The organism is Bradyrhizobium sp. SZCCHNR3119 (assembly GCF_032487775.1).
GTDB lineage: Bacteria > Pseudomonadota > Alphaproteobacteria > Rhizobiales > Xanthobacteraceae > Bradyrhizobium.
The window spans coordinates 2,545,107-2,658,384 of sequence record NZ_JAUEUV010000001.1; the positions used below are offsets into that span (position 1 = coordinate 2,545,107).

Annotated in this window: 105 protein-coding genes, 3 tRNA genes and 2 pseudogenes (2 of these 110 only partly in view); 60 read left to right on the forward strand and 50 right to left on the reverse strand. The window is 64.8% G+C overall.

What is annotated here, in order from left to right; all coding sequences use genetic code 11:
• The 4 genes from QX034_RS11895 to QX034_RS11910 all read left to right on the forward strand — a co-directional run.
• Positions 1-291, forward strand: partial view of a pirin family protein gene (locus tag QX034_RS11895; protein WP_315761628.1) — the end only. Its footprint begins 627 nt before the window's first position; the window shows 291 of its 918 coding nt (coding positions 628-918); its start codon lies beyond the left edge, outside the window; its stop codon occupies positions 289-291.
• Positions 292-334: 43 nt separating this feature from the next.
• Positions 335-1,249, forward strand: coding sequence for a phosphoribosylaminoimidazolesuccinocarboxamide synthase (locus tag QX034_RS11900; RefSeq protein ID WP_315702392.1), 915 nt, complete (start codon positions 335-337; stop codon positions 1,247-1,249).
• 131 nt (positions 1,250-1,380) lie between these two features.
• Positions 1,381-3,579, forward strand: a complete 2,199-nt coding sequence (locus tag QX034_RS11905) for an SLC26A/SulP transporter family protein (protein WP_315761624.1) — start codon at positions 1,381-1,383, stop codon at positions 3,577-3,579.
• Between the two features lie 133 nt (positions 3,580-3,712).
• Complete coding sequence (locus tag QX034_RS11910) at positions 3,713-4,315, forward strand: hypothetical protein (protein WP_316195410.1); 603 nt, start codon at positions 3,713-3,715, stop codon at positions 4,313-4,315.
• A 7-nt stretch (positions 4,316-4,322) separates the two neighbouring features.
• Here the strand turns inward: QX034_RS11910 and QX034_RS11915 are convergent, their stop codons facing one another.
• Together QX034_RS11915 and QX034_RS11920 are read right to left on the reverse strand one after the other, a co-directional pair.
• A complete protein-coding gene (locus QX034_RS11915; protein ID WP_315702389.1) occupies positions 4,323-5,819 on the reverse strand; it encodes an NAD-dependent succinate-semialdehyde dehydrogenase in 1,497 nt (498 codons plus the stop codon).
• 104 nt (positions 5,820-5,923) lie between these two features.
• Positions 5,924-6,244 (reverse strand): hypothetical protein, encoded by a 321-nt coding sequence (locus QX034_RS11920; protein ID WP_315729980.1) that lies wholly within the window; start codon positions 6,242-6,244, stop codon positions 5,924-5,926.
• Between the two features lie 324 nt (positions 6,245-6,568).
• Here QX034_RS11920 and QX034_RS11925 point away from each other — a divergent pair, with 324 nt between their 5' ends.
• Positions 6,569-7,762, forward strand: a complete 1,194-nt coding sequence (locus QX034_RS11925; RefSeq protein ID WP_315761622.1) for a serine hydrolase domain-containing protein — start codon at positions 6,569-6,571, stop codon at positions 7,760-7,762.
• Between the two features lie 163 nt (positions 7,763-7,925).
• Here QX034_RS11925 and QX034_RS11930 read toward each other — a convergent pair whose 3' ends face one another.
• Positions 7,926-8,927 (reverse strand): adenosine kinase, encoded by a 1,002-nt coding sequence (locus QX034_RS11930; protein ID WP_315743530.1) that lies wholly within the window; start codon positions 8,925-8,927, stop codon positions 7,926-7,928.
• A gap of 70 nt (positions 8,928-8,997) precedes the next feature.
• Here QX034_RS11930 and murJ point away from each other — a divergent pair, with 70 nt between their 5' ends.
• The 16 genes from murJ to trmB all read left to right on the forward strand — a co-directional run bounded on the left by murJ (position 8,998) and on the right by trmB (position 24,252).
• Positions 8,998-10,554: a murein biosynthesis integral membrane protein MurJ gene (gene murJ / locus QX034_RS11935; RefSeq protein WP_315747545.1), complete on the forward strand. Its 1,557-nt coding sequence runs from the start codon at positions 8,998-9,000 to the stop codon at positions 10,552-10,554.
• 46 nt (positions 10,555-10,600) lie between these two features.
• Positions 10,601-11,653 (forward strand): tryptophan--tRNA ligase, encoded by a 1,053-nt coding sequence (gene trpS / locus QX034_RS11940; protein ID WP_315702384.1) that lies wholly within the window; start codon positions 10,601-10,603, stop codon positions 11,651-11,653.
• A gap of 115 nt (positions 11,654-11,768) precedes the next feature.
• Positions 11,769-12,263 (forward strand): universal stress protein, encoded by a 495-nt coding sequence (locus tag QX034_RS11945; RefSeq protein ID WP_315702383.1) that lies wholly within the window; start codon positions 11,769-11,771, stop codon positions 12,261-12,263.
• Between the two features lie 92 nt (positions 12,264-12,355).
• A complete protein-coding gene (locus QX034_RS11950) occupies positions 12,356-12,925 on the forward strand; it encodes a NifU family protein (protein ID WP_315702382.1) in 570 nt (189 codons plus the stop codon).
• A gap of 256 nt (positions 12,926-13,181) precedes the next feature.
• A complete protein-coding gene (gene tsaB, locus QX034_RS11955; protein WP_315702381.1) occupies positions 13,182-13,880 on the forward strand; it encodes a tRNA (adenosine(37)-N6)-threonylcarbamoyltransferase complex dimerization subunit type 1 TsaB in 699 nt (232 codons plus the stop codon).
• Entirely contained in the window at positions 13,880-14,362 is a 483-nt protein-coding gene (rimI, locus tag QX034_RS11960; protein WP_315702380.1) for a ribosomal protein S18-alanine N-acetyltransferase, read from the forward strand. Before tsaB ends, rimI begins: the two co-directional genes overlap by 1 nt.
• Positions 14,363-14,406: 44 nt before the next feature.
• Positions 14,407-14,862: a Fur family transcriptional regulator gene (locus QX034_RS11965; RefSeq protein WP_315702379.1), complete on the forward strand. Its 456-nt coding sequence runs from the start codon at positions 14,407-14,409 to the stop codon at positions 14,860-14,862.
• Positions 14,862-15,578 carry an HAD family hydrolase gene (locus tag QX034_RS11970; protein ID WP_315703150.1) on the forward strand — a complete coding sequence of 239 codons (717 nt, stop codon included), beginning with the start codon at positions 14,862-14,864 and terminating at the stop codon, positions 15,576-15,578. Before QX034_RS11965 ends, QX034_RS11970 begins: the two co-directional genes overlap by 1 nt.
• An 81-nt stretch (positions 15,579-15,659) precedes the next feature.
• Positions 15,660-17,063 carry a tRNA (N6-isopentenyl adenosine(37)-C2)-methylthiotransferase MiaB gene (gene miaB / locus QX034_RS11975; protein ID WP_315702378.1) on the forward strand — a complete coding sequence of 468 codons (1,404 nt, stop codon included), beginning with the start codon at positions 15,660-15,662 and terminating at the stop codon, positions 17,061-17,063.
• 4 nt (positions 17,064-17,067) lie between these two features.
• Entirely contained in the window at positions 17,068-18,105 is a 1,038-nt protein-coding gene (locus tag QX034_RS11980) for a PhoH family protein (RefSeq protein ID WP_315702377.1), read from the forward strand.
• Positions 18,106-18,173: 68 nt separating this feature from the next.
• Complete coding sequence (gene ybeY / locus QX034_RS11985) at positions 18,174-18,683, forward strand: rRNA maturation RNase YbeY (protein ID WP_315702376.1); 510 nt, start codon at positions 18,174-18,176, stop codon at positions 18,681-18,683.
• 2 nt (positions 18,684-18,685) lie between these two features.
• Positions 18,686-19,843, forward strand: a complete 1,158-nt coding sequence (locus QX034_RS11990) for a hemolysin family protein (protein WP_315702375.1) — start codon at positions 18,686-18,688, stop codon at positions 19,841-19,843.
• A gap of 2 nt (positions 19,844-19,845) precedes the next feature.
• Positions 19,846-21,456, forward strand: coding sequence for an apolipoprotein N-acyltransferase (gene lnt / locus QX034_RS11995; RefSeq protein WP_316196068.1), 1,611 nt, complete (start codon positions 19,846-19,848; stop codon positions 21,454-21,456).
• Positions 21,457-21,689: 233 nt separating this feature from the next.
• Entirely contained in the window at positions 21,690-22,106 is a 417-nt protein-coding gene (locus QX034_RS12000; RefSeq protein ID WP_315702374.1) for a helix-turn-helix transcriptional regulator, read from the forward strand.
• Positions 22,107-22,393: 287 nt separating this feature from the next.
• Positions 22,394-23,524: a M20 family metallopeptidase gene (locus tag QX034_RS12005; RefSeq protein ID WP_315702373.1), complete on the forward strand. Its 1,131-nt coding sequence runs from the start codon at positions 22,394-22,396 to the stop codon at positions 23,522-23,524.
• 14 nt (positions 23,525-23,538) lie between these two features.
• On the forward strand, positions 23,539-24,252 hold the full coding sequence (trmB, locus tag QX034_RS12010) for a tRNA (guanosine(46)-N7)-methyltransferase TrmB (RefSeq protein ID WP_315702372.1): 714 nt from the start codon (positions 23,539-23,541) through the stop codon (positions 24,250-24,252).
• A 74-nt stretch (positions 24,253-24,326) separates the two neighbouring features.
• On the opposite strand, the pseudogene QX034_RS12015 reads toward trmB, so the two are convergent.
• Positions 24,327-25,417, reverse strand: a pseudogene (locus QX034_RS12015) (DUF2336 domain-containing protein).
• 414 nt (positions 25,418-25,831) lie between these two features.
• Between QX034_RS12015 and rimP the strand changes: the two are divergent.
• The 11 genes and pseudogenes from rimP (at position 25,832) to QX034_RS12070 (ending at position 38,699) form a co-directional block, all read left to right on the forward strand.
• Positions 25,832-26,593 (forward strand): ribosome maturation factor RimP, encoded by a 762-nt coding sequence (rimP, locus tag QX034_RS12020; protein ID WP_315702371.1) that lies wholly within the window; start codon positions 25,832-25,834, stop codon positions 26,591-26,593.
• A gap of 13 nt (positions 26,594-26,606) precedes the next feature.
• The gene (nusA, locus tag QX034_RS12025; RefSeq protein WP_315702370.1) at positions 26,607-28,220 is read left to right on the forward strand and encodes a transcription termination factor NusA; all 1,614 of its coding nucleotides are present in this window, start codon (positions 26,607-26,609) and stop codon (positions 28,218-28,220) included.
• A 67-nt stretch (positions 28,221-28,287) separates the two neighbouring features.
• On the forward strand, positions 28,288-28,989 hold the full coding sequence (locus tag QX034_RS12030; protein WP_315702369.1) for an RNA-binding protein: 702 nt from the start codon (positions 28,288-28,290) through the stop codon (positions 28,987-28,989).
• Between the two features lie 65 nt (positions 28,990-29,054).
• On the forward strand, positions 29,055-31,817 hold the full coding sequence (gene infB, locus QX034_RS12035; protein ID WP_315702368.1) for a translation initiation factor IF-2: 2,763 nt from the start codon (positions 29,055-29,057) through the stop codon (positions 31,815-31,817).
• Positions 31,818-32,026: 209 nt separating this feature from the next.
• A complete protein-coding gene (gene rbfA / locus QX034_RS12040; RefSeq protein WP_315702367.1) occupies positions 32,027-32,443 on the forward strand; it encodes a 30S ribosome-binding factor RbfA in 417 nt (138 codons plus the stop codon).
• Positions 32,443-33,540 carry a tRNA pseudouridine(55) synthase TruB gene (gene truB, locus QX034_RS12045; protein ID WP_315702366.1) on the forward strand — a complete coding sequence of 366 codons (1,098 nt, stop codon included), beginning with the start codon at positions 32,443-32,445 and terminating at the stop codon, positions 33,538-33,540. Before rbfA ends, truB begins: the two co-directional genes overlap by 1 nt.
• A 2-nt stretch (positions 33,541-33,542) precedes the next feature.
• The gene (gene rpsO / locus QX034_RS12050) at positions 33,543-33,812 is read left to right on the forward strand and encodes a 30S ribosomal protein S15 (protein ID WP_315702365.1); all 270 of its coding nucleotides are present in this window, start codon (positions 33,543-33,545) and stop codon (positions 33,810-33,812) included.
• 354 nt (positions 33,813-34,166) lie between these two features.
• Positions 34,167-36,329, forward strand: a complete 2,163-nt coding sequence (gene pnp / locus QX034_RS12055; protein ID WP_315702364.1) for a polyribonucleotide nucleotidyltransferase — start codon at positions 34,167-34,169, stop codon at positions 36,327-36,329.
• A gap of 255 nt (positions 36,330-36,584) precedes the next feature.
• On the forward strand, positions 36,585-37,046 hold the full coding sequence (locus QX034_RS12060) for a GNAT family N-acetyltransferase (RefSeq protein ID WP_315702363.1): 462 nt from the start codon (positions 36,585-36,587) through the stop codon (positions 37,044-37,046).
• A 121-nt stretch (positions 37,047-37,167) separates the two neighbouring features.
• Positions 37,168-38,019, forward strand: coding sequence for a hypothetical protein (locus QX034_RS12065; RefSeq protein WP_315702362.1), 852 nt, complete (start codon positions 37,168-37,170; stop codon positions 38,017-38,019).
• Positions 38,020-38,104: 85 nt separating this feature from the next.
• A pseudogene (locus QX034_RS12070) lies at positions 38,105-38,699 on the forward strand (glutathione S-transferase family protein).
• Between the two features lie 2 nt (positions 38,700-38,701).
• Here the strand turns inward: QX034_RS12070 and fabI are convergent.
• The 3 genes from fabI to fabA all read right to left on the reverse strand — a co-directional run bounded on the left by fabI (position 38,702) and on the right by fabA (position 41,494).
• Positions 38,702-39,499, reverse strand: coding sequence for an enoyl-ACP reductase FabI (gene fabI, locus QX034_RS12075; protein WP_315702360.1), 798 nt, complete (start codon positions 39,497-39,499; stop codon positions 38,702-38,704).
• A gap of 176 nt (positions 39,500-39,675) precedes the next feature.
• Entirely contained in the window at positions 39,676-40,899 is a 1,224-nt protein-coding gene (gene fabB / locus QX034_RS12080; protein WP_315702359.1) for a beta-ketoacyl-ACP synthase I, read from the reverse strand.
• A gap of 73 nt (positions 40,900-40,972) precedes the next feature.
• Positions 40,973-41,494, reverse strand: a complete 522-nt coding sequence (fabA, locus tag QX034_RS12085) for a 3-hydroxyacyl-[acyl-carrier-protein] dehydratase FabA (RefSeq protein ID WP_315703148.1) — start codon at positions 41,492-41,494, stop codon at positions 40,973-40,975.
• Between the two features lie 432 nt (positions 41,495-41,926).
• On the opposite strand from fabA, the gene irrA reads away from it, so the two are divergent.
• Positions 41,927-42,400 carry an iron response transcriptional regulator IrrA gene (gene irrA / locus QX034_RS12090; RefSeq protein ID WP_409977480.1) on the forward strand — a complete coding sequence of 158 codons (474 nt, stop codon included), beginning with the start codon at positions 41,927-41,929 and terminating at the stop codon, positions 42,398-42,400.
• A 126-nt stretch (positions 42,401-42,526) separates the two neighbouring features.
• Here irrA and QX034_RS12095 read toward each other — a convergent pair whose 3' ends face one another.
• Complete coding sequence (locus QX034_RS12095) at positions 42,527-43,054, reverse strand: SH3 domain-containing protein (protein ID WP_315702358.1); 528 nt, start codon at positions 43,052-43,054, stop codon at positions 42,527-42,529.
• 336 nt (positions 43,055-43,390) lie between these two features.
• Between QX034_RS12095 and QX034_RS12100 the strand changes: the two genes are divergently transcribed.
• A complete protein-coding gene (locus tag QX034_RS12100; protein ID WP_315702357.1) occupies positions 43,391-44,392 on the forward strand; it encodes a D-glycerate dehydrogenase in 1,002 nt (333 codons plus the stop codon).
• Between the two features lie 183 nt (positions 44,393-44,575).
• On the forward strand, positions 44,576-45,577 hold the full coding sequence (locus QX034_RS12105) for an aldo/keto reductase (protein ID WP_315743539.1): 1,002 nt from the start codon (positions 44,576-44,578) through the stop codon (positions 45,575-45,577).
• 37 nt (positions 45,578-45,614) lie between these two features.
• Here QX034_RS12105 and QX034_RS12110 read toward each other — a convergent pair whose 3' ends face one another.
• Entirely contained in the window at positions 45,615-46,415 is an 801-nt protein-coding gene (locus QX034_RS12110; RefSeq protein WP_315702355.1) for a molybdopterin-synthase adenylyltransferase MoeB, read from the reverse strand.
• 127 nt (positions 46,416-46,542) lie between these two features.
• Here QX034_RS12110 and QX034_RS12115 point away from each other — a divergent pair, with 127 nt between their 5' ends.
• Both QX034_RS12115 and QX034_RS12120 read left to right on the forward strand, forming a co-directional pair.
• Entirely contained in the window at positions 46,543-47,922 is a 1,380-nt protein-coding gene (locus QX034_RS12115; protein ID WP_315743540.1) for a serine protease, read from the forward strand.
• Positions 47,923-48,427: 505 nt separating this feature from the next.
• On the forward strand, positions 48,428-49,213 hold the full coding sequence (locus QX034_RS12120) for a ParA family protein (RefSeq protein ID WP_315702353.1): 786 nt from the start codon (positions 48,428-48,430) through the stop codon (positions 49,211-49,213).
• Between the two features lie 77 nt (positions 49,214-49,290).
• Here the strand turns inward: QX034_RS12120 and mutM are convergent, their stop codons facing one another.
• The gene (mutM, locus tag QX034_RS12125; RefSeq protein ID WP_315702352.1) at positions 49,291-50,196 is read right to left on the reverse strand and encodes a bifunctional DNA-formamidopyrimidine glycosylase/DNA-(apurinic or apyrimidinic site) lyase; all 906 of its coding nucleotides are present in this window, start codon (positions 50,194-50,196) and stop codon (positions 49,291-49,293) included.
• 91 nt (positions 50,197-50,287) lie between these two features.
• Here mutM and ubiE point away from each other — a divergent pair, with 91 nt between their 5' ends.
• From ubiE to tsaE, 6 genes are all read left to right on the forward strand, one after another.
• Entirely contained in the window at positions 50,288-51,049 is a 762-nt protein-coding gene (ubiE, locus tag QX034_RS12130) for a bifunctional demethylmenaquinone methyltransferase/2-methoxy-6-polyprenyl-1,4-benzoquinol methylase UbiE (RefSeq protein ID WP_315702351.1), read from the forward strand.
• Positions 51,046-52,623: a 2-polyprenylphenol 6-hydroxylase gene (ubiB, locus tag QX034_RS12135; RefSeq protein WP_315702350.1), complete on the forward strand. Its 1,578-nt coding sequence runs from the start codon at positions 51,046-51,048 to the stop codon at positions 52,621-52,623. The genes ubiE and ubiB overlap by 4 nt, the downstream gene beginning before the upstream one ends.
• Before the next feature lie 86 nt (positions 52,624-52,709).
• The gene (coaBC, locus tag QX034_RS12140; protein ID WP_316195413.1) at positions 52,710-54,128 is read left to right on the forward strand and encodes a bifunctional phosphopantothenoylcysteine decarboxylase/phosphopantothenate--cysteine ligase CoaBC; all 1,419 of its coding nucleotides are present in this window, start codon (positions 52,710-52,712) and stop codon (positions 54,126-54,128) included.
• The gene (gene dut / locus QX034_RS12145; protein ID WP_315702348.1) at positions 54,125-54,583 is read left to right on the forward strand and encodes a dUTP diphosphatase; all 459 of its coding nucleotides are present in this window, start codon (positions 54,125-54,127) and stop codon (positions 54,581-54,583) included. Before coaBC ends, dut begins: the two co-directional genes overlap by 4 nt.
• A gap of 192 nt (positions 54,584-54,775) precedes the next feature.
• The gene (locus tag QX034_RS12150) at positions 54,776-57,283 is read left to right on the forward strand and encodes a sensor histidine kinase (RefSeq protein WP_315702347.1); all 2,508 of its coding nucleotides are present in this window, start codon (positions 54,776-54,778) and stop codon (positions 57,281-57,283) included.
• Positions 57,280-58,806 (forward strand): tRNA (adenosine(37)-N6)-threonylcarbamoyltransferase complex ATPase subunit type 1 TsaE, encoded by a 1,527-nt coding sequence (gene tsaE / locus QX034_RS12155; protein ID WP_315702346.1) that lies wholly within the window; start codon positions 57,280-57,282, stop codon positions 58,804-58,806. Before QX034_RS12150 ends, tsaE begins: the two co-directional genes overlap by 4 nt.
• On the opposite strand, the gene folD is transcribed toward tsaE, so the two are convergent.
• Genes folD through QX034_RS12170 form a run of 3 tightly spaced genes read right to left on the reverse strand, consistent with a single transcriptional unit; the run spans position 58,803 to position 60,351 of the window.
• Complete coding sequence (folD, locus tag QX034_RS12160; protein WP_315702345.1) at positions 58,803-59,687, reverse strand: bifunctional methylenetetrahydrofolate dehydrogenase/methenyltetrahydrofolate cyclohydrolase FolD; 885 nt, start codon at positions 59,685-59,687, stop codon at positions 58,803-58,805. The genes tsaE and folD overlap by 4 nt on opposite strands.
• Positions 59,688-59,703: 16 nt before the next feature.
• Positions 59,704-60,036, reverse strand: a complete 333-nt coding sequence (locus tag QX034_RS12165; RefSeq protein WP_315702344.1) for a DUF167 domain-containing protein — start codon at positions 60,034-60,036, stop codon at positions 59,704-59,706.
• A gap of 24 nt (positions 60,037-60,060) precedes the next feature.
• Positions 60,061-60,351, reverse strand: a complete 291-nt coding sequence (locus QX034_RS12170; RefSeq protein WP_315702343.1) for a YggT family protein — start codon at positions 60,349-60,351, stop codon at positions 60,061-60,063.
• Between the two features lie 236 nt (positions 60,352-60,587).
• On the opposite strand from QX034_RS12170, the gene QX034_RS12175 reads away from it, so the two are divergent.
• Positions 60,588-60,663: transfer RNA gene (locus QX034_RS12175), tRNA-Ala, on the forward strand.
• A 142-nt stretch (positions 60,664-60,805) separates the two neighbouring features.
• Here QX034_RS12175 and QX034_RS12180 read toward each other — a convergent pair.
• The 8 genes from QX034_RS12180 to QX034_RS12215 form a co-directional block, all read right to left on the reverse strand.
• Positions 60,806-61,615 (reverse strand): glutamine amidotransferase, encoded by an 810-nt coding sequence (locus QX034_RS12180; RefSeq protein ID WP_315702342.1) that lies wholly within the window; start codon positions 61,613-61,615, stop codon positions 60,806-60,808.
• Between the two features lie 81 nt (positions 61,616-61,696).
• Positions 61,697-62,476, reverse strand: coding sequence for an SDR family oxidoreductase (locus QX034_RS12185; RefSeq protein WP_315702341.1), 780 nt, complete (start codon positions 62,474-62,476; stop codon positions 61,697-61,699).
• A 210-nt stretch (positions 62,477-62,686) separates the two neighbouring features.
• A complete protein-coding gene (locus QX034_RS12190; RefSeq protein ID WP_315702340.1) occupies positions 62,687-63,160 on the reverse strand; it encodes a TerB family tellurite resistance protein in 474 nt (157 codons plus the stop codon).
• A gap of 172 nt (positions 63,161-63,332) precedes the next feature.
• Positions 63,333-64,742: an adenylate/guanylate cyclase domain-containing protein gene (locus tag QX034_RS12195; protein WP_315702339.1), complete on the reverse strand. Its 1,410-nt coding sequence runs from the start codon at positions 64,740-64,742 to the stop codon at positions 63,333-63,335.
• Between the two features lie 138 nt (positions 64,743-64,880).
• Entirely contained in the window at positions 64,881-66,263 is a 1,383-nt protein-coding gene (locus tag QX034_RS12200; protein ID WP_315767728.1) for a cytochrome P450, read from the reverse strand.
• Between the two features lie 115 nt (positions 66,264-66,378).
• Positions 66,379-67,746 carry a hydrolase gene (locus QX034_RS12205; protein ID WP_315761604.1) on the reverse strand — a complete coding sequence of 456 codons (1,368 nt, stop codon included), beginning with the start codon at positions 67,744-67,746 and terminating at the stop codon, positions 66,379-66,381.
• Between the two features lie 250 nt (positions 67,747-67,996).
• Positions 67,997-68,209 (reverse strand): hypothetical protein, encoded by a 213-nt coding sequence (locus tag QX034_RS12210; RefSeq protein WP_315702336.1) that lies wholly within the window; start codon positions 68,207-68,209, stop codon positions 67,997-67,999.
• Between the two features lie 112 nt (positions 68,210-68,321).
• Positions 68,322-68,609, reverse strand: coding sequence for a hypothetical protein (locus QX034_RS12215; RefSeq protein ID WP_316195415.1), 288 nt, complete (start codon positions 68,607-68,609; stop codon positions 68,322-68,324).
• 260 nt (positions 68,610-68,869) lie between these two features.
• On the opposite strand from QX034_RS12215, the gene QX034_RS12220 reads away from it, so the two are divergent.
• Together QX034_RS12220 and QX034_RS12225 are read left to right on the forward strand one after the other, a co-directional pair.
• Positions 68,870-69,901, forward strand: a complete 1,032-nt coding sequence (locus QX034_RS12220) for a polysaccharide deacetylase family protein (protein ID WP_316195416.1) — start codon at positions 68,870-68,872, stop codon at positions 69,899-69,901.
• A 198-nt stretch (positions 69,902-70,099) separates the two neighbouring features.
• The gene (locus tag QX034_RS12225; protein WP_315761598.1) at positions 70,100-70,684 is read left to right on the forward strand and encodes a hypothetical protein; all 585 of its coding nucleotides are present in this window, start codon (positions 70,100-70,102) and stop codon (positions 70,682-70,684) included.
• 16 nt (positions 70,685-70,700) lie between these two features.
• Here QX034_RS12225 and QX034_RS12230 read toward each other — a convergent pair whose 3' ends face one another.
• The 5 genes from QX034_RS12230 to QX034_RS12250 form a co-directional block, all read right to left on the reverse strand.
• Complete coding sequence (locus QX034_RS12230) at positions 70,701-72,098, reverse strand: GSCFA domain-containing protein (RefSeq protein ID WP_315702332.1); 1,398 nt, start codon at positions 72,096-72,098, stop codon at positions 70,701-70,703.
• Positions 72,099-72,323: 225 nt separating this feature from the next.
• Positions 72,324-72,399: transfer RNA gene (locus tag QX034_RS12235), tRNA-Thr, on the reverse strand.
• Positions 72,400-72,553: 154 nt separating this feature from the next.
• A complete protein-coding gene (locus QX034_RS12240; protein ID WP_316195417.1) occupies positions 72,554-74,458 on the reverse strand; it encodes a heme biosynthesis protein HemY in 1,905 nt (634 codons plus the stop codon).
• A gap of 5 nt (positions 74,459-74,463) precedes the next feature.
• Complete coding sequence (locus QX034_RS12245) at positions 74,464-75,708, reverse strand: hypothetical protein (protein WP_316195418.1); 1,245 nt, start codon at positions 75,706-75,708, stop codon at positions 74,464-74,466.
• Positions 75,709-75,755: 47 nt separating this feature from the next.
• Positions 75,756-76,493: a uroporphyrinogen-III synthase gene (locus tag QX034_RS12250; RefSeq protein ID WP_316195420.1), complete on the reverse strand. Its 738-nt coding sequence runs from the start codon at positions 76,491-76,493 to the stop codon at positions 75,756-75,758.
• Between the two features lie 166 nt (positions 76,494-76,659).
• On the opposite strand from QX034_RS12250, the gene tsaD reads away from it, so the two are divergent.
• From tsaD to QX034_RS12270, 4 genes are all read left to right on the forward strand, one after another.
• Complete coding sequence (tsaD, locus tag QX034_RS12255) at positions 76,660-77,727, forward strand: tRNA (adenosine(37)-N6)-threonylcarbamoyltransferase complex transferase subunit TsaD (protein ID WP_315761774.1); 1,068 nt, start codon at positions 76,660-76,662, stop codon at positions 77,725-77,727.
• A 441-nt stretch (positions 77,728-78,168) separates the two neighbouring features.
• On the forward strand, positions 78,169-79,149 hold the full coding sequence (locus QX034_RS12260; protein ID WP_315702328.1) for an NAD(P)H-dependent glycerol-3-phosphate dehydrogenase: 981 nt from the start codon (positions 78,169-78,171) through the stop codon (positions 79,147-79,149).
• Between the two features lie 2 nt (positions 79,150-79,151).
• The gene (locus tag QX034_RS12265; RefSeq protein WP_315743564.1) at positions 79,152-79,565 is read left to right on the forward strand and encodes an EVE domain-containing protein; all 414 of its coding nucleotides are present in this window, start codon (positions 79,152-79,154) and stop codon (positions 79,563-79,565) included.
• A 168-nt stretch (positions 79,566-79,733) separates the two neighbouring features.
• Positions 79,734-79,949, forward strand: a complete 216-nt coding sequence (locus tag QX034_RS12270) for a dodecin family protein (RefSeq protein ID WP_315702326.1) — start codon at positions 79,734-79,736, stop codon at positions 79,947-79,949.
• Positions 79,950-80,138: 189 nt separating this feature from the next.
• Here the strand turns inward: QX034_RS12270 and QX034_RS12275 are convergent, their stop codons facing one another.
• The 6 genes from QX034_RS12275 to QX034_RS12300 form a co-directional block, all read right to left on the reverse strand.
• Positions 80,139-80,513: a DUF2059 domain-containing protein gene (locus QX034_RS12275; protein ID WP_315703145.1), complete on the reverse strand. Its 375-nt coding sequence runs from the start codon at positions 80,511-80,513 to the stop codon at positions 80,139-80,141.
• A gap of 897 nt (positions 80,514-81,410) precedes the next feature.
• Positions 81,411-82,511, reverse strand: a complete 1,101-nt coding sequence (locus QX034_RS12280; protein ID WP_315701243.1) for an IS4 family transposase — start codon at positions 82,509-82,511, stop codon at positions 81,411-81,413.
• A gap of 421 nt (positions 82,512-82,932) precedes the next feature.
• Positions 82,933-84,435 (reverse strand): ammonium transporter, encoded by a 1,503-nt coding sequence (locus QX034_RS12285; RefSeq protein WP_315702325.1) that lies wholly within the window; start codon positions 84,433-84,435, stop codon positions 82,933-82,935.
• Positions 84,436-84,474: 39 nt separating this feature from the next.
• Positions 84,475-84,813, reverse strand: a complete 339-nt coding sequence (locus tag QX034_RS12290; RefSeq protein WP_315702324.1) for a P-II family nitrogen regulator — start codon at positions 84,811-84,813, stop codon at positions 84,475-84,477.
• A 323-nt stretch (positions 84,814-85,136) separates the two neighbouring features.
• On the reverse strand, positions 85,137-86,441 hold the full coding sequence (locus QX034_RS12295; RefSeq protein ID WP_315702323.1) for an ammonium transporter: 1,305 nt from the start codon (positions 86,439-86,441) through the stop codon (positions 85,137-85,139).
• A 72-nt stretch (positions 86,442-86,513) separates the two neighbouring features.
• Positions 86,514-86,852, reverse strand: a complete 339-nt coding sequence (locus tag QX034_RS12300; protein ID WP_315702322.1) for a P-II family nitrogen regulator — start codon at positions 86,850-86,852, stop codon at positions 86,514-86,516.
• 217 nt (positions 86,853-87,069) lie between these two features.
• On the opposite strand from QX034_RS12300, the gene QX034_RS12305 reads away from it, so the two are divergent.
• A complete protein-coding gene (locus QX034_RS12305; RefSeq protein ID WP_315702321.1) occupies positions 87,070-87,948 on the forward strand; it encodes a DUF4339 domain-containing protein in 879 nt (292 codons plus the stop codon).
• On the opposite strand, the gene tesB is transcribed toward QX034_RS12305, so the two are convergent.
• Entirely contained in the window at positions 87,945-88,814 is an 870-nt protein-coding gene (gene tesB, locus QX034_RS12310) for an acyl-CoA thioesterase II (protein ID WP_315702320.1), read from the reverse strand. The genes QX034_RS12305 and tesB overlap by 4 nt on opposite strands.
• 119 nt (positions 88,815-88,933) lie before the next feature.
• Here tesB and QX034_RS12315 point away from each other — a divergent pair, with 119 nt between their 5' ends.
• On the forward strand, positions 88,934-90,151 hold the full coding sequence (locus tag QX034_RS12315) for a ubiquinone biosynthesis hydroxylase (RefSeq protein ID WP_315806125.1): 1,218 nt from the start codon (positions 88,934-88,936) through the stop codon (positions 90,149-90,151).
• Positions 90,152-90,154: 3 nt separating this feature from the next.
• Here the strand turns inward: QX034_RS12315 and QX034_RS12320 are convergent, their stop codons facing one another.
• The 3 genes from QX034_RS12320 to QX034_RS12330 form a co-directional block, all read right to left on the reverse strand.
• A complete protein-coding gene (locus QX034_RS12320; protein ID WP_315743568.1) occupies positions 90,155-91,087 on the reverse strand; it encodes an alpha/beta hydrolase in 933 nt (310 codons plus the stop codon).
• Between the two features lie 2 nt (positions 91,088-91,089).
• Positions 91,090-91,284, reverse strand: a complete 195-nt coding sequence (locus QX034_RS12325; RefSeq protein ID WP_315702317.1) for a Trm112 family protein — start codon at positions 91,282-91,284, stop codon at positions 91,090-91,092.
• Between the two features lie 65 nt (positions 91,285-91,349).
• Positions 91,350-91,892, reverse strand: a complete 543-nt coding sequence (locus QX034_RS12330) for a TetR/AcrR family transcriptional regulator (protein ID WP_315743572.1) — start codon at positions 91,890-91,892, stop codon at positions 91,350-91,352.
• A gap of 93 nt (positions 91,893-91,985) precedes the next feature.
• On the opposite strand from QX034_RS12330, the gene QX034_RS12335 reads away from it, so the two are divergent.
• From QX034_RS12335 to QX034_RS12345, 3 genes are all read left to right on the forward strand, one after another.
• Entirely contained in the window at positions 91,986-92,336 is a 351-nt protein-coding gene (locus tag QX034_RS12335) for a hypothetical protein (RefSeq protein WP_316195423.1), read from the forward strand.
• Positions 92,337-92,520: 184 nt separating this feature from the next.
• On the forward strand, positions 92,521-92,865 hold the full coding sequence (locus tag QX034_RS12340) for a cupredoxin domain-containing protein (RefSeq protein ID WP_316195424.1): 345 nt from the start codon (positions 92,521-92,523) through the stop codon (positions 92,863-92,865).
• A gap of 9 nt (positions 92,866-92,874) precedes the next feature.
• Positions 92,875-93,705 carry an FTR1 family protein gene (locus QX034_RS12345; RefSeq protein ID WP_316195426.1) on the forward strand — a complete coding sequence of 277 codons (831 nt, stop codon included), beginning with the start codon at positions 92,875-92,877 and terminating at the stop codon, positions 93,703-93,705.
• On the opposite strand, the gene QX034_RS12350 is transcribed toward QX034_RS12345, so the two are convergent.
• Positions 93,706-94,380, reverse strand: a complete 675-nt coding sequence (locus tag QX034_RS12350) for an LON peptidase substrate-binding domain-containing protein (RefSeq protein ID WP_315761581.1) — start codon at positions 94,378-94,380, stop codon at positions 93,706-93,708.
• 31 nt (positions 94,381-94,411) lie between these two features.
• On the reverse strand, positions 94,412-95,329 hold the full coding sequence (locus tag QX034_RS12355) for a co-chaperone YbbN (RefSeq protein WP_315702313.1): 918 nt from the start codon (positions 95,327-95,329) through the stop codon (positions 94,412-94,414).
• Positions 95,330-95,609: 280 nt separating this feature from the next.
• On the opposite strand from QX034_RS12355, the gene QX034_RS12360 reads away from it, so the two are divergent.
• A tRNA-Gly gene (locus QX034_RS12360) sits at positions 95,610-95,684 on the forward strand.
• A 328-nt stretch (positions 95,685-96,012) separates the two neighbouring features.
• Here the strand turns inward: QX034_RS12360 and pncB are convergent.
• From pncB to QX034_RS12385, 5 genes are all read right to left on the reverse strand, one after another.
• Entirely contained in the window at positions 96,013-97,317 is a 1,305-nt protein-coding gene (gene pncB, locus QX034_RS12365; protein ID WP_315702312.1) for a nicotinate phosphoribosyltransferase, read from the reverse strand.
• A 62-nt stretch (positions 97,318-97,379) separates the two neighbouring features.
• Positions 97,380-98,723 (reverse strand): amidase, encoded by a 1,344-nt coding sequence (locus tag QX034_RS12370; protein ID WP_315702311.1) that lies wholly within the window; start codon positions 98,721-98,723, stop codon positions 97,380-97,382.
• A 71-nt stretch (positions 98,724-98,794) separates the two neighbouring features.
• Complete coding sequence (locus QX034_RS12375) at positions 98,795-99,763, reverse strand: ABC transporter substrate-binding protein (RefSeq protein ID WP_315743582.1); 969 nt, start codon at positions 99,761-99,763, stop codon at positions 98,795-98,797.
• A 29-nt stretch (positions 99,764-99,792) separates the two neighbouring features.
• Positions 99,793-100,644, reverse strand: coding sequence for an ABC transporter permease (locus tag QX034_RS12380; RefSeq protein ID WP_316190298.1), 852 nt, complete (start codon positions 100,642-100,644; stop codon positions 99,793-99,795).
• Positions 100,641-101,423, reverse strand: a complete 783-nt coding sequence (locus QX034_RS12385) for an ABC transporter ATP-binding protein (RefSeq protein ID WP_315702308.1) — start codon at positions 101,421-101,423, stop codon at positions 100,641-100,643. The genes QX034_RS12380 and QX034_RS12385 overlap by 4 nt, the downstream gene beginning before the upstream one ends.
• A gap of 417 nt (positions 101,424-101,840) precedes the next feature.
• Between QX034_RS12385 and QX034_RS12390 the strand changes: the two genes are divergently transcribed.
• Together QX034_RS12390 and QX034_RS12395 are read left to right on the forward strand one after the other, a co-directional pair.
• On the forward strand, positions 101,841-103,115 hold the full coding sequence (locus QX034_RS12390) for a PQQ-dependent sugar dehydrogenase (RefSeq protein WP_315702307.1): 1,275 nt from the start codon (positions 101,841-101,843) through the stop codon (positions 103,113-103,115).
• Between the two features lie 181 nt (positions 103,116-103,296).
• Positions 103,297-103,884, forward strand: coding sequence for a c-type cytochrome (locus tag QX034_RS12395; RefSeq protein ID WP_315702306.1), 588 nt, complete (start codon positions 103,297-103,299; stop codon positions 103,882-103,884).
• A 58-nt stretch (positions 103,885-103,942) separates the two neighbouring features.
• On the opposite strand, the gene panE is transcribed toward QX034_RS12395, so the two are convergent.
• The 5 genes from panE to QX034_RS12420 all read right to left on the reverse strand — a co-directional run bounded on the left by panE (position 103,943) and on the right by QX034_RS12420 (position 108,549).
• A complete protein-coding gene (panE, locus tag QX034_RS12400; RefSeq protein WP_315702305.1) occupies positions 103,943-104,863 on the reverse strand; it encodes a 2-dehydropantoate 2-reductase in 921 nt (306 codons plus the stop codon).
• 111 nt (positions 104,864-104,974) lie between these two features.
• Positions 104,975-105,712, reverse strand: a complete 738-nt coding sequence (locus QX034_RS12405) for an SDR family oxidoreductase (RefSeq protein WP_315702304.1) — start codon at positions 105,710-105,712, stop codon at positions 104,975-104,977.
• A gap of 130 nt (positions 105,713-105,842) precedes the next feature.
• Complete coding sequence (locus QX034_RS12410; protein ID WP_315702303.1) at positions 105,843-106,451, reverse strand: 2-hydroxychromene-2-carboxylate isomerase; 609 nt, start codon at positions 106,449-106,451, stop codon at positions 105,843-105,845.
• 105 nt (positions 106,452-106,556) lie between these two features.
• On the reverse strand, positions 106,557-107,921 hold the full coding sequence (locus QX034_RS12415) for an MATE family efflux transporter (protein ID WP_315702302.1): 1,365 nt from the start codon (positions 107,919-107,921) through the stop codon (positions 106,557-106,559).
• A gap of 52 nt (positions 107,922-107,973) precedes the next feature.
• Positions 107,974-108,549: a DUF2239 family protein gene (locus QX034_RS12420; protein ID WP_315703144.1), complete on the reverse strand. Its 576-nt coding sequence runs from the start codon at positions 108,547-108,549 to the stop codon at positions 107,974-107,976.
• Positions 108,550-108,721: 172 nt separating this feature from the next.
• Between QX034_RS12420 and QX034_RS12425 the strand changes: the two genes are divergently transcribed.
• Positions 108,722-109,387 carry a glutathione S-transferase gene (locus tag QX034_RS12425; RefSeq protein WP_315702301.1) on the forward strand — a complete coding sequence of 222 codons (666 nt, stop codon included), beginning with the start codon at positions 108,722-108,724 and terminating at the stop codon, positions 109,385-109,387.
• 36 nt (positions 109,388-109,423) lie between these two features.
• Here the strand turns inward: QX034_RS12425 and ggt are convergent, their stop codons facing one another.
• Positions 109,424-111,181, reverse strand: a complete 1,758-nt coding sequence (gene ggt, locus QX034_RS12430) for a gamma-glutamyltransferase (RefSeq protein ID WP_315702300.1) — start codon at positions 111,179-111,181, stop codon at positions 109,424-109,426.
• 101 nt (positions 111,182-111,282) lie between these two features.
• Between ggt and QX034_RS12435 the strand changes: the two genes are divergently transcribed.
• Positions 111,283-112,692, forward strand: coding sequence for an MFS transporter (locus tag QX034_RS12435; RefSeq protein WP_315702299.1), 1,410 nt, complete (start codon positions 111,283-111,285; stop codon positions 112,690-112,692).
• 119 nt (positions 112,693-112,811) lie between these two features.
• Here QX034_RS12435 and purH read toward each other — a convergent pair whose 3' ends face one another.
• A protein-coding gene (gene purH, locus QX034_RS12440; RefSeq protein WP_315702298.1) for a bifunctional phosphoribosylaminoimidazolecarboxamide formyltransferase/IMP cyclohydrolase crosses the window boundary here: on the reverse strand, positions 112,812-113,278 show its final stretch. 1,126 nt of this gene lie beyond the right edge of the window; the window shows 467 of its 1,593 coding nt (coding positions 1,127-1,593); its start codon lies beyond the right edge, outside the window — the gene reads right to left on this strand; the stop codon is at positions 112,812-112,814.

Sequence of the window (113,278 nt, forward strand, 5' to 3'; positions counted from 1 at the left end):
CACGAGGAGCGCGCCATCTATCTTGTCGACGGCGAGGTCGAGATCGCGCGCGAGCGGTATGAAGGGCCGCGGCTGCTGATCTTCCGCCCGGGCGACGCCATCACCGTGCGCGCCATCACGCCGGCCCGGATGATGTTCTTAGGGGGAGATGCTCTGGAGGGCCCGCGGCACATCTGGTGGAACTTCGTCTCCTCGAGCCGGGAACGGATCGAGGAGGCCAAGCAGGACTGGAAAACCGGCCGTTTCGCGCCCGTGCCGCAAGAGCACGAGTTCATTCCGCTGCCGGAATAGGATAAGTCCTCCAGACGATCCTCACGTCCTCGAAAGTACCGTCATGACCACGCTTCTCGCCAGCAATCTGCCGCTTCCCAAGATCGGGCGTGGCAAGGTCCGCGACATCTACGCCGTCGGCGAGGATCGCGTGCTGTTGCTCACCACCGACCGCATCTCCGCTTTCGATGTGGTCATGGCCGAGACCATCCCGATGAAGGGCGCGGTGCTGACGCAGATCTCCGCCTTCTGGTTCAACGAGCTTGAAGGCGTGGTGCCGCATCACATGATCACGGCGGACGCCGATGCCATCATCGCGGAAGTGCCTGGTTTGAAAGATCATCGTGGCGAGATCCTCGGGCGCGCGATGCTGTGCAAACGCACGAGCGTGTTTCCGATCGAATGCGTGATCCGCGGCTATCTCTCGGGCTCGGCCTGGAAGGAATATGCCGCAAGCGGAACGCTGGCCGGCGAGAAGCTGCCGGAAGGCCTGGTCGAGAGCGCCAAGCTCGATCCCGCGATCTTCAGCCCGGCCACCAAGGCCGAGACCGGACACGACGAGAACATCACGATCGCCCGCATGCGGGAGGTCGTCGGCGACGAGGTGACCTACACACTCGAAAGCATGACGCGCGCGATCTACACGCTGGGCGAGGAACTCGCCCGCGAGCAGGGCATCATCATCGCCGACACCAAGTTCGAATTCGGCCGCGACCAGGAAGGGCGCATCATCCTGATCGACGAGGTGATGACGCCGGACTCCTCGCGGTTCTGGGCGGCCGACGCCTATCAGCCTGGCCGGCCGCAGCCGAGCTTCGACAAGCAGCCTTTGCGCGACTACCTCGATGCCGAACGGCGCGCGGGCCGCTGGAACGGCGAAGCGCCGCCGCCGCCCTTGCCGGCCAGCGTGGTGGAGGCGACCAGCAAACGCTATCTCGATGCCTATCGGCGCATCACCGGCCGGGAGCTTGCGATCTGAGCTGCCCTCCAGCGTCGCGCCGTCGCTTCCTGCCCATTTCGCGGGTGGAATGGCACTTGTCGTAAGTTTGTAGTTTGCGTGCCAGTGTCCCTCGCTGCCATTGGCACGGAGTTGTTGAGAGCATTTTTTAGATGACGATTCTATCGGTCGGCGCCAGTCCGGCGGGACGGCGCGCATTTGACGACGTTTTTGGCGGGCTCGCTGCCAGTGCCCTCACCATCACCTACGGCCTATCTTACGCGCTCCTGATCTTCGCCGGGCCGCTGGCCCCCTATCTGGGTCAGGGGCTGGGCATCACCTTCATCGTCTCCGCGGTGCTGGCGCTGGTCCTCGCCTTCGGCAGCTCGCTGCGTTTCGCGATCGGCGCGCCGGACAGCTCGACGGCCGCAGTAACAGCGATCCTCACCTCGTCGCTGATCGACCGGATCGTCGCGGTCGACCCCAATGCATCGATCTTCGCACCGGCCGTCATCACGTTCGGCCTCACCAGCATCGCGACCGGTCTCGTCCTCTGCGGCTGCGGCATGAGCCGGCTCGGGCGCGCCATTCGCTACGTGCCCTATCCCGTCGTTGGCGGCTTCCTCGGCGCCACCGGCGCGCTGATCGTGTTCGGCGCGATCCGCGTCATCACCGGCCAACGGCTACAACTGGGCTCGCTCGCCTCGTTCGCCAATCCGCAGACCGCCTACCAGCTCACCGCGGCGCTCGCGATGGCGCTTCTGCTCTATTTGACCTGGCATCGCTCGCGCAGTCCGTTCGGGCTTCCGGCGATCCTGGTCGCGGTCACCCTGGCCACGCATGTCGGGTTCCGGCTTGCCGGCATTTCCCCGGCGGATGCGCAAGCGATGGGTTGGACCTTCCAGCCACCCGGGCAAGCCTCGTTCGTCTGGGGCTGGGACCTGCATGCGCTCGCCCAGTATCCATGGCACATGTTACCCGACATGTCCGGCGATCTGATCGCAGTCGCCTTCGTCACCGCGGCGAGCACGCTGTTCAATACTGCTGGCATCGAGGTCGCAACCCATCGCGAGGCCGATATCGAGCGCGAGCTCACCGCCACCGGTATCGCCAACATCCTGTCCGGCCTGCTCGGCGGCTATACCGGCTGCATCTCGATCAGCCGGACCATTCTCAATTTCAAGGCCGGCGGAAGCGGTCGCCTCTCCGGCGTGACGGTCGCAGCCGTCTCGGTTCTGATGCTGGTACTCGCTCCGTCGTTGCTCGGCTACATGCCCAAATTCGTGCTCGGCGGGCTCCTACTCTATCTCGGTGCCGATACGCTGCACAAATGGGCCGTGCAATCGCGGCGGCGATTGTCCCGTACCGACTATGTATCGCTGCTTGCGATCATCCTGATCATCCTGCAATGGGGCTTCATCGCCGGGATCCTGATCGGGGTCCTGATCGGATGCATCGCTTTTGCGCTCAGTGCTTCGCGCATCAATTCGATCAAATACAGCTTCGATGGCACCGAATATCGCTCTTCGCTCGATCGTTCGCGCCACGACCAGGCGCTGCTTGCTACGCACGGCAGCGAGATCCAGGGTCTCAATCTGCAGAGCTACCTGTTCTTCGGCTCGGCGAACCGACTCTACCAGTACGTCAAGGCGTTGCTCATGCGCCGGCCCGAATGCCGCTTCCTGGTGTTCGACTTCAAGCTCGTAACAGGGATCGATTCTTCGGCTGCCTATAGCTTCGCCCAAATCAAGCGGGTGGCGCAGGAGCGCGGTATCAAGCTGGTGCTCGTGCATGTGCCGCCCGCCGTCGAACGCGCGCTGCGCGCCAGCGAGTTCATTACACCGGACGTCGCGATCGCGCCGGAGCTCGATCATGCGTTGGAATGGTGCGAAGACGCGATCATTTCGCGCCACCAGGGACATCAGCGGGAAGAAGCATCCCTGCGCGACTGGTTCGCCCAGATCTTGGGTAGCCAGGAGGAGGCCTCTGAGCTGATGCATCGTTGCGAGCGGCTCGAGGTAGCTGCCGGCAGCACGATCGTTCGCGCCGGCGACGCCGCCGACTCCATGCACTTCATCCTGGACGGCCGCGTCGGCGTGATGATCCCGGCCGAGCATGCCGGCGCCACCCGGGTGCGCAGCCTCGGCCGCTACACCACGATCGGCGAGATGGGCTTGGTCGCGCACACGCCGCGCAGTGCCACGATTCAGGCCGAGACCGAGAGCGTTCTCTACGTCCTGACGACGCGACAGTTCGAGGCCATCACGCGCGACCGGCCGGCGCTGGGGCAAAAGCTGCTGGTCTATTTCGTCACCGTGATGGCCGAGCGCTTGAGCTTCGCCAACCGCGCCATCGCGGTGCTGCGGCGATAGGCCGCGCGGCTGCGAAGGGCCGGGCGACGGAGCTTAATTGCTCGTTAACCTAGCCGGCATAATCGGGTCATTGTCACGGTTTGTAACGACCAGAGACATTGAGAAAAGAGCATCCGAGCTCTTTGCATCGCACATGGCCGTCGTCCAAAGCACCAGCCGGATATCTCCCGCCATGGAGCGGATGTATCACCAGAGCAATCTGCTCGGTGAATGGAAAGGCACTTGGACCGCCAACAATCAGACCGTCAGCTTCAAGGTGGTGAACATCCGCGGCTCCCAGGCCGTGGTTGAATACACCCACAATGGACGGACCGAGCGCGGCATCGGCACGGTCAACGGCTCAACCATCGACTTCGGCTCAGTCACGCTCGGGACCAAGAACGGCAAAAAGGCGGTATTGCTGTTCTCGGCCGGCGGCGGCAAGGCGACCGCGCTGCTCGACAAGCAGTCGCCGGCTGCCGACCAGAGCAACCTGACCGGCAGCTGGGCAGGCTATTCGGCCAACAACGGCAAGAGCGCCAGCTTTCGCGTGCTCTCGGTCAGCGGCAACGAGGCCCAGGTCAGCGTCACCACGGACGGCATCACGCGCCAGGGCATCGGGATCGTGTACAAGAATGTCATCATGTTCGGGCAGTCGCAGATCTCGACCGACGACGGCAAGAACGGCAAGGTCATCTACCAGATCGGGAACAAGTCCTACATGGTTCCGGTGAGCAAGCTTCCGAAGTCGGCCTGAGCTGAGCTCAAACCCCCGCCATCATCACATATTTGATCTCGAGATATTCCTCGATGCCGTGATGCGAGCCTTCGCGGCCGAGGCCACTCTCCTTGACGCCGCCGAACGGCGCGACCTCGGTGGTGATCAGGCCGGTGTTGACGCCGACCATGCCGGACTCCAGCGCTTCCGCCACTCGCCAGACCCGGCCGAGATCGCGGGCGTAGAAGTAGGACGCAAGACCGAACGGCGAGGCGTTGCACATCGCGATCACGTCCGCTTCGTCCTTGAAGCGGATCACGGGTGCGAGCGGGCCAAAGGTTTCCTCGCGCGCCACCAGCGCATCGGCCTTCACATTCGACAGCACAGTCGGCTCGAAGAAGGTTCGCCCCAATGAAGAGCGCTTGCCACCGGTGACGACCTTGGCGCCACCGCCCACCGCATCGGCAATGTGGCGTTCGACCTTCTCCACCGCTTCCGCATTGATCAGCGGCCCCTGCACCACGCCGGGCTCGGTGCCATCGCCGATCTTCATCGCCGCCACTTTCGCCGCGAGCTTCTCGACGAAAGCGTCGTAGATCTTGTCCTGCGCATAGAGGCGGTTGGCGCAGACGCAGGTCTGGCCCATGTTGCGGTATTTCGAGACGATGGCGCCCTCGACCGCTGCATCCAGGTCGGCATCGTCGAACACGATGAAAGGCGCGTTGCCGCCGAGCTCGAGCCCGAGCTTCTTCACCGTGCCGGCCGACTGGCGATACAGGATCTTGCCGACCTCGGTCGATCCGGTGAAGCCGACGAAGCGCACCGCCGGATGCTCGCACAACACCTTGCCGATCGGCGGCGCATCGCCGGTGATGATGTTGAACACGCCCTTCGGCACGCCGGCGCGCTCGGCCAGAACGGCCAGAGCCAGCGCGCTCAGCGGCGTTTCGTTGGCCGGCTTGAGCACCACGGTGCAGCCCGCGGCCAGCGCCGGCGACACCTTGCGGGTGATCATCGAGTTCGGGAAATTCCAGGGCGTGATGGCGCCGCACACGCCGATCGGCTGCTTGATCGCGAGCAGGCGCGCGTCGGGCTTCTGCGTCGGAATGGTCTCGCCATAGACCCGCCGTGCTTCCTCGGCGAAAAACTCGATATAGGCCGCACCGATGTCGACCTCGCCGAGCGCCTCGGCCAGCGGCTTGCCCTGTTCGGAGGTCAGGATCAGCGCGAGATCCTCGCGGTTGGCTGCGATCAGCTCGAACCATTTGCGCAGGATGTTCGAGCGCTGCTTCGCGGTCAGCTTCGCCCAGGCGGGAAAGGCTAGCGCGGCAGCCTCGACCGCCTTCGTCGCATCGTCAGGCCCGAGCTGGGCGACCTTCGCGAGCTCGGCCCCTGTCGCTGGATTGTTCACGGCGAACACCGGCGAGCCGACCCACGCGCCATCGATGTAGCACTGTTCGCGCAACAGCGAGGGGTCCTTCAGACGGTCCCGCAAGTTCTGCTGTGACGACTGAGATGCGCGTGCGGCGGCGGTCGGGGTCATGAGCGGTCTCCTCACAGGGTGCGGATTTTGCGCGAATATAACGGCGACGACGCCATTACGCACCGCGCAAATGCGCAGAGCACCTCAGCCGACCAGATGCGGCCTCAGGCCGCGCCGCTCAGATAGGTCTCACGCTGCCCGATCATCCGCTCGGCCGCGGCCTTGGCGTCGGCCTTGGTCGAGGTCGCACAGGTGCGGTATTCGAGATCGGGCAGCGACGCAGGATCGCGCCGTCCAAACCAGGACTTCGGGCCGACGGGCAGCAGTGCCAAAGCCTGCGCCACATTGTCGACCGCTCCGAACGAATGCAGCGCTCCGGTGGCGGCGACGCGGACTTCGTAGATGCCGGGCGTGATCGGCGCTTCGATATTGTCGCCGCGGCCCGGTCTCGGGTACCGCTTCCATTCGCTCCAGGTCGAGATCATCTTGCCCCCTCATGACGGTCGTCGTCGCCAGCCTGTCTCATTGCCGCCGCAACTGCCGGCCTTGCCGAACTCATTGACACACAGATAGTTTCAAGGCGCCCCACGCCAAGCGCGGCCGGCGCATGACGCCCATGCACCGTGGCGATTACGACCGTAGCCACAATTCCCTCGAACTCTAAAAGTCCGTGGCTCGTCTTCCCGTCGGCGCTTTCGCTGTCGCATCATCACGAGATCGCGACCGGTCGCCCTTCCGGGAGTTCTTGCCGAGCAGCACGGGCGAGACAACAATCGCCTTACCAAAAATCAAAACAGCGGGAGGACCTCATGCAGAACCAGACAGACATCGATCGGCTGCTGCGCCAGAAGGCCGATGCCGGCGCTATTCCCGGCGTGGTCGCCGTCGCGGCCAGCGGGAGCGAAGTGATCTACCAGGGCGCGTTCGGCAAACGGGACCTGAGCAAGGACGATCCAATGAGCACGGATAGCGTGTTCTGGATCGCCTCGATGACCAAGGCGATCACCTGCGCCGGCGCGATGCAACTGGTGGAGCAGGGACGGCTGTCCTTGGATGCACCGATCGGCCGAGTCTTGCCGGACCTTGCCGCGCCGCAGGTGCTGGAAGGTTTCGATGCCAAGGGCGATCCCATCCTGCGCCCCGCAAAGGCTGAGATCACACTGCGCCAGCTCATGACCCACACGGCAGGCTTCTGCTATGACATGTGGAACGGCGACATGGTCGCCTATGCAGAGAAGGCTGGACTGCCCGGAATCATCAGCTGCAAGAACGATGCGCTGAAGACGCCGCTTGCCTCCGATCCCGGCACGCGCTGGGAATATGGCATCAACATCGATTTCGTCGGCAAGGCGATCGAGGCCGTGACCGGTCAGAAGCTCGATGCCTACCTGCATAAAAATCTGTTCGCCCCGCTCGGCATGACCGACACCGGGTTCAAGCTCGGCCCGTCGCAACGCGAGCGGCTGGTCGCCATGCACGCGCGTGGTGCGGACGGCGCGCTGGCGTCGATCCCGTTCGAGATGGAACAGGAGCCGGAATTCCACATGGGCGGAGGCGGGCTCTACGGCACCGCGGGCGACTACATCAAGTTCACACAGATGATCCTGAACAAGGGCCGCGGCAACGGCAACCAAGTGCTCAAGCCGGAGACCGTCGGCACGATGTGCGAGAATCACATCGGCGAGCTGGAAATGACCAAGATGGTCGCGGCGGTCCCCGGCGTGACCAACGATGTCGATCTCTATCCGGATATCGTCAAGAAGTGGGGCTTGAGCTTCATGATCACCACGGCCCGCACTCCGGAAGGGCGGAGCGCCGGGAGCCTCGCCTGGGCCGGACTTGCCAACACCTATTACTGGATCGATCCCGCGCGCGACGTGACGGGCGTGATCCTGATGCAGGTGCTGCCGTTTGCGGACAAGGAGTGCCTCGAAGCCTTCGCCGGCTTCGAGCGCGGCATCTATGCCGGGCTCGATGCGGCGGGCGGCAAGCAGGCGGCGTGACCTTCCGGGGTCATCATGGCCGGGCTCGATCCGCCTGCGCGGCCAAAGCCGACTCGGCGAGGCCGCGGCCCGGCCACCGACGCACGAGCATAGAGCGAAGACGTTGATGCCCGGGACCAGCCCGGGCATCACGTGCCAGGATCGGCAGCTTCAAGTTTTCCGTCTAAACCGGCAGACCGTTTTGCTCGGCAAGCTCTTTCAGCGAGAGCTGCGGCCGCGCGCCAATATGTTGGATCACCTCGGCGGCTGCGAGACCGCCAAGCCGGCCGGCGTTCTCATAGCCAGCCTGGCGGACCAGGCCGAACAGGAATCCGGCCGCGAACAGATCGCCCGCGCCGGTGGTATCGATGAGATTGTCGATCGAAAACGCCGGTACCGAGATCACGCCGTCATTCGAGACGACGACGCATCCCTTCTCGCTGCGGGTGACGATGCCGAGCGTGGCGTCCTCACGCAGCTGCTTCAGCGCGCCGTCGAAATCCGAGGTCTGATACAGCGAGTGCAGCTCAGCCTCGTTGGCGAACACGATATCGACAGTGCCACCGCGCATCAGGTCAAGAAACTCGCCGCGATAGCGATCGACGCAGAACGCGTCCGACAAGGTCAGCGCCACCTCGCGTCCCGCATCATGCGCGATCGTGGCAGCCTTCACGAAGGCATCCTTGGCATCCTTCGGATCCCACAAATAGCCTTCCAGATAAGTGATGCGCGAAGCCGCAATCTGCCCGGCATCGATGTCGTTAGGCGTCAGCTTCTGGGCCGCGCCGAGATAGGTGTTCATGGTGCGCTCGCCGTCCGGCGTCACCAGGATGTAGGTGCAGCCGGTGGCCGGGCCGTCCGCGGCAGGCAGGGTGTCGAACACCACGCCGGCGGAGCGGATGTCGTGGGTGTACATCTTGCCGATCTGGTCGTCCTTGACCTTGCCGACATAGGCGGTGCGCGCACCGAAGCTCGCGAGCCCTACGATGGTATTCGCAGCCGATCCCCCGGACATCTCCGTGGCCGGACCCATGTCGCGGTAGATTGCGGCCGCCCTCGCCTCGTCGATCAGGGTCATGCTGCCCTTGGCCATGCTGTGCTTGGCGAGGAAACCTTCGTCGGTCTGCGCCAGCACGTCGAAAATGGCGTTACCGATCGCGAGAACGTCGAACTTTGCGTCAGTCATCCACCGGCCCCGTCTGCGGCGATTGCGAAAGGCTGGGGCCTATCACAAGCCGTGCTGCTATAGAAGCCCGATGATCCGATCTTTTCTCACCATGGCTTCGGGGACACTGGCCTCGCGGCTGCTCGGCTTCGTCAGGGACTCGTTGATGGCCGCGCTACTCGGCACCGGCCCCGTCGCCGACGCCTTTCTTGCCGCGTTCCAACTGGTCAACGTCATCCGCAGATTGCTGACCGAGGGTGCGCTCAACGCTGCGCTGGTGCCGGCCTGGCTGCGACTGCGTCAGAACGAAGGCGCGGCCGCGGCGGCCGCCTTCGCCGGCCGTGTGCTCGCCACGTTCAGCGCCGGAGTTATCGCCACCGCAGCGCTGCTGGCACTCCTAATGCCAGTCGTCATGACCGTGCTCGCGCCCGGCTTCGCGGGCGAGGAGACACTGACCATCGCCGTCGATGACGCCCGGCTGATGCTGCCCTATCTCGCCTTTGCCGGACCTTCGACGGTGCTGCTCGCGCTCGCGAGTACCCACGGGCGCTTTGCGCTGACGGCGTTTTCGCCGCTATTGTTCAATCTCGTGCTGATCGCCGCGACGATCGCGCTGCTCGTCGTGCCCGGCGAGCCGGCGTTTGCGGCTTCGATGCTGGCGGCCACCGTCGGTGTCGCCGGCCTGCTGCAGCTCCTGATCCTCTTGCTGCACCGGGGCCGCAATGACGCAAGACCATTGCGCATCTCGCTCGATCCTGAGCTTCGCGCTTTCATCGGCAAGGCGCTTCCCGGCATGATCGCCAGCGCGGCGCCGCAGTTGCTTGCAGTGGCAGGAGCGATCATCGCCTCGGCGCAGAGCTCGGCGGTGTCCTGGCTCTATTTCGCCAACCGCCTGATCGAACTACCGCTCGGCATTGTCGGCGTCGCGATGGGGACCGTATTGGTGCCGGAGCTGACGCGCGCCGTCCATGCAGGCGACAAGACGGCCATCGCACAGGCGCAATCGCGCGGCATCGAACTCACGATCGGCCTGGCTCTGCCTGCAACCCTGGGACTGATGCTGCTCAGCCATCCCATCGTCGCCTTGCTGTTCGAGCATGGCGCGTTCACCCCCGAGGATACGGCCGCCACTTCGGGCATCCTGATGTGGCTTGCGGCGGCGCTGCCTGCGCAGGTCCTCACCAAAGCACTCGCGCCCGGCTTCTTCGCGCGCAACGACACGCAGACACCGCTGCGAGCCACCTTGATCGGGTCCGGCGCCGCGATCGCGCTGGGCTTCCTGCTCGGGCAAGTGCTGGGTGCCGGCGGCATCGCGGCGGGGCTGGCGCTCGGCGCCTGGGCCAATACGCTGGTGCTGATCCGGCGCGGCGCGGCACGCTTCGGCTTTGCGATCCAGCCGGCGTCACGGCGCCGGCTGCCGCGCATCGTGCTCGCCGCCATCATCATGGGCGGCGCGCTTTGGCTCGCAACGACGGTCACGGGCGCGCACCCTCCACAGCACGTTCTGAGCCGGGCGATCGTCCTGCTGGCGCTGATTGCGACGGCGGTGGCCGTCTACGGCGTGCTCCTTCGGGTACTCGGCGTCATCGGCTGGCGCGAAACCATCCGGGCGATCCGGCGAAAGCCGCCCCGCGACTTGCACGTTTAGGGCGCTCGTGCCAAACGACGCAGCAAATCTGCAGGGAATATCGACCATGGCTTTCGTGGAACGGGTTTTTTCGGGCGTCCAGCCGACCGGCAATCTGCATCTCGGCAATTATCTCGGCGCCATCGTCAACTTCGTGAAGATGCAGGAGACCCACAACTGCATCTATTGCGTCGTCGACATGCACGCGATCACGATGCCGGTCGATGTATGGGGCGGCCCGGCGGAACTGCCGCGCGCGACGCGCGAGGTGACGGCGGCATTCATTGCAGCCGGCATCGACCCGAAGAAGCATATCGTCTTCAACCAGAGCCAGGTCTCGGGCCATGCCGAGCTCGCCTGGATCTTCAACTGTGTCGCGCGCATCGGTTGGCTCAACCGCATGACCCAGTTCAAGGAGAAGGCCGGCAAGGACCGCGAGAACGCCTCGGTCGGCCTCTACGACTACCCGGTGCTGATGGCGGCCGACATCCTGCTCTACCGCGCCACCCATGTGCCCGTCGGCGAAGACCAGAAGCAGCACATGGAGCTGGCGCGCGACATCGCACAGAAGTTCAACAATGATTTCGGCGAGTCCATCCGCAGCAACGGCTTTGGCGACGGCGTGTTTTTTCCGATGCCGGAACCGTTGATCCAAGGGCCGGCGACGCGCGTGATGTCGCTGCGCGACGGAACCAAGAAGATGTCGAAGTCTGATGCCTCGGACTATTCGCGCATCAACTTGACGGATGATGCGGACACGATCGCGCAGAAGATCCGTAAGGCAAAGACCGATCCGGAGCCGTTGCCGACCGAGGAGAAGGGTCTGGAACCACGACCCGAGGCCGACAATCTGGTCGGCATCTACGCCGCGCTGTCGAACCGCAGCAAGGCGGACGTCTTGCGCGAATTCGGCGGCGGTCAATTCTCCAGCTTCAAGAACGCGCTGGTGGAGCTGTGCGTGGCCGAGCTCGCGCCGATCGCGGCCGAGATGAAGCGGCTCACGGCGGACCCCGGCTACGTGGATTCCGTTCTGGTCGACGGCGGCGAGCGCGCGATGGCGATCGCCAGCGAGACGATGCAGACGGCCAAGGACATCGTCGGCTTCATTCGCAAGCGCTGAACCTCGGCGGCATGAGGGCCGCCCTCGCGCCCGAGGGCAGCCCTCCCAAAGCGGCGCCGGTTATGGCAGCATGATGCCGTTTGACGTCGGACGACCTCGAGCGAGCGAAGCATCGATGTCCCCTCAGCGGCAGAGCTATCAGACCGGGCACACGCCGAAATGCCTCGTTGTCGTCGACGACAGCGCAGAGTGGGACCGCGCGCTGCGCTATGCGAGCCGCTGGGCGATCCGCAGCAGCGGCGGCATCGTGATGCTGCGCATCATCGAGACCGAGGACCAGAACCAGCAATGGCTGGGTGTCGCCGACCTCATGCGGGCGGAGGCCCATGACGAGGCGAACGCCGCGCTGGATCGCGGCACGGCGCTGGCGGCTGCCGCCGGCGCCAGACCGCCGGAACGGGTCATTCGCGAAGGCGACCCCACCGAGCAGATCCTGACCACGATCGAAGCCGATGCCGACATTGCGGTTCTGGTTTTGGCGGCCAATTCCGGCGCGGAGGGGCCAGGTCCCCTGATCACGCAAGTCACCAATACCGTCGGCACGTTCCCGATTCCGGTGCTGATCGTGCCGGGCGACCTCAAGGATGCCGAGATCGACGCGCTGGCATAGCCGGCCTGCTGTCTTGATCGTGCGCCCGCAGGCGCCATCTGATAGAGAAGCCCCCACACGCCGGCCTTGAACCGGCGCTGCCGGAGAAAACCATGTTCATCCAGACCGAAGCTACCCCCAATCCCGCAACATTGAAGTTCATCCCGGGCCGCCTCGTACTCGAGACCGGTACGATGGAGTTCAACAGCCGAGACGCCGCCGCGCGTTCGCCGCTCGCCGCGCGCCTGTTCGACGTCGAAGGCATTACCGGGGTCTTTTACGGCGCCGACTTCATCACGGTGACCAAGGACGGCGGCGAGTGGCAGCACCTCAAGCCGGCGATCCTCGGCGCCATCATGGAGCACTACATGTCGGGCGCACCGCTGCTCGCCGACGGCAGCGTAGCCAATGACGAACTCGCCGACGAAGACGACGAATTCTACGATGAGGCCGATGCCGAGACGGTCGACATCATCAAGGACCTGATCGAAACGCGCGTGCGTCCTGCGGTCGCCAATGACGGCGGCGACATCACCTTCCGCGGCTTCAAGGACGGCATCGTCTATCTCAACATGAAGGGGGCCTGCTCCGGCTGCCCGTCGTCGACCGCGACGCTGCAACACGGCATCCAGAACCTGCTGCGGCACTTCGTGCCCGAAGTGGTCGAAGTCCGCCCAATGTAAGAAGGCCATTGGGGAGCTGCGTCCATTCGCCGCTCCCCAATCGCTCCCCGCCCGCCGGCGAACATCTTCAAGCGGCCGTTCGCCCGCAGAATCTTGGCTTAATCCCCCATATTTTCAACCATTTAGACTTCCATCGGGCGCACCGAGGTGCGATATTGAGCCCGTTCTATTCAGTAAGAATAACGAACTTTACCGCATTGGCCTCAGAGATGAGGCGTCCGCCGCCCCGACTCGGGGCGACAACCACACCGACACGATGTTGATTCTCGCCATCGATACCGCACTGGATCATTGCGCTGCCGCGGTGCTCGACACGGATACGGGCAAGATGCGCGCCCTCGAATCACAGCCGATGAAACGCGGTCATGCCGAGGCGCTGATGCCCATGATCGCACGCCTCATGGAGCGGTCGGGGATGTCCTTCGCGGCGCTCGATCGCATCGCCGTCACGACGGGCCCTGGCAGCTTTACCGGGCTGCGCGTCGGCCTGTCGGCCGCGCGCGGCATTGCGCTGGCCGCCGACAAGCCGGTAGTCGGCGTCACCACATTGTCGGCCTATGCGGCTCCTGTCGTCAGCGAGGATGGCCCGCATCCCGTGATCTCGGCGATCGATGCCCGCCATGATCAGGTCTATTACCAAGTGGTCGCCGGCAGCGGCGACGAACTCGTCGCACCGCAGGTGGCGCCGGTCAGCGAGGCGCTGGCCGCCGCGCGGTTTGGTGCAGTGCATCTGGTCGGCAACGCTGCCCAGCTCTTGGCCGAACGCTGGCCGATCGATGCCGAGCCTCCAGTGAGTGTCCAGACGCAGGCCGCGCCCGACATCACGTGGATCGCCTGGCTCGGGGCCGCGGCGGATCCCGAGCGCGCGAGCGCCCGCCCATTCTACTTGCGGGCCCCCGACGTCAAGCTCCCTGCAGAAATACCGCACGCGGCCGCGCAGACGGCAACGTCGTGATGGGCTGGCTTTCACTGTTGTGCGGGGGCGGCAAGCCGGCGGTCGAGGCTGCCTCATTGCGCGATGCAGCGAAGCTCGCGCAGATCCATGCTGCGTCATTCCACCGCGGCTGGGGCGAGAGCGAGTTCGAGGCCATGCTCGCCGAGCGCAACACACTGGTGCACCGCCTGAGGCTGCGACGGCGCACCGTCGGCTTCATCGTCTCGCGCATCGGCGCCGACGAAGCCGAGATTTTATCCGTCGCACTTGACCCAAATCAGCGCGGCCGCGGATTTTCTCGTCATCTGCTGTTGACGCATCTGGGTCATTTAGCGGGCCGCGGCGTACGGACGGTGTTCCTCGAAGTCGAAGAGAACAACCAGCCAGCGCGACGTCTCTACGAACGGGCCGGATTTGCGACCGTGGGGCGGCGCGAACGCTATTATCTGCAGCCCGGCGGGGAACAACTGAATGCACTTCTGATGCGCCGGGACTTGTCGTAGTATGAGCTTGGTGGCAGAAAGCGGACCCCTTAAGGCGAGAGACCATGACGTCCTTGAAAACCGTTACACCCGTGCTGCAATCCTCCGATATCGAGGCGCGCTGCGCCGCGACCGGTATGCGCATGACGGAGCAGCGCCGCGTCATCGCGCGCGTGCTGGCCGAAGCAGCTGACCATCCCGATGTCGAGGAACTATACCGGCGCTGCGTCGCAGTGGACGACAAGATCTCGATCTCGACCGTCTATCGTACCGTCAAGCTGTTCGAAGATGCCGGTATCATCGAGCGGCACGATTTCCGCGAAGGCCGCGCTCGCTATGAGCAGATGCGCGACAGCCACCACGATCACCTGATCAATCTGCGCGACGGCAAGGTGATCGAGTTCACCTCCGAAGAAATCGAGAAGCTGCAGGCGGAGATCGCGCGCAAGCTCGGCTACAAGCTGGTCGACCACCGGCTCGAGCTGTATTGCGTTCCGCTCGAAGAGGAAACGAGCAACTGATCCGGCCATCTTCCGTCGCACCTGTCGATCTCGTCATTTTTGATTGCGACGGCGTCTTGGTCGACAGCGAGGTGATCTCCTGTCAGGCCCACGCCGACGTACTCAGCCAATGCGGCTATCCGATCACGGCCGATCAGGTGTTCGATCGCTTCCTGGGCCGTTCCGCCAAGCAAGCGCGCCTGGAAATCGAGGCCGAATTGGGGCGCAGCCTGCCGGACAACTTCAACGTGCTGCTGCAGGAGCGGCTGTTCGGCGCGTTCGAGGCCGACCTTCGGGCCATCGAAGGGATCGCGCACGCGCTCGATGCGCTCGATGTGCCGGCCTGCGTCGCTTCCTCCGGTTCGCACCAGCGCATGCGGGTCAGCCTGGGCGCCACGCGCCTCTATGACCGCTTTGCACCGCATATCTTCTCCTCCTCGCAGGTCCAGAACGGCAAGCCCGCTCCCGACCTGTTCCTGTTCGCGGCCGCACAAATGCGGGCCGCCCCTGGCCGCTGCCTCGTCGTCGAAGACAGCGTAGCGGGCGTGACCGGCGCGGTGGCCGCCGGGATGACCGTGTTCGGGTTCTACGGCGGCAGCCATTGCCGGCCCGACCATGGCGCGACCCTGCAGGCGGCGGGCGCGCACTTGACCTTTGACGATATGGCGAAATTGCCGGCCTTGCTCGGCCAATTGGGCGCCAAAAACGCCCCGATCGCTGGATTTTCAGCCGGTTAGACTATATCTGAGGCCGCATCGGGTTTGGCGCCGGATAGGTGCCGTATTCACCGCGAATCAGGATCCAACCAAGCGGGATTTATGACGCCGCCGCGCAAGCTGCATATCAAGTCCTATGGCTGCCAGATGAACGTCTACGATGCCCAGCGCATGGTGGATACGCTTCAGCCTGAGGGCTTTGTCGAGACCGCAAGCGCTGAGGACGCCGATCTGGTGATCCTCAACACCTGCCACATCCGCGAGAAGGCGTCCGAGAAGGTCTATTCGGAACTCGGCCGGCTGCGGCTGGCCAAGGACGAGGCGGCGCGGGGCGGCCGCACCATGCGGATCGCGGTAGCCGGATGCGTGGCCCAGGCCGAAGGCGAGGAGATCGTTGCGCGTGCGCCGGTCGTCGACATCGTGGTCGGCCCACAGAGCTACCACCACCTGCCCGATCTCCTGAAGCGTGCCGGCGGCGGGGAACGCGCCATCGCCACTGAATTTCCCGCCGACGACAAGTTCGGCTACCTCGCCAAGCCCAAGCCCGAGACCATCCGCGCGCGCGGCGTCTCGGCTTTCGTGACGGTGCAGGAGGGCTGCGACAAGTTCTGCACCTTCTGTGTGGTGCCCTATACGCGCGGCAGCGAAATGTCGCGCCCGGTCGGCAGGATCGTCGACGAGATCAGAGACCTCACCGAGAACGGGGTGCGCGAGATCACCCTGATCGGGCAGAACGTGAATGCCTATCATGGCGAGGGCCCTGACGGGCGGAGTTGGACGCTCGGCCGGCTGTTGTACCGGCTTGCCGAGATTCCGGGGCTCGCACGGATCCGCTATTCCACGAGCCACCCGAACGACGTCGACGACAGCCTGATTGCCGCGCATCGCGACCTGCCGGCTTTGATGCCCTTCATCCATCTGCCGGTGCAATCCGGCTCGGACCGGATCTTGGCGGCGATGAGCCGCAAACACCGGGCGATCGATTATCACAAAGTCATCGACCGGTTCCGGGCGGCGCGCCAAGATATTGCATTTTCATCGGATTTCATCGTCGGTTTCCCGGGCGAGACCGAGGAAGATTTTCGCGCCACTCTCGCGCTTGTCGCACAAATCGGCTACGCTGCGGCGTATTCCTTCAAATATTCGCCGCGACCGGGCACGCCGGCGGCGGAGATTCGGGAGACGGTGTCTTTAAGCGAGATGGACGCGCGATTGGAGCGACTCCAGGCCTTGATCGACAGCCAGCAATCGGCCTTCAACAAGGCCGCGATCGGTACGGTTGTCGATGTGCTGTTTGAGCGGCCAGCGCGCAATCCCGGACAGATCGTCGGCCGCACCGCCTATCTGCAGCCCGCACACGTGATGGCCTCACCTGACATCATTGGGCAGGTACTGCCGATCAGAATCGACAGCCTGGAGCGCTACAGCCTGCTCGGTGAGCTCACAAGCCCGGCCGCGCCGCAGAACACGCAGGCTGCGGCATCCCCCGTCATCATCGGAGCCTGACCCCTTGCCCAAGAGCGCATCGGATTCCTCCTCGCTCGCTCCAAGCCGCAAGTTCGATCGCAACATGTCCATTCCACCCGAGGCACAGGTCGTCATCGATTTTGACGACAATCGCGCAGCTTCCGCGCTGGTCGGCCCCTACGGCCAGAATCTCGCTCTGATCGAGCGGAGGCTGGGAGTCGTGGTGGATTCCCGCGGCAACCACATCACCATCGGCGGCTCGCGTGATGGCTGCGATGCGGCACGGCGCGTGCTGGAATCGCTCTACGCCCAGGCGGTGCAGGGTCATGATCTCGGACAGGGCGATGTCGATGGTGCGATCCGCGCCGTGGTCGCGCAAGGCTCGCTGTTCGAGTTCGACGCCAAGGGCGCGAAGTCCGGCTTCGAGAGCATCAATTTGCGCAAGCGGCCGGTACGGGCGCGCACCGCCGCGCAGGATTCCTACATCCGCGCCTTGAAGCGCCATGAGCTCGTGTTCGGCGTTGGACCTGCCGGCACCGGCAAGACCTGGCTCGCGGTTGCGCATGCCGCACAGCTGTTCGAGCGCAAGGAGGTCGATCGCATCATCCTGTCGCGCCCGGCGGTGGAAGCCGGCGAACGGCTCGGCTTCCTGCCCGGTGATCTGCGCGAGAAGGTCGATCCCTACCTGCGGCCGATCTATGACGCGCTCTACGACCTGATGGATGCGCGGATCGTCGAGCGGGCGCTCCAAGCCGGCGAGATCGAGATCGCCCCGCTCGCCTTCATGCGCGGGCGCACGCTGACCAATGCCGCCATCATTCTGGACGAGGCGCAGAACACCACGTCCATGCAGATGAAGATGTTCCTAACCCGGCTCGGCGAGAACAGCCGGATGATCATCACCGGCGATCCGTCGCAGGTCGACCTGCCGAACGGGCAGACATCGGGCCTTGCGGAAGCCGCGCGGCTGCTGGACGGCGTCGACGGCATTGCACAGGTGAAATTCACCGGCGAAGACGTCATTCGCCATGAGCTGGTGGCGCGCATCGTCGCCGCCTATGAGGGCGCCAAGGAGCGCTGACGCGGGAGCAAGGATGCCAAGCGCACGTCATCAAATCAGCGTCCGCTTCGCACAGACCCAAAGCCGAGATGCCACAAAGTATTCTTCCAACGACCGAGGTCATCGTCGCCGCCGATTGCTGGCAAGAGCAGCCAGAGGCCGAAGCCGTCATCCAGCGCGCGATCGTCGCCGCGGCTGAGACGGTCGACGCCGATGTCGGCGAAGCTGAGATTGCGGTGATGCTGACCGACGACGCCGGCATTCGCACCTTGAACAGCAATTGGCGCGGCATCGACAAGCCCACCAATGTGCTCTCTTTCCCCGCGCTGCAGCCGACGGGTCCGCGCGACGAGGACGATGCGCCGCGCATGCTCGGCGACATCGCGATCGCCTATGAGACGATGCGGCGCGAGGCGGACGAGGAGCAAAAGCCATTCGATCATCACTTGAGTCATCTCACAGTGCACGGCTTCCTGCATCTGATCGGCTACGACCACGAAACCGATGAAGAAGCCCAGGAGATGGAAACGCTCGAGCGGGAGATCCTGGCGCAGCTGGGGATTCCCGATCCCTACGCGGATCGGGAGCGGATGAATTGACGATGACGGATTCAGAGCCAATTCACGACAATCCGCGCAATACGCGCAATTTGCCGGCCGTCGTGCCGCAGGGCGAAGCCGGACGTTCGCCGAGCGACAACTGGCTGTTGCGCGCGATCCGCAGTCTGTTCGGCTGGAAGGCCGGAAATTCGGTGCGCGACGACCTTCAGGTCGTGCTCGACGCATCCACGCCGGACGATATCGGCTTCTCCGCCGTCGAGCGCACCCTGCTGCGCAACATCCTCGATCTCCATGAGCGCCGCATCGCCGACGTGATGGTGCACCGGGCCGACATCGTGGCGGTCAAGCGCGACATCCCGCTTGGCGAACTGATGAGCCTGTTCGAGAGCGCCGCGCACTCACGTCTCGTCGTCTACAACGACACGCTCGACGACCCCGAAGGCATGGTCCACATTCGCGACCTGCTCGCGTTCATGACGGCGCAGGCGCGCGTGCCCGAGGCGGTCAAGGCCAAGCGCAAGAAGCCGCTGCCGGCCGGCCTTGACCTGCGACTGGTCGATCTCGCGATGCCGCTGGCGGACGCCAACATCATCCGCAAGCTGCTCTATGTGCCGCCTTCGATGCGGGCGATCGACCTGCTTGCGCAGATGCAGGCTTCGCGCATTCACCTCGCGCTCGTCGTCGATGAATATGGCGGCACCGATGGCCTGGTCTCGATCGAGGACATCGTCGAACAGATCGTCGGCGAGATCGACGACGAGCATGATAGCGATCAGCCGCCGGCCATCGTCCGCCAGCCGGACAACTCCTTCATTGCCGACGCGCGCGCCAGCCTCGACGACGTCCGCTCCGTGATCGGGGAGGACTTTGTCACCGGAGAGGCCGGCGAGGGAGTCGAGACACTCGGCGGCTATCTCGTGAACCATGTCGGCCGGCTGCCGGTCCGTGGCGAATTGATTTCCGGACCGGGCAATTTCGAGGTCGAGGTGCTGGATGCCGATCCGCGGCGCGTCAAGCGCCTGCGCATTGCTCCGCGCAAGGACCGGCCCGCACCGCGCAGCCAGCGCGAGAGCCGGCGGCGCGAAGCGGCGCCGGACGCAGACCTTCCTGCTGAACCTGCGCAACCGCCGGATGCGGGGCAGGTACCGAACAACGACAGCAGCAGCCCGCAAGCCGGCGACGGAGCAGGCTCGCAGTGACGATGCTTTCAACGTTGCGCGGGCTTGCGCTTGGAATCATTCTGTCCTGGGGTTGGAAGCGCGCAGGCATCGCGCTCGCGGCCGGCGCGCTCTCGGCGCTCGCGATGGCGCCGTTCAATGCCTGGCCGGTGCTGTTCGTCACCTTCCCGGTGATGGTCTGGCTGACCGACGGCGCGGGCGCTGGGCGGTTCAAGGGCGTTCCGGCGGCGGCGCTGACCGGCTTCTGGTTCGGTCTCGGCTATTTCGTGCCGGGCCTTTACTGGATCGGCTACGCCTTCTTGGTCGACGCCCAGACCTTCGCCTGGCTGATGCCCTTCGCCGTGCTCGGGCTTCCCGCTTATCTCGCGCTGTTCCCGGCGCTGGGCTTTGCCGCGGCGCGGCTGGTCTGGACGCGGGGCCCCACCCGCATCCTCGCGCTCGCGGTCGGCCTGACCGCGAGCGAATGGCTGCGCGGCCACGCGCTGACCGGCTTCCCCTGGAATGCATTCGGCTACGCGTTGGCCGAGCCGCTGGCCTTGGCCCAGTCGGCCGCACTGATCGGGCTCTGGGGCATGACGCTTGTTGCGGTCGCGATCTTTGCGAGCCCCGCAGTGCTGATCGATCGCACCGCACGTAAGCGTGTCCCCTGGCATATCCCCCTCGCCGCCCTCGCCGTTCTGGCCACCATGGGGATCTTCGGCGCCGTCCGCCTATCCCTGCACCCCACGACCTTTGCGAGCAACGTCAAGCTCCGGATCATGCAGCCGAACCTGCAGCAGGACGTCAAATTCAACTATTCGGCCAAAGCGGAGGTGATGCGCAAATACCTGGCCCTGTCGGATCGCGCGTCCGGACCTCTCGCCACGGGCGTCCGCGACACCAATATCCTGATATGGCCGGAATCAGCCTTTCCGTTCTTCCTGACCCGCGAGGCAGATGCGATGGCGCAGATCGCCGATCTGTTGCCGCCGGGCACCGCGCTGATAACCGGTTCCGTACGTGCACCAGACATGCCACCAAATGCACGAATAACGCGCGCCTATAATTCGATCTACGTGATCGACCATGAGGGCAGCGTTGTATCGCTCTACGACAAACTGCATCTGGTGCCATTCGGCGAGTATCTGCCGCTCCAGAACTTGCTGGAACGGCTGGGTCTCGAACAATTAACCAAGGTGCAGGGCGGCTTCATTCCGGGGACCGTGCGGCGCAACCTCGATGTGCCGCATGCCCCGCGCGCGCTGCCGCTGATCTGCTATGAAGCGATCTTTCCCAATGAAATAGCTAGCGAATCGAATGATCGCGCCGGCTGGATGGTCAATCTGACGAATGACGGCTGGTTCGGAATTTCGACCGGCCCCTATCAGCATCTGCAGCAGGCAAGGTGGCGCGCCATCGAGCAAGGCTTGCCGCTGGTTCGCGCGGCCAATACGGGAATTTCCGCCGTCATCGATCCATTAGGACGCGTGATCGCGCGATTAGATCTCGGGATCGAAGGCATTCTCGATTCCGCACTGCCCGCGCCCATTCCGCCAACACCTTACGCGCGCAGCGGCGATCTCGCCTTCGTGATCCTGTGCGCCCTGTCCCTCATGGTCGTGATCCGCCGAAGCGTTGCACAAAAGCTTCCATGAACGCAGCTATCGGTGTTTCTCGTCACGTCCGTAAGAATTTTTTTTGACAAGCAAAACTCCAAGTGTTGACAGATTGCCGCTGCAATTCGCATTCTCGCGCGGCAGTACGATCCCGTTCAATTCGCTGCTCACCCCGCATCGTGATTAGGACTCTGAGCAGAGTTTGACGGTATTTGCGCCTGAGGCATACTGCGGTCGCCTCATTCCCCGGGCCTCATTCAAGGAGTTGAGAGATGTCGACGAAAGCGCCCAACCCTGTTGACAAACATGTCGGCAGCCGGGTGCGGATGCGCCGTATCATGTTGGGCATGAGCCAGGAAAAGCTCGGTGAGGCTCTCGGCCTCACGTTCCAGCAGATACAGAAATACGAAAAGGGCACGAACCGGGTTGGTGCGAGCCGGATTCAGCAGATTTCCGAGGTCCTGCAGATCCCGGTGTCGTTCTTATTCGAAGGAGTTCCAACTGGCGGGACTAACGGAGAAGCCTTTGGCGAAGGTGCTTCGCCGGCCTACGTGTCCGACTTTCTTGCGACTTCCGAAGGCCTGGCCCTGACCCGCGCATTTACGCGGATCAACGATTCCAAGCTTCGCCGCAGCATTGTCGACCTCGTCGAGCAGATTGCCGACCGCGAAGCGCCCGAAGAGCGCTAGGTGTGATCAGTTAGCCCGGCTCCATATCGCCGGGCGACCCGCCCGAAGAGGCCAATAGACAAACTGCATGGAAATGATTAGAGCGCGATGGCTCCCACCGGGACATGCTATCGCGCTCTATTTGTTTTCGCGGGCATGCCTTGGCCGGCGATCCGGCGCCCGCGGCGGTTGTCGCGCCGGAATGCTGAGCTCTGCAGCCGATCTTGCGAAAGCGCACTTGAGGCGAGCGGGGCAGCACTTGATGGGCGAGCGGGGCAGCACTTGATGAAGGTGACGAACCAATAACCATGACTGCGATTAGCCATCCCTTCGATAGCAGCATCATCCTCGCCGGCATCCGACGCTGGGTCGAGATCGAAACGCCGACCGATGCACCTGAACAAGTCAACCGTTTGGCCACGCTGGTTGCCGAGGGCTATCGCGACCTCCCCGTCGAGATCGAGCGGGTCGCCGGCCGGGATGGCTGCGGCGACCATCTGCTGGCGCGCTCGTCATGGGGCCAGGATGCACCGGGCATCCTGGTGCTCAGCCATCTCGACACCGTTCATCCGCTTGGCTTCATCGAACGGCTGCCCTTCAAGGTGGAGGGGGACTGCGCCTATGGTCCCGGCATTTATGACATGAAGGGCGGGGCCTATCTCGCCTACTATGCGTTTCGTCAGCTTTGCCTGAGCGGCGAACGCGCGCCGCTGGGCATTACGCAATTGTTTGTTTCCGACGAGGAAATCGGCAGCCCGACCTCACGGGCGCTGATCGAGGCGGAAGGTCGTAAGGCGAAATATGTACTGGTGACGGAACCCGCCCGCGACGGCGGCAAGATCGTGACCGGGCGCAAGGGCGTGGCCCGTTTCGACATCTCGATCACCGGCGTGCCGGCCCATGCCGGCACCCGACCCGAGGACGGCCGCAGCGCGATCCGCGAGCTCGCCAATGTGATCCACGCATTGGAGGCGCTGAACGATCCCAAGCGGGGAGTCACGGTCAATGTCGGCGTCGTCCGTGGCGGCACCCGGCCGAACGTGATCCCGGAGATTGCCTATGCCGAGGTGGATGCCCGTCTCCCGACGCTGACCGACGCCGACGAAATCCTGGCCAAGATCCTGAACTTGAAGTCGCGCACCGAGGGCGTAACGGTCGAGGTGAAAGGCGAACTGAATCGTCCTCCTTACGAAAAGAGCAATGCCGGCGCGGCCCTGTTCGAGCACGCGCGGACGCTGGCGGACGAGATCGGTTTCGACCTCGTCGGCACCTCCACCGGTGGCGGCTCCGACGGCAATTTCACGGCGCCGTTCACGGCAACGCTCGACGGCCTCGGCGTCGACGGCAAGGGCGCACATACGCACTACGAACAGATGTATATCTCTTCGATCGAGCCGCGGACGCGGCTGTTGCACCGCCTGTATCAGACGCTGCGATGAAGGATGCCGTCCACATGCCGGACGCTGAGGGCCAAGGTGACGACGCGACATCGCATCGGCAAGGCTCGTTCTTCGGGCGCCGCAAAGGCCATCGGCTGCGGGCGCATCAGGCCGACCTGATCGAGCACCTGCTGCCGCATCTGGCACTCGATCTCGCACATCCGGCCGCCTCCGTCCTCGACCTGTTTGATCCTCCGGCCAAGGAGCTCAGGCTCGAGATCGGCTTTGGCGGCGGTGAGCATCTGGTTGCCGAGGCGCTCAGCTATCCGGAGACCGGTTTCATCGGCTGCGAGCCCTATGTCAACGGCATGGCCAAGATCCTGGCGCAGATCGAGGCTCATCATGTCCGCAACATCCGCTTGTTGGCCGGCGATGCCGCCGAGTTGCTGGCGTGGCTGCCGGCCGGATCGCTCGCCCGGATCGACCTGATCCATCCGGATCCCTGGCCGAAACGGCGACACTGGAAACGGCGGTTCGTGCAGGATGCGACGATCGCGGCAATGGCGCGAGCGCTCCGGCCGGGCGGCGAATTCCGCTTCGTCAGCGACATCGACGATTACTGCGCCTGGACGCTGTGGCATCTGTTGCGCGCGCCGCAGTTCGAGTGGACGGCCGAGCGCGCCGACGACTGGCGCCAGCCCTGGCCCGGCTACACCATGACCCGCTACGGTCAGAAGGCCACGCGTGAGGGCCGCGTCGCCAACTATCTGCGCTTCCGCAGAAAGTAACAGCGGCGCGGAGACGGCGGCGCGGCGGGAAGTCCCCGTCGCGATGGTTGCCAGCTCGTTACTGGGCGGTCCAGCTAATGCCTGGTCTTCCAGAACGTCACGACGCGCTCGGCCGTGGATGGCACGAGCCGTGCGTAGTTCACGCGAGCGGCTTCGATATCGGCCTGCGCAGGAATCCGCTTCGGTCCAAGCCGCAGCGTCATCAACGCGTGTACGGTTGCCCATTCCAGCCCGATGGTGCGACCGATGATCAGAAGTGGATCGTGACGGTCGCCCGACATCAGCCGGTCGAGGATCACGATCTTCAAACCCGACATCGCTGCCAGCGCGGCGACGGTCTCCTCATATTGATAGCTTCGCGCAAAGCTGAGCAGCGCGCTTTCGTTGAGGCCGCCGGACTCATAGAGCGCCAGAACGGTGCGCTGAGCCGGGACGAAATTCCGGGAGCTCGGGACCGATCCTGTCGTGCCATTGAGGTCCGCAACTGCCTCCTGGATCTTGGCCTGGCGCTCCGGCTTGACGACGTCAAACAGCCGTCGCCTGACCACTTCGAGAGACCCAGCAACGAGCGTCTTGAAACGAGCGTCTTGAGATGCGCGTCCGACAGATCGTGACGTTTGCCCACGGTCAGCGTCAGCACGCCGTCGAAGCTCGCCCGGCTGACCAGCTCGGAATAGCCGAATTCTGAAAACCGTGCGCCGCCATTGCCCGCGGCGCGGCGGACGACGTCGCGGTCACCGCGACAGACCAGGATATCCGTGACATCGGCCGAGAGCGTCGGCCGTTCCGACATTGCCAGGAGATGGTCCTGCCCCTGGTCGCGCGCGATCTCGATCAGGCAGGTTTCGTCGAGCACCGGGGAACGCCGCAAGAGCGGCCCCGCCACCATGATCTCGTCCTCGCGCGCGAGCTGGCGGACAAGAATCCGCGGCGCCCGGTCGAGCCGTGACAGCCGCTCGGCGAGATCGATCCGCGCAATCACATCCGTGTGCGGAACCAGCGCGATCAAAAGCCCGTCAAACAGGTTGATGTGTTCGGGACGAAGCTTGGCGGCATCTTCGAAGAACAAGTCCGCGATGCGGCGGGCAGCCTCGGATCGGCGCCCGCGATCACCCCGCCTGATGATCTGATCGACCCCGGGGATCAGCGAAATGGCGATGGTCATAGCAAGGACTCGATACGCAACACAATGGAGACCTACGGGAAGGGGGTCTCCGCCAGATGACCCGAAAATTCCGTGGAGTTTAACGGGTCTTGGTGAATCAACGGTTAGGTGCTCAGCCACCTCGTCGCGGGAGATGGCGTTCCGAATCGAGGCCAAAATCTCTCGGACCTGGCTTCCCGGCCCTTGCCGGATCGCACCAGAACCGCTATATCTACTGCAACTTACAGTTTCTCATATACGATCGCGTAGTGAGAGTGGGCCCTCCGGGACCCGCTCTTTTTTATTACCTGAACTCGCCGGCGGCCGAATCCGCAGCCGGGCTCGGGGAACGCGATCGGACGAGTTCCAAAAGCCCAAAGAGCCGGGACTGCAACTCACCGCATTGACAAGACCCCATCTGATCGACGCCTGACAATGACCGAGCCCACGTTAGACCCTGTCGACACCGACCTCTTGACCGAGCCTCGTCTCGTTGTCGAGCCGGGCGTGGCCGCGCGGGTGGCCGCGGTCGCGGCGCCGGTGCTGCAGGGCATGGGATATCGGCTGGTACGCATCCGGATTTCCGGCGAGGCCGGCTGCACGGTGCAGGTCATGGCGGAACGCCCGGACGGCACGATGCAGATCGAGGACTGTGAAGCAGTGTCGCGGGCACTGTCGCCGGTGCTCGACATCGCCGACCCAATCGAACGCGCCTATCGGCTGGAGATTTCCTCGCCCGGCATCGACCGACCGCTGGTGCGCCGCTCCGATTTCGTCCGTTACACCGGCCATCTGGTCAAGATCGAGATGGCTGTCGCGCATCAGAACCGCAAGCGGTTCCGCGGCATCCTGGCCGGCGTCGAGGGCGAGGCCGTGCGGGTGACCCGGGACGACGTGCCGAAGGATCAGGAGCCGGATGTGCTGCTGCCGATGGGCGACATCGGCGACGCCAAGCTGGTGCTGACCGACGAATTGATCGCGGAGTCGATGCGTCGCGGCAAGGCTGCCGAACGGGAGCTGAAGCGCGACCTCGGTCTCGCCCCACCCCTCGCGCCGCATGCCAAGCCGGCCGGCAAGGCCAAGGGTCCGAGCCAGCGTACAGACAAGAAACCGGCAAAGAAGCCTTTGCCGCAAAATACCAAGCAACATCGCCTCGCCGCGCAACGCGCGCGCAGGGGCGAGATCGATCCTGATTAGAGGAGACTGAGCCATGGCCGTCAGCGCCAACAGGTTGGAACTGCTGCAGATCGCCGACGCAGTCGCGCGCGAAAAGTCGATCGACCGTGGCATCGTGATCGCGGCGATGGAAGACGCGATCGCAAAGGCGGCCCGCGCCCGTTACGGCAGCGAGACCGACGTGCATGCCGAGATCGACCCCAAGCGCGGCGAACTGCGCCTGTCGCGCCACATGCTGGTGGTCGACAAGGTCGAGAACGCTTCGAACCAGATTTCTCTGGAGGATGCGCGGCGCGCCAATCCGGGCGCGCAGATCGGCGACACCATCGCCGACACGCTGCCGCCGCTGGAATATGGCCGCATCGCCGCGCAATCGGCCAAGCAGGTGATCGTGCAGAAGGTGCGCGAGGCCGAGCGCGACCGGCAGTATCAGGAATTCAAGGACCGCATCGGCGACATCGTCAACGGCGTCGTCAAGCGCGTCGAATATGGCAGCGTGATCCTCGACCTCGGTCGTGGCGAAGCCATCATCCGCCGCGACGAAATGCTGCCGCGCGAGGTCTTCCGCAACGGCGACCGCGTCCGCGCCTATGTCTTCGACGTCCGCCGCGAGACCCGCGGCCCGCAGATCTTCCTGTCGCGGACCCATCCGCAGTTCATGGCGAAGCTGTTCGCGCAGGAGGTGCCGGAGATCTATGACGGCATCGTCGAAATCAAGGCGGTGGCCCGCGATCCGGGCTCGCGCGCCAAGATCGGCGTGGTGTCCCGCGATTCCTCGGTCGATCCGGTCGGCGCCTGCGTCGGCATGCGCGGCTCGCGCGTGCAGGCCGTGGTGAACGAGCTGCAGGGCGAGAAGATCGACATCATCCCGTGGTCGCCGGACATCGCGACCTTCGTGGTCAACGCGCTGGCCCCTGCCGAGGTCAGCAAGGTCGTGATCGATGAAGACCGGGAGCGTATCGAGGTCGTGGTTCCCGACACCAACAACCAGCTGTCGCTGGCGATCGGCCGCCGCGGCCAGAACGTCCGCTTGGCCTCGCAGCTGACCGGCTGGGACATCGACATCCTGACCGAGCAGGAAGAATCGGAGCGCCGTCAGGCCGATTTCGAGAACTCCACCCGCGTCTTCATGGAATCGCTGAATGTCGACGAGGTGGTCGGCCAGCTGCTGGCGTCCGAGGGCTTCACCTCGGTCGAGGAATTGGCACTGGTCGATCTGAAGGATCTGGCCGGCATCGAGGGCTTCGATGAGGAAACCGCGACCGAGCTGCAGACCCGGGCGCGCGAGTTCCTGGAGCAGCAGGAGGCTGAGCTCGAGGCCAAGCGCAAGGAGCTCGGCGTCGAGGACGCCTTGAAGACCGTTCCCGGCGTCACCTCCAAGATGCTGGTCAAGTTCGGCGAGAACGACATCAAGACGGTCGAGGATCTCGCCGGCTGCGCCACCGACGACCTGGTCGGCTGGACCGAGCGCAAGGACGGCGGCGAGCAGACCAAATATCCCGGCATCCTCGATGGCATCGATATTTCCCGCGACGACGCCGAGGAGATGGTCATGCAGGCCCGCGTCAAGGCCGGCTGGATCAGCGAGGCCGATCTGGCCAAGAAGCCCGAGGAGCAAGAGGCCTCCGAAGACCAGCCAGCAGCCTGACCCGATGGACGCGCTGATGACACCCGCCATGAACTCGCGCAGCTGAGATGAGGAGCCGCCCGACCGCATGCTCGCCCTGGCTGACCCCGAGCTCGACAATGGACCGCGGACCGACAAGTCCGCGACCATGCGGACCTGCGCGGTCAGTCGCGAGGTGCGGCCGATCAGCGAGCTGATCCGTTTCGTCGTCGCGCCCTCTGGCGAGGTCATACCTGATATCAAGCGCAAGCTCCCCGGCCGCGGGCTATGGATTTCAGCCTCGCGACAGACCGTTGCGGAAGCGGTGCGCCGTCACCATTTCAGCCGGGGCTTCAAGCGGGATGTTCGGGTCAACCCGGCCCTTGCCGAGGAGACCGACGCCTTGCTGGCGCGCAGCGCCATCGACGCGCTCGGGATCGCGGCCAAGGCGGGGCAGGTCGTTTCCGGTTTTGCCAAGGTCGAGGCGGCACTCTCACAGCGGCAAGCGCGGACAGGCCTTGCCGCGCTGATCCATGCCAGCGACGGTGCACCGGACGGAATCCGCAAGCTCGACGCGCTCGCGCGGCCAAATGCCGGGGATCCAGGGCAAGCCCCGACATTTCCAATCATCAGCTGCCTCACATCGGCAGAATTGGATTTGGCACTAGGGCGGTCAAATGTGATACATGCTGCCGTGCTCGCGGGCCCGGCGAGCAGGACATTCCTGTCGCGCAGCCAGACACTGGTCCGATACCGGTCGGCCGACGCTGACAAGACTGCCGGAACCGCGGCCGGGAATTCGAAGATCTAGCGACGATTTGCACGAATGGGACGGTGCGGCTTCCCGCACGAAAATAACGAGATTAGGACGACTGAATGGCCGACAACAATACTCCGGGCGACAAGAAACTGAGTGTCCCGAGCAAGACCTTGACGCTGAAGCCGCGCGTCGAGACCGGCACGGTGCGCCAGAGCTTCCCACACGGCCGGAGCAAGCAGGTGGTGGTCGAGAAGCGCGGCAAGCGCCGGATGGGCGATGGACCCGAGGCGCCGCACGCGCCGGAGCCGGTCGTCGCCAAGGCATCGCCGCCGCCGCCAAGCCCACGGCCTTCTGGCCCGCGGCAATCGGGTCCGGCGCAGCGCGGCGGATCCGGCGTGGTCCTGCGCACGCTGACCGAGGACGAGCGCTCCGCGCGCGCCAGCGCGCTGGCCGACGCTCGCCAGCGCGACGTCGAGGAGCGCCGTCAAGCCGAGGAAGAGGCACGGCGTCGCGCCGAGCGTGAGGCCGCCGAACGCGCTGAGCGCGAAGCTGCCGAAGCGCGCCGCAAGGCTGAGGAAGAACGCCACCGCCAGGAAGAGGAAGCCAAGCGCAAGGCCGAGCAAGAGGCCAAGAAGCGATTTGGCGAAGGCGAAGCGCGCCCACAACAGGCTGCTGCGGCCGCAGCACCGCAGCCGGCCGCGACAGCGCCGGCCCGGCCAACGCCCGCGCCTGGCCGCCCGATCGGCGCCCCCGGCAGTCGGCCACCACAAATCGGTTCCGGTTCGCGCCCCGCCGGCGCACAGCCCGCGGGCGCGCGCACGGCTGCCAGCGCCAGGCCCGCCGGCGGTCCGCTCGGCCGCACGCCTCCCGGCGTCGCCGCCGGGCCGGACGAGGATGAGGGTCCGCGCCAGATCCGCCGTGGTCCGGGCGGCGCCGCACGCCCGGTCATGGCGCCGAAGACCACGCACAAGCCCGCGCCCCAAAAGCAGCGCGGCCGCCTGACCGTGGTCACGGCGCTGACGGCCGACGATGTCCGCGAGCGCTCGATCGCCTCGTTCCGCCGCCGGACCCAGCGCCTGAAGGGCCATGCCGCCAACGAGTCGAAGGAGAAGCTGGTCCGCGAGGTGACGATCCCGGAAGCGATCACGATCCAGGAACTGGCGAACCGCATGTCGGAGCGCGCGGTCGACGTCATCCGCCTGCTGATGCGGCAGGGCGCGATGCACAAGATCACCGACGTGATCGATGCCGACACCGCGCAGCTGATCGCCGAGGAGCTCGGCCACAGCGTGAAGCGCGTGGCCGCCTCCGACGTCGAAGAAGGCCTGTTCGATGTAGTCGACGATTCCACCGACACCGAGCCGCGTTCGCCGGTCGTGACCGTGATGGGCCATGTCGACCACGGCAAGACCTCGCTGCTCGACGCGCTGCGCCACGCCAATGTGGTCTCCGGCGAAGCCGGCGGCATCACCCAGCACATCGGCGCCTATCAGGTGACCGCGCCGGATTCCGGCAAGAAGATCACCTTCATCGATACGCCCGGCCACGCCGCGTTCACCGCGATGCGCGCCCGCGGCGCCAAGGTCACCGACATCGTGGTGCTGGTGGTCGCGGCCGATGACGGCGTGATGCCGCAGACGATCGAGGCGATCAACCACGCCAAGGCGGCGAAGGTGCCGATGATCGTCGCGATCAACAAGATCGACAAGCCCGATGCACGGCCTGAACGGGTCCGCACCGAGCTGCTGCAGCACGAGGTGCAGGTCGAGTCGTTGGGCGGCGATGTCGTCGACGTCGAGGTATCCGCCAAGAACAAGACCAATCTCGATCGTCTCCTGGAGATGATCGCGCTGCAGGCCGAAATTCTCGACCTGAAGACCAACTCGCACCGTCCGGCCGAAGGCACCGTGATCGAAGCCAAGCTCGATCGCGGCCGCGGTCCGGTGGCGACCGTGCTGGTGCAGCGCGGCACCCTGCGTGTCGGCGACATCATCGTCGCCGGCGCCGAGATGGGCCGCGTGCGCGCGCTGATTTCTGACCAGGGCGAGACGCTGACCGAAGCCGGCCCCTCGGTGCCGGTCGAAGTGCTCGGCTTCAACGGTCCGCCGGAGGCCGGCGATCGTCTCGCGGTGGTCGAGAACGAAGCCCGCGCCCGCCAGGTCACCAGCTATCGTGCGCACCAGAAGCGCGAGAATGCCGCAGCCAACATTTCCGGCATGCGCGGCTCGCTCGAGCAGATGATGTCGCAGTTGAAGACGGCTGGCCGCAAGGAATTCCCGCTCGTCATCAAGGCCGACGTGCAGGGCTCGCTCGAAGCGATCCTGGGTTCGCTGGAGAAGCTCGGCACCGAGGAGGTCGCCGCCCGCATCCTGCACGCCGGCGTCGGCGGCATCAGCGAGTCCGACGTGACGCTCGCGGAAGGCTTCAACGCCGCGATCATCGGCTTCTCCGTCCGCGCCAACAAGGAGGCGGCCGCCGCCGCCAAGCGCAACGGCATCGAGATCCGCTACTACAACATCATCTACGACCTCGTGGATGACGTGAAGAAGGCGATGAGCGGTCTCTTGGCACCCACGCTTCGAGAAACCATGCTCGGCAACGCGCAGATCCTGGAGGTGTTCAACATCTCCAAGGTCGGCAAGGTCGCGGGCTGCCGGGTCACCGACGGCACCGTGGAGCGCGGCGCCAATGTCCGCCTGATCCGCGACAACGTCGTGGTTCACGAGGGCAAGCTGTCGACGCTGAAGCGCTTCAAGGACGAAGTGAAGGAAGTGCAGGCCGGCCAGGAATGCGGCATGGCCTTCGAGAACTACGGCGACATGCGTGTCGGCGACGTGATCGAGTGTTACCGCGTGGAGACGATCCAGCGCTCGCTGTAAGTCCAAATCTTACGTGCGTTGGAACGAAGCGAGGAGCGTCCCGCATGTGGCGGGGCGCTCGCCGCCTTTGAACTCACGAGAGCGCCGAAGCTCGGTGTTTCCTTTGAGGATTCGCCGGGGTCTTTTGAACTCCCGAGAGTGTCGTTGAACTCAACAGAATGACCGCAATCGCCGCGTAGCGCGCAGGCGATCACTATTGGATTTGAAAAATGCCTCGCCATCATCAGAAGGGAAGCGCAGCTCCCGGCGGATCGCAGCGTCAGCTGCGCGTGGCCGAAACCGTGCGCCACGCTGTCGCCGAGATTCTTTCCCACGGTAGCGCCCATGATCCGGACCTCGAGGGACACATCATCACGGTGCCCGAAGTCCGCATGTCGCCTGACCTGAAGCTTGCAACCATTTACGTGATGCCTCTCGGCGGACGCGACACCGAGATCGTGCTCGCGGCGCTGGAGCGCAACAAGAAAACTTTGCGCGGAGAGATCGCGCGTCGCGTTAACCTGAAATTTGCACCTGACATCCGCTTCCGCGTCGACGAACGATTCGATGAAGCGGAACGGATCGAGAAATTACTAAGAACACCTGCGGTGCAAAGAGACCTTCATTCGGATTCGGAAGAGAACTGATGAATATCCCCCCCGAAACCGGCGCCGTGCTGGCGCCAGACGCCGAAGCCACCGAACTCCGAGGCGATAAATCGGCCGGCGGACGCACGCAGCCGCGCGACAACAATGATCCCCGCAACAAGCAGCGCCACGGCAACCAGCCGCGCCGCGATCGCCGCGACGTCCACGGCTGGGTCGTGCTCGACAAGCCGGTCGGCATGACCTCGACCCAAGCAGTCGCGGTCGTGAAGCGGCTGTTCCAGGCCAAGCGCGCGGGGCACGCCGGCACGCTGGATCCGCTCGCCTCCGGCGGTCTTCCGATCGCGCTGGGTGAAGCCACCAAGACCGTCCCCTTCGTGATGGACGGCCGCAAGCGCTATCGCTTCACCGTATGCTGGGGCGAGGAACGCGACACCGACGACACCGAGGGGCGGGCAGTCCAGACCAGCGAGGCCCGGCCTAGCGTCGAGGCGATCCGTGCCCTGCTGCCGCAGTTCACCGGGCTGATCGCCCAGGTTCCGCCGCGCTATTCGGCGATCAAGGTACAGGGCGAACGTGCCTATGATCTGGCGCGCGACGGCGAGGTCGTCGAACTGGCCCCCCGCCCGGTCGAGATCCACGAATTAACGCTTGTAGAACAACCAGATAGCTCCCATTCGGTGTTCGAGGCCGAATGCGGCAAGGGAACCTATGTCCGGGCGCTGGCCCGCGACATCGGCCGCCTCCTCGGCTGTTACGGCCATATCTGCGCGCTCCGACGGACCCTGGTCGGCCCGTTTACCGAGAACGACATGATTCCGCTGGAACAATTGGAGGCTTTATGCAATAGAGCCGCGTCCGGCGAGGGAAGCCTCGCGGACGCCCTCTTGCCCGTTGAGACCGCGCTGGACGACATCCCGGCACTGGCCGTCACTCGGGCTGATGCGGCAAGGCTCCACAGGGGCCAGGCCGTTTTGTTGCGCGGACGGGATGCGCCCAATAGCAGCGGCACAGTCTATGTCACCGTCGCAGGCCGCCTTCTGGCGCTTGCTGAAATTGGCAATGGCGAACTCATCCCCAAGCGCGTGTTCAACCTGACCGGATTGACTGCAAACCCCGGTCGCAACGAAAGAGACTGACGATGTCGATTACCGCAGAACGCAAGGCGGAAATCATCAAGACCAGCGCCACCAAGCCCGGCGATACCGGCTCCCCCGAAGTTCAGGTCGCGATCCTCTCGGAGCGCATCAACAACCTGACCGGCCATTTCAAGACCCACGGCAAGGACAATCATTCGCGCCGCGGCCTCTTGAAGCTGGTGTCGACGCGCCGTTCGCTGCTCGACTACCTGAAGAAGACCGACGAGGCGCGCTACAAGGCGCTGCTCGAGAAGCACAACATCCGCCGTTAAGGTGGTGTTAGGAATGGACGCGCGCAACGTGGCGCGCGTTTTTGCATGAGCTTGCGAGAGCCGCCGGTTCGCGGCTTTCACCCTGCGAGTTCGCGTGTTGGGGCACGATCGGTGAGACACAGCAGACGCTGTTCCGACCGATTTGCCCAGTTTGCAGTATGTCCCAGCAGCAATCCGGCCGCTGGGCCTGACGGGCAAGGTGCCCGTTGACCGGAAGGATGGACACCATCCGAAAGATAAAAACCATGGCAGGATCGCAGGGCGCTGACCGCAATCCAGCGTCCTGCCATCTTGCGCATGGTTTTTGTGTTTCTGGGGCCGTGTCCTTCGCCGACTTCATGAAAGAAGATATCAATGTTCAATAAGCATTCCGTCGAAATCGACTGGGGTGGACGCCCCCTCAAGCTTGAAACCGGCAAGATCGCGCGACAGGCCGACGGCGCCGTGGTCGCCACCTACGGCGAGACCGTGGTGCTTGCCACCGTCGTCGCAGCCAAGGCACCGCGCGAGGGCGTCGACTTCCTGCCGCTGACCGTGGACTACCAGGAGAAGGCCTATGCCGCGGGCCGCATTCCCGGCGGCTATTTCAAGCGTGAAGGCCGTCCGACCGAGAAGGAGACGCTGGTCTCCCGCCTGATCGACCGCCCGATCCGTCCGCTGTTCGTCGACGCGTGGCGCAACGAGACCCAGGTGATCATCACCACGCTGTCGCACGACATGGAGAACGATCCGGACATCCTGGCAATGGTCGCAGCCTCCGCTGCGCTGACGCTTTCCGGCGTGCCGTTCAAGGGTCCCATCGGCGCTGCCCGGGTCGGCTTCGCCAATGACGAATACATCCTGAACCCGACGCTCGACGAGATGACCGACACCCAGCTCGATCTGGTCGTCGCCGGCACCTCGGACGCGGTGCTGATGGTGGAATCGGAGGCCAAGGAGCTCAACGAGGACATCATGCTCGGCGCGGTGATGTTCGGCCACCGCCACTTCCAGCCGGTGATCAACGCGATCATCGAGCTGGCGGAGAAGGCAGCCAAGGAACCGCGCGACGTTGCGATCATCGACAACGGCGAGATCGAGAAGGAGATGCTCGGGGTCGCCGAGCAGGACCTGCGCAAGGCCTATGCGATCCCGGTCAAGCAGGAGCGCTACGCTGCCGTCGGCGCCGCCAAAGAGAAGGTGATGGCGCACTTCTTCCCGGAAGGGCAGGAGCCGAAATACGACAAGCTCCGCGTCGCCGACGTGTTCAAGGAGCTGGAAGCCAAGATCGTCCGCTGGAACATCCTCGACACCGGCCGCCGCATCGACGGTCGCGACGTCAAGACCGTCCGCAACATCGTCTGCGAGGTCGGCGTGCTGCCCCGTGCTCACGGCTCGGCGCTGTTCACCCGCGGTGAGACCCAGGCGCTGGTCGTGACCACGCTCGGCACCGGTGAGGACGAGCAGTACATCGACGCGCTGTCGGGAACGTACAAGGAGACGTTCCTGCTGCACTACAATTTCCCGCCCTACTCGGTCGGCGAGACCGGCCGTCTCGGCGGCACCAAGCGCCGCGAGATCGGCCACGGCAAGCTGGCCTGGCGCGCGATCCACCCCGTCCTGCCGCCGCACCATGAATTCCCCTACACGGTGCGCGTGGTCTCGGAGATCACCGAGTCCAACGGCTCCTCGTCGATGGCGACCGTCTGCGGCTCGTCGCTGGCGCTGATGGATGCCGGCGTGCCGCTGAAGCGGCCGACCGCAGGCATCGCCATGGGTCTGATCCTGGAAGGCAGCCGCTACGCGGTTCTTTCGGACATTCTCGGCGACGAGGACCATCTCGGCGACATGGACTTCAAGGTCGCCGGCACCGAGGGCGGCATCACCTCGCTGCAGATGGACATCAAGATCGAGGGCATCACCGAGGAGATCATGCGGGTTGCGCTGGCGCAGGCCCGCGACGGCCGCATCCACATCCTGGGTGAGATGTCCAAGGCGCTGACTGCCGCGCGTGCCGAGCTCGGCGAATACGCGCCGCGCATCGAGACCTTCAAGATCGCCACCGACAAGATCCGCGAAGTGATCGGCACCGGCGGCAAGGTGATCCGCGAGATCGTCGAGAAGACCGGCGCCAAGGTCAACATCGAGGACGACGGCACCGTGAAGGTCGCCTCCAACGACGGCGAGGCGATGAAGGCCGCGATCAAGTGGATCAAGTCGATCGCCTCCGATCCGGAGATCGGCCAGATCTACGACGGCACCGTCGTGAAGGTGATGGAATTCGGCGCCTTCGTGAACTTCTTCGGTTCGCGCGACGGCCTCGTCCACATCTCCCAGCTCGCCGACAAGCGGGTGCAGAAGACCACCGACGTCGTCAAGGAAGGCGACAAGGTCAAGGTCAAGCTGCTCGGCTTCGACGATCGCGGCAAGACCCGGCTGTCGATGAAGGCGGTCGATCAGGAGACCGGCGAGGACCTCGAGGCCAAGCAGAAGGAAGCTGCCGCCACCGAGGCGCCGCGCGAGGCCGCCGGCGAGTAACCCGCGCAGGACTTGGCTGAAGACAACGAAAGGCGGCCGTCAGGGCCGCCTTTTTTGTTAGCTCAGCTTCATCGTCGCCCTAGTTGCGATATTCAGGTACGGACAGCCATTGGCTACGCCGTCACTGCGAGCGCAAGCGAAGCAATCCAGGAGCCAAAAAGCAGATCTGGATTGTTCGCCTTCGGCTCCTCGCAACGACGGCAGTTTCGGCGGCGCGTAACTCAAGCCACCTCGTTCCTCGTCAGGATCGTCACCATGACCATGATCATCCGCCTGGCCCGTTCAGACGAATACGATGCGATCGCAAAACTCTGGATGGACAGCTGGTGCTCGACAGGACTGGAGGTCCCGAGTGGGAGATTGCTCACTATCTTGAGAGAGCGCCTGCCGCGTGAGATCGCCGGAGGCTGGAGCCTCTATGTCGCCGAGTACGGCAGCGAGCTCGCCGCGATGCTCGCCGTGCACGTGCCAAAGCTCTACCTCGATCAGCTCATGATCGCGCCCAGTTATCAAGGCCGGTCGCTCGGCCGCCGGCTGCTCGCCTTCACCCGAGAATTGCTGCCGGATGAGATCTGGCTGCGCTGTGCTGAGGGCAACGAGAAGGCGTGGCGCTGGTACGAGCGCGAGGGCTTCGTGCTCGAGAAAGAAGAGGTCGAGCCATCGCACGTGCGGTTGATGAAATACTATCGCTGGAAGCGAGACCCGGCGACTCTGTGACGGTTGCGGCGGAGCATGATTGCTCCCGGCTGATGTTCAGCTTGCTGGTGCCGGGAACACTCTCTAGTTTCATGTGATCGGAACACGCCCGTTCACAGAGACGTCGCCCGCGAGATCAGTCATGTTGCGTTTTCTCGCCGCTGCGATAGCGGCATCCTCCTTCGCCGTCGCCGCATCAGCCCAAGCTCCGTCGAGCCAAGCACCGTCAGCCGAAGCGCGCTCTCCCCAAGTCCGATCGAAGGCGCCAGCCAAGACGGTCGCGAGGAAGCCATCCGGCCAAACCAAAGCCAGTGCGAAGCCAGTCGAAAGCGGCCCCTGCACCCTCGGCGTAGTCTCAGTCGTTGAAGACCGTCTGGAGATCGACAAATTCGGCGTCACGATATTCGAAACCGAGGTGACCGAGGTACCGGTCGAGGGCTGGGGACTTGGCGACCTCGTCGTGGCACGCGTGCGCGCCGCCACCGGCAACGATCCGACGGTCCGGAGGATCAGCTATCCGAAGGGCGCCTTTGAGCCCTACTACCATCCGAAATCGCGTTTCTTGCCCGATCCTCGCGAGAGTTTGACGTCGATCGTTCGAGACGTGACCGCCAATTCGAATTGCGACCGCTATCTCGTCGTGACGACGTTTGAAGGAAAAATCGCGGGCACGAACCTGACGGTGAAAGGCATCGGCGCCTATAATCAAGGCCTTGGCTCTCTCATCAGACACTCGCATCTGTTCGCCAATTTCACGATCAGCCTGATCGATGGAAAATCCTACGAGAGGATCAGCAGCTTTGCGGCGGACACCGGCTCACGACTCGCAGAAAGCATGAGGATCACCGAGGACCCTCTCAAGAAGCTCGACAACGCGGACTTCCCCGATCCCCCCTCGGCTGCTGCCAACAGCGTCGTGCTCCGCGAACGGATACGGACACTGGTTGCGGACAAGCTCGACCGCGATCTGCCGAAGTATCTTGAGAAGCAGTGAGCCACGACGTTGCAGCATCCCGCCGCCGGCGTCATTCGAGTGCAGCTCTGAAAGTGCATCCCCCAGCCAAGCGACGGAAACACCCATGATGCAACTCTATTGGGCTCCAAGGACGCGCTCGTTCACCGCGCTCTGGATGCTGGAAGAAGCCGGTCAACCCTATGAGCGGGTCCTTATCGACATCACCACAGGCGCGCAGAAGTCGGCCGAATATCTCGCGATCAATCCGATGGGCAAGGTGCCCGCGCTGAAGGATAGCGACGCTGGCCGAGGCTGCGGCGATCTGCGCCTATATCGCCGAGCGCTATCCGGAGGCGAAGCTCGCGCCTGCCGTCGGCGATCCACGCCGCGCGAAATACCTGCAATGGCTGTTCTTCGCGCCCGGCTGCATCGAGCCCGCGATGGTCCAGGTCGCGACCAAGCTGGAGATGAACCCGGTCGCCGCGGGCTGGGGCGAAGTCGCACGCGTGGTCGACGTGCTCGATCAGGCGCTGGCGAAAGGACCTTGGATTCTTGGCGAGGACTTCTCGGCCGCCGATGTCGTCATTGGCTCGGCGCTGAATTTCTCGGTCCGGCTGTTCAAGATGTTGCCGTCGCGGCCGTCCTTCGACGCCTATATCGGGCGCTGCATCGCGCGGCCCGCTTTCCAGCGCGCCGAGAAGATCGCCTCAGGCCAATAACGCTATTCCGGCGGCAGGTTCTCCGGCCGCGGCTGCAGCACGATGTTGAAACCGGAATCGACGTAATGGATTTCGCCGGTGACGCCGCCGGCGAGGTCGGACAACAAATACAGCGCGGAGCCGCCGAGCTCATCGAGCGTCACGCCGCGTCCGAGCGGCGAATGCTTCTGCTGGAATCCGAACATCGCTCGCGCGTCGCCGATCACCGAGCCGGCCAGCGTACGCACCGGACCGGCAGAGATCGCATTGACGCGAATGCGCTGGGCGCCGAAATCCGCCGCGAGATAGCGCACCGAGGACTCCAGCGCAGCCTTTGCGACGCCCATGACATTGTAGTTCGGCATCGCCCGCATCGAGGCGCCATAGGTCAGCGTGATCATCGAGCCGCCGTCGGTCATCAGCGGCACCGCCCGCTTCGCCACCTCGGTGAAGGAGAAGCAGGAGATCAGCATGGTGCGCAGGAAATTCTCGCGCGTGGTATCGGCATAGCGCCCACGCAACTCGTTCTTGTCGGTGAAGCCGATCGCATGAACGACGAAATCGAGCCGGTCCCAGCTCTTGCTCAGGGCCTCGAACACGGCATCAACGCTTGCGATGTCCTCGACATCGCAGGGCAGCACGAGATCCGATCCGAGCGTCTGAGCCAGCGGCCGCAGCCGCCGCGCCTGCGCGTCACCCTGATAGGTGAAGGCCATCTCGGCGCCATGGGCGGCGAGCGTCTTCGCAATGCCCCAGGCGATCGAATGATCATTGGCGATGCCCATGATCAGCCCGCGCTTGCCCTTCATCAGCTCGTGCATGGTGCAGTGCTTCCTAGTTTGCTGGAGGACGTCTCGGCCACGTCGAGGCGGCACGTGCCTGCACCTCGCCAGCAGTCGCCCGAGCCGTCAAGGGCTTGCTGGCCTGGACATGTCCGATGTCCTCACCAACGAGAGCCCGGTCCGATCCCTCGGATCGCCCAGGCCGTGCGATGGGGTTAGGCGTCGAGGTGCTTGAAGACCAGCGTGGCGTTGGTACCACCGAAGCCGAACGAGTTGGACAGCACCGTGCCGAGCTTGGCGTTGTCGATGCGCTTGCGTACGATCGGCATGTCCGCGAAGATCGGATCGAGCTCGGTGATGTTGGCGCTTTCACAGATGAAACCGTTCTTCATCATCAGAAGCGAATAGATCGCTTCCTGCACGCCGGTCGCACCGAGCGAATGCCCCGTCAGCGCCTTGGTCGCCGAGATCGGCGGACATTTCTCGCCCCTGCCGAACACCTTGCGGATCGCCTCGATTTCCGGCGGATCGCCGGCCGGCGTCGACGTGGCGTGCGGGTTGATATAGTCGATCTTGGTCTTGACCGTAGATAGCGCCATCTGCATGCAGCGCTCCGCGCCCTCGCCCGACGGTGCGACCATGTCATAGCCGTCGGAGGTAGCGCCATAGCCGACGAGCTCGGCATAGATCTTGGCGCCGCGCGCCTTGGCGTGCTCGAGTTCCTCCAGCACCACCACACCGGCACCGCCGGCGATCACGAAGCCATCGCGCGTGACGTCGTAGGGACGCGAGGCGGTGGCGGGCGTGTCATTGTGCTTGGAGGACATCGCGCCCATGGCGTCGAACAGCACCGACAGGGTCCAGTCAAGCTCCTCGCAGCCGCCGGCGAACATCACGTCCTGCTTGCCGTACTGGATCATCTCGTAGGCATTGCCGATGCAATGATTCGAGGTCGCACAGGCCGAGGAGATCGAGTAGTTCACGCCCTTGATCTTGAACCAGGTCGCAAGCGTGGCGGATGCGGTCGACGACATCGCCTTCGGCACTGCGAAAGGTCCGACCCGCTTCGGGCCCTTGGTGCGGGTGATATCCGCCGCTTCGACCACGGTGCGCGTCGACGGACCGCCGGAGCCCATGATGATGCCGGTCTTGATGTTGGAGACCTCGTTCGGCTCCAGCCCCGAGTCCTGGATCGCCTGCTCCATCGCGACGTGATTCCAGGCTGCGCCCTCACCGAGAAAGCGCATGGCCCGGCGGTCGACGACCTCGGCCGGATTCAGGGTCGGCGCACCTTGCACCTGCGAACGAAAGCCGAGCTCGGCATATTTCTCGGCGCGGGAGATGCCCGACTTCGCCTCATGGAGGCTCGCCAGCACTTCCTGGGTGTTGTTGCCGATCGATGAGACGATGCCCATCCCGGTGATGACAACCCGCCTCATGTCCGCCTCGCCTTACCCTTGTGTCCTTGCGCAATCACGGTTGCTACAATGTCTGTGTTTGGATGCGACCGGTTCAAGACGGCGCAGTCCCTTGTTTGAACAAGCCGACCTTCAGATCCTTGGCGCGATAGATAATCTCGCCGTCCATGGAAAGCCACCCATCGGCAATACCAAGTACCAGCTTTGAGCGCATCACGCGTTTGATGTCGACGTTGTACTCGACCTTGCGAACGTGCGGCAGCACCTGGCCGGAGAACTTCAACTCGCCGAGGCCGAGAGCCCTCCCGCGGCCTTCGCCGCCGATCCAGCCGAGGTAGAAACCCACCATCTGCCACAGCGCATCCAGGCCGAGGCAGCCCGGCATGACCGGGTCGTTCTTGAAATGGCAGGCAAAGAACCAGAGATCCGGCTTCACGTCGAGTTCGGCGCGGACCAGGCCCTTGCCGAATTCGCCGCCCGTATCGGTAATTTGCGTGATGCGATCGAACATCAGCATCGGCGGCAGCGGCAGCTGGGCATTACCCGGACCGAACAGCTCTCCGCGCCCGCAGGCCAGCAAGTCCTCATATTCATAACCGCTGCGCCGATCCAGCATGCTCAAATAGCCTCCTCAACATCTCCGATGGAGATTTTCGCGCGAAATCGGACCTGCCTCGCTGCCCAAGCGCCCGTTCACCAACCGTGTCGGAGGCAGCTTGAGCCAGGCCTCCTGGAGGTAAAAACCTGCAGTCGAACACCTGATGACGACGCCGGACGGCAAGCTCAAGGCAAAATGGCGATCACCATTGCCAAACGGGCCGTTCCGGTCCGGCCGCTCTCTAACATAGGGGCGTTCGGCGGCAAAGCACCGAGACCGGTTAAATCGCCGCATCTTTTTCCGGTCGTTTCCGAGGCGCTCACGCGATTTAGGAGCGTTCTAGATAGGCTCAGTTGCGAAGAGCTTGCATCTGTACCGCTTTCTCTCCATATATCTTTTTAAGAGTATCAACTTGCGGTGTTTGAAGTGGACGCGACCGACAACGCATCGATCGTGAGTGACGACCGGACGAGCCGCGACAGGCTCGGAACCGGGCGCCAACCTGCGCTCAACGGCTGCCCCTGGCACGACGTCAACGAAATGCTGCAGGCGGCGGGCCTGCGTCCGACACGGCAACGCATGGCGTTGGGCTGGCTCTTGTTCGGGAAGGGCGCGCGGCATCTGACGGCCGAGATGCTCTATGAGGAAGCGACGCTGGCCAAAGTTCCGGTCTCGCTCGCCACCGTCTACAATACGCTCAACCAGCTCACCGATGCGGGGCTGCTGCGCCAGGTCAGCGTCGACGGCACGAAAACCTATTTCGACACCAACGTCACCACGCATCATCATTTTTATCTCGAGAACAACCACGAGCTGGTCGACATTCCCGATCAGCATCTGGCCTTGACCAAGCTTCCAGAGGTCCCGGACGGTTACGAGATTTCCCGCGTCGACATGGTGGTGCGCCTGCGCAAGAAGCGCTGAGCCGCTGGCACACTCTGCGGCGCCCGGACTTGTCGTCATGGCCGGATTGTTCCGGCCATTTTGCGTTTCAGGGCAAGACGAAGATCGGAATCGAGCCGCCGGTGATCGGCGCGGCGACACGGGCGCTTAGTTCACCTGCTCGTCGGCGTAGACGCCCCACAGCCTCTGCTGCTCGATCCAGCCATCAAAGCCGTTGCCGGAGACGTGGCACCAGGAGCCGTTGCACTTCTTGACCTGAGCGATCACGCCGGCCTGCAGGCGCGCGGTGACTGAGCTTGTCGCATCGGCGCTGTCGTAGAGCGAGGCGAGGTCATCCTTGTTCTTCATCGTCACGACAGCGGTGCGGCGGCCCGACAAAAGCGAATGATACACCCACCCCTCCGCGCCTTCGGAATCGCGCACCCGGCGCCAATTCTCATATTCGGCGGTGATCTCCACCGGCAGGCCCGAGCGGGTGTAGACCCAGGCGACATCGTTGTCCTTGGTCGGACCGGCCCGCACATTCACATGGTCCGATTTCAGGCTGACGTAGCGCGGCACGGGCAGGCCGCTGGTGGTCGGTGTGGAGTCCTTGGCCGAGGCAGGCGGGTTGAGCGCAAATCCCAGAAAGGCCGCGACCAGCATCACGAACGAAGAAAAACGCCCCAACGCCATCAAACGCAACTCACTCTCCCTCGCCGAATCGACGCCTCGACCGATTTCGCACGTGCAATCGTTCGCCCGCTCCCACCGACCCCGCCGGATCCCCCTGTGCGGGCGGGGACCTTCCGGCGGGCGTCCTGCGCCTTGTCTTGGGCCTGCCTTCTGCTACAGAGGACCGAACACAACGGCCAGGACGCGCCTCAACGTCCGGCGAATCCTTGCAAGGGACGGATCGGGAACCCCAAAACAGATCCGAGAGACCATCCCCTGGGAACGCCGGCATAGGCTGCGACGGTAGTTTCGGCGAACCCGGTTAATGAGGTCTGAAGGATCTCATGAGAGCAAGACATGTCGGTTAGGAAAAAGCCTCTGGTCGTGGTGACGCGCAAGTTGCCGGACTCGATCGAGACCCGGATGCGCGAGCTGTTCGACGCCCGGCTCAATCTCGACGACGAACCGATGAGCGCGGAGCAGTTGGCCGAGGCTGTGCGGACTGCCGACGTCCTGGTTCCGACGGTCACCGACCACATCACCGCCGACATCCTGAACACGCCCGAGAGCAAGCTGCGGCTGATCGCGAATTTCGGCAACGGCGTCGACAATATCGACGTGGCCGCAGCGATCGCGCGCGGCATCACCGTGACCAACACGCCGAAAGTGCTCACCGAGGATACCGCCGACATGACCATGGCGTTGATCCTTGCCGTGCCACGACGGCTGATCGAGGGCGCTTCGATCCTGACCGAGGGCAAGAACTGGGCGGGCTGGTCGCCGACCTGGATGCTCGGCCACCGTATCGGCGGCAAGCGGCTCGGCATCATCGGCATGGGCAGGATCGGTCAGGCGGTGGCGCGCCGCGCCCGCGCCTTCGGCCTGCAGATTCACTATCACAACCGCCGTCCGGTGGCCCCTGTCATCGCCGAGCAGCTGGGCGCGACCTATTGGGAAAGCCTGGACCAGATGCTGGCGCGGATGGACATCATCTCGGTGAACTGTCCGCACACGCCGGCCACGTTCCATCTGTTGTCGGCGCGGCGGCTGAAGCTGATCCGCAAGGACGCCTACATCGTCAACACCGCGCGCGGCGAGGTGATCGACGAAGAGACGATGACCAAGCTGATCGAATCCGGCGATATCGCCGGCGCCGGGCTCGACGTGTTCGAACATGAGCCTGCAGTCAGCCCGCGCCTGGTGCGGCTTGCCAAAGCCGGCAAGGTCACGCTGCTCCCGCACATGGGCTCGGCCACGATCGAAGGCCGGGTCGAAATGGGCGAGAAGGTCATCATCAACATCAAGACCTTCCTCGACAGCCATAAGCCACCGGATCGGGTGCTACCCAGCATGCTGTGAGCTTGCCCTGCCGTGCAGGGCGGGGGCGATCTTGCGTCGCTCCGAAGCCGCGGCCACGCTGATTGTTCGGCATTCCGAACGGTCCGTTCGGAATTGTCCGGCTTATCGAACCGAGGAAAACGATCGATATCCGCGTTGTCCAGTCGGCCCCAGCGGCCGCCGTCCCAGCGAAGGAGAACGATCATGGAAATCCGTCAACTCGGCGCGACCGGCCCACGCGTATCCGCCATTGGTCTTGGCTGCATGGGCATGTCGGACTTCTACGGTCCGGCCGACCGCTCCGAGAGCATCGCCACGATTCATGCCGCGCTCGATGCGGGCATCACGCTGCTCGACACCGGCGACTTCTACGGCATGGGCCATAACGAGACGCTGATCCGCGAGGCGCTTGCCTCGGCCGGGCCTCGCAACCTGCAGATCTCGGTCAAGTTCGGCGCGCTGCGCGATCCCGCCAAGGGTTGGCACGGCTACGACAGCCGGCCGGCTGCCGTGCGCAATTTCCTCGCCTACTCGCTGCAGCGGCTCGGCGTCGAAGCGATCGACATCTATCGTCCTGCCCGGCTCGATCCGTCGGTGCCGATCGAAGAGACCATCGGCGCCATGGCAGAGCTGAAGCAGGCCGGCTACATCAAGCATATCGGCCTGTCGGAAGTGGGTTCGGAGTCCATTCGCCGCGCCCACAAGGTGCATCCGATCAGCGACCTGCAGATCGAATATTCGCTCGTCTCGCGCGGCATCGAGGGCGACATCCTGAAGACCTGCCGCGAGCTCGGCATCGGCATCACCGCTTACGGCGTGCTCTCGCGCGGCCTGATCAGCGGCCACTGGTCGAAGGACCGGGCCGTGAAGGATTTCCGTAGCAGCGCGCCACGGTTTCAGGGCGACAATCTCGACAAGAATCTCGCGCTGGTCGAGACCTTGCGCGGAATCGCCGATGATATCGGCGCCTCTCCGGCACAGGTGGCGATCGCTTGGGTCGCGGCCCAAGGCAAGGATATCGTGCCGCTGGTCGGTGCAAGGCACCGCGACCGCCTGTCGGAAGCTCTCGGTGCGCTCGCGCTGAAGCTGACCGAGGCGCATCTCTCCGCGCTCGACAAGGCTTTCCCGCCGGGTGTTGCCGCCGGCGCCCGCTATCAGGAATCGCAGCTTGTCCATATGGACAGCGAGCGCCGACTGACGGCGTGATCGTCGCTGCCTCTCCCGCGTGCGGGAGAGGTCGATCTCACCGATGCGCGCTCAGATCGGCGATGACAGGCCCATCGCCATTCAGGGGATTGGTCGGATCGCGGCTGTAGCGCAGGGTCTCGAAGCGCATGGTGCGCGCGTCCAGCATCAGCAGCCGGCCGACCAGGCCGTCACCGAAACCGACGACCTCCCGGATCGCTTCCAGCGCCATCATCGAACCGAGGACGCCGGCGAGCGCGCCCATGACGCCGGCCTCCGCGCAGGCCGGCACGGTGCCGGGCGGCGGCGGTTCGGGAAACAGGCAGCGATAGGTCGGATTGAAAATGCCTTGCGCATTCGTCTCATGCGCGCGGATCGTGGTCAGCGAGGCATCGAAGGTGCCGAGCGCGCCGGTAATCAACGGCTTCCTCGCCAGGAAACAGGCATCCGACACCAGATATCGCGTGTCGAAATTGTCGGAGCCGTCGAGCACGAGATCATAAGCACCGACCACGTCGAGCACGTTGTCGGCGTTCAGCCAGGTCCGATGCGCAACGACATTGACGTGCGGGTTGAGCGCCTGGATGCGCTCGGCCGCGCTCTCGACCTTGGGCCGGCCGATATCGGGCGTCGCATGAATCACCTGACGCTGCAGGTTGGAGAGCGACACGACATCATCATCGACCACACCGAGCGTGCCGACACCGGCCGCGGCGAGATACATCAAGGCCGGCGCGCCGAGCCCGCCGGCGCCAACCACCAGCACCGAGGCTCGCTTCAGCGCCGCCTGCCCGGGGCCGCCGACGTCGCGCAACACGATGTGGCGGGCATAACGCTCGAGTTCTTCCTCGCTCAGCATCGTCTCACACGTCCTTCCGCGAACTCTGACGGAGCCATCGGCCTTTCGGCAGCCTGAACCCGCGCCCGATTCGACCGACCAAGCAGATGGGTTTATTTATTTGCGCCGCAAGAGTTTGGGATTTGTCATGAGACCATTGGCCTGGGCAACATCGATCTCGGCGACCTTGCTGCTTGGCGTCAGTCCTGCGCTGGCCCAGCTGAGCACGCCCCCCTCCTCCGGCGTCAAACCCAAAACGGGAGCTGCCGTGCCGGCGCGCCCGCCGGCCCAGCCGCCGGCAGACCCGGCCAACGCGATGACGGCGGCCCAGCGGCTGGCGCTGCAATCCGATCTCGCCTGGGTCGGGCAATATAACGGCGCGATCACCGGCGAGGCCAGCGCGCGCATGGTGAACGCCGTCAAGGCGTATCAGAAGCTCAAAGGCGGCGAGCCGACCGGCGTCCTCAATCCGCAGGAGCGAAGCGCGCTGGCCGATGCCGCCCGGCGCAAGCAAGAGGCGGTCGGCTGGAAGATCGTCACCGATCCCGTGACCGGCGCGAAAATCGGACTCCCGACCAAGCTGGTGCCGCAACAGGCGAGCGATGCCGGGGGCTCCAAATGGAGCTCGCCGACCGGAACGGTGCAGATCCTCCTGGCACGGCGCAAGGAAGCCAATCCGACCACCGCAGCACTCGCCGAACGCGAGAAGAAGGAGCCGGCCGGGCGCACGGTCGGCTACACCGCAGTCAAACCCGATTTCTTCGTGCTCTCCGGCACGCAGGAGCAGAAGAAGTTCTATGTCCGCGGCACCTTCAGGGGTGACGAGGTGCGCACCCTCACCATCCTCTATGATCAGGCGATGGAAAGTACCCTGGACCCGGTGGTGATCGCCATGTCGAGCGCATTTGCCGCGTTCCCGACCGCGGCCGCAGCGCCGCCGCCGCGGCGCACGGTCGATTACGGCACCGGCCTCGTCGTCAGCGAGGACGGGGCCGTCGTGACCGATCGCGAGATCGTCGACGGTTGTCTCGCGATCACGATCGGCGGCTTCGGCCATGCCGATCGCGTGTCCGACGACAAGGCGCATGGCTTGGCACTGCTGCGCATCTACGGTGCCCGCGGCTTGAGGCCGCTCAACCTGGCCCCCGGCAGCGCGAAATCCAGCCTCGACATCGTCGGCATTGCCGATCCGCAAAATCAGGGTGGCGGGTCCGCGGTCAGCACGGTCAAGGCGCAGGCGACGGCGCAGGGAACGTCTGCCGGAAGCGGCGAACTTTCATTGACGCCCTCGCTCGGTCTCGGTTTCTCCGGCGCGCCCGCGATGGATGCCGACAGCCGCTTTACAGGGCTTGCGCTGGCGAAACAGGCGGTGGTCGCGGGGGCAACGTCGGCCGTGCCGGGCACCCAGGCGGTGCTCGTATCGGCCGCAGTCGTGCGCGACTTTCTCACCGGGAACGGCGTCGGTCTCGATGGCAAATCGGCGGACGCGAAGGCCGCGACGGTGCGCGTGATCTGTGTTCGGAAGTAGCCGCGAACAGACGAACGCCGCGACGTGCGGCGGTCTCGGCGGTTTCGCCTTGCCGCCTCAATCGCCAGTTGCCGGGGCCGGGAGCGGCACGCTCACTGCCTTCGTTTACCCAAAATTAAGCAAACCATTTTACACAAAATTAGGAAGCTCTTTGGCCGCAGAGCCCGCATCCTGCAGATGACGCCATCATCGCAGAACGGCTTTTAAGTCCCGAGCGGCCGATCGACGGCCCTTCAAGCCGTTGGATTCCGACGCACCTTGCTATCAACTCAGAACGAGTCCTGCCGTAGTCGAACGGGATGTGGTGACACCTGCGGCGTGACATAGTTCGATCAGATTTGTCGGCGTGCTGATTCGGACCACCGCGATTCCAAGTGCCTGTTGCAAGTGCCTTTGGGTCGGACCGGACCGTCCTGAGCGAGAATAGCTCCGCATCGCAGGTTGCGCGGTGCAACTCAGCTGGCGTTCCATCAAGTTCCGTCAACAGCCGAAGGACTACTGACCGATGTATACGATCGTTCTGGCCACCCAGAAAGGCGGAAGCGGCAAGAGCACGCTGGCCATCGGCCTTGCAGTGGCTGCCCAACAGGCCGGACACAATGTGCGCGTGATCGAGACCGACCGGCAGGGCACGTTGTCGAAATGGCAGGCCAGGCGTCATCAGGCCGAGCCCATCGTCGAGGCCGTATACGACGCCAAGATGATCGAACAGCGCCTGGAGGCACTCGCGCGCGGCGGCGTGACGGTCTGTATCATCGATACCGCAAGCGGCGTCAACGCGGCGTCGACCGCGGCCATCCGCCACTGCGACCTCTGCCTGATCCCGGCGCGTCCGAGCGTTGCCGACATCGAAGCCACCGCGCCGACCTTGAGCGTGGTGCGCGCCTGGCGCAAGCCGTTCGCCTTCGTGCTCAACCAGACGCCGATCCGCGGCGGCCATCGTGTCACCGACGCCACCACGGCGCTCGACAATGACGCACCGCGCGACATCGCCGAAGTACTGGCGCAGCCCTTCATCATGATGCGCAACGACCATCAGGATGCGCTCGCCGCCGGCCTCGGCGTCTGCGAATTCGCGCCCGAGGGCAAGTGCGCGCAGGAAATCAGCAGCCTGTGGCGCTGGACCATCGGCAAGATCGCCGGTGACCAGGTGGTGCAGGAAGCGAACGAATTGATGGACGTGGAATTTCCGATCCTGCTGCGGCCGACCGCCGAAGAACGCGAGGCCACCGCGGCGCGCGCCTATCCGACCTGGGCCGACAGCAACATCACCTGGGAGACGGGATTCTAGAACGGCAGGTGTACTTTACCTGTACTTCACCGAGCCAATCGCGCGGTCGACGCCCAGCCCCGGCCGCGGTCGGGCGCTTACTTCTGGCACTTCGGACACCAGAAGGTCGAGCGTCCGTTCTGGGTGAACCTCTTGACGACGCCGTCGCATCCCTTGCTGCGGCAGGGCTGACCTTCCCGGTCATAGACCTGGAACGAATGCTGGAAGTAGCCGAGCTCGCCCGAGGTCTGGCGGTGGTCGCGCAATGACGATCCCCCCGCCTTGATCGCCTCGTTCAGCACCGCGTGGATCGCCTCGACCAGCTTCTCGGCACGGTCGGTCGGCTCCGCCCCGGCAACGCCCTTGCGTTGTCCGGCCTTCGTGGCCAGGGTGGCCGCCAGCCGGCGTGGCGACAGATGCGCGCGGAACAACGCTTCGCAGACATAGATGTTGCCCAGTCCCGCCACGACCCGCTGGTCGAGCAGCGCCGCCTTCAGGCTGGTCTTCTTGTTGGCGCATGAGCGCGCCAGCATCGCCGCGTCGAACTCATTGCCGAGCGGCTCGGGCCCGAGGTCCTTCAGGAGGGGCTCCTCGTCCAGCGCGTTACGCGGAATCACTTTCATGTAGCCGAAGCGGCGCGGATCGTTGAACACAACGTCGGCGCCGGAGGACATGTGAAACACGACATGGTCGTGATTCTCGTCCTTGCCGCGCGGGTGATGAAAGGCGCCGGGCGCAGTGGCCTCGTCCGGCTTCAGCACGCGAAACGAGCCGGACATGCCGAGATGCATCAGAAGCACGTCGCCGGAGCCGAGATCGGCGAGCAGGTATTTGGCGCGGCGGCCGAGCCCGGTCACGGTCTGGCCGTTGAGGCGCGCCACGAAATCCTTCTGGAATGGAAACCGCAGATCCTTGCGCCGCGCCTCGGCCGCCACGATCCTGGCGCCCTCCATCACCGGCTGCAGGCCGCGGCGGACCGTCTCGACTTCGGGCAGTTCAGGCAATCAATTCACCTCTGTCGCCATTCACCTTATCGAAGTGACGTGATAGCGCCATTGCGACGGGCACGCTATGGTCCCGTATCGGAGTAGGGTGATGGATCGGCCGGACCAAACCACGCATTTCGGCTTCAGGGATGTGCCCCTGGGCGAGAAGCAGACGCTGGTAAACGACGTGTTTCACAGCGTGGCGTCCCGCTACGACCTGATGAACGACCTGATGTCGGGCGGGCTGCACCGCGTCTGGAAGGACATCATGATCAATACGCTGAACCCGCCGAAGGGCGATCAGCCATTTGCCCTGCTCGATGTCGCCGGCGGCACCGGCGACATCGCCTTCCGGGCGGCGAAGGCGGCCGGAGCCGGCTTCCATGCCACCGTCTGCGACATCAATGGCGACATGCTCGAGGTCGGGCGCCAGCGCGCCATCAAGCAATATCTCGAAGACAAGGTCTCCTTCGTCGAGGGCAATGCCGAGGCGCTGGCTTTCCCCGACCGCTCCTTCGACGCCTATACGATCGCCTTCGGCATCCGCAACGTGCCGCAAATCGATCTCGCCTTGCGCGAAGCCCATCGTGTGCTCAAGCATGGCGGCCGCTTCCTGTGCCTCGAGTTCTCCACGGTTCAGGTCCCCGGCCTCGACAAGCTCTACGACATGTTCTCCTTCAACGTGATCCCGCAGCTCGGCCGCGCGGTCACCGGCGACGCCGAGTCCTACCGTTACCTGGTCGAGTCCATCCGCAAGTTTCCGACCCCCAGCGCATTCGGCGAGATGATCTCCGACGCTGGCTTCGCCCGCGTTTCCTGGCAAATCCTCTCCGGCGGCATCGTCGCGCTCCATTCCGGCTGGCGTTTGTGATCTCGGCACTGACCCATATCGTGCGGCTCACCCGGGCCGCTTTCGTCTTCGCGCGCGAGGGCGTGTTCGGTGCCGTCGACCCGGCTCTCGTGCCGCCTTCCGGTCAGATACCGCTGAAGCTGGCGCGCCTGATCGAACGCCCGGGCGCCAAGTCCGGCCCGCGGCTGTCGCGCGCCTTGGAACGAATGGGCCCGGCCTATCTCAAGCTCGGCCAGTTCCTGGCGACGCGTCCCGACGTGGTCGGCGTCATCATGGCGCGCGACCTGGAGTCGCTGCAGGACCGGCTGCCGCCGTTCTCACAGGCTGAAGCGGAAGCCGTGATCGCTACCGCGCTCGAGCGCCCGATCAACCAGGTGTTCTGTCAGCTCGGTCCGCCGGTCGCTGCAGCCTCGATTGCTCAAGTCCATCGTGGCGACGTCGAACGCGACGGCATCCATACTCCCGTTGCCGTCAAGGTGCTCAGGCCGAACGTCGCGTCGCGCTTCCGCCGCGACCTCTCCGATTTCTTCTTCGTCGCCGAAAAAGCCGAGGCACATTCGGCGGAAGCGCGGCGGCTGCGGCTGGTCGAGGTGATCAACACGATGTCGCGTTCGGTCGCGATGGAGATGGATCTCCGTCTCGAAGCGGCCGCGCTCTCGGAGATGGCCGAGAACACCAAGGACGATCCTGACTTCCGCGTGCCGGTCGTCGACTGGGACCGCACGGCGCACAACGTGCTCACCATGGAGTGGATCGACGGCATCGCGCTGAACGACAGGGCGCGGCTGGAGGCCGCCCATGTCGATCTGCCCGATCTCGGCCGCAAGGTGATCCAGAGTTTCCTGCGCCACGCGCTGAGGGACGGCTTCTTCCATGCCGACATGCACCCGGGCAACCTGTTCCTCGACAAGGAAGGCCGGCTGGTGGCGGTCGATTTCGGCATCATGGGCCGGCTCGGCATGAAAGAACGCCGCTTCCTGGCCGAGATCCTGCTCGGCTTCATCACCCGCAACTACCGCCGCGTCGCCGAGGTGCATTTCGAGGCCGGCTATGTGCCGCCGCATCACTCGGTGGAGAATTTCGCGCAGGCGATCCGCGCCATCGGCGAGCCGATCCATAATCGCACGGCCGAAGAGATCTCCATGGCCAAGCTGCTCACGCTGCTGCTCGAGGTCACCGGCCTGTTCGACATGCGCACCCGTCCGGAGCTGATTCTGCTGCAGAAAACCATGGTCGTGGTCGAAGGCGTGGCGCGCGGCTTCGATCCCAAGCTCGACATCTGGAAGATCGCCGACCCCGTGGTGCGCGAATGGATCGAACGCAATTTAGGTCCGCTTGGGCGCATCCAGAGCGCAGCATCCGGCGTCGGCGATCTGGCGCGGCTGGCCGTGACCTTGCCGGAGCTGGCCTACCGCGCCGCTTCCGTGCTGGAGCATCTCGAGGTGATGACGCGCGACGGCCTGCGGCTCTCCCCCGAATCGATCGCCGCCATGGGCCGCACCGAGGGCAGGAAGAGCCGGTGGCGCGCCATCGCGCTGTGGATCATCGCCGCCACGTTCATCGGCATCCTGATCGCGGTGTTGCGGCTGGCCTAAGGTCCGGGAGGGCGACCACTGCTGATTGCAACGCAATCAAAATATGATAGCATTGCAATCACAACAATGATGCCCGGGAGGCCGCGATGGCCAGCCTGACCATCCGCAAGCTCGACGACGCGCTGAAGAGCTATCTTCGGCTACGCTCGGCGCAGAATGGCCGCTCGCTCGAGGAAGAGGTTCGCGTCATCCTGCGCGGCCTGATCGAACCGGCCGAGCCGCGCGCGGCCCCGCCGACCGGCGAGCTGGAGACGGCCATTTCTCCCCTGCCCGCCTCCACGCGCGAGCCGCGCGTCACGCTGATCATCGGCGGCGGCATCGCCGCCTATAAGTCGCTCGATCTGGTCCGCCGGCTGAAAGAGCGGCACATCAAGGTGCGCTGCGTCCTCACCAAGGCGGCGACGCAATTCGTCACCGAGCTGTCGGCCAGCGCGCTCTCCGGCGAACGCGTGTTCACCGACCTGTTCGATCCCCGCAGCGAATTCGATGCCGGGCACATCCGCCTGGCGCGCGACTGCGACCTGATCGTGGTGGCACCGGCCACCGCCGACCTGATGGCGAAGATGGCGCAGGGACATGCAGACGACCTCGCCAGCGCGATCCTGCTGGCTGCGAGCCGCCCGATCCTGCTCGCGCCGGCGATGAACCCGATGATGTGGAGCAATCCGGCCACGCGCCGCAACGCCGCGACCCTCCAGCGCGACGGCATTCAGATGGTGGGGCCGAATGCCGGCGAGATGGCGGAGGCGCGCGAGGCCGGCGTCGGCCGGATGGCCGAGCCGCTCGAAATCGTCGACGTCGTTCAGCGCATGCTCAAGCCGGTCCCGCCGCGGCCGCTCGCCGGCCGGCGCGTGCTGGTTACCGCCGGCCCGACCCACGAGCCGATCGACCCGGTGCGCTATATCGCCAACCGTTCCTCCGGCAAGCAGGGCTATGCGATCGCAGCCGCAGCCCACGCTGCGGGCGCCGATGTGCAGCTGATCTCGGGGCCGGTGGAACTCGATGCACCGAAGGGCGTCACGATCACGCATGTCGAATCGGCGCGGCAGATGCTGCAGGCGGTCGAGGCCTCGCTGCCGGCCGACGTTGCGATCTTCGCCGCTGCCGTTGCGGATTGGCGCGTGGCCAGCGAAGGCGGCCAGAAGCTGAAGAAGACCGACGCGGCGATACCGCCGCTGCAGCTGGTCGAAAATCCCGACATCCTTGCCACCATCTCCAAGCTGAAGGAGAACCGGCCGCCGCTGGTGATCGGCTTCGCTGCGGAGACCGAGCATCTGATCGAGAACGCCAAGGCCAAATTCGCGCGCAAGGGCTGCGACTGGATCGTTGCCAATGACGTGTCGCCGGCGACCGGCGTGATGGGCGGCGATCGCAATACGGTGCATCTCTTGACCCGCGAGGGCGAGCGCGTTCACGTCGACTCCTGGCCGATCATGACCAAGGATGAGGTCGCGACCGCGCTGGTTGCCCATATCGCCAAAGCCGTAGGAACAACGCCACCGTGACCAGCACCATCGCCATCGACGTCCAGATCCTGCCGCACGGCGAAGGCCTGCCGCTGCCGGCCTATCAGACCGCGCAGGCCGCCGGGCTCGATCTGCTGGCCGCGATTCCCGAGGCCGAACCTGTCGTGCTCGCGGCGGGCCGCCACGCGATGGTGCCGACCGGCCTGTGCATTGCACTGCCTGTGGGCTACGAGGCGCAAGTGCGGCCGCGCTCGGGCCTCGCCGCCCGGCACGGCGTCACCGTGCTGAATTCGCCGGGCACGATCGATGCCGATTATCGCGGCGAGATCTGCGTGCTCCTGATCAATCACGGCGAGGCACCGTTCACGATCCGCCGCGGCGAGCGGATCGCGCAAATGGTGATCGCGCCGGTCACGCGCGCCGAGTTCGTCGTTGCGACCTCGCTGTCGACGACTGCGCGGGGCGAGGGCGGTTTCGGTTCGACAGGCCGTTGAATCACGGGCATCGCACGCGCCGATTCGTTCGCGTGCAAACACATCCGGTGCATTTTCCTCAGGCACTGTCCGCGTTCACGGTCTGGACTCTTACCGCTGGAGTCCCGAAGCGGTTATTGTTGATTGATTCGCGCAACGGCACGATCGACGCGATCGGCGCCGCGCGAAACTTCGTGCGGTTTTGGGGCAAAGATGTCAGGCGTGATCGTGGTGATGCGTCGGACGCTGCTGTCATGCACGTCTCTCGCGCGCGTAGGCCGATTAAGCCTGGCCGCAACTGTGCTTGCGCCGGTGGACGCGGCCTTTGCGGGCGACGGCATGCCGGCCGATGTCATCGCCAATCTCATCGAACTGAGCCGGCAGGACGTCGCGGCGATGACTGCGGCGCTTGCGTTGCTCGGCTTTTCCGTGGTCGCGGCGATCGCGCTGGTGCGCACGCGGATCCGCGCCGGGCGCAAGGAGGCACGGCTGCGCACCGACATTGCCGAGCTGCAGCTGCAGGCCGATCGCTATCGCGCATTGCTGTTCGCGGAACCGCAGATCCTGATCGCATGGCCGGCCGGCGGACACCGCCCGCAGATTTCCGGCGATACCTCCTTGCTGGTTCCGGCCGACCAGCCGCAGCGCATTCTCGCCTTCGGCACTTGGCTGCCGTCGGAGCCGGCGCTGCAGCTCGACCGCGCGATCGATTCGCTGCGCGAGATCGGCGAGGGCTTCCTGATGCAGCTCATCACCTCGCACGGCCACGCCGTCGAAGTGATGGGGCGTGCCATCGGTGGTCAGGCCATCGTGCGCATCCGCGAGCTCTCCGGTGTCCGCCGCGAATTGGCCGAGACGCAGCTGCGGCTGAGGGCCCTGTTCGAAGAGACCGAGCTGCTCCGTGGGCTGACCTCGGCCTTGCCCTGGCCGATCTGGGCCAAGCAGACGGGTGGCGCGCTGCTCTATGCCAATCCCGCCTACGCGCACGCCGCCGAGGCGCGGGACGTTCACGACGCGATCAGCCGGAACGTCGAACTGCTCGACAGCGACGATCGCAGCGAGATGCAGCGCGCACTCGGAAATTCCGGCAGCTTCGCCGCGCGCTTGCCGATCGTCGCCGGCGGCGAGCGGCGCATCTATGACGTGCGCGCCTTCAGCCTGTCCGGCGGCAGCGCCGGCGTCGCGGTCGATGCCAGCGAGGCGGACGAGCTGCGCGCCGCGCTGGTGCGCATGGCCGAGGCGCACCGGCGGACGCTGGATCAGCTCTCCTCCGGGGTTGCGGTGTTCGACGGCCAGCGCCGGCTCGCCTTCTACAACGATTCCTATCGCCGGCTGTGGGACCTCGAGACCAGCTTTCTCGACGGCCAGCCGGACGATTCCAGCGTGCTCGACCGGCTGCGCGCCGCGCGCAAGCTGCCGGAACAGGCCGATTTTCGCGCCTGGAAGGCCAAGCTGCACGAGGCCTATCGCGCGGTCGAGACTGCCAAGGACACTTGGTTCCTGCCCAATGGCCGCGCGCTCTCCGTCGTCACCACGCCCAATCCCGAAGGTGGCGTGACGTACCTGTTCGACGACGTCACCGAGAGCTTCAACCTCGCCCGCCGCTATGACGGCCTGATCCGGGTTCAGCGCGAGACGCTCGACAGCCTCGCCGAGGGCGTCGCCGTGTTCGGCAGCAACGGCCGTATCGAGCTGTTCAACCCGGCTTTCGCCAGGATGTGGCGGCTTGCCTCCGACGCCTTGCGCGAACGGCCGCACATCGACACGGTGGAGGCTTGGTGCCGGCCGCTCTATGACGACCCCTCGCATTGGCGCAGCCTGCGCGAGGCCGTCACCGGGATCGAGAACCGGCGCGACCTCGCGCTCAAGCTCGAGCGCAAGGACGGCAGCGTGCTGGACTGCATGAGCCGCCCCTTGCCGGACGGCGCCACCATGCTAACGTTCCAGGACATTACCGATACCGAGAATGTCGAGCGGGCGCTGCGCGAGAGCAACGAGGCGCTGGAAGCCGCCGGCCAGATGAAGATCGACTTCGTGCACCACGTCTCCTACGAGCTGCGCGCCCCGCTGACCACGATCATCGGCTTTGCGCATTTCCTGTCCGATCCCTCGACCGGCCCGCTGACCGACAAGCAGGCCGAATATCTCGACTACGTCACCAAATCGACCAACGCGCTGCTCGCGCTCACCAACAACATTCTCGACCTCGCCACCATCGACGCGGGCGCGATGAAGCTCGAACTCGGCCCGGTCGATGCCACCCAGGCGATCGCGGCCGCCGCGGAGGGCGTTCAGGACCGGCTCGCCACCGACCGCATCCACCTCACCGTCGAGGTCGCTGCCGATGTCGGCACGTTCGTCGGCGACGAGCGGCGCGTCGTGCAAGTGCTCTATAACCTGCTCGCCAATGCAGTCGGCTTCTCGCCGCCGGACACCCTGGTCGTCGTCAGCGCTCGCCGCACCGACCACAGCGTCAGCTTCTCGGTCACGGACTCCGGCCCGGGCATCCCGCCCGAGGTGAAGGACAAGGTGTTCGAATGGTTCGAAAGCCATTCGCAGGGCTCGCGCCATCGCGGCGCCGGGCTCGGCCTGTCGCTGGTGCGCTCCTTCGTCGAACTGCACGGCGGCAAGGTGCGGATGGATTCGGTGGTCGGGCGCGGCACCACCGTGACCTGCGAGTTCCCGACCGACCACATCGCGCAGCGTAACGCCGCGGAATGACGGAGCCCACCACATTCACCGTTGCGCTCGCGGACGAGGCCGCGACCGCGAACCTGATGGCCGACCTTGCGCTGCTGATCGGTCCCGGCGACCTGATCACGCTCTCGGGCGACCTCGGCGCCGGCAAGACCGCCGCAGCGCGCGCGATGATCCGCTATCTCGCCGGCAGCGCCGAGCTCGAAGTGCCGAGCCCGACCTTCACGCTGGCGCAGAGCTACGACCTGCCGAGCTTTCCGCTCGTTCACGCCGACCTCTACCGGATCGGCGATCCGTCCGAGCTGGAGGAGATCGGGCTTTCGCCGCTGCCCGAGGCCACCGTCGTGCTGATCGAATGGCCGGAGCGCGCCGGCAGCACGTTGCCAATGGACCGGATCGACATCACCTTTCGGCACGACGGCGCGAAGGGCGACGACGCCCGCATTGCCGAAGTCACAGGCTCCGGCAAGGCCGCTGCGATCGTCGCCCGCTTGCGAGCTTTGCGGCAATTCCTGACCGAAGCCGGGCACGCCGGTTCGCGACGCCAGCGCATGGCGGGCGACGCCTCGATCCGCTCCTATGCGCGGCTGTTCAAGGGCGAACGCGCCTATATCCTGATGAATTCGCCGAAGCGACCCGACGGTCCCGCGATCTACGGCGGCAAGTCCTACAGCGCCGCCGTGCATCTGGCCGAAGACGTCCGCCCCTTCGTCGCCATCGCCGGGAGCTTGCGCGCCCGCGGCATCTCCGCCCCCAAGATCAACGATGCCGATCTCGAGCATGGATTTCTGATCACCGAGGATCTCGGCAACGAAGGCGTGATCGAAGGCGATCCGCCGCGCCCCATCGTTGAGCGCTATGAAGCCGCCACCGACCTGCTGGCCAAGCTGCACGACGAGACAACTCCCGACGTGCTGCCCTTGGCGCCGCATGTCAGCTACGCGGTTCCGGCGTTCGATGCGGATGCGATGCTGATCGAAATCGGCCTGATGCTGGAATGGTATCTGCCCGATCGCGGTGTGCAGCCGAGCCAAGCGCTTCGCGCCGAGTTCATGGCGATGTGGCGCGAGCTTCTGGCCGAGCCGCTGGCGACAAAGCCGACCTGGGTGCTGCGCGACTATCATTCGCCCAATCTGCTCTGGCTGCCGGGGCGCGAAGGCATGGCACGGGTCGGCGTGATCGACTTCCAGGACGCGGTGATGGGGCCGCCGGCCTATGACGTCGTCTCGCTGCTGCAGGATGCGCGCATCGATGTGCCGGAGGAGATCGAGCAGGCGCTGCTGACGCGCTATATCACGGCCCGCGAGGCCGCCGATGCGGGCTTCGACCAGGAAGCCTTCCGCGCGCATTACGCCGTGATGTCGGCGCAGCGTAATACGCGGCTGCTCGGCACCTTCGCCCGGCTCAACCGCCGCGACGGCAAGCCGCATTACCTGAAACACCAGCCGCGGATCTGGGCCTATCTGTCGCGCGCGCTGGCGCATCCGGCGCTGGGCTCGATCAGCGATTGGTATGCGGCCAACGTGCCGCCGCCGGTGGCGAGTTAAACAGCCGGCGCGGGCAAGCTGGCGATCGCGCAGGCCGCGCGCAGCGTGTTGACCAGGAGACAAGCCACCGTCATCTGGCCGACGCCGCCCGGCACCGGCGTGATCGCGCCGGCGACTTCGGACACTTCCGCGAAAGCCACGTCGCCGACCAGCTTCGTCTTGCCGTCAGATGTTGGAATGCGGTTGATCCCGACATCGATCACGGTCGCGCCCGGCTTGATCCAGTCGCGCCGGACCATCTCGGGCCGGCCGACCGCGGCATAGACGAGGTCGGCGCGCGCGACGAGCTGCGGCAGGTCGCGCGAGCGCGAATGCGCGATCGTCACCGTGGCGTTCTCGTTGAGCAGCAATTGCACCAGCGGCCGTCCCACCAAATTGGAGCGGCCGATCACGATCGCATTCATGCCCTCGAGCGAAGCATGCACGCTCTTGGTCAGGATGATACAGCCGAGCGGCGTGCAGGGCGACAGCGCCGGAAGACCGCCGGCGAGCCGCCCGGCATTGTGCGGATGCAGGCCGTCGACATCCTTGGCCGGATCGATCGCGTTGATGACGGCCTCGGTGACGAGGCCCTTGGGCAGTGGCAGCTGCACCAGGATGCCGTGCACGGCCGGATCGCGGTTGAGCTTCGCAATCAGCGCCAGGAGCTCATCCTGAGAGACATCGGCCGGCAGCTTGTGCTCGAACGAGGCCATGCCGGCGGCTTGCGTCTGGGTGTGCTTGCTACGGACATAGACTTCGCTCGCGGGATCGTTGCCGACCAGCACCACGGCGAGCCCGGGCGTCAGGCCGTGATCGCGCTTGACGCGTTCGACCTCGCTCGCGACGCGCGCGCGCAAATCCGCGGCGATCGCCTTTCCGTCAATGATCCGCGCGGTCATATCTCGTCCTCTGCGGTTAGGGCTTGCGCGTCGGCTTAGTCACCGAAGCGAGGCCGCGCAAGGCCTCTTCGAGATGCGCCGGATCGCCCGAGATCGCGACCTGTTTCAGCCGTGAGGTTGCCCCGGAGGTCAGCCGCACGCTGGCCTTGGGCACGCCGAGCGATTTCGCCAGAAGCTCGGTCACGGCGCGATTGGCCTCGCCGCCGTCGGCGATCGCGCGCACCCGCACCTTCAGCACGCTGCGGCCATCGGACAAAGTCTCGATCCCGTCGACGGCGTCGCGGCCGCCGCGCGGCGTCACCCGCAGCGCGACGCTCAGCCCGTCACCGCTTGCACGCCAGGGAGTCATGCCTCCGGCGGCCGGCATCACAGGTCAGAACACGACCGGGTAGATGTAGTACTGGATCACCCGTTCGATGAACATGATGATCAGGATCACGATGATCGGCGAGATATCGAGGCCGCCGAGATTGGGCAGCATGGACCGGATCGGCGCCAGCACGGGCTCGGTGATCCGGTACAGGAACTCGGCGACCGCCGACACGAACTGGTTGCGCGTGTTGACGACGTTGAATGCGATCAACCAGGATAGGATGGCCGACGCGATCAGAAGCCAGACATAGAGATCCAGAACGATCAGGATGATGTCGAGAACGGCGCGCATGCAGGGCTACTCGGGGGCTCGGTCGCGAATTCGACCTTGGATATCCGCTAGATATCGGTTCCGCCGCACGCAAACAAGGGAAGCCGCCCGTCAAGGCTAATGAGGCATGTGACGTTCTTGACTTGGCCTCAGCAGGGACTGTAAATGACGCGACTTGCCGGTCGCCATCCCAATCATCTGCAGCGACCGGGCGTATGTTCCGAGCCGTCAAGGCCGGTTGTCATGCAAAAGCTCAAGGGGCCATAGCTCAGCTGGGAGAGCGCATCGTTCGCAATGATGAGGTCGGCGGTTCGATCCCGCCTGGCTCCACCACGCTTCGCCCTTCGGGCTACGCGTGGCACCGCCACGCAAGAGCCTGAAGGGCGAGGCGTGGTGCCCGGCGAAGCCTCTTGGCGAAGCCGGGCTGTCCATCGACATCCAAAGCAATATGGCGAAGGGCGAGCGCTATTGCCCCCTACTCCGCCGCCTCCGCCAGCATCGGCATCGGCTCGCGCTTCAGCCAGCCGTCGATGAAATGCTTCAGCCAGGCGCGCTCGGCGGCATCATGCACGGCGCGGCCCTCGAAATGGCAGTGCCGCGGCCGGGCGCCGGGTGCATCCAGCCGGTCGTGGCCGCGTGTGGTCCAGCGGCACATCATGGCGAAGGTCACATCGGGGTGAAATTGCAGCCCGAAGGCATTTTCGTACCGGAACGCCTGGATCGGGAAGTCATCGCCCTCGGCGAGCAGGTCGGCCCCGCAGGGCAGCGCGAAACCCTCGCGGTGCCAGTGATAGACGTGGTCGGGCCAATGCGGGCAGAGCTTCCGGCCGTCCGGGGTCGGGCGCACCGGATAATAGCCGATCTCGGCCCGGCCGTGCGGATGCGGGGCCACCGCGGCACCCAACTGCTTCGCCAGCATCTGCGCACCCAGACAGATGCCGAGAAACGGCCGCTGCTCCCGCAACGGCACGTCGATCCAATCGATTTCGCGACGGATGAAATCGTCGGCATCATTTGCGCTCATCGGCCCGCCGAAAATAACGGCACCGGCGTGCCCATCCAGCGTCTCCGGCAGCGCATCGCCGAAGCGCGGCCGGCGGATATCCAGCGGATGGCCAAGCGCGCGCAGCGCGTTGCCGACCCGTCCGGGGCTCGAGCTTTCCTGATGAAGCACCACGAGGACCGGCCGTTTCGGCCCGCGTGCGGCGCCGGCGGTCGGGAGAAGTTGCCGAATGTCGGCCTCTGCGGCCCCTTTCGGTCCAAGCGAGGGGTTTTGCCTGAGCATCACCTGCTGATCTTAGCTAAGCGAAGGTTAACGGCGCGTGAGCGTGCCCCTCTCACAAAGCAAGCGGCGGGCCAGAGGCGATCAACTTCGCTTCAGCTGCAGGCGGCCGACCGCGGCCAGGATGAAGCCGCGCGGAAACCAGCGCAGCAGGAACGGCACGACCTTGATGCCGATCCCAGGCAGCACCACACGCTTGTCCGACATCAGGCCGCGATAGGCGGCCGCCGCCACCGCCCGCGGCGACACATTGAGGATCATCGAATCGATCCCAGGCTTGAAGCCGGCGCGCGCCTGAAACTCCGACGGCACCGGACCCGGGCAAAGCACGGTGACGCGCACGCCGTGGGGGCTGAGCTCCTGGTGCAGAGCCTCGGTGAAGGAAATGACATAGGCCTTGGAGGCGTAATAGACCGCCATCCCCGGCCCCGGCAGATAGCCCGCGACGGAGCCGACATTGAGAATTCCGCCGCGGTTCTTGATCAGCTGGTCGGCAAAGCGCAGCGAGAGGTCGGTCAGCGCCCGAATATTGACGGCGATCATGTCGAGCTGCTCGGCCCGATCGAGCTGGACGGCCTTGCCGAACAGACCGAATCCGGCGTTGTTGACGAGATGGTCGAGTTCGACACCGGCCTCCGCCAGCGTCGCCGCGATGTGGTCGCCCGCGTCGGGCGCCGTCAGGTCGCACGGAATGACGATGGGCGCTGGGCCGCCCTTTGCGGTGATCTCGCGCGCCAGCGCCGTGAGCCGGTCCTCGCGCCGCGCCGCCAGGGCCAACCGATGCCCTTTCGCGGCGAAAACGCGGGCCAATTCAGCGCCAATCCCTGCGGAGGCGCCGGTCACGAGCGTCACACGTTCACTCACGGTACAGTCTCTCGGAACAACTTTCGAACATCATTTAACCGGGAGAGAGAGCATAAGCGCGCAGGAACTTGCAAGCGGTCCGGAACTGGCTGCGGGCCGCAAAGAGGGTCCGTAATGCCTGGAATCCTACGGGCTTAACCGCCCCGCCCGATTCCGCGCCACATTAAACTTTATCCATGAACACCGTCTCCGGCGTTCCTGGGCGCGGATCTATGCTTCCGGCGATACGCCCTGCCGCCTGGCGGCAACGCGGTGTTTCAGATCGACACGATCGCGCGAGGAGATGCCGAGCAGTTCGGAGGCGCGCCACACCACATTGTCCTCGAATTCCGTCACCTTGCCGTCGGCGTAGACGAGCTCCCACATCATCTCGACGATGCGCAGCCGTCCGGCTTCGTCGACCTCGCGCATGATCACGCTGGTGAAACGGTAGAGATCGACGGCCTCGCCTTCGGCCAGCATGGCCGAGCTGATCAGCCGGTCGGCGGCGCCGGGAGCGAGCCCGAAACGCAGCTCGAGCAGGCTGTGCAGCTTGTGCTTCTCGACCTCGCTCGGCCCGCCATCGAGCGAGATGACGTGGATCAGCAGTGCCGTCGCGGCGAGCTGATAGCCATTGTCGTCGAAGGCCGGCGTCTCCTGGGGCGAGACCACATCGGCGATGAATTGGCGCAATCCGTCCAGCATGGCGTCCTTTGAGGTCTCTGTTGTCTCGCTCTCGCCGGTCACCGTCGGAGCGGCGTTCTCATCTCAGATATGCGGTTCATCGGCTGCCCTGGCAATCCGCCGCGGCATTTCGCCCGCATGACATTTCGGTAAGTGTTTGCGCCCCGACTTCGTTTCCGGGGCACTCGCCCGCTCAAGGAATCTCGTACACCATCATCTTGTCGGCGACGCCGCGCAGGGCGGCGTGCTTCTGGATCGGCGTGATGTGCGCCTTCTGCAGGATGTCGACGACGCCGGGCGCCTCGATGACAGGCGCGGTGAGGTGGATCTCCTGCGCGGTCGACAGGCTCTGCACGCGCGCGGCGATGTTGACGGTCTGGCCGAAATAATCCTGACGATCGTTCAGCATCACCGCCAGGCACGGCCCCTCATGGATACCGATCTTGACGACGAGATCCTCGGTGCCGCGCTCTTGGTTCAGCTCCTTCATCGCCGCGCGCATCCGCAAGCCGGCGGCAAGCGCATTCTCGGGCCTGATGAAGGTCGCCATCACCGCATCGCCGATCGTCTTCACTACCGCACCCTTTTCGGCATTGATGATCTCCAGCAGCGCGCGGAAATGCGCCCGCACCAGATCGAACGCCGCGAGATCGCCGACCCGCTCGTACAGCGCAGTGGAACTCTTGAGGTCGGTGAACAGAAAGGTCAGCGAGGTGATCTTCAGCCGCTGATCGATGTTGAGCTGGTCGGCCTTGAACACGTCGCGAAAGGTCTGGTTCGACAGCATCCGCTTGGCGGTCAGGAACGGCTTGCGCCTGCCGGTCAGATGATGCAACGCCTCGGCCGCGACCATCACGGTCGGCAGCACGCGCAATCCCGACTTGTTGTCCAGCGCGAGTTGCAGCGGACCAGGACGCAGCACCGTGGTCTCGACCGGCGCGCGCACGCCGTCATATTTCAGCGCGAGCTGCTGCAGCTCGCCGGTCGGCTCGCCCTGCACGTCGATGAAGCGGGCAGCATGGGTCACCGGCTCGAACACGATGATGAATTGGTGCGGCAGGCTCAGCGACACGGTGTCGTGATCGCCGGCCGCCAGCTCCCGCGCATCGAGCACGACGTCGTTGGAGAGCGAAGCCATCGACGCCTCGTCGAAGTCGACGCCCGAACTCCAAAACACCTGCTTGAAATAGTCCCAGATCGGCAGCGAATGCGGATTATGCGCCGCGATCGACCTGATCCGCGGGCTGACGGTGAAGGCCGCCTCGACCTGCTGATCGACGGTCGCCTCATAGCCGCAGGCGCACAGGCCGCAGTGATATTCGTCCGAGCGCAGCGATTTCAGCGTGCCGTGCGCATCGAGCACCCCGCCACAACCGGGACACAGCACATTCCAGGTCAGATCGAACAGCCCGATCCGCGCGGCGTGAATGAAACCGGAGATCACGCGCTCCTCGTCGAGCCCGGTACGTTTGGAGAAATCCAGCGCATTGACGCGGTTGAGCTCGTGATCGGCACCATCGGCGATCAGCTGCGCGATCGCATCCGCGACCGCGGGATCGGCGGATTCCTGCAGGGCCGAAAACTGGACTGCCGTGGCGTTCATGGATTGACCGATGTCCCTGGGTGCGCGCGAAGATGTGGGCATGTACCAGCTGAAATGCGAGGGGGAACGTTCTCGTTGCCTCATCCTGGAACCGCACCACTGTCTCAATCACCTGACGCAGGCGGTCAAGCCACCCGCTTACCGCGGCGTGATCCGGAACATCGGCGAGCGATCCGGCTGCGTGGTCACCACGCCGACCGGGGTCACCGGCACGGTGTCGATCAGCTCGATCCGGAACGCGGCGACCAGCCGGGCCAGCGCGAGCACGGCCTCGACCAGCGCAAAGTGTGCGCCGATGCAGACGCGCGCGCCGGCGCCGAACGGCAGATAGGAGAACCGCTCGGGCGGCGGCGCATTCGACAGGAAGCGCTCGGGCATGAACGCGTTCGGCGCCCGCCACAGTTTCTCATGCCGATGCAACAGCCACGGTGCAATCAGGATGACGTCGCCGCGCTTGACCGGAAAGCCCGCAACCGCATCCGGTCCCAATGCCGCGCGTGCGATCAGGAAGGCCGGCGGATAAAGCCTGAGCGTTTCGTCGACGACTGCACGGGTAAACGGCAAGCGCTCCGGATCATCCGTCGCCGGATTGTCCTTCGCTTCCCGGGCCAGCCTGTCCTGCGTGAGCGGATCGAGCGCGAGCAGATACAGCGCCCAGAACAGAGCGGTCGCAGTGGTCTCATGTCCCGCGAGGATCATGGTCGCGACCTCGTCGGCGAGTTGCGCATCGGTGAAGGCCGCGCCGGTCTCGGGATCGCGCGCGGCGCCCATCAGATCGAACAGGTCGCGCGGCGGTGCATCCTCGCTTTTTCCCCGCGCCCGCCGCTCCGCCATCAGCATCGCGACGAAGGCGGTCCAGCGCTTGCGAAACCGGGCGCGCGCGAAATCGCGCGGCGTCGGCCAGGACAGCGGCAGCACGATGTCGAGCAGATGCGGGCTCGCCAGCCGCGTGCCATATTCGAACACGAAGTCGCGCAAGGTGCTGCCATGGCGGCCCATCTCGAACGAGAACATCGTGCGCCCAGCGATGTCGAGCGTCATCAGCTGCATGATCTCACGCAGATCGACCGGCGCGTTGCCCTGTTGCGTGAGCCGAGCCACGGCCTCGTCGACGACCGCCACCATGTGCGGGATCAGGCCGGAGACCGCGCGCGGCGTGAAGGCCGGAGCCAGCGTGCGCCTTTGATGCTTCCAGGCCTTGCCTTCCGCAGTCAGCAGACCATCGCCGAGTATCGGCCGCAAGACGCGGATGCCGCCGGGCGTGCGGGCGTAGTTCTCGTAATTGTCGACCAGCACATGCTTGATCGGATCGGGCGTATTGAGGATGAAGCTGGAGCGGCCGAAGAAGCGGCCGGCGACGACCTCGTCCTCATAGGCGCGCTGCCCCCAGGTCGCGATCGCGTTCTCGCCCATCTTCAACACGCGCCGGAACGTACCCATGCTGTCCGGTGCCCGCGGCGGCATCGGCGGCACCAGCGGCGAGCGGGACTGCGGCAGATAGTGGACTTCGGCGACGCTCATTGGTGAACTCACAATCATCGCCCCCGCGATCCCAGCGGCTCACGTCCACGGGGCCCCCTTCAGAGCTTGAACAGCGCTGGCGACAGGAGATCTGCAGGCTGCCCCGTCCGAACAGCTATGTCGTCAGCTCGATCACCGCAATCCTGCCCTCGGATACGGGCCAAAGCCGGGCAGCGATGCGTTGCTCATTGAACTCACCGATGATGGTGCGTCCGGCCTCGCCCGCGGGCAATCGCAACGTGGTCGCCGCGTCGGTCGGCACCCCCTTCTGCACGTCGGTCGGCTCCTTGCCGTCTAGCAAAACGATATCGCGCGGCAGACCGAAATAGCCGCGCGGCCGTGACATGATGATGATGGCGCCAGCTCCCGCGTCCGCCGGTCCGATCGGACGCGCTGCACGCAAATGCACGACGTCTGACGAACGCGGAAAAGGCGCGCGGTAGAAATGCGTCGTCGGTGCGCCGGCCGAGGTGAGCACGATCTCGAGACAGGATGCCGGATCCACCTCCGCAGGCCCCCAGCGTCCGTCGGCCTCGGTCTGCCCGCGATAGACGATGTCGCCGATCCGTTCCCCGGTCTCCGGCGAGATGCGGTAGACTTCGACCGTCGCTCCGGACACCGGACGATTGGTCGGCACCCCGCCGGGCGTGCCGCTCACCAGCCCACTGAGACGAACCCGCTTCTCCGGCACGATCGCGATCCGGTCGGGCTCGCGGCCTGCAATCGACTTGTAGATCTCGCGGAAGGCGCGCGGATGAAAGGCGACCTCGCGGTGATCGAGTGCGCCGAGCACGAGGTTGGTCGCGCCCTTCAACGCTGGTCCTTCCGCAGTGATCCCGGTCGGCACGCCGGGCTTGCCGATCAGGCGGCCGTCTGCTTGCGCATATTTGTCCAGACCATCGCTGCGCAAGGTGAGGAATGCGACGCCGTCCGTCACCTCGCTCTCGCCGGCATTCAACCCGCGCAGGAATGCTCCGCGACCGTTGAACTCGCTGCCGGGATTTTCATCGGAGTCGAACACGCCGTGATTGGGCGTTCCGCACAAGACGGCGTGGCTGATATCCGCTGCGCCGCCGTTCTTGATGACGTTGCGGATCGCATAGCCGCCGCGCGAGCTGCCGACCAATGCGATGCGTGCTGCGCCGGTCTCGCCCTTCAGCGCCTTGATCGCAGCAGCGAGCTCGCGGCGCTGATCCTCGGTCGAGGATCGGTTCGGCTGGGCCACGCCGTCATCGTTGCGCGCCAAGGGATCCGTGAAGTTGAGCGCAGCCATTCGGCCGCGGGGCACGCCGTTCGACTCCATCCGCCACAACGTCGTCATCCATAGTGCGGCGTGATCACCATTGCCGTGGACAAACAGGACCGGCGGAATCTCGCCGCCGGGCGCAGCCGCGGATTGCGCAGATGCACGGACCGAAAAAGCGGCGGAGAGCAATGGCAGCGAGCCCATGCCCTGCAGGATGGTGCGTCGGCTCAAGCTCATTGGCGTCTCCCGGTCATGGATTGATTGTACGCATCGTTTCCACGCGTAAGACTTCCGTCACGAATGGGTCCGAACAGCGGCGGATCGCGGCGGGCATTCACCTCACGGGCGGCAGGAATCAGCCAAGCACCGGGAGCGCCGCGATCGCGCAAAGTGGCGTGTGGCAATCACGCGAAGCTCGAAGCTGCCGAACGGCGAGCACGGAAATCACGCCTTAGCGAATCCAACCTTGTCGACGCGACCGGCGAACTCACTGACCGTGCTCGGTCAGGGTCTTTTCACAGGGCTTGGACAGCCGGGCTCGATGCTGCTTCAGGCAGGCGAGCACGGCCTGATCGCCATCATTCATGACCGAGCGGCACAATCGCGATACGTCGCGCGCGCAGGCGTCGTGACCGACCTGCTGCGCGGAGGCAGCGGATGCCAAGAAGACGAGAGGTATGACGAAGAGAATTCTGCTCATGGCTGACGCCTCGCTCCCGGACCTTCATGCGTTGGAGGCGTTCTAAAGCGCACCACGGCCGGCCGCAAGCCGATGGAATCGGCCGGCATGCCGTGCACTCCGATACCGCTTTCTACATCGCTCGATCAGCATCGGCGACCTTGCCGCCCTTCCTCCCGATCTCCCGGTCGAGCACGGCGCGGCAGCCCGCGGTCAGGTCGGAGCGGTGCATGACCATGCAGGCGGTGATCGTGGGAATGTTGGGGATCTCGCTGCTGCAGAGACGAAAGGCATCGCCGCTGCACGTCTGCTGCGCCTCGGCGCTGAAGGCGAAGCTCTCGCGAGAGGTCATGATCGTCAGGGCACAGATGACGAAGGCGACAGCGACTGAAGTGCACAGGCTCGAGGCGGACAAGGTCATGATCGGCTCCCATCGCCACCCGGTTGCGGCGCTCGTTGTCGATGCCGCCATCATGGCCGCGAACGCCTGGAACCACCGTGATTGCGGTCACATCACGAGCTTGTGCAGACCATCCCATTCCGGAGCGCTGGAAATGGCAGCTCGGCCGGCGCGCGTTGGGACCGCGTTAAGGTTTCATTGGCATTAATCGAATCTGATCAATTGCGCAGGACGGCCGCGCGTCCCCGTAGATCGAGTGTGGTGTTTTCGGGAAGAGTAACATGCGTAATGCGTTGGGCTTGATGTTGGCCGCCATTGTCGCGGCAGTCGCAATCACTGGGGTGTGGCGTTACGTGTCCGCCCCGCATGCGGTGCTGGCCGCGCCGCAAACCACGGCCGCCCGCATTGCGGAACCGGCAAGCACGTCACCGAAACTGGCCGCGAAGGACGACGTCGAGTTCACGGCCGCCGTGCCGGCCAAACCTGCCGCGATGCCGCCTGCACAGTCGCTGCCGACCTCGACTTGCGCCAATCCGGATGCGCTCGGCATTTCCCGCACCGTCGTGGTCGACACCACCGGCGGCCCCGGCTTCGGCCTCGATCACTTCAAGCAGTTCGACTTCCTCACCGATCACGAGGTCGTCCTGACCTTCGACGACGGCCCGTGGCCGAACAATACGCCTGCGGTGCTGAAGACGCTGGCCGACGAATGCACCACCGGCGTGTTCTTCCCGATCGGCAAGCACGCGACCTATCATCCGGAGATCCTGCGCCAGGTCCTGGCGGCCGGCCACACCGTCGGCGCGCACACCTGGGGGCATGCCAATCTGAACGGCAAGAAGATGACCGATCAGACCGCGAAGGACGAGCTGGAGAAGGGCTTCAGCGCGGTGAAGTTCGCGCTCGGCACCAACCCGTCGCCGTTCTTCCGCTTCCCGCAGCTGCAGCACCGGCCGTCGGCGGTGGCCTATCTCGGCACGCGCAACGTCGCGATGTTCTCCTGCGACGTCGATTCCTTCGACTTCCGTTCCAAGGACGCCGATCAGGTCGTCAACACCGTGATGGCCGGGCTCGAGAAGAAGGGCAAAGGCATCATCCTGATGCACGACTTCCAGAAGCACACCGCCGAAGCGTTGCCGACGCTACTGCGGCGACTGAAGGCCGGCGGCTTCAAGGTCGTCGCGATGAAGGCAAAGGCGTCGCTGGAGACCCTGCCGGAATATGACGCGATGATCGGCCAGGATCCGAAACTGCCGACCACCATGACCAGTGCGCGGCCCATCTCGAGCGTGATTCAGACCATTTCCCAGTAGCGAGCACGCCGGTCCGTCCTGAGCTGTGGCGAAAGGCCGGGCTTTGCCCGGCCTACTGCTTTGGCCTCGATGCTCGGCGTCTTCCGATTAGACAATCGCTCCTGCAGAAGTATGGTGGTGTGAAAGAATACAAGGTGCCGGCGAGTTCAGCTGTTGGCACCAATGGGCCAGGAAGCCGCCAGTAAACAGGAGGGAAGCATGCGCCGCGCCGTAGCAGCGATGTCCTTGATCGCCAGCGCCTTGTGGTTCGGACAGGCATTCGAACAGACCTGGGCGCAGAGCGGCGAGAACGAGGTCGAGGAGGTCTATGTCGCGCGGTCTGTGCGCCGTTCGCGCGTCGTGCCCTCGGATTTTTGCGCGCCGACCAAGACCGGCTTTGCACCTGCGCTCGAGGATCAGCTGAGCATCAAATCGGTCAACACGCGGCCGTCCGACGGCCGCATGACCGGCACCGGTGACAAGGATATCGGCGACATGCGGGTCTGCGTCGGGCAGGCGATGGACCCGACCGTTCTCGGCACCTATGCCGAAGGCCACCTGAATGGCATCGCCTTCACAGGCGTCGGCGATTGCCGGCTGGTGCGGGGCAATCTGCCGGAAGACGGCCTGCTCACGCACCGCTGCTTCATGCTGCTGTCGGGGCTTCCAGAGCCCTATGTCGGCGGATTCCTGGTCTCCAGCTCGATGTATTCGCGGACGCCCTTCGGCGAGGAGAGCTCGCCGAAGGGCTATGCGCAGGCCGGCCTCATGATCATCCGCCTGTTCAAGCGCCGCCAGCCGTGAGGCGGCTTCTTTCGACTCAAGCCGCCGAGAACATCTCGACGAAAGCCCTGATGGTGCCGTTCACCTTGTCTTCCGAGACGTGCCAGGCGGCGCCGTCATCGGCCGCGAAGTAGTTGCTGGCGTTCGAGCCCGCCCACCGGAACACCTCGAACGAGGGCCAGTAGAAAATGTTCGACAGGTTCGAATTGTTCACGACCTCGTGGGCGACCAGCCGCATCGTGCTTTTCGACAGGCAATCGGCCTGAACCGCGGATTCATATTCGAACGAGGCCAGCAGCGGCACCGGCGAGACGGTGACGATGATCTTGATATCCGGCACCACGCTCCGGATGAATTCGATCAGATAGAGCACGTTGTCGACGTTCTCCTGAACGCTCGCGGTCCGGAACTGATACTTCTCCGCCAGCGCCCGCGAATTCAGCGCGGTCGGCCGCGGCAGCACGAAGGCGCCCGTGGTCCGGTCGAAGAACGCCGCGGCGACCCCGAGCGTCAGGATGAAGACGTTGCTCGACTTGATGACCTCGAGCGTCTTTTCCTTGCTCCAGCCGGGTGGCAGCAGCTCGACGATCCGCTCGCGAACGCTGTCGTCGATCGCGGCCCCGCGCAGCCAGTCGACGAAGACGCGGTTCGCGAAGGTGGTGTTGATGTATTCCGAAATCTCCATGTGATGGGCCGCATAGCCGTTCTCATGCAGGCTTTTCGCGAGATTGCGGGCGAAGCAGGAGCCCATGGTGAAGAACCGGGTCTGCTTGGTCAGGAATTTGGGTCCGGCTTTCAGATTGACCGCGATGTGATCGCCGATCAGCTTCTGGAAATCGCCGAGAAAATCCGCCGTCTCGGGGTAGCGCCCGACCTTGCTCTTATTAGTCTTGGCGCCGGGGTCGTTCTTGCGCGTCCGCGCGACCTCCAGGGTCTCGCGATTGGCGGGCGTATCATAGGCCGGGTCGAGCGCGATGGCCTTTTCGAGCGAAGCGATCGACTCTTCGAACAGGTTGCCTTGGGTCAGGATTTCGCTCAGCCGGAAGTAGTCGTCGGCCAGGTTCGAGGCGCGGGCCAGCTTGCGGTAGAGTTCGATCGCCCTTGCGAACGGCCCGACATGGCTGCAGCGCAGGGCCGCGCTCCTGATCAGGTGCAGGTTGCCTTCCGTGGGCGTGTTGAAGATCTCGGGGTGCTCGTCGAGGATCGCGAGCATCATGTCGCGCGCTTCGGCGTGGGTCTTGTGCGTGCCGTCCTCGATCAGCTGCGCATAGATGAAGCGGGCGCTGAGATCCTTGCCGTCCAGCTCGAGCAGCTTCTGGAACGCCAGCCGCGCGCTGACGAAGTCCTTGTCCTCAAGGTATTTGTAGCCGAGCGCCTTGATCTGGGCGATCAGCGACTGGAACTCTGCGTGATTATCGAGTGCGGAGGTGGTCATATCGAGATTGCGCCCTTGAATTCGCCTGAACATGCGTTGGCTGCCCGCACGCCTGATTGGCGTTGCGGGTTGGGGCTGCATTCTGCAGTTACTGGATACCGATCTCCGGCTGCCGTGTACGGCCACGGAGTACGCAAGCGAACGGGCTTCGGCCCGCGCTGATTCGATGCTGTGAGGAGGTTAGCCGGGATTTCCGGAGCTTGCTAGCCGGGGAACACCACGGAGTGGTGCCGCAAGAGGGATTCGAACCCCCGACCCCGTCATTACGAATGACGTGCTCTACCAGCTGAGCTATTGCGGCGACCTTGTCATTCCGCGGCTTGCGACGGCGCAGCCGGCCGCGGACGCGCCTCTGATATCGGGCGGGCGGCCGATTGGCAAGGACAAGCCGGCCGCAAGCCGCCGGCGCGGTAATTTTTGTGACGGACCGCGCGTGAGCGGGCGAAACGCCCGCTTCAGCCCCCGAACCGGGACAGGAAGCCGCGCCAGCCACCGGCCTGCTGCTTCGGCGCGATCTGCTCGGCGAATTCGTCCCGCGCCGCTTCGTCCTCCTCGATCCCGGGATCGTCTGGCGGCCGGATGATCGGGACGATCGCCGGGATCGGCGCTTCCGCCGGCTTACCGAGATCGCTGCGCGTACGGTACAGGGGCGTCGGCCCGAGCGGTGCGGAACTAGCGGGCGCCGATGCTGCCGGAGCGGCGCGCCCGGCCGGGGCAGAATTGCGCGTCGCCGCGGACGGCGATGGGCCTCCGGACGCATCCTCCGGTGCCGCCGCCTGCAGGGGCGGCGCCGGTTCTGGCGCCTCGGCCGGCGCTGCGGCTGGAACGGCGGGACCGGGTGCGGCCGCGGACTTATCCTCAACGCGTTCCACAGGCTTATCCGCAGGCTTGTCCACAGCTTCATCCACCGGCGTCGACGCCGGGAGATTGTCCTGCGGTGTCGGCTCGATCACGGCCGGCTCGGATGCGACCTCGCGCGGCGGCTCGGCAAGGCCCTGGGCAATCGTCGGCCGTTCCGGAACGGGCAGCATCGCTTCGTCGAAGGGCTGCGGTTCGATGGCGGCGCCGCGCTCCGACGGCAGGCTGGCCACCGGCGTCTGCCACTGGAAGGCGTCGAGCCGGCCAGTGACCGGCGACACCGGGTGCCAGCGGTGGCTGACATAGCCGTCGGCGGTCCAGGCCGGATCGTGGCGGGCCCGCACCGCGCGCAGCGTCCATTCGCGCGCCTTGCCGGCATCGCCGTGCTCGGTGCGCTCCAGCTCCGCCATCAGCATTGCCACCCGCTGCGTGGGATCGGCGATGAACGGCGCCAGCGCGTCCCGCGCCCGCTTGAACTCGGCGGCATCGATCGCGGCGCGCGCGATCGCCAGCGCCCCTTCGATCTGGCCCGGCGTCCGGCCTGCGAGGTTCTCGACCCGCGACAGCCGCTGCCGGGCGGAATCGCCGAGCCGCACATGGGCATAGGCCTCGGCAAGCTCGGGATGCGGCTGCGCGATCCAGGCCGCCTCGATGATCTTCATGGCACGGCGCACCTGGTGCGCCTCGCTCTCGAATTTCGCCGCCAGCACCGCGGCCGGCACCAGGGTCGGCGCCAGCTTCACCGCCTCCATGACGCTCGTGCGCGACAGATCGCGGTTCTTGCTTTCCAGCTCGATGGCGCGGGCCGTGAGCAGCACGCCGCGCTGGCGGCGGTAGGTCGGCTTGTCGACCAGCCCGGCGGTGTAGTTGCTGTCGAGAATCGCGAGCGCGCCGTTCCAGTCGCCTTGCGCGCAGCGGAAGCCGAGCACCGCCTGCGAGGCCCAGGTCGCCTGCGGCGCGACCTTCAAGGCTTCGTCCGCGATCATGACCGCGGCGATCGCATCGTCGGAGCGCTGCGCCTCGATGAACAGGCCGCGCAGACCGAGCAGCCGCGTGTCCTGGCGCTCGGCCATGACGCGGAAGGCGCGCCGCGCCGCCTCGGGGTCGCCTTCGAGCTGCGCGGCTTGCGCATGCAGCAGCAGGGTCAAGGGATCGTCGCCGGCGAGCCGCCGCGCGACATCGGCGTGCCGCCGGGCCGCGGTCGGGTCGCCATGGCCGATCGCGAGCAGGCCGTGGGTGATGGCATGGCGGCCACGGGCATGGCGCCGCGCATGATGGTGGCGGCGGATGCGGCCGGGCGCACGCAACAGCGCGCTCAGGATGCTCCACAGCAGCATGATCGCGACGATGGCGATGCCGAGCAGCAGCACGAACACCGGAAGGCCCATCTCGGCCTTCCACGGGCCCCAGGTCAGCACGACGTTGCCGGTTTGCTCGGCGACCCAGGCAGCGCCTGCCGCAGCGAGTCCAACCAGGACGAGGAAGAAGACGATCCGGATCATGGCCTTCACTGCCCGGCTTTGGCTGGAGGGGTGGCAAGCGCGGTCATGGCATCGTCGGCGAAATGACGGGACGCCGCCAGCGCGGCATCGCGGGCATTGACCTTGTCGAGCCAGGCTTGCGCCGGCGTACGGTCGGCCTCCGGCAACAGCTCGAGCTCCCGCCGCGCGTCGGCGACATCGTTGCGCACGGCGGCCGCGGTGATGCGCGCCACCACCGCGCCGCGGTCATTGCCCGTCGCATCGCTGCGTTCGATCCGCACCAGCTTGGCCGCGCCGGCCTGCAGGCGATCGACGATCGAGGTTCCGGTGGGCGCGGTCTCCGGCTGCTGCGGCGCCAGCGTCGGCACGATGGTCAGGAGATCGCGCGCCAGCGCCGGCGGACTCGGCACGCCGGTCTTGGCGAACGGCTCCAGCGGCTTCAGCGCATCAGCATTGGGCGCGAACGATTTTGCCGTCGCCAGCGCGGCGGCATAGGGATCGCCGTGACGCACGGCAACATCGAGCAGAGCGGCCGCGACGACACGCCGCAGCGGCATGTCATCGGTCGGCTTGGCCTCCGCGATCTTCCCGCTCGCCTGCGCCAGCGCCGCGCTCTGGCTGCGGCTGGCGCGTTCGAGCTGGTCGATCCGCGCGGTCAGGCCGGAGAGATCGACCGCGGCTGCGCCCTCGCGCGGCGCCTTGAGGTCGCCGATCGCGGCCGCCGTCTTGTCCGACTGCGCGCGCAGCGCTGTGACGTCGTTGCGCACCGAGGCGACAGCCTTGTCCAGCGCATCGATGCGCCCGGCGAGCGCACTGTCCGGCTTGCCGATCCGCCCCTCGAGGCTTTTGACGCGGCCGCTGAGATCGTCGACCACGGACGACAGCTGCGGCGCGGCGGTGGGCGCCGTGACCTCCGGCCAGCCCAACATCCAGCCGACGCCGATGACCAGCGCCGCCGCCACGGCACCGGAAAACGGCGCGATGATCCAAGGCGAAATCGGCCGCGCCGCGCGCCGCGGCGGCTCGCTTGCGGCAATCGCCTCGTCGGCAGGCGTCTCCACGCCGGCCGGTTCGGCCGCCTCCAATTCGGGCTCGGGTGCGCCATGCGGATGCGCTTCGCTCGCCGCGTCGGACGAGCCCTCCGCGACCGCCTCGGCCGGGGCCGGGTGGGTCTCGCTCGAAGTCGGTTCGAGATCGATGGTCGGCGGCGAACGCTTCGGCCGTCCGGTCTCGGCAGCCGGACCAGCGGTATCGGACGGATCATCGACCATGGCGGCAGTTCCCTTGACTAGAGATTGGGCAGGCCCTCTTACGCCATTCACGGCCGCAACGCACGGGCCAGGCCCTCCAACAAATTTTGTTCATCGGGATGCGCCGCGAACGTCACGCGGGCGGCGCCGGCCTCGCGCAGCACCTCTGCCACCGAATCGGAGATGCAGTATTGCGGCACCGAGAGCGCCGAGATTTCGACGCCTTCGGCGCGCGCCGCCGCCACAAAGGCCTCGGCGCTCCGGCGCGAGTAATGCACCACGGCCTCGACGCGGTCGGCGGCAAAGGCATCGCAGACCTCCCGCGGCAGCGCGCTGACCTGCGCCATCCGATAGACTGTCGCCGTCACCACATCGAAGCCGCGCTCGATCAGCTCGGAGGCGAGATCGCGCGAGATGTCGCTGCCGGCGAGATAAAGCAGGGTCCTGCTCGCCTCGAACACGCGCGCGGCGGCGCTGTCGACGACCAGCTCCCGCAGGCGCGCCGCATCGCCATCGGCCGAGATGACCTCCGTAAATCCAGCCTCGCGCGCCGCCGACGCAGTCTGCGCACCGACGGTGAACAGCGGCAACGCGATGAGCGGCGAGCCGGACAATTGCGGCGCGGCGGCGCGCAGCGCATTGGCCGAGGTGGCGATGACGGCGCCGACATCGCCGCCCAGATCGGCCGGAAGCGGCAACGGCTCGAAGCGCAGCATCGGCGCCAACAGCACGTCGAAGCCGCGCGCGCGCAAGGCGTCCGCAGTGCGGAGATTATCGGGGGATGGGCGGGTCACCAGCACAGCCATGTGCTATGCTCTCGCTGGGCAGCGCGCCGCCGGGTCGCAATTGACAAAGTCGCAATTGACAGACGATTGCACCTTGCGACCTCGTGGTGTTAGGCGGTCCCATGGCGGGAGATCGCGCCACATAATAACCGAAGGGTTGAGATTGGGTAACGATTCACAAGCGCTGGTGCTGGGCATCGAGACCACCTGCGACGAGACCGCCGCGGCGGTGGTCGCGCGTGCTTCGGACGGCAAGGGGCGGATCCTTTCCAATGTGGTGCGCTCTCAGACCGAAGAACACGCGCGCTATGGCGGGGTGGTTCCTGAGATTGCCGCTCGTGCCCATGTCGATCTGCTGGACGGCATTATCAAGGCGGCGATGCGTGAAGCCGGCGTCGCGTTCGCGGAGCTCAACGCCGTCGCGGCCGCTGCCGGCCCCGGCCTGATCGGCGGCGTCATTGTCGGCCTTACCACGGCAAAAGCGATCGCGCTGGTGCATGGCACGCCGCTCGTCGCGGTGAACCATCTCGAAGCGCATGCGCTGACGCCGCGCCTCACCGACAACATCGACTTCCCTTATTGCCTGTTCCTGGCCTCCGGCGGCCACACCCAGATCGTCGCGGTCGCGGGTGTCGGCGACTATGTCCGGCTCGGCACCACGGTCGATGACGCCATGGGCGAGGCCTTCGACAAGGTCGCGAAAATGCTGGGCCTGCCCTATCCCGGCGGGCCGCAGGTCGAAGAAGCGGCGCGCAGCGGCGACGCCGCGCGGTTCGCCTTGCCACGGCCGATGCTGGGACGCAGCGATGCCAATTTCTCACTGTCGGGATTGAAGACGGCGGTGCGCAACGAGATCGGCCGGATCGGAGAGGTGACGCCGCAGGACGTCAGCGACCTCTGCGCCAGCTTCCAGGCGGCGGTGCTGGACTCGACCGCCGACCGGCTGCGTGTCGGCCTGAAGCTGTTCAGGCAGCGCTTCGGCGCGCCGACCGCGCTGGTCGCCGCCGGGGGCGTCGCGGCGAACCAGGCGATCCGCGCCGCGCTCGACTCCGTGGCGCAGGAGGCCGGGACCACGCTGATCGTGCCGCCGCCCGCGCTGTGCACCGACAATGGCGCCATGATCGCCTGGGCCGGCGCCGAGCGGCTTGCGCTCGGCCTGACCGACGGCATGGACAGCGCGCCCCGCGCCCGCTGGCTGCTCGATGCCAATGTCAGCGTGCCCGAGAAATTCTCCAACACCCGCGCGGGGTTTTGAGGAGGGTGCGTTGGTCCTCTATGTCCACAGAGCCGGTGCGCTGCCCTCCCCCTTGCGGCAGGGCGATCGCATATGGAGAAAAACTCGGCCGACGAGCTCTCCCGCGGCCGTCCTTCGAGACGCTCGCCTCCGGCGAGCTCCTCAGGACGAGGGCTCGTTTGCGGCAAAATGGCAGACCTTCATGGTGAGGAGCGCCGCATGCGGCGCTCCTCCGGACGATGCTACGCATCGCCGGGAGAACCATGAGGCCCGATCCAGTTTGCGCCATATGCGATCGCCCTGCCCCTGGCGGGGAGCGCATAGGCCGCATTTGGCGGCCGCCTTAAGAGAACGCCGAAGCCAAGCTTCGGGTGGGGGCGGCCCCATAAAGACTCTCGCACGTGGCACCCCCCTCCCCGACCCTCCACCGCAAGGGGGGAGGGAGCACTGAGACCGCCCGTGATGTCGCGCTTCCGATCCATCAGCATCATCGGCGCCGGGGCCTGGGGCACGGCACTGGCAGCCGTCGCCGCGCGCGCCGGGCGAGATGTCACGCTCTACGCCCGCGATGCCGCGCACGCCGCGGAGATCGCCGCGCGGCGCGAGAACCCGCGTCTCGCCGGCATTCCGCTCGCACCTGAGATTTCGATCACCAGCGAGCTCGCGCAGGCGGCGGACGCCGAGATCGCGCTCGTCGCCGTACCCGCGCAGCATCTGCGCGGCGCCATCCTGCATCTTGCGCCGTACTTGAAACCCGCCACGCCACTCATCGCCTGCGCCAAGGGCATCGAGCACGGCACCCACAAATTCATGACCGAAGTGATCGCGGCAGCCGCGCCGCACGCACACCCGGCCATCCTCTCCGGCCCGAGCTTTGCCGACGATGTCGCACGCGGCCTGCCGACGGCGGTCACGCTGGCCGCGCATGACGAGGCGCTCGCGGCAGATCTCGTCCACGCGCTGGGCTCCGCCACGTTCCGCCCCTATCACAGCACGGACGTGCGCGGCGTCGAGATCGGCGGCGCCGCCAAGAATGTGCTCGCGATCGCCGCCGGCATCGTAGCCGGGCGCAGGCTGGGCGCATCGGCGCTCGCAGCACTGACCACGCGCGGCTTTGCCGAGCTCGCCCGCTTCGGCCGCGCCTGCGGCGCGCGCAGCGAGACGCTGACGGGCCTGTCCGGCCTCGGCGATCTCATTCTCACCTGCGCCGGTCCCCAATCGCGCAATTTCGCCGCGGGCCTGGCGCTCGGGCGCGGCGAGCCGCTGCCCGCCGGCAAGCTGGCGGAAGGGCAATACACGGCGCCGGTGCTGGTCGAGCTGGCGGCATCGCTCGGCATCGAGATGCCGGTGTCGAACGCTGTGGTAGGCATCCTGAACGGGGACTTGACGATCGAGGCGGCGATCGAGGCGCTGCTGACGCGCCCGTTCAAGGCGGAGGAATGAGAATGGCGTACTGGCTGGTGAAATCCGAGCCTTCGGTGTGGTCGTGGGAACAGCAGGTGGCCAAAGGCGCCAAAGGCGAGGCCTGGACCGGCGTGCGCAACTTCACGGCGCGGCAGAACCTCGTGGCCATGAAGAAGGGCGACCTCGCCTTCTTCTATCATTCCAACGAGGGCAAGGAGATCGTCGGCATCGCCGAGGTGATCAAGGAGGCCTATCCCGACCCGACCGACAAGACCGGCAAATTCGTCTGCGTCGACATCAAGGCCGACAAGCCGTTGCAGACACCGGTGACGTTGGTCGCGATCAAGGCAGAGAAGAAGCTGTCCGAGATGGCGCTGGTGAAGCAGTCGCGGCTCTCGGTGCAGCCGGTGACGCCGGAGGAATGGAAGCTCGTCTGCAAGATGGGCGGGATGTAGCTGCGCAAGGTCTGGTAAGCCACGCGGTGCGCAAGCGCCATTCATGGTAGCACCAGGGCCTGTGGCTGGCCGATCCAGGCAGCGTTCTTTCGGGCACGGCATCGTGGTGCTACGTTCGCCTGTGGCAGGAAGCACCTGCTTCCTGCTCATACCGAACAGGAGAACGACATGCCTGACAGTGTCTACAAAGTCATCGAGCTGATCGGTACCAGCAGGGAATCCTGGGAAAAGGCGGCCGCGAACGCAGTCGAACAGGCCGCGAAAACCCTCCGAGACCTGCGCGTCGCAGAAGTCGTCCAACTCGACATGCAGCTCGACGCCAAGGGGAAAGTCGAGTCCTATCGGGCCAAGCTCAACGTGTCGTTCAAGTTCGAAGGCTCATGAGCTGAGCATATCCCGGTTGCGGATCGCTGAACCGGCCTATCGATTTGGGACCGAACCGATTGCGCCTGTCGGTCCAGCTGGTGATAGCCGAGGATGAAAGCTCGTCTGCGAGATTGAACCGGATATCGCGAAGGTCTTCGACCGGGACGCATCGCCAGAGCCAGGGCACGGCCGGTGCCGTGCCCTGGCTCAAAGATCCACGCCGCTCTTGCGCAAGTCCTCGATCATTCGCTTCTTCATTTCCTCGCCGACTGCCTGGCCGAATTGCTTTCCGACGGCCATCGATTCCTGTGCGAGCAGCGGCATCTTCTGCAGGAACCGCTGGCCGGCAGGGGTCTTGTAGAAGGCGGTCAGGACCTTGAGATCCTCCGCCGAGAAGTTCCTGGCGTAGATCATCGCGGTCGCATCCGAGAACTCAGAAGCCTTACTCTGAAATGCCTCGAGCAGCTTGGGGGTCATCGCATCATATTGGCGATCCACCTCGGGGCGTCCCTGGACGATTGCCGATTTCATACCCTTCACGATGATCGGCATCACGGCCGCGAACTGATCCTTCAGATGCATCACTGCGATCAGCTCCTTCGCCGCCGCCAGCGATTCGGGCGTCGGGTCCTGTGCTCTTGCGGCAGGAGACGTTGATGCAGCGAGCAGTATGGACAACCCGACGACCAAATACCGGCACCAGCGCATTTATTCCCCCTTGGACCACAGTCGCGATCCCGCCGAAGATCCACTTGCATTCTACCAGAAAGTTTGTGGCGCGCATCACTCGGCGATAGGCGTCGGCAACTTGCTTAGTTAGCGGTCACCGACGGAGCTCGCGATTGAGGATTTTTCGCTACGGCTCGTAAACCGCGTGTTTGCCCGTCGTGCCAATCTGCCGCAATGCCGCGCGCTTGCCATGTCGGGCAAATCACCACCATCATTCCGCACGTCCCGCCGCCGCATGAGGGGCGTTTCGCGACCGTCACGAACCGTTGGCTGTGGGATGCGATGGGCGTGTGTTGCTGCAGCGCGAGTCTCTCGCGCGGACGAACAGCGATGCGCGCACGGTCAAGTCGCGCGGTCCTGGCATCCCGACGCTGATGCCAAGTTCGCGACGAGGCTTCGCCTCGCGCGGACGACGGTGGCCAGAAAGCCCGGCGCACCGGGGAGAACGCGAAGCAGCCGTTAAAACCATTCGCGCAGGGAAGGCCGGTCGTTCCGGCTCGTACCTGTGGTGACTGCCGCCTGCATTTCTTTCTGCAGGCGGGCCATGGGTGCGGCCAGCGCCCGGCCTTCCCCATAGGCGTTAAGGTAGCGCGAGCATCGATTGATACTTGCGTTTTCGAGGAGGCTCGCGAAGGTGGCGCCCCAACGCGCGTTTTCTGCGGCGCAAGCAACGGATGGTTGGTTGTGGAATGATTGCTTGCAGCAAGGATGCAACGAGCTGCTGCAGGACCCGCCAAGCGCCAGGCGTCGTTAAGCGGCCTGCGTCCAGTGGGGAGAGTCCTCGAAGTCGCTGGCAAGCGGCTCGAGCAACAGGATGATCAGGAGGTGGGCCAGCAGGTAGGGCTTGGCAGAGCGCGGATCGGTTCCTGGCGGCGTCTTGAGGCCAATCAGACTCTTCAGTCGCTTGAACCCAAGCTCGATCCGCCATCGCAATCGATAGAGCGCAAGCACATCTTTGGTGGAGAACTCGTCCCGCGCGAGCGACGTGATCAGAATGACCCAATCCGCAGCCTCCAAAGTTTCTTTGGAGATGATGCGGTTTTCATCTTTTGCGTCTTGCCGGGCTTTACGCCGAGAAGCAGCAGCCGCACCGGTGGGCTTCTTGATTGCGACCAGACGCATAGCCAGAGGCGCGCCGCCCTTGCGCTTGATCCAAATCTCCCGATCGACCAGTCCGCGCGCCTTCGCGGCACGCAATTGGGCCATCAGATCGAACGGAAGGCCTTTGGCGTCAAGCCAACGTGCGTTCTTCCAGCCCGCTCGGATCAAAACGTCGGCCCCGGCTTCGCGGACGGCCGCAATGCGGTCAGGTTGCAGATAAGCGCGGTCAGCAATGCGGATCTCGTTCTTGACCACTGGTATCCGGTCAAACGTTTCGCCCTCTTGCTGATCTGTCAGCTCGAAGTGACCAAAGCGCTCATAGGGCAGATCAAATGCGCTATGAACGCGCCAAAGCTCACTGTTCTTGCGCGCAGCCGGTCCCGCCTGAGGCACTGTCGTCGCATCGATGATGCGGATCAGGCGGCCTTGGCTCGCCTTCGGAGCTGCCGCAGCGAGCAAGCCCTCCACCAGCACCGCAAACCAATCACCACATTGACGCAGCCGATAGAACAACGCCACGCTGGTGAGGTCGGCAAGGCCAACAGAAGCCGCCCATGCGGCTGTCGATCTCAGCCCTCTTTCACCCAAACAATAGGCCAGCATCAGCCGAAGTAACGTCACCGCATCTGGAATCTGCCGCCGACGCGCGAAGGCCTTCGTCTGGCGCGCAGTTTTCTCGAGCTGCGCAGCCCCGCCCAGCTGCGCAACCACTCTCGTCCAGTCCTCGTTCAGGAGCGATTCGTCTGCCATCCCCTGTTCGAATCACGGCGGATTCCAACACTCAAGCATAAACTTAACGCCTATGCGGCCTTCCCTGCGCCCTCATGATTGGAGGGTGACGAATTCAGCACAGCTCGGACGCATCGTGTCGCGAGGACGTTTCCGCATATCCAGCTGTCATGCCCCGCGAAGGCGGGGCATCCAGTACGCCGCGGCTTCTCGGTCGATCGCGACCGACAGTGAGTACTGGATCGCCCGGTCAAGCCGGGCGATGACAGCGGGGGAGACAGGAGATCCGTCGCCATCACATCAGCCCTTCGACTCAAAAAAGAAAGGGGCCCCAGCTTGCGCTGGAGCCCCTCAACGGTCAGGGCATTGCCGGGTATCTGCCCGAACCGAAGTTTTGGCCCGGTCCCTCGGGAGGTGTCTTGGGACCGAGCCCCGGGAGAACTCAGTAGTTGTAGGCCCGCTCGCCGTGATCGGTGATGTCGAGACCCTCGCGCTCCTGCTCCACGGTGGGACGCAGGCCGATGATCACGTCGACGACCTTGTAGAGGATCGCCGAACCGACGCCCGACCACACCAGCGTCGCCAGCACCGCCTTGCCCTGCGCCAGCATCTGCGTGGCGAAGTCGTAGGTGCCGGCGTTGTTGCCGGTGATGTTGGTGTAGTCGGTGATGCCGACGCCACCCAGCGCGGGGTTGACCAGGATGCCGGTGCCGAGCGCGCCGATGATGCCGCCGACGCAGTGCACGCCGAACACGTCGAGTGCGTCGTCATAGCCGAGCGCGTTCTTCACGGTGGAGACGAAGAACAGGCAGACCGGCGAGACGATGAGGCCGAGCACCAGCGCACCGACCGGGCCGGCATAGCCGGACGCCGGGGTGACGGCGACGAGGCCGGCGACCGCACCCGAGCAGATGCCGAGCAGCGAGGGCTTGCCCTTCACGGCCCATTCGCACAGCAGCCAGGACAGCGCCGCACCGGCGGTCGCGACCATGGTGTTGACGAAGGCGAGCGCGGTGGTGCCGTTGGCTTCGAGGTTGGAGCCGGCGTTGAAGCCGAACCAGCCGACCCACAGCAGCGAGGCGCCGATCATGGTCATGGTCAGCGAGTGCGGAGCCATCAGGTCCTTGCCGTAGCCGGTGCGCTTGCCGATCACGAGCGCGCCGACGAGGCCCGCAATGCCGGCATTGATGTGCACCACGGTGCCGCCCGCGAAGTCGAGGGCGCCAGCCTGGAAGAGCCAACCGGCGTTGGCGTTGACTTCATCGAGCTTGGCCTGAGCGGCAGTCTTGGCGGCCGCGTCAGTCGCCGCAGCGAGCGCCTTGGCCGCAGCGGCGATGTCATCCGGCGCCGGGACGTACCAGACCCAGTGCGCGATCGGGAAGTAGATGAAAGTCACCCAGAGCAGGATGAACAGCATCACCGACGAGAACTTGATGCGCTCGGCGAAGGCGCCGACGATCAGGGCCGGGGTGATCATGGCGAAGGTCATCTGGAACACGAAATAAGCGAGTTCGGGGATCACCACGCCGTTCGAGAAGGTCGCCGCCGTCGAGTTGGCGTCGATGCCGTGCATGAAGGCCTTGGAGAAACCGCCGACCCACGAGGTCATGCTGCCGCCGTCGCTGAAGGCCATCGAGTAGCCGTACAGTGTCCAGATCACGCCGACCATGGCGACGATCGCGAACACCTGGGTCAGGACCGAGGCCATGTTCTTGGTGCGGACCAGGCCGCCGTAGAACAGGGCCAGACCGGGCACCGACATCATGAGGACGAGCGCGCTGGACACGAGCATCCAGGCGACGTCGCCCTTGTTGGGAACGGGGGCGGCTGCAGCGGCTGCGGCAGGTGCGTCTTCGGCGAACGCCAGATCCGCAAATCCTGCAACGCAGAGCCCTGCGATGGCGAGCGTTATCCATCCCGCGCTGGTTGGACGCTTAAACGTCATTTTCTTCTACTCCGTAAGTGTTTCAATTTGAGCGGGAAATCAAAGGGCCGCGGCATCAGCCTCGCCGGTGCGGATGCGCACGGCGTGGTCGAGATTGATGACGAAGATCTTGCCGTCGCCGATCTGTCCGGTTTTCGCCGCCGAGCTGATGGCGTCGATGGTCTTGTCGACCTGGTCGGCCGGGATCGCGACTTCGATTTTGATCTTTGGCAGGAAGCTCACCGCATACTCAGCGCCGCGGTAGATTTCCGTATGGCCCTTCTGCCGGCCATAACCTTTGACTTCCGTCACAGTGAGACCATGAACGCCAATGGCGGTCAGGGCATCACGGACTTCTTCCAGCTTGAATGGCTTAATGATCGCCATAACAATTTTCATGAGTCCTATCCCCGCTTGGGCCCGGCACGGACGTTACCGAGCACTTCTTTGCGACTGAGGTCCCCAGCGCGGAGAAATCTTCACAACGCGGGCACAGCCGGGAGGCCTAGAATCAAATGCCGTGCCAGACGGGCAACGACGCCTAACGAACTATGAATGCGGACCTTTTCCGCCTTTGGCCGGATAGCCCTGACCTGCGCTATTCGGTCGCGCCCAAACAATGGGCAATTATGCGCGATTTTTGCGCAGACAGGCAACCTCCGGACGAACTGCCCACGCAAAGGGCAACATTCGCCGGCTGCTATGAGATCAAATGGCGCCGATTACTGCAGCGCTTCGCCGTGCTGCGAAATATCGAGGCCTTCGAGTTCCTGGGAACGGGACACCCGCAGCGGCACGATGGCGCTGACGAGCTTCAGCAGGCCGTAGCTGACGCCGGCCGACCAGACCAGGGTGACGGCGACGCCATAGAGCTGGACCAGGAGCTGCCGGGGATGGCCCTCGAGCAGCCCCGCCGTGCCGCCGATCGAGGCTGTCGCAAACACGCCAGCCAGCAGGGTTCCCGTCAGCCCCCCGATGCCGTGGACCCCGAACACGTCGAGCGAATCGTCGTATTTGAACCGGTGCTTCAGCGAGGTGCAGGCCCAGTAACACACCGCGCCGGCGATCACGCCGATGACGATGCCGTGCCAGGGCGCGACGAAGCCCGAGGCCGGCGTGATGGTGCCGAGGCCCGCGACCGCGCCCGAGATCATGCCGAGCACGGACGGCTTGCGCCGGGCCGACCATTCGATCGCGCCCCAGGTGATCGCGCCCGCGCAGGCCGCGAGATGCGTCGCCAGGATCGCCATCACGGCATGCGAGTTGGCGGCGAGCGCCGAGCCGCCGTTGAAGCCGAACCAGCCGACCCACAGCAGGCCGGTGCCGATCACCGCAAGCGACAGGTCGAACGGCGCCAGATTCTCGGCACCATAGCCCTGTCGCTGGCCCATCACCAAAGCTGCGACCAGCCCGCCGGTGCCGGCCGAGAGGTGGACGACGAGCCCGCCGGCGAAATCGATCACGCCCATGCTGGCGAGAAAACCGCCGCCCCAGATCCAATGCGCGAGCGGCACATAGACCAGGATGAACCAGCCGATGGAGAACACCAGATAGGCCGAGAAGCGCATGCGGTCCGCCACCGAGCCCGCCACCAGCGCGACCGTGATGATCGCAAAGGTCATCTGGTAAAGCATGAACAGCGATTCCGGGATGGTCTTGGCCGCGGGATGCACGCTGTCGAGGGTCAGCCCCGCCAGGAAGGCGCGGTTGAGCGAGCCGAGCCAGGGACCGTCGCCGACGAAGGCCAGCGAGTAGCCGAACGCGACCCAGAGGATCGAGATGACCATCACCGCCGCGAGGCTCTGCGCCATGGTCGCGAGCACGTTCTTCTTCCGGACCATGCCGGAATAGAACAAGGCGAGGCCCGGCGTCGTCATCATCAGCACCAGCGCGGTCGCAACGATCATCCAGGCGGTGTCGGCCGCGTCGATCCCGGGCGCCGCGGCCAAGGCGGGCGATGCGCTTACGATGGCAGCGAGCGCGGTCGCCGCAAGCACGCGGATAGCGCGAGACGAAAATGCCCCCATGACAGTCCTCAGCATATCGAGATGAACGCAAAGGCGCGGCTGCGCCGCCGCGCGCGAGCAAGTGGTGGCGGCCTACAGCGCGTCGGCGTCGGTCTCGCCGGTCCGGATGCGGCGGGCATGATCGATCGGCGTCACGAAGATCTTGCCGTCACCGATCTGCCCCGTGCGCGCGCTCGTCGTGATGACCTCGACCGCCTTGTCCGCGACGTCGGAGGCGACCGCGATCTCGATCCGCAGCTTGGGCAGGAAGTTCACGACATATTCGGCGCCGCGGTAGATTTCGGTGTGGCCCTTCTGCCGGCCGTAGCCCTTCACCTCGGTGACGGTCATGCCGTGGACCCCGATGGCGGTGAGGCCCTGCCGCACCTCGTCAAGCTTGAAAGGTTTGATGATCGCGACAACGAGCTTCATGGCGGTGCCTTGGGTCCCTCAAGATCAGGCAGCCTGGTTCTGAGGCAGAGCATGGTCCCCTCGGCTGGCTGGTTGATAGGCACATGGCACAAAAATTCCGCAGGGTTAAGCAAAAAACGTCCGGCATCGCTGCTGTTCACTGAACGGAAAGCCCCGACGGCCGACAGATGGGGAGGACGCGCCGCCGCGCCGGCTCCCCCCTCCTTGAGGATGCAAGATGTCGAATCGTCCCTGGTATTATGCGTTACAAGGCCAGCAGCAGGGTCCGGTGTCCGAAAGCGCACTCCGCGACCTCGTCGCCAAGGGCGTCGTCACGGCCGACACGCTGGTCTGGACCGAGGGCATGGCAGGCTGGGAGAGGGCCGATCATATCCCAGGATTGGTCTCCGACATCGCCGACCATCCCGCAGGATCGGTCCCGAGCTCCGGCGCGGCCGGGATTGCCGAGGGACCGCTATCGGCCGAGCTCGAACTCTGGCCGTTTCTCGGCCGCGCGCTGCTGTTCGTGATCGGCACGGCTTTCGTCATTCCGGCGCCGTGGACCGCAACCTACTTCTATCGTTACGTGATCGAACGGATCCGAGCGCCGAGCCGCTCCGCGCTGGGCTTCACAGGCCAGCCGCTCGACATCTGGTATGTCTTCATCGGCATGGGCGTGCTGATCTATGTCGGCCCGAGCAACAGGCCCGTCGTGGAATTGCTCGTCATGGTCGCCCAGGTTTTGCTGTCCTGGCTGGTGGTCCGTTGGATGGTCAGCAATATCATCGTCGATGGCCAACCTATCGGACGCTTCGAAGGCAGCGTGCTCACCTATGTCGGCTGGCATGTGCTGATGATCATCTCCGCAATCACGATCATCGGCTGGGCCTGGGTCATCACGGCCTGGATGCGCTGGATCTGTCGCAACATCCAGGGCACCCGGCGCGAGATCATCTTCACCGCGAGCGGGCTCGAGATGCTGTGGCGGACGGTGTTGTTCGCCATCGGCTGCGTGCTGATCATCCCGATCCCATGGGTGCTGCGCTGGTACACCCAATGGTATGTGTCACAGTTCGCCCTGGTGTCGCGCGCTTCGATACCCGCCTCAGGGCACTAAGTGGGCGACCTGCGCTCGCGCACCGAGCCTTCCTGCGCCACAGAGGCGACGAGCGTGCCGTCGGGCTTGAAGATCAGGCCGCGCGTCAGGCCGCGGCCGGCTTGCGCGCTCGGCGAATCCTGCGAATAGAGCAGCCATTCGTCGGCGCGGAACGGCCGGTGAAACCACATCGCGTGATCGAGGCTCGCCGGCATCATCCGCTTGTCGAACAGCGTGCGGCCGTAGCGCGCCATGACCGCGTCGAGCAGCGAGAAGTCCGAGGCATAGGCGAGCGCGCACATATGCAGCGCCGGGTCGTCCGGCAGCTTGGCCGCAGTCCTGATCCAGACATGGATGCGGCCGTCATCGATCTTCTGGCCGAAATAACGGCCGAGCTCGACCGGACGCAGTTCGATCGGACGATCGGATTCGTAGTAGCGGCGGATGAAGTCCGGCATCTCCCGGAACATCGGCTGCTTGGAGACTTCTTCGGCAGTCAGTTTTTCCGGCGGCGGCACATCCGGCATCTTGTCCTGATGGTCGAACGCGCTCTCCTCGTCGGTGTGGAACGACACCATGACCGAGAAGATCGCGTTGCCGTGCTGGATCGCGGTGACGCGCCGGGTCGCATAGCTCTTGCCGTCGCGCAGCCGCTCGACCTGGTAGATGATCGGCACCTGCGGATCGCCCGGCAGGATGAAATAGCAATGCAGCGAATGCGGCAGCCGTCCTTCGACCGTGCGGCAGGCAGCCATCATCGCCTGGCCGATGACCTGGCCGCCGAACACGCGCTGCCAGCTCGTCTTCGGGCTGTTGCCGCGAAACAGGTTCACCTCAATCGGCTCGAGGTCGAGGATCGAGATCAGGTCGATCAGGCCCTTGGACATGGGTTAAGCCTTCGCTTGGTCAGACCAATCGGTCGCGACAATTGGCGACGGCATGGTTCACCGCCCTGTTTCGCCCAGCTATACTCCCGCCGCAAGAGCATAAGGGTAAGCGGGTTGGCATGACACAGCGGAGCATCGTGATCGGCGGCGGCGCCTTTGCCGGTTTGGCGCTGGCCTTGGCGCTGCGGCAGGGCCTCGGGCCGGACGTCCCGGTGATCGTGGCCGACCCGGCACTGGGGGCGCGGCCGAGCCGCGATCCCCGCGCCAGCGCCATCGTGGCGGCCTGTCGGAAGCTGTTCGACGCGATCGGGGTCTGGGCCGATGTGGCCGAGCAGGCACAGCCGATCCTGGACATGGTGATTACCGATTCCAGGCTCGAGGACGCCACCCGGCCCGCCTTCCTGACCTTTGCCGGCCAGGTCGAACCCGGCGAACCCTTCGCCCATATGGTCGAGAACCGGCATCTGATCGACGCCCTGGTGGCCCATGCGGAAGCTGCGGGCATCGTGCTGAAGCCGACCGCGGTGACGAATTTTGCGACCCAGGCCGACGGCATCGAGGTGACGCTCGCCGATGGCAGCCGTATCGCGGCCGGCCTCCTGGTCGCCGCCGACGGCGCCCGCTCAAAGCTGCGCGAGCGCGCCGGCATCGTCACCCATGGCTGGGACTACAACCAATCCGGCATCGTCGTCACCGTCGGCCATGAACGCGATCACGAGGGGCGCGCCGAAGAGCATTTCCTGCCCCCCGGGCCGTTTGCGATTCTGCCGCTTACCGGCAAGCGCTCCTCGCTGGTGTGGACCGAGACCCGCGCGGAGGCGCAACGCCTTGTCGCCCTGAGCGCGGATGAATTCCATGCCGAGCTGGAAAAGCGCGCCGGCCTGCATCTCGGCGAACTCAAGGTGCTGGATCAGCCGCGGGCCTTTCCGCTGTCCTATTTCGTGGCGCGCTCCTTCATCGCCCCGCGGCTCGCCCTGGTCGGCGACGCCGCCCATGTGATCCACCCGATCGCGGGCCAGGGTCTCAATATGGGGCTGAAGGATGTCGCAGCGCTCGCCGAAGTCGTGGTCGATGCCGCCAGGCTCGGGGCCGATCCGGGCCAGATCGACGTGCTCGAGCGCTACCAGCGCTGGCGGCGCTTCGACACGATGGCGATGGGGCTTGCCACCAACTCGCTCAACTTCCTGTTCTCCAACAAATCGACACTGCTGCGTACCGTGCGCGACATCGGGCTTGGCCTGGTCGACCGCACGCCGCCGTTGAAGGAGCTGTTCATCCGTCAGGCCGCGGGGCTGACCGGCGAGATTCCGCGGCTTCTGAAGGGCGAGGCGCTGTGAGGTTCAGCGTGCCTCGGCACCGCTGATGAAGGCGGCAACGGCGTCCAACATGTCTGGGTCGAGCGGAAGATCGGGATCGCCATAGGATTTCAGATTGGCATCGTCGTCCGTGACGTCGACCAGCACATGGTTCATATCGGGCAGCCACAGCGTCTTGGCGGCCGGCGCGGCGGCCGAGAGCGCCAGCAGGTCGACCCGCGCGAGTTGCAGATCGCGGCCACCGCCGACAATCAGCGTGGGCATGATGATCTGCTTCAACGGATCGATCGGATCCTCGGTGAACGCGGACGCGATGCTGGGCTGCATGGCGGGGGGAATCGGCAGCGCCGCGGGCGGCGGATCGACGACCTGGCCGGCCATGATGCTGTCGATCGCTTTCGCGGCCTCGGCGAACTTGTCGGGCGGCAGCTTTCTCTCCAGTTGCGCCTTGAGGAGGTCGCCCTGCCGCCGCGCCGTCGTCGCCAGCAGCACCAGCCGGTCGACCGGCGCGCGGCGTGCGGTCAGGATCGCGACCAGGCCGCCCTCGCTGTGGCCGACCAGCACGACGCGGGCAAACCTGCCGCGCAGGAACGCCACCAGCGACGCGGCGTCGTCGACATAATCCTTGAAGCGGAAATCCTCCGGCCTGCCGAACTCCCGCTTCCAGCCCCGCGCCCCGCGCTTGTCGTAGCGCAGGCTGGCGATGCCGCGCGCAGCCAGTTGCTCGGCGAGCTTCTTCAGCGTCGCGGGCTTGAGCTGCGGGCCGTTGCCGTCACGATCGGTCGAGCCGGAGCCTGCGATCAAAAGCGCGACCGGGGGCCGCTCGACGCCGGCCGGCGTCGTCAGCACCGCGTCCAGCGCGCCGACCCGGACATTGCTCTCCTCGGCGCGGGCGATGGACGTCAGCGTCGCGGCCAGGAGCAGCGCGAACACTGGGAGGCAGGCCCGAAGCCGCATGGTCAGTCGATCTTCCGCGCTTCTTCGGGCAGCATGATCGGAATGCCGTCCCGGATCGGATAAGCGAGCTTGGCGGATCGCGAAATCAGCTCCTGCTTGGCCGCATCGTATTCCAGCGGCCCCTTGGTCATCGGGCACACCAGGATCTCCAGAAGCTTGGGATCGACCGTGGTCTCGGGACGCTCTGACGGTGTCATGCGGAGAATCTCTTCAGGCTAGTGTTGCGACATCTCTAGCACATGCCCCAGGCTGCTGTCGTCTTTCACCGCCCGGCGAGCGCGACGCGAATCAGCTCCGCGACGATCGCATCGTGCCGCGCCTTCGGGATCCGCTGGTCCGCAAGCGCGAAGCCGAGAAACGCCCAATACAGGATCTGCGCACGCGTCTGCGCGAGTTCGGGCGCGAGGCCCTCCGAAACGAGCAGGCTCGTGACATAGTCGAGGCGGCGTCGGTCGATCGCTTGGACCGCATTAAGGGCAAGCGCGTCGGAGGCGGCCCAGCTTCGCACCGCCCGCTCCAGCGCCGGCCTGGTCGAGAACGTGCGGCGCAGCAGCACCGCGATGAGAGGCTCGTCGGTGACGCTCGCCTCGACGCCAAGGATGATCCGCTCGGCCGCGATCTCGCGCCAGTAGTTCAAGAGCTCGGCGCGGAAGGCGCCGACATCGACGAAATGCCAATAGAAGCTGCCCCGCGACACCCCGAGCGCTTTGGCCAGCGGCTCGGCCTTGAGCGCCATGAATCCTTTGGCGGTCAGGACTTTCAGGCCCTGATCGAGCCAATCCCGGGCGGACAACTGATCGGTCATCCGCCCTCCATACACCACTGTATTGACATGCACTACCTCGTTCGGGCACCCTCCATACATAACTGTATGGTCAGAGGCCACCGGAGAGAAGCGATGCGGGATGTGATGCTGCAATGTGCCGGAGTCGGCGCGATTCTCGCTGCATTGATCCACGGCGTCCTCGGCGAGACCAAAGTCTTCCCTCGCCTCACGATCACGCCGGAGCGCTTGCGGATCTTGCTTCGCGTGGTCTGGCAGGCGAGCACGGTGGCCTGGATCGGCGGCGGAGTGCTGCTTGTCACGGCACCAACGATGGCCTCGGATACGGCACGCCACTGGATCGTCGTCACGCTGGCCATCGTGTTCGCCCTTGCCGCATTTGGCAACGCACTTGCCACGCGCGGCCGACACTTCGGCTGGATCGCACTTGCCGGCGTCGTTGTTCTCGCTGCTGCCGGCTATTGATGGACAATCGCCGACGGTGCAGCAGGGCTGCCCACCGAATGGAATCGCTCCAGTTTGGAGCAAGTCTTATTGCGCCCCGGAGACCTCGTTGTTAGCTGCAACTGCGAGGCCGAGGCGGCGGAAGCGCTAGGCTAACCTGCGCGACGCACCATGTTCTCGGCTCGAGAAGGGGAGAGCTTGATCGATGTCGACTGTGAGCTTGCGGAAACTTGCCTTCGCTGTTGCGGCCTGGAGCGCTGTCCTGACGCTCGCATCTGCCCATGCCGCGGACACGGAAATTCAGCTCACCTATAGCAATGGGCAGTTCGAGCCGAAGGAGGCCGCCGCGCCGGCCGACAAACCGTTCGCCATCCGGGTGAAGAACATGGAAGCCAAGGCGATGGAGTTCGAGAGCAAGACGCTGAAGGTCGAGAAGGTGATCGCGGCCAAGAGCGAGGCCATCCTCAAGGTGCGCGCCATGAAGCCCGGCCGCTACGAGTTCTTCGACGAGTTCAACGAGAAGGCCCGCGGCACGGTCAACGTCCAATAGGAAACGAAGATGCTCGCCGCGCTGATCATCGTCTTCCGCGAAGTGTTCGAGGCCGGATTGATCGTCGGAATCGTGCTGGCGGTGACGAGCGCCGTGCCGCACCGGCTGCGCTGGATCGGCGGCGGCCTCCTTGCCGGCCTCGCGGGCGCCTGCACCGTGGCGGCTTTTGCAGGTGCCCTGTCGCAGCTGTTCGAGGGCATGGGACAGGAATTGTTCAACGCAGCCATCCTGTCGACCGCAGTCGTCATGCTGATCTGGCACAATGTCTGGATGGCACGCCACGGCCGCGAGATGGCCAACGACCTGCGCGCGGTCGGACAGGCGGTTGCAGAGGGATCCAAGTCGCTGCTCGCGCTTGCGGTGGTGGTCGCGGTGGCCGTGCTGCGCGAAGGCAGCGAGGTCGTTCTGTTCCTCTATGGTGTCGCGGCGTCCGGAGACAATTCCGGGTTGGCGCTACTCGGCGGTGGCGTGCTCGGCTTGGGGCTGGGCGTCGCCGTGTGTCTTGCGACCTATCTCGGTTTGATGCGGATTCCGCCGCGGGCGCTGTTCGCCACCACGACGGTGCTGATCACTCTGCTTGCCGCCGGCATGGCCGCGCAGGCGGTCGCCTTCCTGGCACGGGCCAGCTGGCTGACGAGCCTCGACCAAATCGTGTGGGATTCGAGTTCGGTTCTGTCCGAGGACAGCCCGCTTGGCCGGACCTTGCACACCTTGATCGGCTACACCGATCAGCCGACCGCGATGCAGCTCGCGGTCTATATCGGCGTGATCGTCCTGACGTTCATACTGATGCGGCTGACGGCCCCGCTCCCATCTGCGCGCGCCGTCGCGGCGGAATGATCACTGCAGCGGAGGATCGCCTGAGGTCCGCTTCTTGGCGAGGTCCATCTCGGTGACGGCGATCAGGATCTCGGCGCGAGTCTTAAGGTCGGGCGCTTCCAGCATCGCCTGCTTCTCCGCCGGTCCGTAGGGCGACATCATCGCCAGCGCATTCACCAGCGCCTCGTTCGGCGCCGCTTCGATTCCCTCCCAATCAGCCTTGAGATTGTTCGCCTTCAGGAAGTCGGTCAGTACCGAAAGCAGCGCCTCGCGGTCGACCTCGTCCTCGCCCTTGCGCGCGGTGAAATCATCGATGAATGGGAAGTAGTCCACCTTGCATTGGCGGTATGGCGTCAGCACGGTCATTTCCTCGACCACCTTGAAGCGCGAGACGCCGGTGAGCTCGAGGATATAGCGGCCATCTCCGGTTTCCGCCATTTGCGTGATGCGACCGACGCAGCCGACCTGGAACAGCACCGGCACCGCTTCGTTCGACGAATGGGTCACGTCCGGCTGGATCATGCCGATCAAGCGATGGCCGTCGCGGAACGCATCGTCGACCATGGCGAGATACCGTCGCTCGAAAATGTTGAGCGGCATCTGGCCGCGCGGCAACAGCAGCGCGCCGGCGAGCGGGAATACGGGAATGACTTCCGGCAGCTCGGCGGGACCGCGATATTCCGCATTGATCGGCATGGGCTGCCCCGTGTGGTCGGCTGCGCCTTCGTTACGAAAACAGGATGGTCGACAGCCGCTTGCGGCCCTCGACCGTGGCCTCATCCGCACCGCCCCAGGCCTCGAAGAACTGTACCAGCTGCTTGCGCGCACCGTCATCGTTCCATTTGCGGTCGCGCTTGACGATTTCGAGCAGCTGGTCCGTGGCTTCCTTGCGCTTGCCTGCGGCATTCAACGCGGTCGCGAGGTCGAAGCGGGCCTGATGGTCGAGCGGATCAGCAGCAACCTTCTGTTCGAGCTCGCCGATCGGCCCTAGCGACTGGGCCTGCTCAGCCAGATCGATCGCCGCCTGCACGGCGGAGACTGCAGCATCGTTGCGCTTGGACTCCGGCACCATCGCCAGCGTCTGCTTGGCCTGCTCGATCGCTCCGGTCTGGACGTAGCACTTGGCCAATCCGGCCAGCGCCTGAATATTGGTCGAATCGACCGACAAGGCTTCGGCATAGATTTGCGCCGCGGCAGCCGCATCGCCCTCGGCAAGAACCGCCTCCGCTTCCTTGATGATCTCGGCAATATCGGGTTCGCCGATTCCCGGCACATCCTTGGTGAGCTTCTCGATGAAGGCGGCGACCTGGCCTTCGGGGAGGGCACCCATGAATCCGTCAGCCGGGCGGCCGCCGACAAACGCGATCACGGCCGGGATCGACTGAATGCCCATCTGCCCCGGGATCGCCGGATGCTCATCGATATTCATCTTGACCAGCTTGACCTTGCCCTTGGCGGCGCGGACAGCCTTTTCAAGGATCGGGGTCAGCTGCCGACAGGGACCGCACCATGGCGCCCAGAAGTCGATCAGCACGGGCTGCCGTTTCGACTCCTCGATGACATCCTTCACGAAGGTCTGAGTGGTGGTCTCCTTGATCAGATCCGGCACCTGCGGCGTCGCGCCGCCCTGCTCTACAATCGTCACGGGGTCCTCGTCTGAAATGCTGAATGGCCGCAGGCCAGACCGGCCTGCCGCGGCGCCTCAATACACGGTTTCGTCTGTTTTAAGTGGCGGTCACCCGCGAAATTTCAACCGGTTCCCGTTCATACCGCCGGGAGCGGGCTTTTCCGACTGTTTTCGGCCATTTTGCGCCAGGGACCTTCGCCAAACGGTGACGAAAGGTGTCGCAGACCTGTTGCATTCCGCGGCGGCATTTGGCATAGGTCTCCCCGTTGCCGCCGCGACTGGGCGCAACATTACGGATGCGGGTGTAGCTCAGTGGTAGAGCACGACCTTGCCAAGGTCGGGGTCGAGGGTTCGAACCCCTTCGCCCGCTCCAAAGCCCGCTACGATCCATCGCGCTTTATCCATCAAAAACGTCCGCTCAGTGCCTCTCCGGGCCTTAAGAGCCTTGGCGAAGCCGCCGTCCTCCTGATCCGCCCTTGCTGATGGCGAGGATCGCCCGCCGATCGGGCGACATCGGACATGCCTACCGGAAAGCATCCCCGGCGACCTTCACGTGGCGTGCGGGCCGATGAAACCGCGACAGCTCCTGTACCATATACATCCATCGCGTGAGCGAACGCGCATGCGCCGGCCCACATCCAAAGTCCGGTGACATTGTTGGATGATGCAGCCTTGGCGCAATCACACCGAGCTATCGCGACCTATACGTAGACCGGCATGCGGACCCGGCCGGCATCGCCGAACACGCGCAGGTAACGGGCGATCTCGGCAGGATCGCCGGTCGCCTTCTCCGGATTGTCGGAGAGTTTGACGGCGGGCCGGCCGTCAACGGACGTGACCTTGCAGACCAGCGAGATCGGATCGAGATCGACCGAGCCGTCCGGCGAACAGCCGACAAAATCATTGGTGAGGTTGGTGCCCCAGCCGAAGGAGAGCCGAACCCGATCGGCAAAGCGCTGGTGGATCGCTTCGATCGATTCGACGTCCATGGCATCCGAGAACACCAGCAGCTTTTGCCTGGGATCGCGGCCTTTCGCCTTCCACCAGGCGATGATCTCCTCGCCGGCTTCGATCGGCGGCGCGCTATCGGGACGGAAACCGGTCCAATCGGCGACCCAATCCGGCGCGTCGCGCATGAAAGCCTTGCTGCCGAACGCGTCGGGCAGCGCGATCAGGAGATTGCCGGCATAGGTCTGCCGCCATTGATCGAGAATGCGATAGGGCGCAAAGCGCAGCTCCTCATCGTCTTTCGCAAGTGCCGCCGCGACCATGGGCAGCTCGTGCGCATTGGTCCCGATCGCCTCGAGGTCGTTGTCCATGGCGAGCAGAACGTTCGAGGTGCCGGTGAAGGAGGAGCCCAGACCTTCCTTGACGGCCTCGACACACCAGCGCTGCCACAGGAAGCCATGGCGGCGGCGAGTACCGAAATCGGACAGCCGCAAGCCCTCGATTTTTCGCAGCCGCTCGACCTTGGTCCACAGCTTCGCCTTGGCGCGCGCGAACAGCACATCAAGCGCGAAACGCCCCTGCCCTTTCATCGCCTGCCGCGACCGCAGCTCGTTGAGGATCGCCAGCGCCGGGATCTCCCACATCGTGGTGTGGGTCCAGGGGCCGTGGAAATGCAGCTCGTATTGGCCTTCCGCCTTGCGCAGCTCATATTCGGGCAGCCGGAAGCTCCCGAGCCAGGCGATGAAATCCGGCGCGAACATGTGGGTCTTGCCGTAGAACGTGTTACCGGCAAGCCAGATCAGCTCTTTCTTGGTGAACCGGATGGTGCGGGCGTGGTCGAGCTGGGCGCGCAGCTCACCCTCGTCGACGATGTCGGCAAGCCGCACCCGCTTGGTGCGGTTGATGACGGAAAAGGTCACCTTCTGATTCGGGTAGAACTCCCGAATCATCTGCATCATCAACAACTTGTAAAAATCGGTATCGAGCAGGCTGCGCACGATCGGGTCGAGGCGCCAATTGTGATTGTAGGTCCTGCTCGCGATGTCGGTTACGGTCATTATGGCGTTTTAGCGCGCCGGCCCTGCCGCAGCCAATGGGGTTTGTCGCAGGGGCTGCTGCGCTAATCCAGGATCGGCGGCAGGCCCGGATCGAAGGCGAGGGCTGATTCGACCCATTTTGCAGCGCGAAGGACACGGACATCCTCGCGGTAACGGCCGGCGATCTGAATGCCAAGCGGCAGGCCGTTCCGGCCGAAGCCGGCGGGCAGCGACACGGCCGGCGCACCAAGGAAGGTCCAGGGGGCGCAATATTCGGCATCGCCGGTCCAATGCAGGCCCTGCGGGGCCTCGCCGAAAGCGGGCAGCGTCAACACGGCATCGAAGCCCTCCAACTCGGTGTCCAACGCCGCGCGCCGCTCCTCCTGGACTGCTTTCGCGATCAGGTAGTCCATCGCGGATTTCCCTTTCCCGGACTCGACATGGGATTTCAAGACGTCGCTGACGCGATCGGGATAACGCGCGATCAGATCCGAAAAGATGACCGTGGCCTCGCTCAGCATGATGGTGTTGATCGCGGTCCAATTCACGGCGTCGAGGGCGGACAGTTCGAGCACCTCCAGCACGGCGCCCGCGCTACGCAGCTTGTCGATGACCGCGCCGAACAGCGCCTGCTGCTCAGGCTCGGCGCGCTCCCATTTGGCGAAGCGCACAATGGCGAGCCGCGGCTTGTCCATCGCGATGACGCCCTCGTCGATATCGATTTCGAAGGACGGCAGCGGCCGACCGTGAATGTCGCCATCGTTCGTGCCGGCGAGCAACGAAAGTGCGAGCGCGACGTCATCGACCCTGCGCGCGAAGAAACCGACATGATCGAGCGACGGGCTCAAGGGGTGCACACCGACGCGCGGAATCGCACCGAAGCTCGGCTTGAAGCCGACCACGCCATTGAAGGCGGCGGGACGGATCACCGAGCCGAGCGTCTGCGAGCCCAGCGCCAGCGGCACGAGGCCGGCCGCCACTGCCGCCGCCGAGCCGGACGAGGAGCCGCCCGGCGTGTGCGCGACATTCCAGGGGTTCACCGTGGGACCCGGATGGCGCCAGGCGAATTCGGTCGAAACCGTCTTGCCGAAGATCGTCGCGCCGAGATTGCGCAAACGCTCGACCACCCAGGCGTCCGCCGCGGGAACGTGGTCCCGGTAGATCGGCGAGCCATTGGTGGTCGGCATGTCGTGCGTGGCAATGATATCCTTGATCGCAACCGGAATGCCGGCCAGCGGCCCACGATGCGGCGCAACGTCCCTCGCCAGATATTCGAACGCCTTCAGGCGCGGCTCGATCAGCTTTGTCCGCGCCAGGCAATCGGCCGCATAGGTCTCTGACGCGGATGGATCGGCTCTGAACTGACGCAACAGATCAAGGACGCCTGCGCCGGCTTTCGGGGCAGGCAAGGCGCGTTGTTCGGTCATGGCAATTTCCCACGGACATTCGAGACAGCGCAGCATAACGCATCCCGAGACGCGCAGCCAAGAAAGGCTACTTACTTCATCGACAGAGCGGGCTCGATGTACTTCCGCACCACAAAGCTCTTATAGTCAGGCTGATTGGCCAGATTGCCGAGCGCAATCTGGGTATCCATCGCGACCTTCAGCGCGTCCGGCGTGATATCGACACTCGGCGGATAGACGCCGTCCGCCAACATGCGCTTGACCGCGGCTTCCACCACCGCCGGCTCGAGCGACGGAAATTCCTTCTTGGCGATCTCAACCGTCTTAGCCTCGTTCTTGGCCATGAAGCGCATCGCCATTTCCATCGCATTGACGACGCGCTGCGCCGTATCGGGATCGACGTCGTTGCGCGCAGTCACCGCCGAGAAGGCGTAGGCGCCATAGGCTTTGGGAAAGCCGAACACCACCTTCATGCCTTTCGCGACCGCCTGGTCCAGCCCCGGCTCATACATCACGGCCACATTGGCCTGCTTGGCGACGAACGGCCCGGGTTCGCTGCCGATCGCGACCTGGATCATGTCGACGTCGGTCTTGGGATCCATGCCGTTCTCCTTCAACAGCTTCATGAAGAGCGAGGTCGAGGTGGTCGGCATCAACCCGGTGACGACCTTCTGGCCCTTGACGTCCTTGATGCCATCGAACTTGAAATCCGGCGCGGTCGCGATCCACACGGCGGCGCCGTTGACGACGTTGGCGATGATGCCGACCGGCGCTCCCTTGGAGGCTGCGATCGCGGTCCATTCCGGCCCGTGGATCGAGAATTGCGCGCTGCCGGAGATCACGGCGGACAACGCCACGGTCGGCGCGCCGGCGGTCTCCTTGGTCAGATCCAGGCCCTGCTGGGTGAAGAAACCTTCGTCGATCGCGACATAGAGCGGCAAGTATAGCATCGACTGGAACGCCTGGCTCAGCGTCACCTTCTTGTTCTCGGCGAGTGCCGGCGAAGCAAGCAGCAGCGAGATCAGCGCAGCCGCCTTGGCGGCACGCGTCAGCAATGACATCGAAATACTCCGTTCGTTTCTCATGGAAATCAAACCTGAACCTGCTGCGTCGCACTGGCCTGCTTCCACGGCAGGCTGGTGCGCTCGATCATGTCGATGACGTAGTAAAGGAGAAAGCCCACGATCATCAGCGTGAACAGGCCGACCCACACCGTGTTGAGGTCGTAGAGGCTGGAAGCCGTGTAGATCAGGTGACCGAGCCCGCGCTGGGATGAGATGAATTCCCCAACGACGGCCCCGACCAAGCCGAAGCCGATATTGATGCGGAAGGTCGCGATGATGGAAGGCAACGTTGACGGCGCCACCGCCTTGAAAAACACCTGGTGCTTGTCGGCGCCCATCGAGATCAGCAGGGACTGCAGGTCGGGATCGGCATCCTTGGCGGCCTGATAGGCCGCGATCAGCGCGACGATGGCGGTCAGCGACACCGACAAGGCGACCTTCGAGACGAGCCCGGTTCCAAACCACAGCACCACGATCGGAGCCAACGCGATCTTGGGCACGCTGTTGATGGCGACGATGAAGGGCTCCACCAGGCGGGCAACGAACACGGAGTACCACAGCGCCAGCCCTAGCAGGGAGCCGACGATCGTCCCGATCACGAAGCCGAGCAGCGCTTCGAACAGCGTGGTCCAGGTATCGGAAATCAGGTCTCCGCTGGCGAGCATGCGGAAGGCGTTCTGGAAAATGCCAAGCGGCGAGCCGACCAGGAATGCCGATACGAGGCCGAGCCGAACGCCAAGCTCCCACAGCACGAAGAAGGCAATCACCGCCAACGCCTGCAGGAAGGCGCGGCCGAGCATCGTGTCGAAAGTCTTGCGGCGTCGCATACGCGCGCGCGATTTCGTCGCCGAAGGTGCGCTGGGGAGGGTCAGGGTCACGCTGTCTTCTCGGTCTGGATGTCGAGCTCGGCGCAGAGCTGATGGAAATAGCCGGAGAAGCGGCTATCGGCGCGCGCCGCAATCGGTGAATGCGCCGCGATGTCGATGTCGTGCACGACCTTCACCCGCGCCGGCCGGCCACTCAGCACCACCACCCGCTTCGACAGCGCCACCGCCTCGTCGATATCGTGAGTCACCAGGATGACGGTCTTGTGGTAGGTCTCGACGGCCTCCTTCAGCACGCCCTCGAGATACAGCCTCGTCTGGTAATCGAGCGCCGAGAACGGCTCGTCGAGCAGCAGGATGTCCGGATCCATGATCAGGGTGCGGATCAAGGCCACGCGCTGCCGCATACCGCCCGACAACGTCTTGGGATAGACGTTCTCAAAACCGGCGAGGCCGAAGTCCTTCAGATATTGCCGCGCCTTGGTCTCCGCTGCGTCGCGCATGACACCGCGAGTCTCCAGGCCCAGCAGCACGTTGCCGAGCACCGTACGCCACGGAAACAAGAGGTCCTTTTGCATCATGTAGCCGATGCGACCGCGCAGGCTTCCGATCTGCGCGCCGCGATAATGCATGGTGCCGGCATCGGCCTCGATCAGGCCGGCGATGATATTGAAGATCGTCGTCTTGCCGCAGCCGGATGGACCGATGATGCTGACGAAATCGCGTTGGTGGATGTCAAAGGACAAATCGTCGAGCACGCGGACTTCGCCGTGCTTGCCATGGAAGGATTTGCTGACGCCGCGGACGCTCAGCTGGGTTTCGGGCTTGGACATGCCGCAGCTGACGCAACTTGCATGCCAAGCCCGAATCCTCGGAGTTTCCATGGTTCAGCCCGTTTCCGGGCACACCGTGCCTCGACGTTTCGCGGTGCATGGCGTGTCTTTGGGCATAACGGCCAAACCTGAGCCCACGGGTTTCGTGAGCGCCACGTGATCGCGATGCGGCATTGCGTCCGCATCCGAGGTTTGTTGCATCGCGAGGCAACCCAGCCGCTTGATACGCGCCCAAGCCGGCCCACGTGAATTTTCACGGACGAGCACCGGCCAGCGGGCGCTGGTCGCTTTTCAGTCGTGGAAGATGTGCTAACATTTTTTGTCCGATCCACTGAGTTGGCGGACCAACGAACGTCTCAAGACACGTTTCGAAAAATGATGGCGGCAGCATCGAAGCTGCCTGATGGGAGTGAAGCGATGACATCGGCTTTCCACCGGAGCATTCTTGCGCTTGCGACCTTCGGCCTTCTGGCCGGAACCAGCCTGAGCTACGCGCAGCAGTCGGACGCCGCCCGGCCGCTCAAGAAATACGAGTCCGGCAACAAGGAATTCTGGACGCATCCGCCGGATGACTGGTTCCTTGGCGATGAAACCGAGGCACAGAAGGGGTTGGCGCCGCCATCCGGGCCGCCGACCGGCGCCTCGGAGGCAGAACTCGCCGACATCGTGAAGAAGATCAAGCTGCCGGACGGCTTCAAGATCGAGGTGTGGGCACCCGGCGTGCTGGCGGCGCGCCAGATGGCCTGGGGCGACAAGGGCACCTTGTTCGTCGGCTCGTTCGGGCTCGGCAACGTCTACGCAATCACCGACAAGGGCGGAAAGCGCGAGGTCAAGACGGTCCTGAAGGGACTGAACATGCCGACCGGCGTCGCCTTCCAGGACGGCGCGCTCTACGTCGTCGAGGTCAACAAGCTGGTCAAATACGAGAATGCCGAAGCCAATCTCGACAATCTCGGCCAGGGCAAGGTCGTCTATGACGACATGCCGTCCTATGCCGCGCATGGCTGGAAGTATATTGCGGTCGACAAGGATGGCTGGTTCTACATCCCGTTCGGCCCGCCCTTCAACATCGGCATTCCACCGACCAGCGTGGCGCAGATCCGCCGTGTCGATCCGCGCACCGGCAATGCAGAGATCTGGGCGCTCGGCGTGCGCAACAGCGTCGGCGGCGACGTCGACCCGCGCACCGGCAAATACTGGTTCACCGAGAATGCGCGGGACTGGATCAGCGATGATCTGCCGAGCGACAAGCTCAACATGATCGCCAAGATCGGCGAGCATTTTGGCTATCCCTATTGCCACCAGGGTGACTTGCCGGATCCGAAGTTCGCGATGGGCCACCAATGCTCCGAGTTCACGCCGCCCGTGCTCAAACTCGGCAGTCACGTCGCCCCGCTCGGGATGAAGTTCTACACCGGCGACCAGTTCCCGGCCGAATACAAGAACAACATCCTGATCGCCGAGCACGGCTCCTGGAACCGCCACAAGTATCAGGGCGCACGGATCATGCGCGTGACCGCAGATCCTGACGGCAAGAATGCTAAGCAGGAGGTGTTCGCCTCGGGCTGGATCGAAGGTGATCAGGGCTATCTCGGCCGTCCCGACGACATCGTCCTTGCCAAGGACGGCTCGATCCTGGTGGCGGACGACTGGGCCGGCGCCATCTACCGCATCAGCTACGAGAAGAAGTGATCATCTGAGAGATTTGGGGGCTGCGGCTGCCTTATGGCGGCCGCAGCCTTTGTTTTGAACGGTACACGGCCGTCGGTGCGGGCGGCCCATCACACAAACAAAGACTGCCGTCGCCCGTTGCCGGGACATCCCGGATAGAGCTGGAAACAAGCTTCCGGGCTGACGCGTGGAGGGGAAGGATATGCGAAAGGCTCTGATCGAAGCCGTGCTCGTCACGGCGGCCCTGCTAGCCGACTACTCCGTCACACATGCCGCTGACATCGCCGCCGGCAAGGCCAAGGCCGAGCTCTGCGTCGGCTGCCACGGCGAGAACGGCATTTCACAGACCGAGAACATCCCTTCGCTCGCGGGCCAGCAGGACCAGTTCATCCAATGGCAGCTGGTGTTCTTTCGCGCCGGCACGCGCAAGAACGAGGCGATGCAGCCGATCATCGAACAACTCAACAACGAGGACATCCGCAATCTCGGCGCTTATTTCGCCTCGCTGACGCCGCCAAAGGCGCCGCCGGATGACAATCCCGACCTATCGCAAAAAGGTGCACAGGCGGCTGCGGGCCGCCGCTGCGCCTCATGCCATACCGACAGCTATGCCGGAACCAAGGGCGTGGCGCGGCTTGCTGGCCAGCGCGAAGAATATCTCGTCAAGGCGCTACATGACTACAAGAGCGGTCTGCGCGTCGGCGGCAGTCAGGCCGCGATGACCGACGTTGCCTACCCTCTAAGCGGCGAAGAGATCGAAGCGCTGGCGCACTATCTCGCGCATTTGTAGCAGCACGGGGATGTCGCCCCGTGCAGGCGCACCCCGCAGGGACGCAAAGCCTGCTGAGCTATCCTCGCTGCGCCTCGTACACCTTCAGCTGTGTATAGGCGATGCGCAGCTTCGGCACCGGGACTTTCGCAGCGTCTGCGCGGGCCACGAGATCGCCGATCACATGATCGGCCTCGACCGGCAGGCCGGCCTTGAGATCGCGAAACATCGAGGCCGTCATCGGCGATCCCTCGGTGGTCAGCATGCCGGAGACGCGCTGGAAAAAAGGCCCTGCGGGCGGAAACCCGGCAGCGGCCGCCACCGCGCTGCATTCATCGAGCATGCCGAGCAGAAACTCCTTGCCGCCCGGCGCGGCGAGAATGACCCCGACAGGCGCGCGCATCAGCGTGGTCGAAGCAGCGAGCGACGCCAGGAACACCCATTTCTCCCACATCTCCTGCAGGATATGCTCGCTGGCGGCGGCATTGAAATTGCCGCGCTTGAACAGCTCGAAGATGGCGCGGACGCGGTCGGACATCCCGCCGGCACGCTCGCCGAAAGCAAACGACTGCATCGGCTGCAGCTGCACAACCTCGCGCTTCTCGTTCAACGTCGCGGCGATCGCGCAGAGCCCGCCGAGCACGTGGTCGCGTCCGAATCTCGCATCGAGCACATCGAGATGGCGCATGCCGTTGAGCAGCGGAATGATCGCAGTCTGCGGTCCAACTGCGGGCGCAAAGGACGCGATCGCGTCATCGAGATCGTAGGCCTTGCAGCTCAGCAGCACGACGTCGAAATGCTGCTTCAACGTATCCGCTTGCACGGTCGCCGGATTGGGCAGCGTGACATCACCGGCCGGGCTCCTGATCACGAGACCGGCCGAGGCGAGCTCGGCTGCACGGCGCGGTCGCACCAGGAAGGTGATGTCGCAGCCGGCCTGCAACAGGCGGCCGCCGAAATAGCCGCCGATCGCGCCGGCACCGACCACGAGAATGCGCATGGGATCTTATCCTGTTCTTGCGAGCGCCGGATACTGCCGCGACGGACAGCCAATGGCGAGTAGCGAATGGGGATGGCTTCCATTCGCCATTCGCTACTCCCTATTCGCCACTCACCACTTCTCGCCGAATGGCCGGATCTCCAGCTCGAACGTCCAAGCGCTCTTCGGCTGCTGGTAGAGCTGCCAGTAGGCACCGGCGACGGACGCCGGCGGCATCAGGAGGTCGGGGTTGTCGAGCGCCTCCTGACCCCAAATCTGCGCCCGCCGCTCGCGCACCCAAGCGGTGTCGACCCCGGAATCGATGATGAGATGGGCGACGTGGATATTCTGCGGCATCAATTCGCGCGCCATCGATTGCGCCACGGCACGCAGACCGAACTTCGCGGACGCAAAGGCCGCATAGCCGGCTCCGCCGCGCAGGGAAGCGGTCGCCCCGGTGAAGAAGATGTTGCCTTGTCCGCGCGGCAGCATCAGCCGCGCCGCCTCGCGGCCGGTCACGAAGCCGGCCCAGCAGGCCATTTCCCATACTTTGCGGAACACGCGGTCGGTGGTTTCCAGAATCGGGAAATTGACGTTGGCCCCGACATTGAAAATCGCGACCTCGAGCGGAGCGTGCTTATCGGCGTCGTTGAGGAAGGCGGTCGTCTCCTCCTCCTTCCGTGCATCGAGCGAGCGACCGAAGATCGTGCCGCCTGCGGCCTCGACCTCCTTGATGAGCGGTTCGAGCTTCTCGCCGTTACGGCGGCCCGCGAACACGGTGAAGCCCTCGGAGGCGAACTTCTTGACGATCTCGGCGCCGATATAGTCGCCGGCCCCGACGACCGCGACGGTGGCGTTACGCTTTTGCATTTCGATCTCCTGTTATTCCGGGGCGCGTCAGCGCGAACCCGGAATCTCGCGCCTCATCTCGGGATTCCGGGTTCATCGCTGCGCGATGCCCCGGAATGACGTCCATGCCGACGTACCCGCGATGACAGCGCTACTTCGCCATAATCATCTCTTCGACATCGCGCAGCTGCTCCTTGCCGAAGAACATCTCGCCGCCGACGAAGAAGGTCGGCGAGCCGAAAGCGCCGCGCTCAACGGCCTGCTGAGTGTTTTCGACGAGCTTCGCTTTCACCTGCGGCTCCTGGGCGCGCGCAAACAACTTTGTGCCATCCAGCCCGGATGAGGTGATCGCGGCAATCGCGACCTCCGGATCATCCATCTTCTTCGGCTCGCGCCACATATGGAAGAACGCCGCCTCGACATAGGGATCGAACACGCCTTCGAGCTGCGCGGCAATGGCCGCACGCATCAGGTTCAGCGTGTTGACTGGAAAGAACGGATTACAAACATAGGGCTCGACCTGAAAGCGTTTCAGGAAACGCCGCGTCTCCAGCTCGTGGAACTCGCGCTTGTTCTTGATCCCGGCGAACGCCTCAGCGGGCGATCTGTTGTTGGTCGCCTTGAAGATGCCGCCCAGCAGCACCGGCACATATTCGAATTTCATGCCGATCCGCCGCTCGATGGCAGGGATGGCCAGGTGGCTGAGATAGGCGTTCGGACTGCCGAAATCGAACAGGAATTGCGGCGCGGGCCGGCTCATGGGCGATCTCCCCAGACCTTGATTTTGGCCCATCTTGATCCAGCCTCGCAACCGCGTCCAGCATTTTATGATAGTCATCATACATGATGACCATCTCCGGGCGGATCAGACCAGACGGCTGATCGTGCGCTTCCGCCAGACCAGGAGATAGAAGCTCATCTGCAGCAGGAACATCGCCGAAAACGTGATGGGATAGGCGAGCCATACGCCGTCCAGGCCCAGCTGGGAGCTCAGTGCGACGGCCGACGGGACCTCGATGGCTGCAATCGAGAGCATCGAGATCAGCAGCGGCATCCACACCGTGCCACTGGCGCGCATGGCGGCCGAGAACGCCGTCGCCATGCCGAACACAACCGAGCTCCACAGCACGATGTGCAGCGAGCGCTGCGCGAGTTCGAGCACAGGCGGCTCCGTGATGAAAAAGCCCATCAGCGTGCGGGAGAACAGGTAGGCGATTGCCACGAGCCCGCCGGTCAGCACGAGATTCATCTCGAGCCCGGTTCGCACGATGCGGCCGATCTGCCCGGCATTGCCGCGGCCGATCGCCTGCGCGCCGAAGATCGAGACCGAGATCGCGATCGAGATCGCCGGGAACTGCACATAGGCCAGTACCTGGTTGACGGCACCATAGGCCGCGGTCGCGCCCGAGCCGAAACTGTTGACGAGGCCCAGCAGCACCATTTCGGCGAGCGACATCACGATCATGTTGATGGCCGCGGGAATGCCGAGCCGCAGCACAATGCGCAGCAGGAGCGGATCGATCGACATCCCACGCCGGAACGCGGCATCGAAGGCGAGCGGATGCTTGCGCCGGCGCAAATGCGCGTGCAGCCAGATCAGGGTGAGCAAGCTTGAGATCGCAGATGCCCAGGCCGCGCTGGATACACCGAGCTGCGGCAGGCCGAACGTACCGCGGATCAGCATCGGCGTGAGTGCGAGCCCGATGACGGTCGAGACCGCGAGCGCGATCAGCGGCGTCACGGTGTCGCCGACGCCGCGCATCAGCGCCGTGATCAGAATGAAGGTGAACGTCAACGGCATCGCAATCATCATGATGCGCGCGTACGTGACAGCGGCATCGAGGATGTTTGCAGGCGTCGCGAGCGCGACCAGGAGCGGCCGCGCGAACAGTCCGCCAAGCACCGCGATGAAGGCTGCCATCAGCAAGGTCAGGCTCAGCGTCGTGCCGGCAATGGTCTTCACCTTGTCCGTTTGGCCGGCTCCCCAGGCCTGCCCGATCAGCACGCCAGCGCCGGAAGCCAGCCCAAGGACAAAGGCGATGAAGAAGAACATCGCGGGGAAGAACACCGACACCGCCGCAAGCGCGTCGACGCCGATCATCTGCCCGAGATAGACATTGTTGATGGTGCCGAACAACGCCTGCAGGATGTTGCTGAGCATCATCGGCGCGAGAAAGACGAGAAAGGATTTTCGGAGCGACGGAGAAGTCGACACGAGGACGTCCTGCATGTGAGAGCAAAAATGCGCCGGGCTCGGGGGATAGGCCGCAAGTGGTATCTTATTAGGGCGAACGGTCTCGATAGGCCAGCCCAATGGCGTGATCGCGAATGTCGGCAGGCCAGTCCGCGATCAGCTCGGCAAAACGACGCAGGTCGTCGGCGAACAGCGCGCGTGACGCCTCCTCGAAATGCGGGAAATTCCCGGCCATGGCCGACATGAAGTGATAGGCCGCGTCGCGCGCTTCTCGCGCGCGATCCTTGTCACCGCTTGTGCGACGCGCCTCGTCGACCAGCTTGCGCAAGGCGACCGAGGCGCCGCCGGGCTGCGCATTCAGCCATTCCCAATGACGGGGCAACAACGTCACCTCACGGGCAACGACGCCCAGTCTGGGTCGGCCCCGACCACGCGGCTCGACGGTCGCGGGCTCTGGGGCGGAGGGTGCCTCGACATGCAGACGCGATGCGACCGCTGCGCCAGTTTCGCGCAGGTCGAGATCTACCGGGCGACCGGTCCGGTCGTTGAAGATCATGATCGGCGCATGCGTGCCGTCGGCGCGTTTGACCGCAAGGGCGACTTCAGCGAGCGGGCCCGTAGCAAGCCGGCGCGCGCCCTCGAAGACAGTAAAGGTTTCGATCATCCTCACGACCCAGCTGGGATTGGCATTGACGAGCCATCTATTAATACCCGGATAAAATAAAATCAATATCACCCGGGTGATTATGTCGCCAGAATACCGGTGGCGAATGGATCGCCGGATTGCATTCAGCCTGCTAGGGAACGGCAGCGAATCCGAAGGCCCCGGGATCACGATGCTGACCGTTCACCACCTCAACAATTCCCGCTCTCAACGCGTGCTGTGGCTGCTCGAAGAGCTCGGCGTCCCCTATGAGATCATCCGCTATGAGCGCCAGCCGGATATGCGCGCCCCCAAGGAACTGCGCGCGATCCACCCGCTGGGCAAATCGCCGGTCATTACCGATAGCGGCCAGACCATCGCCGAATCCGGCGCCATCGTCGAATATCTGATCGAGACCTATGGCAACGGCCGCCTGATTCCGCCGCCGAAAACACCGGAACGGCTGCGCTATAGCTACTGGCTGCATTACGCCGAGGGCTCGGCGATGCCGCTGCTGTTGTTGAAGCTGCTGTTCAACATGATGCCGAAGCGCGCTCCGGCTCTGCTGCGGCCGTTGGTGCGCAAGGTGTCGAACCAGGCGCTGACCACGCTGGTCAATCCGCAGCTCAAGCAGCACATGGCCTTCTGGGAAAGCGAGTTGCAGAAGAGCGAATGGTTCGCCGGCGACGAGTTCACCGCGGCGGACATCCAGATGAGCTTTCCGCTGCAGGCGGCGGCGGCGCGTGGTGGGTTGGAGCAGGGCCATCCGCGCGCGATGGATTTCCTGGCGCGCATCGAGGCGCGCCCCGCCTACAAGCTGGCGCTGGACAAGGGCGGACCGTATACGGTCGGCAGGTAGCGACAGCTTTGAGGAGCCGGCCAGCGGCGCATGGCGCTACTGTCCGGCTGCCGTTGCGCCACGCGTGCGGGGGTCGGACGCACCAATCAGACCGTCAGCGGTCACCAGGATCGAATTGGCCGACGTCTGGCCCATCGGCTCCACAATCCGATGCCCCCTCGCTTTCAGCTCAGCAAGAACCTCTTCGGGAAAGCCGCGCTCCACCCGAACCTCATCAGGCATCCACTGATGATGCAGGCGCGGCGCGGCCACAGCGGCGGCGACGTCCATATGATAATCCAGCACGTCGACGACCACCTGCAGCACGGTCGAGATGATGCGGCTGCCGCCCGGCGAGCCCGTCACCAGCACCGGATTGCCATCCTTCAGCACGATGGTCGGCGACATCGATGACAGTGGTCGCTTGCCTGGTCCGGGCAGATTGGCCTCGAAGCCGACAAGACCGAACGCATTGGACGCGCCGGGCGCCGCGGTGAAATCGTCGAGCTCGTTGTTGAGCAGCACGCCGGTGCCATCGGCCACAAGTCCGACCCCGTATGGGAAATTCAGCGTATAGGTGTTGCTGACCGCGTTACCGTCATTGTCGACCACCGAAAAATGCGTCGTATTGTTGCCTTCGCGCAACGGCGCCACGCGCAGCACGGCATCGGCCGGCGTCGCACGATCCGGGTCGATGCTCGCGCGTTGCCTGGCCGCATAGTCTTTCGACAACATCACCGAAACGGGCGCATCGACGAAGGCGGGATCGCCGAGATAGCGCGCGCGGTCGGCATAGGCGCGCTTCATCGCCTCGATCAAAAGGTGCAGCGAGGCCGCCGAGCCCTGCTTCAGTTCATCGAGGTGAAAGCCTTCGAGGATGTTCAGCGTCTCGATCAGCACAGTGCCGCCGGAGGACGGCAGGGGCATCGAGACGATGTCATAGCCGCGATATGTGCCGCGCACGGGTTGCCGGATCACGGGTTGATACGATTTTAGATCATCGACCGCGATGATGCCACCAGCCTCCTGCACAGCTTTTGCCAGCTTCGCCGCCACGGCACCTTCGTAGAAGCCGCGCGGTCCCTGCTCGGCGATGGCGGTGAGCGTTGCGGCCAGATCGCTCTGGACCAGCCTGTCGCCCTCGTGCAGCGGCGTGCCGTCCGCGCCTGCAAAGATCTTTGCTGAAGCCGGCCACTTTCCGATCCTCGAATAAAATAATGGCAACGTATCCGCGACGTGTCCTTCGACCACGAAGCCGTCGCGTGCGAGCACAATGGCGGGATGGACGAGCTGCGCCAGCGTGAACTTGCCCGAGCCATATTTTTCCAGCGCGAGCGCCAAGCCTGCGACCGTGCCGGGCACGCCGATCGACAGCGCCGAGTCGCGCGACTTCGCATTATCGGGCTTGCCGTCGGCGCCGAGGAACATATCGCGCGTCGCAGCACCCGGCGCCGTCTCGCGGTAGTCGATTGCGATATCCTCTTTGCGCTGCTTCAGATGGATGACCATGAAGCCGCCACCGCCGATATTGCCGGCAGTCGGATAAGTGACGGCCAGCGCAAACCCGGTCGCCACCGCCGCATCGACTGCATTGCCGCCGAGCGCAAGCACGCCCTGCCCGACCCAGGCCGCAATCTTCTCCTGCGCGACCACCATGCCATGAGCAGGCGGTTGGACCGGCGCTGTCACGCCCGACGGCAGCGGTGCATGCAGGCTGTAACTCTGGGCATCCAGCGCTGCTGCCGGGATCACTCCGGCGAGGAGCAGGCCGATGCCCGCCAGGATTGTCCGTCGATTGATTGTGAGAGAGAGCATCAAAATTCCGCCGCGGCTGACATCCAGTGAACGCCACGGATGCTATAGCCCTCAAGCCCCGGCGCAAAACGCGAGGCCGTGATCGTGAAGGACATTTTGGAATGACTGTGACCTCAATGATCTCAGGCAACGAGGCTGTCCAGCGAACCTATCCACCGCCCAGGGCGGTCGTGAGCTGGATCTTTTTCGATTGGGCAGCCCAGCCTTATTTCACCTTGATCATGACCTTCGTCTTCGCACCCTATTTCGCCGCGCATGTCGCGCCTGATCCGGCGAGCGGCCAGGCGCTGTGGGGCTTCGCCACGGCCGCCGCCGGCATTGTCATTGCAGTTCTGTCGCCCGTGCTCGGAGCGATCGCCGACGCCACCGGCCGGCGAAAGCCGTGGATCGCAGCTTTCGGTGCGATGCTGGTGGTCGGCTCGGCGCTGATGTGGATCGGCCGGCCGCATGCGCCCGAACTGATCACTCCACTTTTGATCGCTTATGTGATCGCGACGATCGGCGTCGAATTCGCCACCGTATTCAACAATGCGATGATGCCGACGCTGGTGCCGCCGGAGCGAATCGGACGCCTGTCCGGCACCGGCTGGGCCACCGGCTATATCGGCGGCATCCTCTCTCTCATTCTTGTGCTCGGCTTCCTCGCCGCCAATCCTGACAGCGGCCGCACCTTGTTCGGGCTGAAACCTCTGTTCGGCCTCGATCCCGTCAGTCATCAGGGCGATCGCATCTCTGGCCCATTGACGGGGATCTGGTTCGTCGTGTTCGTGCTGCCGATGTTTCTGTTCACGCCGGATTATCCGGCGCGACATCGGCTCGGTCCGGCGTTGCGCAAAGGAGTGGCTGAGCTGAAGGAGACCTTGCGCACGCTACCGCAACAGCGTGCGATTGCGCTCTTCCTGATTGCGAACATGATCTACACCGACGGGCTGGTCTCGCTGTTCGCCTTCGGCGGCATCTATGCCGCCGGCACTTTCGGCTGGAACACGATCCAGATCGGCACGTTCGGCATCATCCTCGCGATTGCCGGCGCCTTTGGTGGCTGGATCGGCGGCAAGCTCGACGATGCCTTGGGCCCGAAGACCGTGATCACCGGCAGCATGACGCTACTGCTCGCGGCCATCGTCGGCATTCTCTCGGTCAGCAGGCATTCGATCCTGTTCATCCCGGTCGGGCCACCCGAGCCGGGCGGCGCGCTGTTCGCATCCGCGCCCGAGCGCGCCTATCTCCTGCTCGGTTGTGTGATCGGCACCTGCGGCGCGCCGCTGCAGGCGGCATCGCGCTCGCTCCTGATCCGGATGGCGCCGAGAGAACGCATCGCGCAATATTTCGGCCTGTTCGCGCTGACCGGGAAAGTGACCTCGTTCATCGGCCCGCTGCTGATCGGCATCGTCACTGCGGCAACTGCCAGCCAGAAAGCGGGCATGGCAGTGTTGGTGATGTTCTTCGCAGCCGGACTGGTGCTGCTGGCGCGGGTTAATCCCGCTTCACCATCCCGGCCCAGCGCGTGAACGAGCGCGAGCCATACTGCATCATCCATCAGCGAGCGCCGGTGTTCGACGCCGCAGCTGCCACGATGACCGCCCCGTGACTATGTGCCCCCGCTTTCGCGGGGGCACATAGAAGTGCGTCAATGCCGGAAGTGCCTGATCCCGGTGAACACCATCGCGATCCCGTGCTCCTCAGCGGCCTTGATGACCTCGTCGTCGCGCATCGAGCCGCCGGGCTGAACCACAGCCGTGGCGCCGGCCTCGATGCAGGCCAGCATGCCGTCCGCAAACGGGAAGAACGCATCTGACGCGACCACCGAGCCTTTCGTCAAAGGCTCGGCAAGCTTCAGCTCGGCGGCTGCATCGAGCGCCTTGCGCGCGGCAATGCGTGCCGAATCCACCCGGCTCATCTGGCCCGCGCCGATGCCCACCGTGGCGGAATCCTTCGCGTAGATGATGGTGTTCGACTTCACATGCTTGGCGACGCGGAAGGCAAAGCGGAGGTCACGCAACTCAGCCTCGGTCGGCACGCGCTTGGTGACGACCTTGAGCGCCATGTCGTCGATCACGGCATTGTCGCGGCTCTGCACCAGCAAACCGCCCGCCA

What these genes read in the sequence shown, in the direction of transcription:
- QX034_RS12345 (WP_316195426.1), top strand. Translation starts at nt 92,875, where the DNA reads ATGCTCGCCGCGCTGATCATCGTCTTCCGCGAAGTGTTCGAGGCCGGA.
- tsaE (WP_315702346.1), top strand. Translation starts at nt 57,280, where the DNA reads ATGACGGAGCCCACCACATTCACCGTTGCGCTCGCGGACGAGGCCGCG.
- tsaB (WP_315702381.1), top strand. Translation starts at nt 13,182, where the DNA reads ATGTTGATTCTCGCCATCGATACCGCACTGGATCATTGCGCTGCCGCG.
- QX034_RS12230 (WP_315702332.1), bottom strand. Translation starts at nt 72,098, where the DNA reads ATGACCACCTCCGCACTCGATAATCACGCAGAGTTCCAGTCGCTGATC.
- pnp (WP_315702364.1), top strand. Translation starts at nt 34,167, where the DNA reads ATGTTCAATAAGCATTCCGTCGAAATCGACTGGGGTGGACGCCCCCTC.
- QX034_RS12250 (WP_316195420.1), bottom strand. Translation starts at nt 76,493, where the DNA reads ATGGCTGTGCTGGTGACCCGCCCATCCCCCGATAATCTCCGCACTGCG.
- QX034_RS12150 (WP_315702347.1), top strand. Translation starts at nt 54,776, where the DNA reads ATGTCAGGCGTGATCGTGGTGATGCGTCGGACGCTGCTGTCATGCACG.
- QX034_RS12410 (WP_315702303.1), bottom strand. Translation starts at nt 106,451, where the DNA reads ATGAGCCGGCCCGCGCCGCAATTCCTGTTCGATTTCGGCAGTCCGAAC.
- QX034_RS12325 (WP_315702317.1), bottom strand. Translation starts at nt 91,284, where the DNA reads ATGACACCGTCAGAGCGTCCCGAGACCACGGTCGATCCCAAGCTTCTG.
- QX034_RS12100 (WP_315702357.1), top strand. Translation starts at nt 43,391, where the DNA reads ATGTCGGTTAGGAAAAAGCCTCTGGTCGTGGTGACGCGCAAGTTGCCG.
- QX034_RS12105 (WP_315743539.1), top strand. Translation starts at nt 44,576, where the DNA reads ATGGAAATCCGTCAACTCGGCGCGACCGGCCCACGCGTATCCGCCATT.
- QX034_RS12385 (WP_315702308.1), bottom strand. Translation starts at nt 101,423, where the DNA reads ATGTCCAAGCCCGAAACCCAGCTGAGCGTCCGCGGCGTCAGCAAATCC.
- QX034_RS12095 (WP_315702358.1), bottom strand. Translation starts at nt 43,054, where the DNA reads ATGGCGTTGGGGCGTTTTTCTTCGTTCGTGATGCTGGTCGCGGCCTTT.
- QX034_RS12435 (WP_315702299.1), top strand. Translation starts at nt 111,283, where the DNA reads ATGACTGTGACCTCAATGATCTCAGGCAACGAGGCTGTCCAGCGAACC.
- QX034_RS12220 (WP_316195416.1), top strand. Translation starts at nt 68,870, where the DNA reads ATGCGTAATGCGTTGGGCTTGATGTTGGCCGCCATTGTCGCGGCAGTC.
- miaB (WP_315702378.1), top strand. Translation starts at nt 15,660, where the DNA reads ATGACGCCGCCGCGCAAGCTGCATATCAAGTCCTATGGCTGCCAGATG.
- fabI (WP_315702360.1), bottom strand. Translation starts at nt 39,499, where the DNA reads ATGCACGAGCTGATGAAGGGCAAGCGCGGGCTGATCATGGGCATCGCC.
- QX034_RS12240 (WP_316195417.1), bottom strand. Translation starts at nt 74,458, where the DNA reads ATGATCCGGATCGTCTTCTTCCTCGTCCTGGTTGGACTCGCTGCGGCA.
- folD (WP_315702345.1), bottom strand. Translation starts at nt 59,687, where the DNA reads ATGACCGCGCGGATCATTGACGGAAAGGCGATCGCCGCGGATTTGCGC.
- QX034_RS12395 (WP_315702306.1), top strand. Translation starts at nt 103,297, where the DNA reads ATGCGAAAGGCTCTGATCGAAGCCGTGCTCGTCACGGCGGCCCTGCTA.
- rbfA (WP_315702367.1), top strand. Translation starts at nt 32,027, where the DNA reads ATGCCTCGCCATCATCAGAAGGGAAGCGCAGCTCCCGGCGGATCGCAG.
- QX034_RS12340 (WP_316195424.1), top strand. Translation starts at nt 92,521, where the DNA reads ATGTCGACTGTGAGCTTGCGGAAACTTGCCTTCGCTGTTGCGGCCTGG.
- fabA (WP_315703148.1), bottom strand. Translation starts at nt 41,494, where the DNA reads ATGCTGGATCGGCGCAGCGGTTATGAATATGAGGACTTGCTGGCCTGC.
- QX034_RS12425 (WP_315702301.1), top strand. Translation starts at nt 108,722, where the DNA reads ATGCTGACCGTTCACCACCTCAACAATTCCCGCTCTCAACGCGTGCTG.
- rimI (WP_315702380.1), top strand. Translation starts at nt 13,880, where the DNA reads ATGGGCTGGCTTTCACTGTTGTGCGGGGGCGGCAAGCCGGCGGTCGAG.
- rpsO (WP_315702365.1), top strand. Translation starts at nt 33,543, where the DNA reads ATGTCGATTACCGCAGAACGCAAGGCGGAAATCATCAAGACCAGCGCC.
- fabB (WP_315702359.1), bottom strand. Translation starts at nt 40,899, where the DNA reads ATGAGGCGGGTTGTCATCACCGGGATGGGCATCGTCTCATCGATCGGC.
- QX034_RS12350 (WP_315761581.1), bottom strand. Translation starts at nt 94,380, where the DNA reads ATGCCGATCAATGCGGAATATCGCGGTCCCGCCGAGCTGCCGGAAGTC.
- QX034_RS12370 (WP_315702311.1), bottom strand. Translation starts at nt 98,723, where the DNA reads ATGACCGAACAACGCGCCTTGCCTGCCCCGAAAGCCGGCGCAGGCGTC.
- QX034_RS11950 (WP_315702382.1), top strand. Translation starts at nt 12,356, where the DNA reads ATGTTCATCCAGACCGAAGCTACCCCCAATCCCGCAACATTGAAGTTC.
- QX034_RS12275 (WP_315703145.1), bottom strand. Translation starts at nt 80,513, where the DNA reads ATGCATCTGAAGGATCAGTTCGCGGCCGTGATGCCGATCATCGTGAAG.
- QX034_RS12265 (WP_315743564.1), top strand. Translation starts at nt 79,152, where the DNA reads ATGGCGTACTGGCTGGTGAAATCCGAGCCTTCGGTGTGGTCGTGGGAA.
- infB (WP_315702368.1), top strand. Translation starts at nt 29,055, where the DNA reads ATGGCCGACAACAATACTCCGGGCGACAAGAAACTGAGTGTCCCGAGC.
- QX034_RS12205 (WP_315761604.1), bottom strand. Translation starts at nt 67,746, where the DNA reads ATGAGCTTGAGCCGACGCACCATCCTGCAGGGCATGGGCTCGCTGCCA.
- QX034_RS12170 (WP_315702343.1), bottom strand. Translation starts at nt 60,351, where the DNA reads ATGCGCGCCGTTCTCGACATCATCCTGATCGTTCTGGATCTCTATGTC.
- QX034_RS12180 (WP_315702342.1), bottom strand. Translation starts at nt 61,615, where the DNA reads ATGCTCAGGCAAAACCCCTCGCTTGGACCGAAAGGGGCCGCAGAGGCC.
- QX034_RS12210 (WP_315702336.1), bottom strand. Translation starts at nt 68,209, where the DNA reads ATGAGCAGAATTCTCTTCGTCATACCTCTCGTCTTCTTGGCATCCGCT.
- ubiE (WP_315702351.1), top strand. Translation starts at nt 50,288, where the DNA reads ATGGATCGGCCGGACCAAACCACGCATTTCGGCTTCAGGGATGTGCCC.
- lnt (WP_316196068.1), top strand. Translation starts at nt 19,846, where the DNA reads ATGCTTTCAACGTTGCGCGGGCTTGCGCTTGGAATCATTCTGTCCTGG.
- QX034_RS11905 (WP_315761624.1), top strand. Translation starts at nt 1,381, where the DNA reads ATGACGATTCTATCGGTCGGCGCCAGTCCGGCGGGACGGCGCGCATTT.
- QX034_RS12335 (WP_316195423.1), top strand. Translation starts at nt 91,986, where the DNA reads ATGCGGGATGTGATGCTGCAATGTGCCGGAGTCGGCGCGATTCTCGCT.
- QX034_RS12280 (WP_315701243.1), bottom strand. Translation starts at nt 82,511, where the DNA reads ATGGCAGACGAATCGCTCCTGAACGAGGACTGGACGAGAGTGGTTGCG.
- QX034_RS12110 (WP_315702355.1), bottom strand. Translation starts at nt 46,415, where the DNA reads ATGCTGAGCGAGGAAGAACTCGAGCGTTATGCCCGCCACATCGTGTTG.
- QX034_RS12000 (WP_315702374.1), top strand. Translation starts at nt 21,690, where the DNA reads ATGTCGACGAAAGCGCCCAACCCTGTTGACAAACATGTCGGCAGCCGG.
- QX034_RS12065 (WP_315702362.1), top strand. Translation starts at nt 37,168, where the DNA reads ATGTTGCGTTTTCTCGCCGCTGCGATAGCGGCATCCTCCTTCGCCGTC.
- QX034_RS12315 (WP_315806125.1), top strand. Translation starts at nt 88,934, where the DNA reads ATGACACAGCGGAGCATCGTGATCGGCGGCGGCGCCTTTGCCGGTTTG.
- QX034_RS12195 (WP_315702339.1), bottom strand. Translation starts at nt 64,742, where the DNA reads ATGAACGCCACGGCAGTCCAGTTTTCGGCCCTGCAGGAATCCGCCGAT.
- QX034_RS11910 (WP_316195410.1), top strand. Translation starts at nt 3,713, where the DNA reads ATGGCCGTCGTCCAAAGCACCAGCCGGATATCTCCCGCCATGGAGCGG.
- QX034_RS12320 (WP_315743568.1), bottom strand. Translation starts at nt 91,087, where the DNA reads ATGCGGCTTCGGGCCTGCCTCCCAGTGTTCGCGCTGCTCCTGGCCGCG.
- QX034_RS11900 (WP_315702392.1), top strand. Translation starts at nt 335, where the DNA reads ATGACCACGCTTCTCGCCAGCAATCTGCCGCTTCCCAAGATCGGGCGT.
- QX034_RS12200 (WP_315767728.1), bottom strand. Translation starts at nt 66,263, where the DNA reads ATGAGCGTCGCCGAAGTCCACTATCTGCCGCAGTCCCGCTCGCCGCTG.
- pncB (WP_315702312.1), bottom strand. Translation starts at nt 97,317, where the DNA reads ATGACCGTAACCGACATCGCGAGCAGGACCTACAATCACAATTGGCGC.
- tesB (WP_315702320.1), bottom strand. Translation starts at nt 88,814, where the DNA reads ATGTCCAAGGGCCTGATCGACCTGATCTCGATCCTCGACCTCGAGCCG.
- QX034_RS12290 (WP_315702324.1), bottom strand. Translation starts at nt 84,813, where the DNA reads ATGAAAATTGTTATGGCGATCATTAAGCCATTCAAGCTGGAAGAAGTC.
- QX034_RS12295 (WP_315702323.1), bottom strand. Translation starts at nt 86,441, where the DNA reads ATGGGGGCATTTTCGTCTCGCGCTATCCGCGTGCTTGCGGCGACCGCG.
- QX034_RS12120 (WP_315702353.1), top strand. Translation starts at nt 48,428, where the DNA reads ATGTATACGATCGTTCTGGCCACCCAGAAAGGCGGAAGCGGCAAGAGC.
- trmB (WP_315702372.1), top strand. Translation starts at nt 23,539, where the DNA reads ATGCCGGACGCTGAGGGCCAAGGTGACGACGCGACATCGCATCGGCAA.
- QX034_RS11930 (WP_315743530.1), bottom strand. Translation starts at nt 8,927, where the DNA reads ATGACTGACGCAAAGTTCGACGTTCTCGCGATCGGTAACGCCATTTTC.
- coaBC (WP_316195413.1), top strand. Translation starts at nt 52,710, where the DNA reads ATGGCCAGCCTGACCATCCGCAAGCTCGACGACGCGCTGAAGAGCTAT.
- QX034_RS12405 (WP_315702304.1), bottom strand. Translation starts at nt 105,712, where the DNA reads ATGCAAAAGCGTAACGCCACCGTCGCGGTCGTCGGGGCCGGCGACTAT.
- QX034_RS12215 (WP_316195415.1), bottom strand. Translation starts at nt 68,609, where the DNA reads ATGACCTTGTCCGCCTCGAGCCTGTGCACTTCAGTCGCTGTCGCCTTC.
- QX034_RS11965 (WP_315702379.1), top strand. Translation starts at nt 14,407, where the DNA reads ATGACGTCCTTGAAAACCGTTACACCCGTGCTGCAATCCTCCGATATC.
- QX034_RS11990 (WP_315702375.1), top strand. Translation starts at nt 18,686, where the DNA reads ATGACGGATTCAGAGCCAATTCACGACAATCCGCGCAATACGCGCAAT.
- QX034_RS12245 (WP_316195418.1), bottom strand. Translation starts at nt 75,708, where the DNA reads ATGGTCGATGATCCGTCCGATACCGCTGGTCCGGCTGCCGAGACCGGA.
- QX034_RS12190 (WP_315702340.1), bottom strand. Translation starts at nt 63,160, where the DNA reads ATGCTGGACGGATTGCGCCAATTCATCGCCGATGTGGTCTCGCCCCAG.
- QX034_RS12420 (WP_315703144.1), bottom strand. Translation starts at nt 108,549, where the DNA reads ATGATCGAAACCTTTACTGTCTTCGAGGGCGCGCGCCGGCTTGCTACG.
- QX034_RS12415 (WP_315702302.1), bottom strand. Translation starts at nt 107,921, where the DNA reads ATGCAGGACGTCCTCGTGTCGACTTCTCCGTCGCTCCGAAAATCCTTT.
- QX034_RS12285 (WP_315702325.1), bottom strand. Translation starts at nt 84,435, where the DNA reads ATGACGTTTAAGCGTCCAACCAGCGCGGGATGGATAACGCTCGCCATC.
- QX034_RS12375 (WP_315743582.1), bottom strand. Translation starts at nt 99,763, where the DNA reads ATGTCATTGCTGACGCGTGCCGCCAAGGCGGCTGCGCTGATCTCGCTG.
- murJ (WP_315747545.1), top strand. Translation starts at nt 8,998, where the DNA reads ATGATCCGATCTTTTCTCACCATGGCTTCGGGGACACTGGCCTCGCGG.
- QX034_RS12300 (WP_315702322.1), bottom strand. Translation starts at nt 86,852, where the DNA reads ATGAAGCTCGTTGTCGCGATCATCAAACCTTTCAAGCTTGACGAGGTG.
- QX034_RS12115 (WP_315743540.1), top strand. Translation starts at nt 46,543, where the DNA reads ATGAGACCATTGGCCTGGGCAACATCGATCTCGGCGACCTTGCTGCTT.
- QX034_RS11920 (WP_315729980.1), bottom strand. Translation starts at nt 6,244, where the DNA reads ATGATCTCGACCTGGAGCGAATGGAAGCGGTACCCGAGACCGGGCCGC.
- trpS (WP_315702384.1), top strand. Translation starts at nt 10,601, where the DNA reads ATGGCTTTCGTGGAACGGGTTTTTTCGGGCGTCCAGCCGACCGGCAAT.
- QX034_RS12390 (WP_315702307.1), top strand. Translation starts at nt 101,841, where the DNA reads ATGACATCGGCTTTCCACCGGAGCATTCTTGCGCTTGCGACCTTCGGC.
- QX034_RS12225 (WP_315761598.1), top strand. Translation starts at nt 70,100, where the DNA reads ATGCGCCGCGCCGTAGCAGCGATGTCCTTGATCGCCAGCGCCTTGTGG.
- panE (WP_315702305.1), bottom strand. Translation starts at nt 104,863, where the DNA reads ATGCGCATTCTCGTGGTCGGTGCCGGCGCGATCGGCGGCTATTTCGGC.
- QX034_RS11945 (WP_315702383.1), top strand. Translation starts at nt 11,769, where the DNA reads ATGTCCCCTCAGCGGCAGAGCTATCAGACCGGGCACACGCCGAAATGC.
- ggt (WP_315702300.1), bottom strand. Translation starts at nt 111,181, where the DNA reads ATGCTCTCTCTCACAATCAATCGACGGACAATCCTGGCGGGCATCGGC.
- QX034_RS12165 (WP_315702344.1), bottom strand. Translation starts at nt 60,036, where the DNA reads ATGACTCCCTGGCGTGCAAGCGGTGACGGGCTGAGCGTCGCGCTGCGG.
- nusA (WP_315702370.1), top strand. Translation starts at nt 26,607, where the DNA reads ATGGCCGTCAGCGCCAACAGGTTGGAACTGCTGCAGATCGCCGACGCA.
- QX034_RS11925 (WP_315761622.1), top strand. Translation starts at nt 6,569, where the DNA reads ATGCAGAACCAGACAGACATCGATCGGCTGCTGCGCCAGAAGGCCGAT.
- truB (WP_315702366.1), top strand. Translation starts at nt 32,443, where the DNA reads ATGAATATCCCCCCCGAAACCGGCGCCGTGCTGGCGCCAGACGCCGAA.
- QX034_RS12005 (WP_315702373.1), top strand. Translation starts at nt 22,394, where the DNA reads ATGACTGCGATTAGCCATCCCTTCGATAGCAGCATCATCCTCGCCGGC.
- QX034_RS12330 (WP_315743572.1), bottom strand. Translation starts at nt 91,892, where the DNA reads ATGACCGATCAGTTGTCCGCCCGGGATTGGCTCGATCAGGGCCTGAAA.
- QX034_RS12260 (WP_315702328.1), top strand. Translation starts at nt 78,169, where the DNA reads ATGTCGCGCTTCCGATCCATCAGCATCATCGGCGCCGGGGCCTGGGGC.
- QX034_RS12060 (WP_315702363.1), top strand. Translation starts at nt 36,585, where the DNA reads ATGACCATGATCATCCGCCTGGCCCGTTCAGACGAATACGATGCGATC.
- rimP (WP_315702371.1), top strand. Translation starts at nt 25,832, where the DNA reads ATGACCGAGCCCACGTTAGACCCTGTCGACACCGACCTCTTGACCGAG.
- QX034_RS12030 (WP_315702369.1), top strand. Translation starts at nt 28,288, where the DNA reads ATGCTCGCCCTGGCTGACCCCGAGCTCGACAATGGACCGCGGACCGAC.
- ybeY (WP_315702376.1), top strand. Translation starts at nt 18,174, where the DNA reads ATGCCACAAAGTATTCTTCCAACGACCGAGGTCATCGTCGCCGCCGAT.
- QX034_RS12305 (WP_315702321.1), top strand. Translation starts at nt 87,070, where the DNA reads ATGTCGAATCGTCCCTGGTATTATGCGTTACAAGGCCAGCAGCAGGGT.
- QX034_RS11915 (WP_315702389.1), bottom strand. Translation starts at nt 5,819, where the DNA reads ATGACCCCGACCGCCGCCGCACGCGCATCTCAGTCGTCACAGCAGAAC.
- QX034_RS12270 (WP_315702326.1), top strand. Translation starts at nt 79,734, where the DNA reads ATGCCTGACAGTGTCTACAAAGTCATCGAGCTGATCGGTACCAGCAGG.